Below are 115343 nucleotides of genomic sequence, written 5' to 3' on the forward strand. Positions count from 1 at the left end.
TGCTGAGTCGCATTCTTAATTGCCGCTTTACGTGCCTGCTCTTTGTAGCTCTCCGGGTTTGCTACGCCTAACTCGACGCTGCGCACCTCGTTCAGACCCGATTTCAGTGCGCCATCCAGCAGATCGTTCAGCTTGTCCAGCTGACGCAGAGTGACCTGAACCTGACGCACCGCGCGATAGCCTTTCAGGACAGATTTGCCCTCTTTGGTGTAATCGTACTCTGGCTGGGTACTCAGGTTAGCCGCATCGATATCTTTCTTCTCAATGCCGTTTTTCTGCAGAAAATCGAAATATTGTGCAACCCGGCTGTCCGCCTGCTTTTTCGCATCGGCGGCATCTTTGGATGAGACATTCACCACGATAGAGAGCGTAGCGATATCGGGACGGGCATCGACTGTTGCCTTGCCTGAGGTCACCACGTGCGGCCCATTTGGTAACTCATCAGCGTGTACGCCAGGCAGTGCTCCGGCGCTCATGATTGCGGCCAGAGCCAATGCTTTCAGTTTCATGAAAGTCCTCCTTGAAAAGGTCACTATGACGGCTTCTAACCGGCGAAGCCCAGCAGCGCATCGGTATGCGCCATGCTTTGAGTGGTCATTATGGCAAAAGTTCGCCAGCGGTGCGGCAATAACCGCAGGCTGTTCGCGTTCTGTTCAGAAAGCGGCGATACCCTGGCGCGCCAGTTGCAGGGCAATAAACCACATCACTACGCCGACCAGCAGGTTAATGATGCGCTGTGCCGTCGCAGTGCGCAGACGCGGTGAGAGCCACGCGGCCAGCAGGGCCAGGCCGAAAAACCACAGGACAGAGGCGCTGATGGTTCCCAGCGCGAACCACTGACGCGCCGCGGTGGTCGGCAACTGACCGCCAAGACTGCCCAGCACCACAAAGGTATCAAGATAGACGTGCGGGTTGAGCCAGGTCACCGCCAGCAGCGTCGCCACGATGCGTCCCCTGCTCTGCCTGCGCGACGCCCCCTCTGCCAGATCGACATCGCCGCGAAAGGCGTGACGCAGCGCGCTCCAGCCGTACCAGAGCAGAAAGGCCACGCCCGCCCAGGTGATTGCCCCCAGCAGCAGCGGAGAGTGACTCAGGAGTGCACTTCCACCGAAAATACCGCCGCAAATCAGCAGAATATCGCTCAGCGAGCAGAGCGCCGCTGTCATCAGGTGGTACTGCCGCTTTACCCCCTGATTCATGACAAAGGCGTTCTGCGGACCCAGCGGCAGAATCAGTGCGGCACCCAGGGCAAGCCCCTGAAAGTAGAGAGATATCACAGAATTATGTCCTCACATCGTCAGATGTGAAGCAGTATAAGAGCGGGCGATGATTAGCGGAAATTGAAAGAATTAATCTGCGATTAGCAAAATGAATGGGCGACCGGGGTCGCCCATAAAACGATTACTCCGGCTGGGCCTGTGGCGCGATTGTTTCTGGCGCGGCGGTCTCCGGCTTTTTAACACGGTGCAGATGCACATCCATCTGAGGATAAGGAATGCCAATCCCTTTTCCATCCAGCGCACGCTTAAAGTTCTTCAGCAGATCCCAGTAAACATCCTGCAGGTCTCCGCTGTTGCTCCAGCAGCGCACCACAAAGTTCATCGAGGAGGCCGCCAGCTCATTCAGGCCCACCTGCACACCTTTCTCCTGCAGAACACGGCTATCAGCATCAACCACTTCGCGCAGCAGCGTCAGCACCTGATCAACATCCGCATCGTAAGAGACACCAATGATAAATTCATTGCGGCGTATCGGCTCGCGCGAGAAGTTAACGATGTTACCGGTGATGATTTTACCGTTAGGCACCACCACCAGCTTGCCGTCAGCCGATTTGAGGGTCGTGGAGAAGATCTGTACGTTCATGACCGTACCCATGATGCCGCCCAGATCGACAAACTCACCGGCCCGGAAGTGGCGGAAAATCACCAGCAGCACACCCGCCGCGAGGTTTGACAGGGAATCTTTTAATGCCAGGCCTACAGCCAGACCGGCTGCACCCAGAATAGCGATGACCGAGGTGGTCTGGACGCCGATACGCCCCAGTGCGGCGATAAGCGTGAACGCGATAATGCCATAGCGTACCAGCGCAGACAGGAAGTCAGCGACCGTGGTATCAATGTGACGCGCGCGCAGCAGACGATTGACCGCATTGGCGATGATGCGCGCAATCATCAGCCCTACCACGATAATCGCAATCGCGGCGACGATGTTTACCGCATAGCTAATCAGGAGTTCCTGATTTCGTATAATCCAGTTTCCCGCGTTGTTGATTTCATCGATCATGCCCGTATCCTGCATGTAACCATCCTGTAATTAAATCCCAAAGGGAATGAGACCACATTGTCAGAACCGCTCTGACAATCCCTGACAAAAGGGTAAACAATAAATGCCGGTGTGCCAAACCTGCATGACCTTTGACATAAATCTGCTGAAAAAAAGGCAAAAAAAAGGCCCTTCCGGGCCTTTTTTATACGGTAACCACCAGAGTGTTACAGTACGTCGACAGCGTTAAGCTCTTTGAAAGCCTGCTCCAGACGGACCACCATAGACGCCTGGGCAGAACGCAGCCAGACGCGTGGGTCGTAATATTTTTTGTTTGGCTTGTCGTCGCCTTCCGGGTTACCCAGCTGCGACTGCAGATAGCCTTCGTTCTTTTTGTAGTACTGCAGAATGCCGTCCCAGGTTGCCCACTGGGTATCGGTATCGATGTTCATCTTGATCACGCCGTAGCTGATAGACTCTTCGATCTCTGCTGCTGAAGAACCTGAACCGCCGTGGAAAACGAAGTCCAGCGCGTTGTGCGGCAGGCCATGTTTTTCACACACAAACTTCTGCGAATCACGCAGAATGGTCGGGGTCAGTTTCACGTTGCCTGGCTTGTACACGCCGTGGACGTTACCGAATGACGCCGCAATGGTGAAGCGCGGGCTGATCGCATGCAGTTTTTCGTACGCGTAGTTCACATCTTCTGGCTGGGTGTAGAGTGCGGATGCGTCCATGTGGCTGTTATCAACGCCATCTTCTTCACCGCCGGTGCAGCCCAGTTCAATCTCCAGGGTCATGTCGAGTTTCGCCATGCGCGCCAGGTATTTGCTGCTGATTTCGATGTTCTCTTCCAGAGACTCTTCTGACAGGTCGATCATGTGAGAAGAGAACAGCGGTTTGCCGTTTTTCTGGTAGTACTCTTCACCCGCGTCCAGCAGACCGTCGATCCACGGCAGCAGTTTCTTGGCACAGTGGTCAGTGTGCAGAATTACCGGCACGCCATACTGCTCAGCCATCAGGTGAACATGGTGTGCACCCGAGATTGCACCGAAAATAGCGGCGCCCTGTGGTTTGTCAGTCTTGAAACCTTTACCCGCGATGAAAGCCGCACCACCGTTAGAGAACTGAATGATGATTGGCGCTTTAACTTTCGCAGCAGCTTCCAGTGCGGCATTGATAGAGTCGGTGCCGACGCAGTTTACGGCTGGCAGTGCGAATTTGTTCTCTTTCGCGACTTTGAAGATCTTCTGTACGTCATCACCAGTGACAACGCCGGGTTTTACGAAATCAAAAATTTTAGACATGATTGTGTCCTGTTTCGTGACCGTTGTTCCCCTTAAGGAACGTCGATTTAAACGCCCAGACGGGCAAGACTTCAGGCGATGCCGCAGGGCATCACCCCCAAAGGTTTACTGCTTCGCACGCTCTTCCAGCATGGCGACGGCAGGCAGTTTCTTGCCTTCAACGAACTCAAGGAACGCGCCGCCACCGGTAGAGATGTAGGAAATTTTGTCTTCGATACCGAACAGGTCGATCGCCGCTAAGGTGTCGCCGCCGCCAGCCACAGAGAACGCCTCACTGTCTGCAATAGCGTTCGCCACGATTTCGGTGCCTTTACGGAAGTTAGGGAACTCGAATACGCCCACCGGGCCGTTCCACAGGATGGTTTTCGCATCCTTCAGAATGGCAGCCATCGCCTGTGCGGTTTCATCACCGAAGTCCATAATCTCTTCGTTATCCGCCACTTCCGAAACCTTTTTCACAGTCGCTGGTGCAGTTTCGGAGAATTCCGTGCCGACACGTGAGTCAGTCGGAACCGGAATACCGTGCTGATCGCGCAGGCCTTTCGCTGCTTCAACGAAGTCTGGCTCATACAGGGATTTACCGACTTTATTGTCGATAGCCACGAAGGTGTTCGCGATGCCGCCGCCGACAATCACGGTGTCCGCGATTTTGACCAGCGACTGCAGCACATCAAATTTGGTTGAGACTTTAGAACCGCCTACGACAGCGACCAGCGGACGCTCAGGGTTGGTCATCACCTTACCCAGCGCTTCCAGTTCAGCGGAGAGCAGCGGACCAGCACAGGCAACAGGCGCAAATTTGCCGACGCCGTGAGTAGAGGCCTGCGCGCGGTGTGCAGTACCAAACGCGTCCATCACGAAAACGTCGCACAGGGCAGCATATTTTTTAGACAGCGCTTCGTCATCTTTCTTCTCGCCTTTGTTAAAGCGAACGTTTTCCAGCACCACCAGTTCGCCAGCGCCCACTTCCACGCCGTCGAGGTAATCTTTTGCCAGGGTCACATTGGTGCCGCTCAGCTTCTCTTTCAGGTAGTTCACGACCGGCAGCAGCGAGAACTCTTCGTTGTATTCACCTTCGGTCGGACGACCCAGGTGAGAGGTAACCATTACTTTCGCGCCCTGTTTCAACGCCGCTTCAATGGTGGGCAGAGAAGCACGGATACGTGCATCAGACGTCACTTTACCTTCTTTAACCGGTACGTTGAGATCGGCACGGATCAGCACGCGTTTGCCAGCCAGATCCAGATCGGTCATCTTAATTACAGACATGGTGAACCCTCTCGTTGATTCTCATAAGTTTTGCCAGACGCAAACCGCGTCTTACCTGAAACCGCTTGCGGCCATGGCTAACGTCGTGTCGAGCATTCGGTTAGCAAAGCCCCATTCGTTGTCACACCAGACCAGGGTCTTGATAAGGTGTTGACCGCTGACCCGCGTTTGCGTTCCGTCCACAATGGCGCTGTGCGGATCATGGTTAAAATCTACTGAGACTAACGGTAATTCCGTATAGTCAACTATACCACGAAATGCCCCCTCTGCCGCGCTTTGCAACAGGGTGTTAACCTCGCACGCCTTCACTGCCTGACGAACAGAAACGCTGAGATCAATAGCCGTCACGTTGATCGTCGGGACGCGAACCGCTATCGCCTCAAAGCGATCGTTGAATTTCGGAAAAATGCGGGTGATGCCCGCCGCCAGCCGGGTGTCGACCGGAATGATCGACTGGCTGGCTGCACGGGTGCGGCGCAGATCGCTGTGATAAGCGTCGATCACCTGCTGATCGTGCATCGCCGAGTGAATCGTGGTGACGGTGCCGGATTCGATGCCAAACGCATCATCCAGCAGTTTAATCACCGGTATAATGCAGTTGGTGGTACAGGAGGCATTGGAGACGATTCGGTCGCTGGCGCTCAGATCCTGCTGATTAACGCCATACACCACGGTCGCGTCGAGATCGTTTCCGCCGGGATGAGAGAACAGCACTTTTTTGGCACCCGCCTGAAGATGCGCTTCGCCATCCGCGCGCGAACCGTAAACGCCGGTGCAGTCCAGTACCACATCAACGTCGAGTTCACGCCACGGCAGATCGGCAATCTCTGCACGGTGCAGAATGCGCAGGGTATCGCCCCCCACCCACATCACATCGCGCTCCTGGCGCACATCAAAAGCAAAACGGCCATGGCTGGTGTCATATTTCAGCAGGTGCGCCATCCCGGTGGCTTCCGCCAGCTCGTTGATCGCCACCACCGTAATCTCCGCCCGCCGGCCCGTTTCATATAACGCGCGCAGAACGTTGCGTCCAATCCGGCCAAAACCATTTATTGCTACCCGTACCGTCATTTCTCTCCTGCCACGTCAGACTGAAAAAAACGTGCCGTTAGCCTGAGCGTTTCACTGCATTTTGTACAGGAGATTCTTACCCGGCATTGTCCGAAACCAGGGCAAGTTGCCTGGCGACTGAAACGGTTCAGCTACAATAATGGAAGGAAGGAATAACGGGAATGACTGTGATCAATCTGACTGCTTATATTTAGATCTGCGTCACAAATTGAGGCGAAAACAGGTTATTACTGCAGGAATAAAAGAGCGAGAGGGACGAAAAAGTCGTCCCTCTGCGTTTAGCGCCAGGCGGGTTCAGGCCCGCCTGACCGGTTTTTTACGCCAGCAGCGCTTTGGCTTTCGCCACGACGTTGTCGACGGTAAAGCCAAACAGTTCAAACAACTGATCCGCAGGCGCTGATTCGCCGAAGCTGGTCATGCCGACGATGGCCCCATTCAGACCTGTGTATTTGAACCAGTAATCTGCGATGCCCGCTTCGATAGCTACGCGTGCGCTGACCGCTTTTGGCAGAACGGCTTCGCGATACGCATCGCTCTGCTTGTCGAAGGCATCCGTTGAAGGCATAGAGACGACACGCACCTTACGACCTTCGCTGGTGAGTTTGTCCCACGCACCGACAGCCAGTTCAACTTCTGAACCGGTGGCGATCAGGATCAGCTCAGGCGTGCCGTCGCAATCTTTCAGCACATAACCGCCGCGCGCCACGTTAGCCAGCTGCTCAGCGTCACGCGACTGCTGCGCGAGGTTCTGACGGGAGAAGATCAGTGCCGTCGGGCCATCCTGACGTTCAATGGCGTATTTCCACGCCACGGCAGATTCAACCTGGTCACACGGACGCCACAGGCTCATGTTTGGCGTGGTGCGCAGGCTGGCCATCTGTTCAACCGGCTGGTGCGTCGGGCCATCTTCGCCCAGACCGATGGAGTCGTGGGTGTAGACCATGATCTGACGGATCTTCATCAATGCCGCCATACGCGCAGCGTTACGCGCATACTCAACGAACATCAGGAAGGTGGCCGTATAAGGCAGGAAGCCGCCGTGCAGCGCCAGGCCATTAGCAATAGCGGTCATACCGAATTCACGCACGCCGTAATGGATGTAGTTACCTGCCGCATCTTCATTGATCGGCTTAGAGCCCGACCAGACAGTCAGGTTGCTCGGCGCCAGGTCAGCTGAACCGCCCAGGTATTCCGGCAGAATTTTACCGAAGGCTTCAATCGCATTCTGTGAGGCTTTACGGCTGGCGATCTTCGCCGGGTTCGCCTGCAGCTGCTCAACAAATTTCTGAGACTCTTCCTGCCAGTTAGCAGGCAGCTCATTGCTGATGCGACGCTTAAACTCAGCGGCCAGTTCCGGGTGAGCCTGCGCGTAAGCCGCGAATTTCTCATCCCAGGCGGACTCTTTCGCCTGACCCGCTTCTTTCGCGTCCCACTCAGCGTAGATCTCTGACGGGATAACGAACGGTGCGTGGTTCCAGCCCAGCTGTTTACGGGTCAGCGCCACTTCGTCATCACCCAGCGGTGCGCCGTGTGAATCATGGGTGCCCGCTTTGTTCGGCGAACCGAAGCCGATGACGGTTTTGCACATCAGCAGTGATGGCTTGTCGCTGACGCTTTTCGCTTCGTCGATCGCTTTAGCAATCGCATCCGCATCGTGACCATCAACGCCGCGCACAACGTGCCAGCCGTAAGCTTCAAAGCGCTTAGCGGTGTCATCGGTGAACCAGCCATCAATGTGACCGTCGATAGAGATACCGTTGTCATCATAGAAGGCCACCAGTTTGCCCAGCTTCAGCGTACCCGCCAGTGAGCAGACTTCGTGCGAGATGCCTTCCATCATGCAGCCATCACCCATGAAGACATAGGTATTGTGGTCTACGATGTCATGACCCGGACGGTTGAACTGCGCGGCCAGGGTGCGCTCAGCGATAGCGAAGCCGACCGCATTAGCGATGCCCTGCCCCAGCGGACCGGTGGTGGTTTCAACGCCGGCGGTGTAGCCATATTCCGGGTGACCTGGAGTTTTTGAGTGCAGCTGGCGGAAGTTTTCCAGTTCGCTCATCGGCAGATCGTAGCCGGTGAGGTGCAGCAGGCTATAGATCAGCATGGAGCCGTGACCGTTGGAAAGCACGAAACGGTCGCGGTCAGCCCACTGCGGGTTGGTCGGGTTGTGGTTCAGGTAACCGCGCCAGAGTACTTCAGCGATGTCCGCCATACCCATTGGGGCACCCGGATGTCCCGATTTCGCTTTCTGTACTGCATCCATACTTAACGCACGAATGGCGTTGGCAAGCTCTTTACGAGAGGGCATTTTCTACTCCAGGTCGGATTAATGCTTCGCGCCTTAACTTATTGTTATTAATGAGTTACCGGGCAAAACAAGGAAAAAGTTGCCCATCAATGTACATGAAAATCGGGGCAAAAGTACATGCTGTAAAACGCTAAATGTCACCGCTTCGTATGGCTTTTCCGGCCAACTCTGCTAGCAAAGTGCAGACTGGCAGGCTATAACCAAAACGTTTATTCACCTGGCACGGTTTCAGGTGTTTGTTTTTCTTACCTTGTTATGAATGGGATAGAGCATGAAAATCCAGAAAACGGTATTAGCGCTTGGACTGGCGACGCTGCTGAGCGGCTGTCAGGGGCTGGACAATAACGCGCTGATGCAGTCAGGCGCACAGGCCTATCAGGCTTACACGCTGAGCGACGATCAGGTTAAGCAGCTGAGCGATAAGTCCTGTGAGCAGATGGACAAAGAGAATCAGATCGCGCCGGCTGACAGCGAATATCAGCAGCGTCTGAACAAGATTGCCGCCGCGCTGGGCGATAACATCAATGGCGTCCCGGCTAACTACAAGGTTTACCAGACGAAAGATGTCAACGCCTGGGCGATGGCAAACGGCTGTATCCGTGTCTACAGCGGACTGATGGATATGATGACCGACAATGAAGTCGAAGGGGTACTGGGCCATGAGATGGGTCACGTTGCGCTGGGCCACACCCGTAAAGCGATGCAGCTGGCGTATGCCACCACTGCGGCCCGCACGGCTGCCGCGTCGGTTGGCGGAGTGATCGGTTCGCTGTCGCAGTCGCAGCTGGGCGAACTGGGTGAGAAACTGGTCAACGCGCAGTTCTCCCAGTCGCAGGAGTCACAGGCGGATGACTACTCCTATGACCTGATGAAGAAGCGCAACATTAACCCGATGGGGCTGGTCACCAGCTTTGAGAAACTGGCGAAGCTGGAACAGGGCCGTCAGAGTTCAATGTTTGACTCCCACCCGGCTTCAGAAGCGCGCGCTCAGCATATCCGCGATCGCATTGCTGCCGACGCGAAATAAGAGACAATCAGGCGCATCATCCTTCAGGCCGATGCGCCTGATACCTTCCGGCTCTGGCTGATTCAGCGCTTAAATATCTGATCCACCATTGAGCCTAAATCGAGTTTATTCTCATGCAGTGACGCCTCATCCATGCGCCCCTGCGGTGACATCCTGTCGATCAGCTGCGGCAGAATCACCGCCAGCGTGCCTGCTGCGCCCTTAACGTCGGTTCCCAGCTTATCCGCCAGTGACTGCAGTTCCGCCTGACCAAACGCCGAGTGGATATCGCTGTGCGCGACCGGCTGATTGCTGCCGGTGCCAATCCACGAACTAAAGACTTCACCCAGCCCGCCCTGCTGAAATTTTTGCAGCAGCACTTCAATGCCGCCCTGCTCCTGTACCCAGTGCCACACCGCCTGCAGCTGGCCGGGCAGATGCCCGTCACTCTGACTGCCCTGCAGTGAGCCCGCCAGTTCATCAAGAAAGCCCATGATTGCCTCCACGTCGAAAATCGATGTCACTAAGTTTAGTTGCTGATGTGCAGTTGCGCCTGAACCGCATGGCCGAAGCCAGCAGCCGGTCAGACAGGGTATTCGTGGGGAAAACGCAGAGGGGAATGGCGGGAGACGGCAGCAAAGCCTGCCGGATTATCCCGGCAGACTTATCAGAGGGGTGCGGCAAATCAGCCCTTGTTGGCCGCCTGAACATGCAGCATATCCAGCGCCAGCGTCGCCGCGGCCAGCGCGGTTAAATCTGCATGGTCATAGCCCGGTGCCACTTCCACCAGATCCATACCCACGATGTTCATGCCCTGCAGGCCACGGATCAGTTTGGTCGCTTTATCGGTGGTCAGGCCGCCAATGACCGGCGTGCCGGTGCCAGGTGCATGAGCCGGGTCCAGACAGTCGATATCGAAGGTGAGATAGACCGGCAGATCGCCGACGGTGCGTTTTACTTCAGCAAGGATATCGTCAACGCTGCGGTCATTGACCTGCGCCGCATCCAGCACGTTGAAGCCCAGGCTCCGGTCAAATTCAGTTCGGATACCGATCTGCACCGAGTGCTGAGGATCGATCAGCCCCTCTTTCGGCGCGGTAAAGAACATGGTGCCGTGGTCAAAGGTCGGGCCGTTGGAGTAGGTGTCGGTGTGGGCATCAAAGTGCACCAGCGCCATCTTGCCGAAATGTTTCGCATGCGCGCGCAGCAGCGGCAGCGTCACGTAGTGGTCGCCGCCAAAGGTCATCATGCGCTTGCCGCTGGCCAGCAGTTTTTCGGCGTGCGCCTGTAATTTATCGGAGAGATCCTGTGAGTCACCGAAGGCGTAAACCAGATCGCCGCAGTCGACAACGTTCAGACGCTGACGCAGATCGAAATCCCACGGCCAGCGGCAGCCTTCCCAGGCCAGGTTGGTGGAGATCTGGCGGATGGCGCCCGGCCCCAGGCGGCTGCCCGGACGACCAGAGGTGGCAGCATCAAACGGTACACCGGTAATCACCCACTCCGCGTCGCTGTCATAAGGCTGGAAGTTCAGCGGAAAGCGCATGAAGCCGAAGGCGTTAGAGACCAGGGAGTTGTCGTACTGATTGCCAAGCGTGTTATACATAATTGCTCTCTCTATGCGTAAGTCGGGCCAGGCCCGCAAGCCATTAAGATATAGATGAAAAAAATCCCCTCCGCGTCGTTAGGCCCGACGAGGAAGGGATTGAGTGAGTCAGATTATCGGCATAGTCAGCGGCAACTGCAATATACGATTGCGGGCTGAACGATGCGATTACTCATCTTCTAAATAGGTGTATCCGTAGAGGCCGCTCTCAAACTCTTCCAGGAACTGGGCACGAAGCTCTTCGTCGAGATCGGACGCCTGCACCTGATTGCGGAACAGCGACATCAGCTGGTTAGGATCAAGCTGCACATAGCGCAGCATGTCTGCCACGGTGTCACCCTCATCCGACAGCTGCACTTCCACTTCGCCATTTTCGCGCGCGTAGACATCCACCGCCTCGGTGTCACCGAACAGGTTGTGCATGTTGCCCAGAATTTCCTGATAAGCCCCGACCATGAAGAAGCCCAGCATCGGCGGGTTATCCAGGTCATATTCCGGCATCGGCATGGTGGTGGCGATACCGTCGCCATCCACATAGTGATCGATGGTACCGTCAGAGTCACAGGTGATGTCGAGCAGCACAGCGCGGCGTTCCGGCTTCTTATTCAGCCCTTCCAGCGGCAGAACCGGGAAGAGCTGATCGATACCCCATGCATCCGGCATCGACTGGAACAGCGAAAAGTTAACGTAGATCTTATCCGCCATTCGCTCCTGCAGTTCGTCGATGATCGGACGATGCGCACGGTTGCTCGGATCGAGATGCTGCTGAATATAGTGACAGATGCTCAGATAGAGCTGCTCAGCCCATGAACGCTGCTTAAGATCGTAAGTGCCGGAGGAGTAGCCGGTGTGGATATCGAACAGGTCCATCTGGCTGTCGTGCAGCCACTCACGCAGCGAACGGCGGGTATCCGGCTCGTGCATCTCCTGCCAGGTTTCCCACATGCTGAGAATCGGGCGCGGCGCATCGGCATCCGGCGTTTCAGGTTCGCTGAACTCGTTGCGCTCCACGCCGATGATGTTAGAAACCAGCACCGTATGGTGTGCGGTCACGGCGCGACCGGACTCGGTGATCACCGTCGGATGCTCCAGGCCGTGCTCATCACAGGCGGCCCCGATGCCCCAGATCACGTTGTTAGCGTACTCATTCAGGCCATAGTTGACCGAACAGTCAGACTGCGAGCGCGTGCCTTCATAATCGACACCCAGACCGCCGCCGACGTCGAAACATTTGATGTTTACGCCCAGCTTCGCCAGTTCGACATAGAAACGCGCCGACTCACGCACACCGGTGGCGATATCGCGGATATTGGACATCTGTGAACCAAGATGGAAATGCAGCAGCTGCAGGCTGTCGATGCGGCCCGCTTCGCGCATAATCTCAACCAGCTTCAGCACCTGCGTCGCTGACAGGCCAAACTTCGACTTTTCGCCGCCGCTCGACTGCCACTTGCCGGAGCCCTGTGACGCCAGGCGAGCACGGATACCCAGACGCGGCACCACGTTCAGACGCTCCGCCTCTTCCAGCACCAGCCGCACCTCGGTCATTTTTTCCAGCACCAGATAGACCTTGTGGCCCATCTTCTCGCCAATCAGCGCCAGACGAATATATTCCCGGTCTTTATAACCGTTACAGACGATCACCGTGCGGGTCTGACCCGCATGTGCCAGCACCGCCATCAGCTCCGCTTTCGAGCCAGCCTCCAGGCCCAGCGGTTCACCGCACTGGGTCAGGGATTCAATGACGCGTTTATGCTGGTTGACTTTAATCGGGTAAACCAGGAAATAGTCACCGGTATAGCCGTAGGATTCACGCGCACGTTTGAACGCGCCGTTAATAGAGCGCAGACGATGTTGCAGGATCTGCGGGAAGCAGAACAGCGCGGGCAGACGCTGGCCCTGTGCTTCGCGCTCTTTCACCAGCCGGGCTAAATCGACGCGTACATCCGGGCGATCCGGATCCGGGCAGACACTGATGTGGCCCAGTTCGTTGACGTCGTAATAGTTGTTGCCCCACCAGGCGATGTTGTACGTCCGCAACATTTTGCTCGCGTCCTGATCATTCATTGCAACCTCCTGCATGGAGCGGAGTGCACCCTGTTCGCCAGCTGACGAACCTTTGATATTCTTCATGTCGTCAGACATCGCGAACCTCAATTTTCCGTTGAAAGATGAAACTGTTAACCGGCTTTATGGCCGCTAATCTGAAACGCAGATACCCCATTAAACGTCATGTCCTGTTCACCTGACGTTGCCGTCAGCGCGCTTCACGCATATGAGTTAAGTGTAAAACACCCTGGCCAGATCCGTTTAAACAGAGAACATTTACCCGATCTTTATTGACCATAGATAACCGGTCTCGTTCCACTGCGTGGACGCAGAGAAGAGACAAAGCCCTGAGAACAGAGGTAAAGATTAGCCAGCGCTCGTGTCGGTAAAATTACCGCATCGCAGATATTGTCGGCTGGAAAGAGAAACAGAGGGGAGGCAGGAGCGCGCCAGTGTTGCGCCAGAGCGCAGAGAACCGGGAGAAGAAAAAGCGTGGTTCATTACTTGTATCACCTCCGCATATGCCAGGGGCACATGGAGAACAACCAGGGTGAAAGCCAGACCGGTGTCTGACGGGCGCGACGCACACAGTGGCGTCATCCTTGCTGCGGCTAGCGAAGCAGCGGCGTTTTATACCGTTTACGGCGCTAAAAAGCAAAAAGATTATCGGGTAATTCCGTGGAGTGTCAGCAAATTATGCCGATAAAGCTGACAGGTAAAATGCCGAAACAGAAAAAGGGCTGGTAATTGGTTTATCCTCTATCCTAAAATAGCCGTCCAGATGGTTTTCCATCTAAACAGGTTAATATCCAGGCGGTGTTGGCCTGCTGTGCTGACACAACCTCACTGCTCGCGGCTTTGCCTGAAGGGGCGTCAGGTCAGATAACCTCACTGGCGCTATGCAGTCGAATTCAAACCATATTTAAGGTAAAGAACAGAATGGCTAAACACCTTTTTACGTCCGAGTCCGTATCAGAAGGACATCCCGATAAAATCGCCGACCAGATTTCCGATGCCGTGCTGGATGCGATCCTGGAACAGGATCCAAAAGCGCGTGTGGCCTGCGAAACCTACGTTAAAACCGGTATGGTACTGGTTGGTGGTGAAATCACCACCAGCGCCTGGGTCGATATCGAAGAGATCACCCGTAACACCGTTCGCGAAATCGGCTATGTTCATTCCGATATGGGCTTTGATGCCAACTCCTGCGCCGTATTGAGCGCGATTGGCAAACAGTCTCAGGATATCAATCAGGGTGTTGACCGCACCGATCCGCTGGAACAGGGCGCGGGCGATCAGGGCCTGATGTTCGGTTATGCGACCAACGAAACAGACGTTCTGATGCCTGCACCGGTGACCTATGCACACCGTCTGGTTCAGCGTCAGGCAGAAGTGCGTAAAAACGGCACCCTGCCGTGGCTGCGTCCGGATGCCAAGAGCCAGGTCACTTTCCAGTATGACGATGGCAAAATTGTCGGCATCGACGCGGTCGTGCTGTCAACGCAGCACGCGGAGTCCATCAGCCAGAAAGATCTGCAGGAAGCGGTGATGGAAGAGATCATCAAGCCGGTTCTGCCTGCCGAGTGGCTGAACGCCTCAACCAAATATCACATCAATCCGACCGGCCGCTTTGTGATCGGCGGCCCGATGGGCGATTGCGGTCTGACCGGTCGTAAAATCATCGTCGACACCTACGGCGGCATGGCGCGTCACGGTGGCGGTGCGTTTTCCGGTAAAGATCCGTCAAAAGTTGACCGCTCTGCGGCCTATGCAGCGCGTTATGTCGCGAAAAACATCGTCGCAGCCGGTCTGGCTGACCGTTGTGAAATTCAGGTCTCTTATGCGATCGGCGTTGCTGAACCGACCTCCATCATGGTGGAAACCTTTGGCACCGAGAAAATTGCGACCGAACAGCTGACGCTGCTGGTGCGTGAATTCTTCGACCTGCGTCCATATGGTCTGATTCAGATGCTGGATCTGCTGCACCCTATCTACAAAGAGACCGCCGCTTACGGTCACTTTGGTCGTGAACATTTCCCATGGGAAAAAACCGATAAAGCCGCCCTGCTGCGTGAAGCGGCTGGCCTGTAAGTTTTCCGGCTGATCATGAAACCCTGCCACGCCGGCAGGGTTTTTTATTGCCTTTTCAGTGGCTTTGCCTTCGTGCAGCACGGGCAGATTGCGCTCTGTTTTGCACTCCCGGCCTGCCCCCTTCTGACCGGATAAAACGCTTCTGCCCGACCTTCCCGCCGCCCCTCAGCAGGTTTTCTAATCTCAGCTACACTTCATTGCGCTTTTTCTGACAACAAAATGTTAACGATTACAAATTGAAATGCTTTGTTTATCTGACATTTAAGATTTAACGCACGTGGTTATTCTGTTCAAAATGCGTTATTTTCAGCGTCGTCTGATAGCCAATAAATAGAGCATTGTCAGAAACTTAATGAGTGCTATACCTCACTGGTTAATTAATCTTTACGGGTAAAATATGCTGAATTTCAGGGTTTCAGCGTGTGTAAGCGATTACACTGATGTGATCAGACTCACTTTTTTCCCGTAAAAGGTTTTTTAACATTGATAAAAACAATGATGGATAAACCTGGAGGCTAAAATGCCTGGCAATACACACAAAAGCAGAACTTCAAATAAGGCGATGACCTTATTTGTCTGCTTTCTGGCAGCCCTTGCGGGTCTGCTGTTCGGTCTGGATATCGGCGTGATTGCCGGTGCCCTGCCGTTTATCGCAAAGGACTTCAACGTTACCGCTCATCAGCAGGAGTGGATCGTCAGTTCCATGATGTTTGGTGCTGCGGTGGGGGCTATCGGCAGCGGCTGGATGTCCTCCCGCCTGGGCCGTAAAAAGAGCCTGATGGCCGGTGCGATTCTGTTCGTTATCGGTTCTCTCTGGTCGGCGATGGCGCCAAACCCGGAAATGCTGATCAGCGCCCGCGTATTGCTGGGTCTGGCAGTCGGTGTCGCCTCTTATACCGCCCCGCTTTATCTTTCTGAAATCGCTCCAGAAAAAATTCGCGGCAGTATGATTTCGCTCTATCAGCTGATGATCACCATCGGGATTCTGGGTGCTTACCTGTCTGATACCGCCTTCAGCTTTACCGGCAACTGGCGCTGGATGCTGGGCGTCATCACCATCCCTGCCCTGCTGCTGCTGATCGGTGTCTTCTTCCTGCCAAACAGCCCACGCTGGCTGGCGGCGCGTGGCAACTTCCGCGATGCACAACGCGTACTGGACCGTCTGCGCGACACCAGTGAGCAGGCAAAACGTGAGCTGGATGAGATTCGTGAAAGCCTGAAGATCAAGCAGTCTGGCTGGGGTCTGTTCACCAGCAGCAGCCACTTCCGTCGTGCCGTCTACCTCGGCATTCTGTTGCAGGTTATGCAGCAGTTTACCGGTATGAACGTCATCATGTACTACGCACCTAAAATCTTTGAAATTGCCGGCTTCGCCAACACCACGCAGCAGATGTGGGGTACGGTCATCGTCGGTCTGGTCAACGTGCTGGCGACCTTTATTGCCATTGGCCTGGTGGATCGCTGGGGCCGTAAACCGACCCTGATTCTGGGTTTTATGGTGATGGCTGCCGGTATGGGCGTGCTGGGAACGATGCTGCACTTTGGCATTACCTCGCCGGGCGCACAGTACTTCGCGGTAGGCATGCTGCTGATGTTCATCGTTGGCTTCGCGATGTCAGCCGGTCCGCTGATCTGGGTACTCTGTTCTGAAATTCAGCCGCTGAAAGGCCGCGATTTCGGTATCACCGTCTCGACCACCACCAACTGGATCGCCAACATGATCGTGGGTGCGACCTTCCTGACGATGCTGAATACCCTGGGCAACGCCAACACCTTCTGGGTCTACGCGCTGCTTAACCTGTTCTTCATTCTGCTGACGCTGATGCTGATTCCGGAAACCAAAAACGTCTCGCTGGAACACATCGAACGTAACCTGATGGCCGGTAAAAAACTGCGCGACATCGGTGCACGCGACTAACCGTTAAGCACTAAAAAAAGGGCGGGGTTTCTCAGGAAACCCCGCCCTTTTTATTGGTTCAGCCCCTTATCATACCGGGGTGACCCGCACGTCCGGCCGGGGCCGCGGCAGGCAGCAGAGCGCCAGCGCCATGATAAAGATGGTGGCAGTCTGGTTATAGGGCAGCACCGAATCGGTCAGCCCGGTGATAAACAGCGCCAGCATCGGCAGCGCCGCCCCGCGCAGATCGCACTTCTTCAGCCAGCCCGCCAGCATCGTCAGATAGAGCAGCGCCAGCGACAGCGTCCCCAGCCATCCCTGTAACGTCGTCACTTCGAGAAACTCGTTGTGCATGTTGTATTTGACGTTGGTGTAGCCTTCCACATTGAGCGGATAGTGTTTGATGATGAACTGACGCGCCTCCGTGGTGCGCGCATCCGGCGTTGCGAAGCCGCCGTGATGCTCAATAAAGTTCATCGCTCCGCCCCAGATCGCCACGCGTGCACCCAGCGAGGTCGAGCTGTTGGAGCCAAAGTTCTCAATATCCTGCACCCCTTCCACCCAGCGGTTACTGGTCATCAGGATCAGCAGCGCCACGACGCCCACCGCCAGCGTGCCGACGCGCCAGTTAGTGAGCAGCGACAGCCGGTAACTCTGCACCACAAACAGCAGGCCTGTGGCGATCAGCGCAATCAGCGTCACGCGGGTCGCACACAGGTAGAGCAGCGCGAAGGTGACAGCCAGCACCACCACATCGGCAACCTTCCAGTAGCGATGCGTCTCAAAACGACTCAGCCACAGCCAGGCGCAGTAGATAAACAGAATCATGTAGGAGGACATCGACGCCGCTTCAGTCGTGAGTTTGATGCGGATGTTCGCGGTGTAGAGATGCTCATGAATACCGAAGCCCAGCGTAATCAGCAGTCCGATCAGAATCAGCACTTTCCCGATACGCAGCGTGGTCAGTGAAACCCGATCGCCATAAATAGCCAGGCTGAGGAGAATAAACGCGCCCAGCAACAGCCGCTTCGCGCCCAGCAGATAGTTGCCGATATTGGTTATCGCATCGGTTGAAGGGGCGGTCTCAATCCCCTTAACGTGAAGGGCCCAGAACAGACGGATCAGGGCAAAGATAACCAGAACAGCGAACAGCGCGAGATAAAAACCCGCGCCCCTGAAGTCGATCCGTCTGCGCACCAGGCCATAGAGTATGGAGGCAACGGAGAGATAGGAGACGAAGTAGAATATTTTTTGCGGCAGACCGGTAACAAACATATTCAGTGAGAGTGCCAGGCAGAGCGCAATCACGGAGAAATTAACCAGTAACGTTAATCCATTGCGTTCGGTTTTATTCGTCATGCTTAACCTCAGTAAGGCGATTAAGCACGGTCATCAGGTGCTTCATATAATTTTCCTCATAAAAACCGGTGATGCTCGCTTTAATAACCTGATGGTCAGGGAAACGGAAATCCCCGCTCATGGCGTTGAGAATAGCGGCCAGCGCCATGCTGTCATTGACAGGGTAGAGCTGACCATTGTGACCGTTCTGAATAATTTCCGCCGGACCGCTGATGCAGTCGGATGAGACGCAGTAGACGCCGCGCGACATCGCCTCCAGCAGGATCAGCGGGAACCCCTCAAAGTTGGAGGTCATGAGCAGACAGCTGACCTGTCTGATGTGGTGGAGGACATACTCCCAGGCGTTCTCCTGCCAGCCATGCCAGGTGATGCGATCCGCAATCCCAAGCTGCGCCGCGTAGTGCTGGCACTGCGCCAGATCCTCGCCATCTCCCACCATCTCCAGCGTCCAGGGGACGCTGACCTGCTGCAGGGCATCAAACAGATCTTTCAGCTGTTTCTGTCGCTGGAAGTGGATGCGCCCGATATAGAGAAACTTCAGCCCCTGCGGGCGGCCAATGACCACCTCAGTGCGCTTTACCGGGTTATAGATCACATCAACGTCTGTATCGCGGGCACCCAGATCCACCAGCTGCTGTTTAATCTGCTGGCTGATGGCGAAATGGTGATCGGCCCGCAGCAGATAATGGGGACGGTAACGTTCACGCGGGGGCAGATGCATCCAGCTCGACAGCATGATTTTACGGCCGGAGAGGCTGATGGCGCGGCGCGTCATCAGGCAGGGAATCGTATTCAGGGTCAGGACATGATCGGGCTGATAGCGGCGAAAAAAGGCGGCCATTCGCAGCGTATGAATCAGATTTTTTATCTTTTTGTTGCGCAGCGTGCAGACGCTCTCGGCTAAAACAGCGTTGGCGGTCCAGGCACGGGAGTGGCTCTCTTCGCCGCTGTTGATAATAAACAGCCCCGCTTCCGTTCCGGCCTCTGCATTCAGCGCGGTAATCAGCTGACCGGTCACATTCTCCATACCGCCGCGACCTGCCATTAAATCGGTCACCAGCACAATGCGCTGCTTCCTGATGTTATTATTTTTCATTGCGTTGTCCGTACACTGTGCCTGTCGCATCTCATCGGTTCACGCTGCAGTGAACCTTATCAATAGGATATTCTAAAAACGCCGATAACCATATTTAATCCGGAAATTTCCGCCGCTGCCGCGCCGCGTCTGACCACCCTGTGGCCGCCGCCTGCCGTGCCGGAAACGGGGCGGCAGATTATAGCCACGCTGCTGCCATTTTCGCGGGTCAGGTTGAGTTCCCGGGCAGCGATGATTATCCTGAACGCCATGAAAACACCTCGTCTCCCTATTGCCCTGCAGCAGGCGGTGATGCGCTCGCTGCGCCAGTCGCTTGCGCGTGCCAATCAGGCCCTGAAAACGGACTACCCGGAACCTGCCCTGCTCTACCAGCAGCGCGGCACGGCGGCGGGCACGGCCTGGCTGGCCGCCTGGGAAATCCGCATTAATCCGGTGCTGCTGCTGGAAAATCAGCAGGCGTTTATTGATGAAGTGGTGCCGCATGAGCTGGCGCATCTGCTGGTCTGGAAACAGTTTGGTCGCGTTGCGCCGCACGGCAAAGAGTGGAAGTGGATGATGGAGCAGGTGCTGGGCGTGCCGGCGCGGCGCACCCATCAGTTTGAGATCGCTTCCGTGCGCAGCAAGACCTTTGCCTATCGCTGTCAGTGCCAGCAGCACCAGCTTACGGTGCGGCGCCACAATCGGGTGGTGCGCAAAGAGAGTGAGTATCGCTGCGTGCACTGCGGAAGCCTGCTGACCGCGGGCGAGTTTGTGCCAGCCTGAGACTAATCCCCATTCCGCCCTATTGGACATTCTGTTAACCTGCCGCCCTTTTTTGTACTGAACAGAAGCTGGAATATGTCTCGCATTTTAAGTCTGGCGGTGGCGTTGCTGTTTGCCCCTGCCGCTGACGCTATCAACCTGAATAACTATCATCAGAATAACTTTCAGCAGGCCAAAACCTTTGCTGCGGCGATTAACGCCGATGCACCGGGCTCCTTTTACTGTGGCTGTAAAATTACATGGCAGGGAAAAAAGGGCATTCCCGATCTCAACAGCTGTGGCTATCAGGTGCGCAAAAATGCGAATCGCGCCGCACGCATTGAGTGGGAACATGTGATGCCTGCGTGGGAGTTTGGACATCAGCGCCAGTGCTGGCAGGACGGTGGCCGCAAAAACTGCAACAAAGACCCCGACTATCGCCGCATCGAAACCGATCTGCACAACCTGCAGCCTGCGGTGGGTGAAGTGAATGGCGACCGCGGCAACTTCGCCTACAGTCAGTGGAACGGCAGCGAGAAGCAGTATGGTCAGTGTGAGATGAAGATCGACTTCAAACTGAAACAGGCGGAGCCGCCTGCGCGGGCGCGGGGCGCGATTGCCCGCACTTATTTCTATATGCGCGACCAGTACCATCTGCGCATTTCGCGCCAGCAGACGCAGCTGTTTACCGCCTGGGATAAGCTCTATCCTGTCACGCCGTGGGAGTGCGAACGCGACCAGCGGATTGCCAGGGTGCAGGGCAATCACAATCCTTATGTGCAGCAGGCTTGCCAGCGCTAAAATCCCTGCCCTACACTAGCTCTTTTCCCATGACGCCGCTGCAGCGCGGCGTCCGGTCTCAGGAACCTTATGCGCATACCTCGCATCTATCACGCCGCGCCTCTGAACATCGGCAGTGAAATTACTCTGGATGAAGATGCATCCAACCATGTGGGCCGGGTCCTCCGGATGACGGCAGGCCAGCGTCTGGAACTCTTTGATGGCACTAATCTGACTTTTGCAGCAGAGATCACGCATGTTGATAAAAAGCGTGTAAAAGTATCGGTCACAGAGAGCCAGCCGGACGATCGCGAGTCACCTCTGCATCTGCATTTAGGTCAGGTGATGTCGCGCGGTGAAAAAATGGAATTCACTATCCAGAAATCAATTGAACTGGGCGTGAACGTCATTACACCCTTGTTTTCCGAGCGCTGTGGCGTAAAGCTTGATGCTGAGCGTCTGGCGAAGAAGATCCAGCAGTGGCAGAAAATTGCGATTGCCGCCTGCGAGCAGTGTGGCCGCAATCGCGTGCCGGAAATTCGTGAAGCGATGACGCTGGAAGCCTGGTGTGCGGAAGCGGACAGCGGTCTGAAGCTCAACCTGCATCCGCGTGCCAGCCAGAGTATCAACACGCTGCCACAGCCTGTGGAGCGGGTCCGGCTGCTGATTGGCCCGGAAGGCGGCCTGTCAGCGGACGAGATTGCGATGACGGCGCAGCACGATTTTACGGACATCCTGCTTGGCCCACGGGTTCTGCGAACCGAAACCACCGCGCTGACCGCCATTACGGCACTTCAGGTGAGGTTTGGCGACCTGGGTTAAGCGATACTTTCGGCGGTGAGAGAGCAGGCATAGTGTCCTGACTGTTCGGCCCACTGCAGACCGAACCGAACGAGGCGATCAACGCCTTACCGAGGAGATAATAATGATTAAGCTTGGCATCGTGATGGACCCTATTTCGTCCATCAATATTAAAAAAGACTCCAGCTTCGCCATGTTGCTGGAAGCACAGCGCCGTGGTTATGAAATTCACTACATGGAGATGCACGATCTCTCGATGCGCGGTGGCGTCGCCTCTGCCCGCACCCGCCTGCTGAGCGTTGAGCAGAATGCGGATAGCTGGTATCAGTTCGGCAGCGAGCAGGAGATCCCGCTGGCTGACCTGAATGTGATCCTGATGCGTAAAGATCCCCCTTTCGACACCGAGTTCATCTATGCGACCTACATTCTGGAGCGCGCAGAAGAGCTGGGAACGCTGATCGTGAATAAACCGCAGAGCCTGCGTGACTGTAACGAAAAGCTCTACACCGCCTGGTTTGCGGAATTCACGCCTGAGACCCTCGTGACCCGCCGCAAAGAGCAGCTGCGCGCCTTCTGGCAGGAGCATGGCGACATCATCATGAAACCGCTGGATGGCATGGGCGGCGCCTCTATCTTCCGCGTGAAGCAGGACGATCCTAACTTTGGCGTCATCACGGAAACCCTGACCGAGCACGAAAGCCGCTTCTGCATGGCGCAGAACTATATCCCGGCTATCAAAGAGGGTGACAAGCGTGTGCTGGTCGTGGATGGCGAGCCGGTCCCTTACTGCCTGGCGCGTATCCCGCAGGGCGGTGAAACGCGCGGCAATCTCGCCGCCGGTGGGCGCGGTGAAGCCCGTCCACTGAGCGAAAGCGACTGGGAAATTGCGCGCCGTGTTGGCCCGACGCTGAAAGCAAAAGGACTGATTTTTGTCGGTCTCGACATCATCGGTGATAAACTGACTGAAGTTAACGTGACCAGCCCGACCTGCATTCGTGAAATTGAGGCTGCGTTCCCGATCTCCATCACCGGCATGTTGATGGATGCCATTGAGAAACGCCTGGGCTGAGCAAGACGCCGGGGCGAGGCTCCGTGATCAACCCAATACCGGTGCGGCCGTCGCGTGCCGGTTATTTTTTTGGTACATCGTGTGAGAATGAATTTACAACATCACTTTTTGATTGCCATGCCTTCATTGCAGGACCCTTTCTTCAAGCGTTCCGTGGTCTATCTCTGCGAACATAACGAAGAAGGTGCAATGGGACTGATCATCAATAAACCCATGGAAAACCTGACGGTTGAAGGCATTCTGAAGAAGCTGAAAATCTCTGCTGACGATCGCGACCCGGCCATCAGGCTGGATAAGCCGGTTTTCACCGGTGGCCCGCTGGCGGAAGATCGCGGCTTTATTCTGCACTCAGCGCAACGGACTTTTACCTCCAGCATTCGTGTCTCCGACAACACCGTCATCACCACATCCCGTGACGTGCTGGAGTCGATTGGCACCGCCTCTCAGCCCACAAATGTGCTGGTGGCGCTGGGGTACTGCGCCTGGGAAAAAGATCAGCTGGAGAATGAGCTGATGGAAAATGCCTGGCTCACGACCCCCGCCAACAGCAATATCCTGTTCCAGACGCCTATCGCAGAGCGCTGGCGCGAAGCGGCGCGCAGTATCGGCGTCGATATTCACAACATGGCCAGCGACGCCGGACACGCCTGATGTCAACGCAAACACTGTTAGGTTTCGACTTCGGCACCAAAAGCATTGGTGTCGCCGTCGGTCAGCAACTCACCGGCAGCGCCCGCCCCCTGGCGGCGCTGAAAGCCCAGGATGGTACGCCAGACTGGCTGCTCATTGAAAAGCTGCTGAAAGAGTGGCAGCCCGATTTCGTGGTGGTGGGTTTACCCCTCAATATGGATGGCACTGAACAGCCGTTAACGGCCCGGGCGCGAAAATTTGCCAATCGCCTGCACGGTCGGTTTGGCATCCGGGTCGAGCTACAGGATGAGCGCCTCAGCACCGTCGAAGCGCGTGCGGGTCTCTTCGAACGTGGCGGTTATCGTGCGCTCAGTAAAGGATCGGTGGATTCACAGTCGGCCGCCATCATTTTGCAGGACTGGTTCGAGAACCACTACTGACCTGACGCGATCAGTCCGGCAGCCTCACGCGCCAGCCTGCTCTGCTCAAAGGTTTGCATACCGGCCTGTGCGCCGGTCTGCAACAGAGCAGGGATCTGGTGCATCTTGCCCTCACGAATCAGATGAGTGATGCCCGGTGTCGCAACCAGGATCTCAAACAGCCCGATGCGCGATCCGGCAACGGCAGGCACCAGCCGCTGCGCAATGACCGCTTTCAGGCTGCCCGCCAGCTGCGTTCGCACCAGCGGTTTCTCCTCCGCCGGAAAAACATCCACCAGCCTGTCCACCGCCTGCGCCGCGCCGCGGGTGTGCAGGGTTGCCAGCACCAGATGCCCCGTTTCCGCCGCCGTCAGCGCCTGACGGATGGTGTCGCTGTCGCGCAGCTCGCCCAGCAGAATCACATCGGGATCTTCCCGCAGCGCCGCTCTGATGCCCAGTGAGAAAGAGGGGCAGTGCAGGCCGATTTCACGCTGCTGTATCAGCGACTGCTGGCTGTGGTGGATAAATTCAATGGGATCTTCCAGCGTGATGATATGGCGGGCATGCTGGCGATTCAGCGCATCCACCAGCGCCGCCAGCGTGGTGGATTTGCCGCTTCCGGTCGCCCCGGTGACCAGAATCAATCCATCCTGCTGCTCCAGCAGCGTCGGCACCACGGCGGGAAGCTGCAGGCTCTCCAGCGTGGGGCAGACCGCAAAGATAAGGCGCAGCGCCAGCGACAGGCCGTTGCGCTGCATAAACAGACTGGCGCGCAGACGCTGACCGTCGGCGAGGCTCAGGGCGAAATCGATCTGCCCGTCACGCGCCAGCTGCTGGCGCTGGGGTTCACTGAGCCAGCGGGCCATAAACTCCGTCATCCAGGCGGCCGAGAGCGGGCCCTGCTGCGGAATCGCCTCCAGCCTCCCCTGCCGCCGCCAGTAGGGCAAATGTCCGCTGCAAAGGTGCAGATCGGCCGCATTATGCTTTACACTAAGCGCCACCATTTCATCCAGATTCATAATGTCTCCTGACTATGACCTCAATCCAGCACAACCTACAGCAAGTCCGGCAGCGCATTGCGGCCGCTGCCGCGCGTTGCGGCCGCGCACCAGAAGAAATTACCCTGCTTGCCGTCAGTAAAACCAAACCTGCGAGCGCGGTCGAAGAAGCCTTTACCGCGGGTCAGATCGCCTTTGGCGAAAATTACGTGCAGGAAGGGGTTGAAAAGGTTCAGGCGCTGGCCGCACATCCGGAACTGGAGTGGCACTTCATCGGTCCGTTGCAGTCCAATAAAAGCCGACTGGTGGCGGAAAATTTTGCCTGGTGCCACACCCTTGACCGTCTGCGCATTGCCCAGCGGCTCAACGATCAGCGTCCCGCCTCACTGCCACCGCTGAATGTGTTAATTCAGGTAAATATCAGTGACGAGACGAGTAAATCTGGCATCATGCTGGAGGCCATTTCCGGGCTGGCAGAGGCAATAGCGGCCCTGCCGCAGCTGCGACTGCGGGGATTAATGGCGATTCCGGCGGCGGAGAGTGACTACACGAAGCAGCTGGCGGTGTGTCAGCAGATGGCGGAAGCATTCCGTCAGCTGCAGCAGCACTATCCGCATATTGATACGCTTTCGCTGGGAATGAGCGATGACATGGAGGCGGCCATCGCCGCAGGCAGTACGATGGTGCGCATCGGCACCGCCATTTTTGGCGCACGCGATTATGCGCACAACTCACAAAAATAACAGAGGAACTTCATGTTAACACTGACGTTTTTAGTAAAAACGCTGATCGATCTCTACGTCATGGTGCTGCTGCTGCGCATCTGGATGCAGTGGTCACGCTGCGATTTTTATAATCCCGTGGCGCAGTTCGTCGTCAAAGTCACGCAGCCGATTGTTAAGCCGCTGCGCCGCATCATTCCGGCACTGGGGCCGATTGATACCGCCTCGCTGCTGCTGGCCTTTGTCCTGACCACGCTGAAATACCCGATTTTACTGCTGATTCAGGTGGGCGTGTTCTCGGTTGATCCGACCAACCTGCTGGTCGGCCTGCTGTCGCTGATTAAATCGGCCGGTTATCTGGTCTTCTGGGTGATCATCATTCGCTCACTGATGAGCTGGATCAGCCAGGGTCGCGGCCCGGTCGACTACCTGCTGGTGCAGCTGACTGAACCGATGATGGCACCGATTCGCCGTATTCTGCCTGCCATGGGCGGTATCGATTTCTCCGCGATGATCGTCATCCTGGTGCTGTATGCCCTGAACTTTCTCGGCATGGACCTGTTCCCGGGTCTCTGGTACCTGCTGTAAATGAATCAAACTGGAACTGTTATGCAAAAAGTTGTGCTCGCCACCGGTAATCCCGGCAAAGTGCGTGAACTGGCGGAGCTACTCTCCGCCTTTGGTCTGGATATCGTCGCTCAGAGTGACCTGGGGGTTGAGTCGGCGGAAGAGACCGGCCTGACCTTTATCGAGAATGCCATTCTCAAAGCGCGTCACGCGGCGCAGATCACCGGACTGCCGGCGATTGCCGACGACTCCGGCCTGGCCGTGGATGCGCTGGGTGGCGCGCCTGGTATCTATTCGGCGCGTTACGCCGGAGAAGATGCCAGCGATCAGCAGAATCTGGAGAAGCTGCTGCAGGCGCTGGAAAACGTGCCGGACGGTCAGCGTCAGGCGCAGTTCCACTGCGTGCTGGTCTATCTGCGTCATGCGGACGATCCTACGCCGCTGGTGTTCCACGGCAGCTGGGAGGGGGAAATTACCCGTTCCGCTGCGGGTGCCGGTGGCTTTGGATATGACCCGATTTTCTCTGTTCCGGCGCTGGGTAAAACGGCCGCTGAACTGAGCAAAGCGGAAAAAGGTGCTGTTTCTCACCGGGGTAAAGCATTGACGCTGCTGCTGGAAGCGATGCGTAATGCCTAATCTGCCGCCGTTAAGTCTCTATATCCATATTCCGTGGTGCGTTCAGAAGTGTCCCTACTGCGATTTTAACTCCCATGCGCTGAAGGATGAGGTGCCGCACGTTGAATACGTGCAGCACCTGCTACGCGATCTGGAGATCGATCTACCGCTGATTCATGGCCGCGAAGTGCGCACCATCTTCATTGGTGGCGGCACCCCCAGCCTGCTGAGCAGCAGCGCGATGCAGATGCTGATGGATGGGGTGCGGGCGCGTCTGACGCTGGCTCCCGATGCGGAGGTGACCATGGAGGCCAATCCGGGCACCGTGGAAGCCGATCGCTTCAGCGCCTATCAGCGCGCCGGCATTAACCGTATTTCGATTGGCGTTCAGAGTTTCAGTCCGCAGAAGCTGCAGCGCCTCGGCCGCATTCACGGGCCTGACGAGGCGACCCGTGCCGCCCAGCTGGCACAGTCGCTGTCGCTGCGCAGCTTCAACCTCGACCTGATGCACGGCCTGCCGGACCAGTCGCTGGAAGAGGCGCTCGACGATTTACGTCAGGCGATTGCGCTCAATCCTCCGCACCTCTCCTGGTATCAGCTGACCATTGAACCCAACACCCTGTTTGGTTCCCGTCCGCCGGTGCTGCCGGATGATGATGCGCTGTGGGACATTTTCGAACAGGGCGATCAGCTGCTGCGGGAGGCCGGTTATCAGCAGTATGAAACCTCCGCCTACGCGAAGCCGGGTTATCGCTGTGAGCACAACCTTAACTACTGGCGTTTCGGCGACTATCTGGGGATCGGCTGTGGCGCACACGGCAAGCTGACGCAACCGGATGGCCGCATTGTACGCACGGTGAAAACCCGTCATCCGCGTGGATTCATGCAGGGAAATTACCGCGAGAAGCAGTATGAGGTGGCCGACAGCGACAAGCCGTTTGAATATTTCATGAACCGCTTTCGCCTGCTGGAAGCAGCACCGCGCGACGAGTTCAGCCGCTACACCGGTCTGTCAGAGCAGGCGATCCGTCCGCAGATGGATGCCGCGATCGCTGCGGGTTATGTGACGGAAACCGTGCATCAATGGCAGATTACAGAGAAAGGAAAACTGTTTCTGAATTCGCTGCTGGAGCTGTTTCTGGCGGAAGAGTAATAAAGGCGCCTCAGCCCGGCAGGCTGAGGCGTGATACTATTTTTTCAGGGCGCCCGTCAGCTGCTTACGCTGATCTTCCAGCGAAATGACGCGATTACAGACCTCGTGACCGAAGTTCTGGAAATCCTGCTCCTGCTTGCTCCACTCAGCCTGAATCGACTGCTGCAGACCGCCAAGATTTCCCATAATCGCCTGCAGCGGATTGCTGCCGCCACTGCCCTGCTTACTGCCCATCTCATTCAGGCTATCCTGCATGACGCCGCCCAGCGTCGACTGAACCAGCCGCTCCCCTTCCGCGCGCACCTTATCGATCGCCTGATGGTGGAACGTCAGCCCGTCGTCACGGTGCTCGATGATGCGGTTCATCTGCTGTTTCAGCTGGCCATTCAGCGTGCTCAGGCGATTGCGGACGTTGCTGTCGGTGCCCAGTTTCTCCACGATAACCCGATCCAGTGCCGCACGTCCTTTCTCCAGACGTGAGGTCGCCCCGCTGTCGATCCACGGCAGATCGCGACGCAGCGCGTTCTGGTAATCGATCGCTTTCTGGCGTTCCGCTGTGCTCAGCGACACCTTCTGCCCGTTGAACTGCACGTCGCCCTGCGGCGAGATCTCAAGATTGCCGTTGGCACCGACCACCTGCACGCTCTGCGGCTTAATCACCACATCATCCTGCGGCTTAACGCTGCATTCATAGGCTGCCTGAGCCTGGGTCGCTGCTGCCAGCAGCACAGCAAGAAGCGCTTTACGCATCATATCTACTCCCTAACATCTGGTGCGGAACCGTTCAGCAATCGGGCCTCAGCCCGACACCGTGTTTCTTAAAACCGGGCCGGCGGACTGATGTTCTGCCCCATCCGGGATGGCAGACCAGCAGCCTGACCGACCTGACCTTTAGTCCCACCAGACGTCGAAGAGTTCCGTCATCTGCACATCCTGCAGCTTGTGATCTTCCAGCCATTTGCGGACCAGAGCGCGATGCTCCTCGGTGCATTTGCCGGTTTTCTGCAGGCAGACCAGACCTTCCCACACCAGGTAACCGCTGCCATCAAAAGCCAGACCGTTAGGATCGATCGCTTCGTTGATGAACTGGTTGAGCGTCTCATCAATTTCACTTTCGCTGGTGCCTTCCGGGAAGCGCCAGGCAACCGAGAACCCCAGCTCCTGAAACTCATCAATGTGCAGTTTTTTGCGTAAACGGCGGCTGCGTTGTGTGGCCATTATTTCACCCTCTCAAACATTAAATCCCATACGCCGTGGCCTAAACGCTGCCCGCGCTGCTCAAACTTGGTCAGTGGACGCGTCTCAGGACGCGGCACATAATTCTGTTGTTCTGACTGGTTACGGTAACCATCAATGCTGTTCATCACTTCCAGCATATGCTCCGCGTAGGCTTCCCAGTCGGTCGCCATGTGGAAAACGCCGCCCAGCTTCAGTTTACGCATCACCAGTTCGGCGAAAGGCACCTGGACGATACGGCGTTTGTTATGACGCGCTTTGTGCCACGGATCGGGGAAAAAGAGCTGAACCATGCGCAGCGAGTTATCCGGGATCATCTTCTCCAGCACTTCCACCGCGTCATGACACATCACCCGCAGGTTCTGTACATCCGCCTCTTTCGCGGCGGCCAGACAGGCTCCCACGCCCGGCGCATGCACTTCAATACCCAGGAAGTTCTGATGCGGCGTGTTCTGCGCCATGGTGACCAGCGACGCGCCCATACCAAAGCCAATCTCCAGCGTCACCGGTGCCTCGCGGCCAAACAGCGCGACTAAATCGATCGGCTCCGGCTGATATTCCACCCCCATGACCGGCCACAGGGTGTCCAGCGCCTGCTGCTGGCCTTTGGTTAAGCGACCCTGGCGGCGCACAAAGCTGCGGATCCGGCGCAATGGCCGCCCGTTCTCATCAAATTCTGGGGTGATGACGTCATTAATCATGTAAAAGCCTGCTGGTTAGCCTGTTCCGGGAAACGGGCATTATGCAAAGTTCATAAGCAGAAGCAAGCCTTTGCAATCTTCCGGTTTACACCCAGGTGCGCATGTGCTGGAATTCCTGCCTGAGTGTAGAGTAAACACGGAAATTTTCCTTCTTATGATGCAAGCGCCGCAGTTCGCGCAACAGGTGCTGGACTGGTATCAGCGCTTTGGCCGCAAAACCCTGCCCTGGCAGCTGGAGAAAACACCTTACAAGGTGTGGCTGTCTGAAGTGATGTTACAGCAGACCCAGGTTGCCACGGTTATTCCCTACTTCGAACGCTTTATGGCGCGCTTCCCCACGGTCAGCGATCTGGCGGCGGCACCGCTGGATGAGGTTCTGCATCTCTGGACCGGCCTCGGCTACTACGCCCGTGCGCGTAACCTGCACAAGGCGGCAAAACAGATTGTCGATGTTCATCAGGGCGAGTTCCCTGTGAATTTCGATGATGTCTCTGCCCTGCCCGGCGTAGGCCGATCGACGGCGGGGGCGATCCTGTCGCTGTCACTGGGACAGCACTTCCCGATTCTGGATGGCAACGTCAAGCGCGTGCTGGCCCGCTGTTATGCCGTCAGCGGCTGGCCGGGCAAAAAAGAGGTCGAGAAGCGGCTCTGGCAGATCAGCGAAGAGGTCACTCCTGCTGCAGGTGTCAGCCAGTTTAACCAGGCGATGATGGATCTGGGCGCGCTGGTCTGCACCCGCTCGAAACCGAAGTGCGAAATCTGCCCGCTGAACAGCGGCTGTGAAGCCTATGCCAGCAGCAGCTGGGCCAGCTATCCCGGTAAGAAGCCTAAACAGGTGCTGCCGGAGCGCAGTGGCTGGTTCCTGATGATTCAGGATGGCGATGATGTCTGGCTGGAGCAGCGTCCCCCGGTGGGTTTATGGGGAGGGCTGTTCTGCTTCCCGCAGTTCACCACCGAAGCGGCGCTGAACGACTGGCTGGCGGCGCGCGGCATCCACGCCAGACCGCAGCAGATGACGGCCTTTCGTCACACCTTCAGCCATTTCCATCTCGATATTGTGCCAATGTGGCTGGCATGGCCTTCTGTCGGGGCGGCGATGGATGAAGCAGGCGGTCTCTGGTATAACTTAGCGCTGCCACCATCTGTGGGATTAGCTGCACCCGTTGAGCGCCTGCTGCACGAGCTGCGCCATCCCCGACAACTGGCTTTGGACAGTTGTGAGATTAATGAGGAAGAAGAATGAGCCGCACCATCTTTTGTACGTTTTTACAGCGCGACGCGGAAGGACAGGATTTTCAGCTCTATCCGGGCGATTTGGGTAAGCGCATTTACAACGAGATCTCGAAAGAAGCCTGGCAGAAGTGGATGGCGAAGCAGACCATGTTGATCAACGAGAAGAAGCTCAACATGATGAATCCTGAGGATCGTAAAGTCCTGGAGAAGGAGATGGTCAACTTCCTGTTCGAAGGCAAAGACGTTCACATCGAAGGCTATACACCGCCAGAAGCGTAAATTTTCGGGCCTCATCGCTGGGGCCGGTTATCCAGGTCAGGCTTGCATTCCCAATGAATAAAAAATTAATCGCCCTGCTGGTGATAGCACCACTTTTGGTTTCCTGTTCCGGGTCGAAAAAACAGCAGTTCCACGAAGAGTGGGTAAAAGACACTAACGGCTTTGATATTCTGATGGGGCAGTTTGCTCACAATATTGAGAATATCTGGGGTATCAATGAGGTCCTGATCGCCGGACCCAAAGATTACGTCAAATACAGCGACAACTATTACACCCGCAGCCACATCAACTTTGAAAGCGGTAAGCTGACTATCGAGACGATTTCGGGCACCGATCCCATGGCCAGCCTGCGTCAGGCGATCGTAACCACCCTGCTGATTGGCGACGATCCGGGGAATGTCGATCTCTACTCCGATGCCAACGATATCGTGATCAGTAAAGAGCCACTGCTCTATGGTCAGGTGCTGGATAACACCGGGCAGCCGATCCGCTGGCAGGGCCGCGCTGAAGCCTTTGCTGACTATCTGATCCAGCACAAACTGCAGCGCCGCACGTCGGGTCTGCATGTGATTTACACCATTACAATTCCGATGGTGCCGAACCACCTGGATAAGCGTGCCCACAAATATCTGCCGATGGTGCGCAAAGCCGCCGAACAGTATGGTGTGGATGCGTCACTGATTCTGGCGATTATGCAGACCGAATCGAGCTTTAACCCCTACGCCGTGAGCCACTCCGATGCACTGGGCCTGATGCAGGTGGTGCAGCACACCGCCGGTGTTGACGTGTTCCGCATGAAGGGGAAATGGGGCAAGCCAAGCCGCAGCTATCTGCTGGACCCGGAGAACAATATCGATGCGGGCACCGCCTATCTGTCGCTGTTGCAGCGCAGCTATCTGGGCGGCATTCAGGATCCGCTGTCCCGCCGCTATGCGGTGATCACCGCCTACAACGGTGGTGCAGGCAGTGTTCTGCGCGTCTTCTCCAGCGATAAAGATCGGGCATTCGCGATGATTAACGACCTGCCGCCGAACAGGGTCTATCAGATCCTGACCAGCCAGCATCCGTCGGCGGAGTCGCGCCGTTATCTGTATAAGGTGAGTACCGCACAGCGGAGTTATCGGGGGTTCTGACTGGAGCCGCTGAAGCGAGGGGGGTTGCTGCGCGGGCGGAGTCTGAGCAGGTTTCGTTCGCCGGTGGAGTCCGGTAGTTTCAGTTTCGCCTCTGCAGGCGACCGACAAGGGGGCGCCAGTCGCCGCGCCCCCTTGACCCCGGGCTCCGGCCTGCTTCACCGCCGCTCCGCGGTCCCTTCGCTTCTTCCGGATTTCTCACGGACCGGCAGGACGCGCCATCCCTGGCGCGAACCCGCCTCTTCGCGACATCCCTGTCGCTCGTCCTGAAATCCCTCATCCGCTCAGCGGCTCAGACGGCCTCCCTCCCCGCTGTTATCTCTTCTTTTTATGTGGCTCTCTTATTGCGGTGAGAATTGTGTAGGAGCCTTGCGCTTTCAGGCCAGCAGATAGCTCTGCATCCCGGAAAACATAAGATTTCAAAGGCGAGGGTGTGGGAGAGGCATCCGGCGCGCTGAGGAGCAACCGGAGGCCAGGATGAGCCGACAGGACGTCGGCGAGAGGACGGCACGAGCCAGGGATGGCGAGTCCGGACGGTCCGTTGGCCGCAGGGCGTGACGAAGGCACCCCGCAACGCGGGGCGCAAAGGCTGCCGGACGCCGGGATTGTTAAGGGGCGGGCGTCCGCCCCTTGACGCGTCCGCCTGCACGGGGGAACTGAAACTCCCCCACGCCTGGCGGGCGAAACCTTCTCAGAGCCAGCCCACCGCCAGGTACTAACTCCCTCACGCCTGGCGGGCGAAACCCTCTCAGAGCAGCTCACCGCCAGGTGATAACTCCCTCACGCCTGGCGGGCGAAACCTTCTCAGAGCCAGCCCACCGCCTGGCAGGCGAGAGAATCTCATAGCCCCTTCGCGCAGCGAAACTACCCCCTCACCATCATATTGGCCACCAGATACTTACGTCCCTGCTCATCCTCTTCGGTGTAAACGCCCTGCAGCTCTGGCGAGAAGCCTGGCAGCAGGTTCAGCCCCTCTTCCAGGGCCAGGAAGTAGCGCTGCACCGCGCCGCCCCAGATCTCTCCCGGCACCACGCAGAGCACACCCGGCGGATAAGGCAGCGCGCCCTCGGCGGCAATCCGTCCTGCGGCCTCGGCTATTGGCACCAGCTCGACCTCACCGCGAATATACGCCTGATGGGCATCCTGCGGATTCACCCTGACCGGCGGGAACTCCGCGGCGCGGAACATCAGACGCTGCAGATCCTTCACATTGTGACTGACGTAAAGATCGTGCATCTCCTGACAGAGGCGACGCAGAGTGTAACCGGCATAGCGTTGCGCGTTTTTACGGTAGATCGTCGGCAGCACTTCGGCCAGCGGTGCATCATCCCTGACGTGCTGCTCGAACTGCGCCAGCATCGCCACCAGATTCGCCATCTTCTCCGGGCTCTCTGCTGGCGTCAGCAGGAACAGGATCGAGTTGAGGTCGCACTTCTCCGGCACAATGCCGTTTTCGCGCAGATAGTTCGCCAGAATCGTGGCCGGGATCCCGAAATCACTGTACTCCCCGCTGGCGGCATCGATCCCCGGCGTGGTCAGCAGCAGCTTGCAGGGATCGACCCGATACTGATCGCGCGCATAACCGGCAAAACCGTGCCACTTTTCCTGTGGTTCGAAGCTGAAGTAGCGCAGATCGCGGGCGATCGTCTCCGTGGGCGCATCCTGCCAGCGCTGCCCGGCCACGCGCTCCGGCACAAATGGCAGGATCATTTCGCAACGCTCCAGGATCGCTTTACGCGCATCGATCCCCAGCGTGACGCACTCATCCCACAGGCGACGCCCCGCCTCGCCCTGATGCATCCGGGCGTTAATATCCAGCGCGGCAAACAGCGGATAAAACGGACTGGTTGAGGCGTGCAGCATAAAGGCGTTATTCAGCCGTTTGTGCGGACAGAAGCGGCGCTGTCCGCGAATGTGATTATCTTTTTTGTGGATCTGCGAGGTCTGTGAAAAACCCGCCAGCTGCTTGTGCACCGACTGCGTGACAAAAATGCCGGGATCGTTCTCGTTCAGTTCTAACGTCAGCGGCGAGCAGCCTTCCATCAGCGGGATAAACTGCTCATAGCCGAGCCATGCGGAATCAAACAGGATGTAATCACACAGATGACCGATGCGATCCACCACCTGACGCGCGTTGTAGACCGTGCCGTCGTAGGTGCCCAGCTGGATGATCGCCAGACGGAAAGGCCGCGCCTCTTCTGCGCGCTGGGGCGCAACCGCCGCGATCTGCTCGCGCAGATAGGCCTCATCAAAGCAGTGCGCATCAATGCCGCCAATAAAGCCGAAAGGATTGCGTGCCGCCTCCAGATAAACCGGCGTGGCCCCCGCCTGGATCAGCGCGCCATGGTGGTTCGACTTATGGTTGTTGCGGTCAAACAGCACCAGATCGCCCCGGGTCAGCAGCGCATTGGTCACCACTTTATTGGCGCTTGAGGTGCCGTTGAGCACAAAGTAGGTTTTGTCGGCGTTAAACACCTTTGCCGCATACTTTTGTGCATCTTTAGCCGATCCTTCGTGGATCAGCAGATCGCCCAGTTTGACGTCGGCATTACACATATCCGAGCGGAAAACATTTTCGCCATAGAAGTCATAGAACTGTTTACCCGCCGGATGTTTCCTGAAGAACGCGCCGCCCTGATGACCGGGACAGGCAAAGGTACTGTTCTGCATATCAACATAGCGGGAGAGCGTCTCAAAAAAGGGCGGCAGCAGCGCCGCTTCATAGGCCTGCGCGGCCGCCTCCAGCGCAATCCACTCCTGCGGATCGCCATTCAGCTCCCCGCTGACGCCTGGCAGGTGCATCACCTCCTCTTCAAAGGCGTTGGCGACAAATACCGGCAGGTCGAATCCGGTATGACGCAGCAGTGTCAGTATGCCGCTGCGGGTATCCGCCAGCGAGACGACAACCGCCGCGACATCGGTAAAGTCGGTGTTATCCAGCGTCACCACGTCGCGCGCGGTGTTCAGAGTCAGACTGGGCGCCACAGCGGCGCTGGCAGCAATTTTCAGTGGAGTCATAAAGCGTCCCTAACGGCAGGGAGGACGTGCCCGTGGCACAATCATGGGGACAGCGCCCCGGCGAAGAATGTCAGTGAAAACCGTCAGAAGGCATTGTGCAGCCGTTGAAGAGCAGATAACCGGCCGCTGCCAGGCTGGCCTCACCGCATGGGGAACCGCAGCGTGTTCAGGAAAGAGGAAAAACCGGTGCGCGCCGGAAAGAGCGAACGGTAATCCGGGCGGGTGCGCGGTGAACCGGACATGGCGACGTCCTCTGTGATGTATAAACAGGGCCAAAAAGTGGCGGTCATGATGTCATCTTTTTTTTACGTGGACAACCCGAGCCAGGCAATTATCCGGCAGGCGACAAAAAAGATAACGCCCTGTTTTTAATGGATAATTTACAGATTAAAATTAACAGTACGATTAATTATATGAAATATATGCAGATTTATGCAGAGTGCGATCGGCGGCTGACGATGCGCGTGAGCGGGATTCACTGCCCCCTGGCCTGACCCTTGCCCTACCGCATTGCCTCTGCCGGGCGTACACTCATCCTCACTATCACACTCCTGGAGGATGCATGTTCAAGGCACTGATCATTGAAAATGACGAGCAGGGTTACCGCGCCCTGCTCAAAGATCTCCCCGAATCGCAACTGCCCGACCACGATGTCACGCTCGACGTCAGCTACTCATCCCTGAACTACAAAGATGCCCTGGCTATCTGCAACAAAGGCCCGATTGTGCGCCAGTTCCCGATGGTGCCGGGTATCGACTTTGTGGGCCGGGTCACCGCCAGCCGCCATCCCGACTGGAAAGAGGGAGATATGGCCCTGCTGACAGGCTGGGGGGTGGGCGAAAAACAGTGGGGCGGCCTGGCACAGAAAGCCAGCGTCAGCGGCGACTGGCTGGTGCGCGTTCCCGCCTCTCTCACTCCGCTGCAGACGATGGCAATGGGCACGGCGGGACTGACCGCGATGCTCTGTGTGATGGCGCTGGAGAAACAGGGCATCACACCTGACCACGGGCCGGTGCTGGTGACGGGTGCCAGCGGCGGCGTCGGCAGCTACAGCGTCAGCCTGCTGGCGCGTCTGGGATATGAGGTTATCGCCTCCAGCGGACGCGCCAGCGACCATGCCTACCTGATCGACACCCTGGGGGCGGCCTCAGTCATCGATCGTGATGAACTGTCGCAGCCAGGCAAGCCGCTGGCAAAAGAGCGCTGGGCTGCCGCGATAGACAGCGTGGGCAGCCACACCCTGGCGAACGTGCTGGCCGCCACCCGGCGGGACGGCGCGGTAGCCGCCTGCGGTATGGCGCAGGGTCTCGACCTGCCTGCCAGCGTCGCCCCCTTTATTCTGCGCGGCGTCACGCTTGCCGGTGTGGACAGCGTGCTCTGCCCGACAACGCTTCGCCAGCAGGCGTGGCAGCGGCTGGGTGAGCTGCTGGATGGCGAACGGCTCAGCCGGCTGAGCCGGGTTATCCCGCTGAGTGAGGCGAAACAGGGCGCGCAGGATCTGCTGGACGGAAAAGTGCAGGGCCGGCTGATTGTCGACTGCCGCTGACGGCTTCTGAAGGCGCGCTTCGCGCCTTCAGAGCGTGCTCTGCTGCAATCGTCTGATAAGTCCCTCCAGCGCGAACTGCGTGCCCTGCTCCATCACCGATTTCGGATCGCCACTGAACTGGTGGCACTCCGCCTCATCCCGGCCGTCGGGCAGGACCCAGCCAAACCAGATGGTGCCTGCCGGGGTTCCATCTTCACCGCCATCCGGTCCGGCATAGCCGGTAATCGACAATCCCACCGGCTCACCCGAGCGTGCGCAGGCCCCCTGAACCATCTCCCGCGCCGTCTGTTCGCTCACCGCCGTGTGCTGTTTCAGCGTGGCGGGATGCACACCCAGCAGACGAATTTTGGCGTTATCGCTGTAGGTCACGAATCCGCTGGTGTAGAAGTCACCGCTGCTTTCCACCGCCGCCAGCGTCATGCTGATGAGCCCGGCGGTACAGGATTCGGCGGTCGCCAGATGCAGTCCGGAAGAGAGTAAAAGTGTGCCCAGTTGTTCAGCCGTTTGCGCTAATGATTTTGCCATTATGGTTTCCTTAATCGTCAGTCCGGAACTCCAGGTATAGCGCAAAATCCGTGAACAAATAGACGCAAGGCAATGTTTTTAAAGCGAAACGGTCAGATTGCCCGGCAGAAAACCAGGCCTTCAGTTGATCAAAGCGTCCTGCTGCGAAACAGGATGAGAGTAGTCCGCCAGCCTTCGTAAATCGGTGTTTATTCCTGTCGTGATCTCTCTCAGAGCCGCGATAAATAGCGGCGCGGATGAGCACCTGCTACGCCAGCGTCGTTACCTCCCTCGCCAAAAATGAGGTAACAGAGCAGCGAATCCTTTGATTAATTGTTAGTATTCACTTGCTTGCTGACATGCCAAAGACGGCGCTGCATAAAAGCCGCAAAAAAGCAGAACAGCACATTGAGCGAGACGCTGACCCGAGAAAATTGAATTAAAATACTGTTTTAAATAGCTTTATGAGTTCATAAACAACCACAGCGCACACTTTTTTAACCTGAATGCACTGGCATTTATCAATACGTAAGGAAGAGAGTTATGGCGCAAAAACCTGTGGTAGTTATTCACTACTGTATGCAATGCAACTGGCTGATGCGGTCAGCGTGGATGGCACAGGAACTTCTGCATACCTTTGCTGAGGATCTGGCGGAGGTGACGCTGAAACCCGGCACCGGCGGTGTGTTTGAGATCATGCTGGATGAGCATCTGCTGTGGGAACGTAAGCGGGATGGTGGGTTTCCTGATGCGACCACGCTGAAACAGCGGGTGCGCGACATCTGTTTCCCGGATCGCACGCTGGGTCACATCGATAAAAACAAAACGGAGATCGGCTAAGCTATCCGGCTCAGCTGTGAGTAATTTTCTCTGCCGCGTCGTGCAGGGCCGCAATCAGCGTCTGCAACGCGGCATCAGAGATATCTTCCTGCGCCAGCCGCTGGTTCAGGGCGACTTTCAGTCCGTAAATCGCCTGCTCGACGGCGGGAATGCTGCGATTGTTGACCAGAATCGCCAGCGTGGAGAGACGCGTGATCAGGCGGGAGACCGTTTCGCGGTTATCTGCCAGCAGCGCCTTACCAGCCGCCGTCAGGCGATACGCTTTGCGCGTGGCCTGAGCATCCACTACCTCAATCGCCTCCATCTCCTCCAGCAGCGTCAGGTTGGGATAGATGATCCCCGGGCTGGGGGTATACTCCCCTTTTGACAGCTCCTCAACCGACTTAATCAGCTCATAACCGTGCGCCGCATGCTGCGACAGAAAATGCAGCATCAGCAGACGAATCTCACTCGCTTCCAGCATTTTTTCACGGCGTTTTCGCCGCCCGCCACAACCACCTGTGCGGGCACTCGGGTCGTCAGCGGAAAAGGGCGTGGGGTGCTGTTTCATAGTCTGGCCTGCGAAAAAAGGAGCCTGATGGTAGTCTGCCGCCAGGCAAAACTCAATTGTCAGCGCCGGTTACTTCTGGTGCCAGTAGGCCACCGCCCGCACGAAGTCACTGTTGATGCCGCGCTGCATCGTGAAGTAGTCGCAGAGCGCCTTCACAAACTCACCTTCACCGGTCAGCCAGATAAAGTAATCCTCCGCCGGGAATGTCACCTGATCCAGCCGGGCAATCAGCTGGCTGAGCTGCGCGGTCTGCATCTGACCGCTGCCGAGCCAGTTCAGCGTCACGCCGGTGGTGTCCGGCAGGTAGTCACGGCCCGTTGCCTCATCGGTAAAGGCGTAGAGATGCAGGGCCTGCGCCCGGGCGTCGCGCTGACGACGTGAAAAGGCGGGCAGCCCGGTTTCGTCGCAGACATAGAGCTGGAAGGCGTAATCGGTCGGCACCACCAGCGAACCGCGTGGCCCGCCGATCACTAACCGATCGCCCGGCTTCGCCTGGGTTGCCCAGTCACTGGCGACACCCTGCTGATGAATATAGAAGTCGAGCGTCAGTGACGACTCGCCATCAAATTCCAGCGGCGTGTAGTCGCGGGCCGGTGGACGCTCGCCCTCGGGCCAGACAATCGCTCCATCGGTGATCTGCGGCAGCGCCAGTTCGGCCCCTTCTGCCGTCGGGAAGAAAACCTTGATATGGTCATCGAAGCCAGGCGAGGTAAAGCCCGCCAGATCGCTGCCACTGAAGCGGATGCGCCAGAAGTGCCCGGCAATCTGAGTTTTACTTTCGACCTGAATATGGCGGAAACGCAGTTCGTTTCGGACGCGCTGCGGCACGCGCGGATTCGTTGATGCTGGCAAAATGTCTCTCCTGGAACGGGACAGATACCCGTTATTCAAAGGGTTGGCGATGATTGGTTAATAACAATCATTCTCATCTGAAGCCAGAAGATAAGCGATGATATATCTTGAGCACAATGACGAAAAATGCGATCCGACGGTTTAAGATATATTTTATAGCGACGCGATGAGTGCAGGCCCTGGATTAAACAGAGAGCGGAAAGGCGTTAAGAACAAAGGTCAGCCGCAGAGCAGGCCTCGCCGGACGCGCCGCAGAGACGGCCCGAAAACGAAGCGTCAGACGCGGCAGCGGCAAATCAGAGAAGAGCGGATGTGAACAGAGAGGGGTCAGGCTGTTCGGCTCCTGATGAGCCGGGCAACGTCTGCGCCGCCGGGGCTGGCCGCGCATTCACAGTTACAGGGTATCGCCGAATCCGGAGAAGCAGTGATTACTGCTGTTCTGTTCCGGCAGCTCACCATCACCCACAATTTCATGACCGGCGCTCTGAGAGTGCGGGTGCAGTCCGGCTGGCGGTGAGAAGGGTTCAGCCTGTTGTGCCATTGCCATAACGGGCAATGCCAGAATCAGTGAGATTATTAAGCGTCGCATAGGTGTCTTCGTTTGTGTTCTGGCCGTGAACGGCCTGAAATGCAGATGATTGTTCCAGCCCTGCTACAGATGCACGATGATTAAAGTACGGCAGAATTTCGGAGGAGAATTTTACGCCAGAACGGGGAGTTATTTTATAAAATCGTGCGGTTTGTCACGGTTCACCGCACGAAAGATGCATCCGGCACGCCGCTGGCACTATGCCCTGCTCCACTGACTACGCCCGGGTGACCGGAATGGAAAAAACGCCGCTCAGCCAGTCGGGCTGACATTGCGTAAAATCGAGACTCAGCAGATCTTTGCCCTGACGGCGTGACACGCCCAGTCCGGGCAGATGCTGATAGTAGATGTCTTCAATAAAACGCGTCAGCTGCTCCGGCCTGCCGCTCCAGCGGATGCGCGCATAGAGGCCCCGCTCTTCGCGCCAGCTGACGGTATGCTCGCCCAGCAGCGCCGCATGCTGCGGCTCCAGCGCCTGAAACAGGCTGATATTCTGCTGGTCAGCCGAGCTGTGGCCGGGACCATACTGAAAACCTAACCATCCCTGCTTCACATGACTGCCCGCCAGCGCCACCAGCTGCCGCGCCTGGTCGGCTACCCGGTGTTCGCGGTCGGCGATGTAATTACCGAACTGACACTCCCACTCCAGCGTCTCACCGCAGAGAGGCAGTGCTTCCTCGCGCTCCACCAGCGTCGCGCGCTCATCCAGCGAACGCGCCAGTATACGGCCGTGAAAGTTTTTAACCGGCAGATGAGGAAAACGGCGAAACGCGCCGGGCGTCAGCGAGAAGTGCCCTTTGAATACGCGGGTGAAGTTTTGCTGGTTATCAAAGCCAAAGCGAACGGCGATATCAATGAGCGTCATGCGCGTCAGCCGGAGTGCCATGGCGGCCATTGTCAGACGCCGTTTGCGGGTATAGGCAGCCAGCGTCTGTCCGGTCATCTCCTTGAACATGCGCTGCATGTGCCATTTGGAGTAGCCCGATTTCAGGGTGATCTGATCGATATTGAGGTCGTCGGTAAGATTGGCTTCTATCCATTCGACTAAGTCGTGAATGTGCTGTTTTTTGATGGCCTGGCTGAGCATGATGGCGATTTACGACGCGGGTTAAGACTGAGAATTTCGTTACAAAAGAATAACAAAAATCGCGAATCGGTGTAAGGAAAGGGTATGGCGAACACGCCCATGCGGGGCGATTTCGCATTAATTGCTTAGGTTACTAACTAAAAAAGGCTGGCTCCCGCCAGCCTCCTGATGATTAAAAAAATCTGCGCCGCACTGAGCCTGCGCGTTAGCAGCACCCACCGCCGTTACCGGGACAATTAATGGCTGCGCATCCCCGCCGCCGTCATCATCATCCGGAACAGAGAGGCAACAACACCCAGCGCCAGTACGCTGGCGGCATAGATAAACACCAGCCACATGACGCGCTTCCACCAGGGCGCTTTCGCGCCATTGCCAGCTTTCGTTTCGTTGTGGCTTTTCATGCTGCTGAGACTTTTCATATCAATGATATCCTGCGTCTGCTTTGATTTTTCCACGGAACACGTAGTAGCTCCAGAAGGTGTAGCCCAGGATCATCGGGATGATCAGCAGGCTACCCACCAGCATAAAGGCCTGACTCTGTGGGGGTGCCGCGGCGGCCCAGATGGTCACTGACGGTGGAATAATATTTGGCCAGATGCTGATGCCCAGCCCGGAGAAGCCCAGGAAGATCAGCGCCAGCGTCAGCAGGAACGGAGAATAGTGCGCTTCACGTTTGATGGCGCGCACAATGCCCCACGAGCAGAGCAGCACCAGTACCGGAACCGGCAGGAACAGGAAGAGGTTTGGCGTACTGAACCAGCGATGCGCGATGTCGCCATGGGCAAACGGCGTCCACAGGCTGACAATCCCGATAACCACTAACAGGGCGATGACCAGCGGTGTCGCCAGCGCGGACATTTTGCGGTGCAGCTCATTTTCGGTCTTCATGATGAGCCAGGTGCAGCCCAGCAGCGCGTAGGCCACTACCAGACCGACGCCGCAGAACAGCGGGAATGGTGCCAGCCAGTCCATGGCGGAACCGGCGAAACGGCGTCCCTCAACCGGAATGCCATCCAGCAACGCGCCCACGGCCACACCCTGACTGAAGGTCGCAATGATCGAACCGGCAATAAATGATTTGTCCCAGAAGGCGCGATGACCTTCGACCGCCTTGAAGCGGAATTCAAAGGCGACGCCGCGGAAAATCAGACCAATCAGCATGGCGGTCAGCGGGATGGTCAGCGCATCGGCAATCACCGCGTAGGCCAGCGGGAACGCGCCGTAGAGGCCTGCCCCGCCCAGCACCAGCCAGGTTTCATTACCATCCCAGACCGGCGCGACGGTATTCACCATCATGTCACGCTCACCGGCATCTTTATTGAACGGGAAGAGCAGACCGATACCCAGGTCAAAGCCATCCATCACGATATACATCAGGGTTGCGAAGACGATAATCACAAACCAGATAATAGAAAAATCGATCATCTTAGTGGTCTCCATCCTTAAAGGTGGCAGCCGAAAGCGGACGCGCCGGCGTTTTCTTCTGACCGGGTCCACCCTCTTCGGTGATATGACCTTCGCCAGTAACCGGTCCCTGCTTAATCAGACGCATCATGTAGTGGTAGCCCACGCCAAACACCGAGCTGTAGACCAGAATAAAGGCCAGCAGACTGATGCTCATGTGAATGTCACCATGCGCCGACACCGCATCGATGGTGCGCTGCACGCCATAAACCACCCACGGCTGACGACCAATTTCGGTGGTGAACCAGCCAGCCAGAATCGCAATCAGACCCGATGGCCCCATCAGCAGCGCAAACCACAGGAAAGGACGCGACTCATAGAGACGTCCTTTGAAACGCAGCCAGAGGCTGACCACGCCCAGCGTAATCATCAGCAGGCCCAGCGCCACCATCACGCGGAAGGACCAGAAAATGACGGTTGAGTTGGGACGGTCCTCTTTCGGGAACGACTTCAGCGCCGGAACCTGCTTGTCCAGGCTGTGCGTCAGGATCAGACTGCCGAGGTACGGCACCTCCAGCGCATACTTCGTCCGCTCCTGCTCCATATCGGGAATACCGAACAGGATCAGCGGTGTGGCTTCACCCGGCGGGTTTTCCCAGTGCCCTTCAATCGCTGCAATTTTGGCAGGCTGATGTTCCAGCGTGTTCAGGCCGTGCGCATCACCGATCATCGCCTGAATGGGCGCGACAATCAGTGCCATCCACAGCGCCATCGAGAACATACGGCGGATAGCCGGATTATTGTTGCCCTTCAGCAGATGCCAGGCCGCCGACGATCCCACGAAAAACGCGCTCGCGAGGAATGCCGCCACCGACATATGGAACAGCCGGTAAGGGAAAGAGGGGTTAAAGACGATTTTGAACCAGTCCTGCGGAACCACGATGCCATTCTGAATGATGTAGCCCTGTGGCGTATGCATCCAGCTGTTAGAGGCGAGGATCCAGAAGGTTGAAATCAGTGTTCCGAGGGCAACCATACAGGTGGCAAAGAAGTGCAGACCCGGCCCCACGCGATTCCAGCCAAACAGCATCACGCCCAGGAAACCCGCTTCCAGGAAGAACGCCGTCAGCACCTCATAGGTCAGCAGCGGGCCGGTGATACTCCCGGCAAAAGCCGAGAAGCCACTCCAGTTAGTCCCGAACTGATACGCCATAACCAGCCCTGAGACCACACCCATACCGAAGTTAACGGCAAAGATTTTGGACCAGAAATGGTAGAGATCGCGATAAGACTGATCGCGGGTTTTGAGCCACATACCTTCGAGTACGGCCAGGAAACTGGCGAGACCGATAGTGATGGCGGGAAAGATAATATGGAAGGACACAGTAAATGCGAACTGAATCCTGGCCAGATGAAAGGCATCTAATCCGAACATTGCTTACCTCTTTGCCACATAGAACACCATGTATTTACTTATAATTAACAACTTAAGCCTGATGCGCGGGTTTCTCTGCGCTTATTGAAATTCCCGCCGCAAATTTAAAACTATTTGCGACGCGGAAACAGAAACAGTGGGATGAATGAAAACTATAACAGTATTTGTTGATTCTGATCATTGTTTTTAGCAGGAATTACTTATTTAAAAATAAGGTTTAAAGGTTAATTTAAGCGCACTTATGTGTCGCTAATGTTACAGTAACACCACCCGTAAAAAGAGAGTCTGGCCTGAGTCAGGCCTGCATGAAAAAGGCCTTCAACAGCCTGTTTTCAGACACTATTTTGTTATAAACCCCACTCAGGTAAAGGTCAAAAATGAGATAGGGAAAATTAAATCGCTTGGTTTTTTAACAGGTTAAAACCGCAAGCTTTTATCTCTGCCGCTTTGTTTGCTTTTTCGCATAACCCTGCTAATACCGCCATTAAAACCGCATAGAAAAACCGGGAAGAAAGCGATTTAAGCGCAGCTGTAAATGTTAATAAAATGAGTCAAAAAGCAGAGCTGAATTAAACGTCACACGCAGGCCGACGATTATTCCGGACCCGCGCGAGAAAAAACGGTTTAATAAGCGGCAACGGGCCGCTGGGGTTATTTGTGCCGCCGTTGCGCTCTGCCGTTTTGGCATCGAAGAGAATCCGTCACAGCGGATGCAGCCGGAGAACTGCGCGAGCGCCTGAAGAGTGAGTCGTCGCGTGAAGACGGAGGCCGGAAAACAGAGGAGAACTACTCTGCGGCGGATTTTTCGCGCTGCGCCAGAATCCGGCTCACGTTCAGCTCCAGCCAGTCAGCCAGCCCGACAACCTGCTCACCGACTTCGCGACCCAGCGGAGTCAGGCAATATTCCACATGCGGCGGCACCACGTCATAGGCGATACGCTGCACAAAGCCATCCTCTTCCAGATAGCGCAGGTTCTGCGCCAGCATCCGCTCACTGACGCCACCCACCGTCCGGCGCAGCGCACTGAAGCGCAGCGTCTGGCCCTGCAGCGCTAACAGGATCAGCACACTCCAGCGGCTGGTCACGCGCTTCAGCACGTCACGGGACGGGCAGTTGACGTTAAGCAGCTCACCCCGGCTAAATCTTTCACTCAGTTTTTCAGACATTTACTCCGCTCCGTTCAAACTAACAATTCTGTAAGTACTTACTAAAAATTAGTCTATCCCGTAGTCTGATTTTCACCAACCGTCACAGGAGAGATAACATGATTGCCGTAACAGGAGCTACCGGCCAGTTGGGCCGGTTCGTGATTGATGCCTTACTGAAAAAAGTCCCGGCGGGAGAGATCATCGCTGCGGTGCGTACGCCCGCCAGAGCGGCGGATCTTGCGGCGCAGGGTGTCACTGTCCGTGAGGCTGACTACAGTAAGCCAGAGACCCTCAGGGCCGCGTTTTCGGGCGTGGATAAGCTGCTGCTGATCTCCGGCAGTGAAGTGGGCCAGCGTGAAGCGCAGCACAAAGCCGTTATTGAGGCGGCGCAGGCGGCGGGTGTGGGTTTTATCGCTTACACCAGTCTGTTGCATGCCGACAGCTCACCGCTGGGGTTAGCGGTTGAGCACCGCGCGACCGAGGCGCTGCTGCAGGCCTCTGGCATCCCCTTTGCGCTGCTGCGCAACGGCTGGTACAGCGAGAACTATGCTGCCAGCATTCCTCCGTCACTGGCGCACCACGCTTTTATCGGTGCGGCAGGCGAAGGCCGTATCGCCTCGGCAGCCCGTCAGGATTATGCGGAAGCGGCGGCAGAAGTCATGAGCCGTGACGATCAGGCCGGTAAGGTTTACGAACTGGCCGGTGATGAGAGCTACACCCTGGCGCAGTTCGCTGCGGAGATTGCCGCCCAGAGCGGCGAGAAGGTCGATTACGTTAATCTCTCACAAAGTGACTTCGCCGCAGCGCTGAAAAACGCCGGTCTGCCAGACGGCCTGGCGGAGATGCTGGCGGATTCCGACGCTGGCGCAGAGAAAGGCGGCCTGTTTGATGATTCCCGCCAGCTGAGTCAGCTAATCGGTCGCCCGACGACCACCTGGCAGGCGGTGATTGCCGCGACGCTGGCGAAACAGTAGTGTGGATGGCAGGGAGCGGACAGCCTGCTCCGCTCCCTGCCCGTTTCCCTCCTTCTTCCGTTGGGTATGCCACTTTTTGCACCCTGCCAGGGCCTCTGGTTTCTTTACAAAATGTAAACAGACGCCTGTTTTCTTCAGCTAAAATTTTTTTCTTTAGTTACCTAAGAGATTCATCTGAAATGCGTTTTTTGTGAACAGCAGCATATTTGGTTGAATTGTCTGGAATTTATTCAAAAACCTCAATTAATAGACAATTTTTATTACGTTCATAGGCAATCTGCATTGTTGTTCCGCAGATTGAGAGGTCTATAATTTGTCCTTTGTGCAACCATGACCGCTCAGGAGGCCGCTATTAATACTTATCGCCAGCAACAAAATGCACTTGAAGAGGTTCGTGCCGGGGCGGAAGTTGAGTATCAATACGATCCCCATGAACTGAAACTGGATCGCATGCAGGATTCTGAACCGGAACCGGAGCTGATCGAAGGCCTACCGGCGCCGGATGCGCTCACGCCTGCCGATCGTTATCTGGAATTGTTTGAGCATGTCCAGATGTCACGAATTTTCGAGGACAGCAAAACCTTTCCCGACTGTTCGCCAAAGTACGATCCGCTGGATGTGCTGATGCGCTATCGTCGCCAGAAACGCAGCAGTGACTTCGACCTGTCGCGTTTTGTCGCCGATCACTTTTATCTGCCTGGCGTAAATGAAAGCTTCTATGTCTCCAACCCGGATAAAACGCTCAACGAGCATATCGATGACCTGTGGCCGGTTCTGACCAAAATGCCGCAGCAGCATATGCCGCACTCATCGCTGCTGCCGCTGCCTAAACCCTACGTAGTCCCCGGCGGACGCTTTGGTGAAACCTACTACTGGGACTCCTACTTTACGATGCTCGGCCTGGCAGAATCGGGCCGCGACGACCTGCTGCGTCATATGGCGGACAACTTTGCGTGGCTGATCGATAACTACGGTCATGTGCCTAACGGCAACCGCACATATTACCTGAGCCGCTCTCAGCCGCCAGTATTTGCCCTGATGGTCGAGCTGTTTGAAGAAGATGGCGTGCGCGGTGCCAAACGCTATCAGGAACAGCTGATGAAGGAGTATCAGTTCTGGATGGACGGCGCCGGTTCACTGATGCCGAACCAGGCCTATCGTCATGTGGTGCGCATGCCAAACGGCTCACTGCTCAACCGCTACTGGGATGATCGCGATACGCCGCGTGATGAATCCTGGAGCGAAGATGTGGAAACCGCACGTGAATCTAAACGTCCGGCCAGCGAGGTCTATCGCGACCTGCGCGCCGGGGCGGAATCGGGCTGGGATTACTCCTCGCGCTGGCTGCGTAACCCGAAACGGCTGTCGAGCATCCGGACGACGCAGTTCATCCCGATCGATCTCAACGCGTTTCTCTACAAGCTGGAACTGATGATCGCCACGCTTTCGCATGCCAAAGGCGAAGAGCTGACGGCGCTGGCGTGGCAGAAAAAAGCGGAAGCGCGTAAACGCGCCATCACCCGCTACCTGTGGGACAGCACCGCAGGCGTTTTCCGCGACTATGACTGGCGGCGTGAGCGTTTCGGGGCCTTTACGGTGGCGTCAGTCGTGCCGCTGTTTGTCGGGCTGGCTACACCGCATCAGGCACATCTGCAGGCGATCTCGCTGCGCCATCTGCTGCTGAGCAACGGCGGTCTGCTGACCTCTATGGTTGAAAGCGGCGAGCAGTGGGACCGTCCAAACGGCTGGGCGCCGATGCAGTGGATGGCCGTGGTTGGCCTGAATAACTATGGCGAAGAGACGCTGGCGAGTGAAGTGGCGGTTAACTGGCTCAACACGGTCAACAACTTTTATCAGCTGCACCATAAGCTGGTCGAGAAATATGACATCAGCGGCGATCGCGCCCGTCCGGGTGGCGGCGGTGAATATCCGTTACAGGATGGCTTTGGCTGGACCAACGGCGTAACCCGCAAGTTGATGACGATGTATGGTCATCTGATGGCAGACTGACACACAGAACAGCATTGACGCAAAAAAGCCGGGGTATCCCGGCTTTTTTATGCAGACTGTTCTGCGCTATTTCTTCGCTTCCGTGCCTGGCTGTGACGCCCGCTGCAGGAACTGCTGCGTCACTTCAGGCAGATGCTGCAACAGCCACTCCGCCATTGCCACTTCCTGGTCACGGATTTCGCTGAGGATCCCTACACCCTGGGTATCCCCTACCTGTTCTGCCGCCGCAATCAGGCTGGTGTAGCTGGCGATCTCGGCATTCTCAAACACATAGCCGCTGATGGCGCCTTTCACCACTTCATCAGAGTTAAACATGCCGCCCACGGCCTGGCCGGTAGCCGCCATTTTGCCCATCGCATCTTTCATCACGGAGTGATCGATACCGTGGCTGTCGAGCAGCTGTTCCAGCAATGTCAGCTGATGTTTTGTCTCGTCCAGATGCTGGGCCAGGCGCTGTTCCAGCGCCGGATAATGTTCAAGACGGCCCGACATTTTGCTCAGCATGCTTTCCGCTTGTTTTTCCATGGCATGCGCATCGCGCAGCCAGTCATGATAATGCTCAATTGCAGTCATGTGTCACTCCTTAAGAGACGGTAATCGACTCAGCGACTGAGGTCAGCTTTTCATCCGTTTGTTTCTCTTCATTCAGTGTCGCTTCCAGCAGCCCGGCGGCTTTGGTGTAGCCCAGCTTTAACGCCAGCGCATGCAGGGTGCCGTAAGTCGCAATCTCATAGTGCTCAACTTTCTGCGCTGCCCCGATCAGCCCCTGATCGCGGACTTCTCCCTTCTCGACCGAGTCGATGATCTCCTGCGCTTCCTCAACCAGACCTTCAAGCGCATGGCATTTCATACGTTTAATTTTAACTTCAGGTGTTACCTCTACCAGTTCGTCGAGGCGTTCAATCTGCACCCGGGTCTCTTCCAGGTGTTGATTAAACGCAGCAACAAGCGTTTCGTCACTGGCAGCACGCGCCATTTTAGGCAATGCACGGGTTATCTGTTTCTCAGCGCTGTATACATCGGATAAGTCATGGATGAACAGATCGTTTAACGTTTTCACTGTCATAAGATAGCCTCATTGATTGAAAAGCTGCGTCGGTAATAACGCAACGCCAGTCATATCGTTGACACCTGGAAAGTCTAGTGGAGATTCTTAATATCGCACGCTCCGGCAGTATGAATTTGAGACAAAAGTGGCATGTAAAATGCATTTTCCTTTTTGCAGCAGCATGTTAGCTGAAAAGCATTTTCCACGTTACGGCTTCGCTCACCACGCCGGAATTTGTACAAGGTTATAAATCGCTGTATACATTTTCTGAATGATGTGCATAAAAAATGCACCAGGCAAAACTTTATCTGTACATAATTTTATTAAAGCGTATAGCTTTAACGAAACGGAAATAAAAAACCGGACAGGTAAACCCATCCGGTTTAATTAAGGATATCTGTTGCTGCCAGTCATTAAGCAGCGACATAATTCAGGGGGTAATTATCTTCAGGGAAAATTAAAGAGAATCTGTACGGCCCGCCTGACCTGTTAACCTGCTGTGATGACAGCGTTTAAGAGTTTAGCTGCGGCGACTGACCTTACCTCCTTTGCGCCCTGCCTCAATAGCCCGCTCGGGATCATTCTTAAAGTTCCCGCCGCTTTTCTGGCCGCCTTTGCGCCCGGCTTCAGCCGCACGCTCTTTGTCAGCCGCAAAGTTTCCGGCCCCACCACGATATTGAGTCATTCTGTGTTCCTCTTTAAATTAAAAACCAGAATTTGCACAGTTAATGCTTCATCAGGCCGATTCAGCAATCTAAATGTAGACAGAAAATCGGACCAATCAAGCGAGCTAAATAAAAATCCGTCATCGCTCTGGTTTATTGGTAGCTCTGCCCTCATCCGGATTGATAACGCATTTCAACTATCGCCTTTTCCTATTCAAAAAAAGCGAACCGGCGTGTCAAAACTTTATAACCAAATTCGCCGCGCCCTATTAATCGATCTTTTTCGAAAAATGTCCAATTGAAAAAATGGTAAGCGAAGCGGCTGAGGAATAACTTCTTCAATATCAGGTGGTGAAGCTGATCAACAAACGATCAATTTCCCTAAGCGAAGCGCGAAATAAATTCCTGCCATCTTTTTTGGATGCCAGAATTAAGCGAAGCGCAGGGCATCATTTGCAGCCGCTTTAAAATGGTGAATTTGATCAATAAATGATCAATTATCGCAATTTAATAAAATTTTTAATTAGAATCATGGGCCATATCCGGCCCTGAAATTAATGACTAAGCGAAGCGGTATAATGTAAGCGTGCTGACAGTAAAGGTGAGGTTTTCGGAATAGTACGAAAAAGTGTTTTCTGCGGAGGCTGGCATCGCTCCTGCCGCTCTGCGACCCAGGCAGGAGAGCCATCAGGTGTGGAAAGAGGAAGTCAGTTGAGGTGTGCCGTTACGCCTGATGGAGAGCGTGCACAGCCGGGCATATCAGGTCACAGTAGTCGGGTAATGTCAGGATCAAAAGCCACACCGCGTTTGCCGTTTTTCTTGATGCGGTACATCGCTTCATCCGCGCGCGCCAGCGCGGTGTCGAAATCATCGCTGGCCTGCACCTGGGATACGCCCACAGAAGCCCCGATTATGGCGTGCCCGTTTGCCATCTCAAACGGCGTCAGAACGGCATCCAGGCAGGCATGGGCCAGCGCTCTGACCTGCGGATGAATGATGGCAAAAGGCAGCAACAGGACAAACTCATCTCCACCGAGCCGGCCGGTGATGACCGCTTCCGGAACACTTTGCGTCAGCCGCTGACTCAGCTCAATGAGTACTTCGTCACCGCTGCGGTGACCCAGCGTGTCATTGACGTGCTTGAAGTTATCCAGGTCAATAAAGACGACACAGAGCGGTCCCTGCGCTTTGAGTTCGCAGAAGGCGCTTTGCAGTGCATGACGATTGTTGAGTAATGTCAGGGGATCGTGCAGCGCCAGCAGCGCGAGCTGCTCTTCATATTGCTTCTCTTTGGTCATGTCGATATGCGTGCCGATTACTTTGACCGGCTGCCCCGCTTCATTCCACTCGCTGACCCGGCCACGATCCAGCACCCAGGCGATGCTGCCGTTTTTGGCGATCATGCGATGCAGGGCCTCGTAGTAGGGTGCTTTCCCGGAAATATGGTCGTAAAACGCGCGTAAAACCTCGTCTGCATCATCGGGATGCAGGCTCTCTTTCCAGGATTCAAACGTGGCGTCAGTCTCTTTCGGCTGGAAGCCCAGCATGGCCCCCCAGCGCCGGTTGAAGATCACCAGCTTGCCGCTGGGAATGTCCAGTTGCCACAGAAACAGCCCGGTGCCATCCAGCGCCGCATTGAGTTTTGTCCGGGCGTCATGCGCTATACGCTTCAGCCGCGCATTATGCTTTTTCAGGTTCTGTATCTGCTGACGCAGCGCTTCTTCTGACATGACCGTAAGACAGGATTGAGAAAGGGGTATTGTGCCTGTCAGAGTGATTCTGTAAAGAGAGGCGTATAAAACACGATTAGTCGCGGCCAATTGCAGGCTGGGCAGAATATCAGGCGGTGGCAGACTGGCATCACAGCACAGAGGCAAGACGGTGAATTGATTTCGCCGTGAAATCTTTCTGGCGGGTGGCCGGGTGAGTGAGGGAACGCGGGCAAAACAGTGGAGGGTTATGAGGTGGGAGGTGGCGCGTGTATCGAACGTTCGATAACGGGTTCGCTCTGAAAAGCAAAAACCCGCCAGAGGCGGGTTCTTTAAATATGGTGCCCGAACCCGGAATCGAACCAGGGACACGGGGATTTTCAATCCCCTGCTCTACCGACTGAGCTATTCGGGCAACGGGGCGCATTAAACCAAAGCGGCCCGGCAGCGTCAAACGCTTTTCGCCAAAATCAGATCGACTGCCCGCTTTTCCATCAACCCTCCCGCTGTCGCTCTCCTGAGACCAAAAACGTGACGGTCGTCAGGATAAATAGTCGTCAGCGGACCGGTAAAGACTCCATTGTGCCGCGCGGATGCCGATAAATAAGGCGAATCCCACACTAATAATAAGGATCGCTATGTTTTCCACCATTACATCAGGAATCGCTGCACGTCACAGCTGGCAGAAACGCGCACACTCAGCAGCCACGCTGAGCTCGCTTAACGGATCTATCGCCATGATCGAATTTTCGCCTGACGGCACCATTCTCAGCGCCAACACGCTGTTTCTGGCGCGTATGGGCTACACGCTGGCAGAGATAGAAGGCCAGCACCACAGCCTGTTCTGCACCGCAGAGCAGTTACAGTCGAAAGATTATCAGGATTTCTGGCGGCGACTGAACCGGGGAGAGAGCTTCAGCGACAAGTTTCTGCGCGTAGCCAAAAACAGCCGCCCTGTGTGGCTCGAAGCCAACTATGTCCCGGTGCAGAACCGACATGGCCGGGTGATCAAAATTGTTAAGCTGGCCACCGACATTACCGGCCATATCAACGACGCCCAGGAGCAGCGCGCTATCACGACCGCCATTGAGCGCTCTATGGCAGTGATCGCCTTTAACCTCAAGGGCGAGGTGCTCAAAGCCAATGATAACTTTCTGAAAACCATGGGCTACCGGCGGGAGGAGATCGAAGGTATCCATCACAGCCACTTCTGCTCGCAGGCGCTGCGCGACAGCCGGGAATACAGCGAATTCTGGCAGCAGCTCAACCGGGGTGAATTTGTCTCCGGTCAGTTTCCCCGCGTCAACAAAGCCGGTGAGACCATCTGGCTGCGCGCAACCTACAACCCGGTGTTTGATGAACAGGGTCGGCTCTACAAAATCGTCAAATTCGCGACGGATGTCACCGCTCAGGTGGAAAAAAATCAGCAGGAGCATGACGCGGCGCAGCAGGCTTACCATACCGCGCTGCAGACGGATGAGAGTACACGGCTGGGTGCCGATGTGATTGCCAGCAGCGTTCAGACCATGAATGCGCTGGCCGGGGAACTGCAGGGCATCTCCGGTGACATTACCGGCCTGAGCGAGTCATCAGATCGTATCGGCGCGATTGTCGAAGGGATCCGGCGCATTGCCGATCAGACCAACCTGCTGGCACTGAATGCCGCCATTGAGGCCGCAAGAGCGGGCAGCCATGGCCGCAGCTTTGCGGTCGTGGCAAACGAAGTGCGCACGCTGGCGGCGAACATCAACCGCGCGACTACCGACATCGAAAACCGGATACAGCAAAACCACGTGCTGGCGAGCCGCGCGCTGAAGGGGATCGAATCGAACCTGAAGCGCGCGGATCAGGGCGTGCAGCTGGCTCAGGAGGCGGGCGGCGTCATCGCTGAAATCCGCGAAGGCGCAACCGATGTGGTGCGTGCCATCGGCCAGGTCGCCAGAACGCTTAAGGCCTGAGTGGCTGCGGGGGCTGTGGCCCCCTTTTACTGCGCGGTCTGCGCGGTCTGGGTGGCGGACACCGTCGCCTCTGGCGCGGGCGGGATAAAGATATGGTCCAGAATATCCCGCATCACCGGCGCAGCCGTCACCCCTTCCCCGCCGCCATTCTCCAGAATCAGGGCCACCGCGACCTTCGGGTCGTTAAAGGGGGCAAAGGCGGTGTAGAAGATATGGTCACGCAGCCGGACCGGGATCATCTTCGCGTTATAGGTCTGGTTCTGGCGCAGGCTGAAAACCTGCGAGGTGCCGCTTTTCGCGGCGATGCCATAAGGCGCCGTGTGGAAATATTTATAGCCGGTGCCGTTAGGTGAGTTCGCCATGCCAAACATCGCACGGCGCACCAGCGCCCAGTAGGGAGAATGGGGATCGCCAATCTGCGTTTCGCGCAGCGGTGGATGGTAGTTCTCTACCAGGGTGCCGCGCTGGGTTTTCTCCAGCAGATGCGGCGCAATCACCCTGCCGTTGTTGATCAGCGCCACCATCGCTTTCACCATCTGAATCGGCGTCGCGATCCAGTAGCCCTGGCCAATGCCGACGGAGACCGTATCGCCCTGATACCACGGCTTTTTATGCACCTTCTGTTTCCACTCGCGGCTCGGCAGCAGGCCGTTATACTCCTCATTCAGATCGATACCGGTCGATTTGCCATAGCCGAACTGGCTGAGCATGGTGTGAATGCGATCGATGCCCATCATAAACGCCACCTGATAGAAAAAGGTGTCGGCAGACTCTTCAATGGCGCGGGTCACATCCAGCATACCGTGGCCCGTCTTTTTCCAGTCGCGATAGCGCCGGTCGGTGCCCGGCAGCGTCCAGGTCGGCGCGCCAAAGAACTGCGTCTGCGGCGTAATCACATGGGTCAGCAGAGCCGACATCGCCATGTAAGGTTTTACCGTCGAGGCGGGCGGATAGAGTCCCTGCGTGACGCGGTTAATCAGCGGCAGGTTTTTATCCTGCAGCAGCTTTTTGTAGGCCTGATAGCTGATGCCTTTGACAAACGGATTGGGGTCATAGCTGGGGCTGGAGACCATCGCCAGCACCGAACCGTCGTGCGGATCTTCAATCAGCAGCGCCGCACGCTGCCCCGCCAGGCGGCTTTCCACATACTGCTGCAGATGGAGATCCAGCGTCAGCGTCAGGTTCTTGCCTGCCACCGGCGGCACCTCTTTCAGCACCCGGACAATGCGGCCGTGGTTATCCACTTCCACTTCCTGATAGCCCGGCTTGCCGTGCAGCAGCGCTTCGTAATAGCCCTCAATGCCCTGCTTGCCGATATTATGGTCCGCCGCATAGTTTTCGGCGATCCCCTCTTCATTCAGGCGCTTGTAGTCGCTGTCGTTGATTTTCGAAACATAACCGACCACATGTGCCAGATCGGCCCCGTAGGGATATTCCCGATCCTGATAGGTCTCAAGGCTGGCACCGGTGAAGCGAAACTGATTCACCGCAAAGCGGGCGACCTCCTCTTCGGTCAGTTCCTCTTTCAGCACCACCGGCTTGTAGCGGCTGGTCTGCTTCAGCGCATGGCGGAAGGTGTCGATCTCATCGGGCGTCAGATCCACGAGCGGCGTCAGCTCGCGCAGCGTCGCTTCCATATCGCTGATTTTATACGGCGTCAGCGTGATGGCGTACCAGCTGACGTTACGCACCAGCGGAATGCCGTTGCGGTCATAGATCAGCCCGCGCGTCGGCGCGATGGGGATCATCTTGATGTCGTTCTGATTGGAGCGCGTCTGGTAATAGCCGTGATCGCGCACCTGCAGACGGAAAAGGTTCACGCCAAGAATAGTGAAACAGAGACAGACCAGAGCAAAGGCAACTGCAGCACGGCGGGCAAAGAGCTTCTCTTCAGCTTCGAAGTTACGAAAATTCATCAGGGGGCATTATCTGGCGATTAATTATTATCTGTTGTTGCGCACCATAATAAAGCGCGTTCGCGGCGGTGCCAGCACGAAGATGCACAAGCCTCGGCAAAAGTGTGTCATTTGATGTGAATGTTACGGGAGAGCGCGGGGGAGTGAGGCAGATCCTCCGGTTAAAGAGGATCTGAACAGATGGCGGACGACAGCGCCCGCCAGAGGGATTAATCACCCAGCAGGACAGATTCCAGTGCGATCTTAATCATGTCGTTGAACGTCGTCTGACGTTCAGCCGCTGTGGTCTGCTCATGCGTACGGATGTGGTCTGATACCGTGCAGATGGTCAGCGCTTTGGCGCCAAACTCAGCGGCCACACCGTAGATGCCTGCCGCTTCCATCTCGACGCCGAGGATGCCATATTTTTCCATCACGTCGAACATCTGCGGATCCGGGGTGTAGAAAAGGTCGGCAGAGAAGATATTACCGACGCGTGCTTCAACACCCAGGTTTTTCGCCGCATCCACCGCGTTGCGCACCATGTCGAAGTCAGCAATCGCCGCGAAGTCGTGATCTTTGAAACGCATACGGTTCACTTTGGAATCGGTGCAGGCACCCATACCAATCACGATGTCACGCAGTTTGACGTCAGGACGCACGGCACCACAGGAGCCAACACGGATGATCTTCTTCACGCCGAAGTCAGTGATCAGCTCTTTGGTGTAGATGGAGCAGGAAGGGATACCCATTCCGTGACCCATGACAGAGACTTTGCGGCCTTTGTAAGTGCCGGTATAGCCCAGCATGCCACGCACATTGTTCACTTCAACCGGGTTTTCCAGGAAGGTTTCTGCGATGTGCTTTGCACGCAGCGGATCGCCGGGCATCAGAACAACATCGGCAAAATCGCCCATTTCAGCATTGATGTGAGGAGTAGCCATGGTTTAAATCCTTATTAAAGTGCTGATTTACAGCATGTTCTTGCCATAGTCCATGTCGGACAGGCCAAAGTAGTGTGCAATTGTCTGACCAATATCGGCGAACGTCTCGCGGTAGCCCAGTGAGCCCGGCTCCACCTTCGGTCCGTAGATCAGAATCGGAATGTGCTCACGCGTATGCTCGGTGCCTTGCCAGGTCGGGTCACAGCCGTGGTCCGCGGTGAGGATCAGAATGTCATCTTCGCCGACCAGCTCCATCAGCTCAGGCAGGCGACGGTCAAACAGCTCCAGGCCGCCAGCATAACCGGCGACATCGCGGCGATGCCCCCAGGTGGAGTCAAAATCCACGAAGTTGGTGAAAACAATCGCGTGATCCGGTGCCGTTTTCATCTCCTGGATCGTCGCGTCAAACAGCGCATCCAGACCGGTCGCTTTGACCTTTTTGGTAATGCCCTGCTCCGCATAGATATCGGCGATTTTACCCACGGAAATCACATGTCCGCCTTTCTCATCCACCAGCTTTTTCAGCATGGTGGCTGAAGGTGGCTCAACCGCCAGGTCGTGACGGTTGCCGGTGCGCTCAAACTGCCCCGCTTTGTCACCCACAAACGGACGGGCAATCACGCGGCCGATGTTATAGCCCCCTTCCGTCAGCTCTTCACGGGCGATTTCACACAGCGCATAAAGGCGGTCGAGGCCAAAGGTCTCTTCATGACAGGCGATCTGGAACACCGAGTCTGCCGAGGTATAGAAAATCGGCTTGCCGGTTTTCATATGCTCTTCACCCAGCTGATCGAGGATCACGGTGCCTGATGAGTGGCAGTTTCCGAGGTAGCCCGGCAGGTCAGCGCGCTCCACCAGCTTGTCCAGCAAATCCTGCGGGAAGCTGTTCTCTTTGTCGCTGAAGTAGCCCCAGTCAAACAGTACCGGCACACCGGCGATTTCCCAGTGGCCTGACGGCGTATCTTTGCCCGAAGACAGCTCACTGGCGTAGGCGTAGGCGCCGGTGATCGTCGCCTCAGGGTCCAGACCGGCCGGGAAGCGACCGGTCGACAGCTCCGCGGCTTTACCCAGACCCAGCGCGGTAAGATTAGGCAGATGCAGAGGGCCTTTACGTCCCTTGTCTGCTTCACCTTTAAAACAGGCTTCAGCGATGTGACCCAGGGTATCTGAACCTGCGTCACCGAACTTATCGGCATCTTTACTGGAGCCAATTCCAAAGGAATCGAGAACCATAATAAAAGCACGTTTCATGCAAGTCTCCTGCGCATTGGCGCGTGACAAGTCAAAAAAAAGCGATCAGATCAGTATACCTGAATGCATCGCGGCTGGCACGGGTTACGGGCCAGTTAGCGGATATCGCTCACACGGCGATAGACAACCGGCATCTCAGCCGGGGCGCTGTCACCCAGCACCAGCGCGGCTTTCACCGCGGCGGCGGCCTGCTGCCACTGCTCTTCGCTGCTGGCGTGAATCATCGCCAGAGGACGCTGTGCGTCGGCCCGTTCGCCCAGGGTGATCATGTCGCTCAGGCCGACGCTGTAATCGATGCTGTCGCTGGCACGCTGACGTCCGCCGCCCAGCGCGACCACGGCCAGCCCCAGCGCACGGGTATCCATACGGCTGACGATGCCTGGCTGGTCGGCATATACCGGTCTGCTCAGCATCGCCTGTGGCAGATAGGTGTCGTAGCGTTCGACAAAATCGGCCGGACCCTGCTGAGCCGCGACCATACGTCCGAAGCAGTCGGCCGCGCTGCCGTTGTCCAGCACCGCCATCAGCTTCTGACGTGCTTCGGCGTCGCTGGCAGCCAGTTTACCGGAGATCAGCATTTCACTGCAGAGCGCCAGCGTCACCTCCAGTAGGCGCGGATTGCGCTGCTCGCCGGTGAGGAAACGCACCGCTTCACGCACTTCCAGCGCATTACCTGCGGAGGAGGCGAGCACCTGATTCATGTCGGTCAGCAGAGCTGTGGTCTGACAGCCTGCGCCATTGGCGACGCCCACGATCGACTGCGCCAGCTGCTCAGAGGCGTCATAGGTTGGCATAAACGCGCCAGAGCCGACTTTCACATCCATCACCAGTGCATCCAGTCCCTCGGCCAGCTTTTTCGCCAGAATCGAGGCGGTGATCAGCGGAATGGAATCAACGGTGGCGGTGATGTCACGCGTGGCGTAGAAACGCTTGTCCGCCGGGGCCAGCGAGCGGGTCTGGCCGATAATCGCCACACCCACCTGCTTAATGATCTCGCGAAAACGGTCATCGCTGGGGAAGATGTCGAAGCCCGGAATCGCCTCCAGCTTATCCAGCGTGCCCCCGGTGTGGCCCAATCCACGCCCGGAGATCATCGGCACATAGCCGCCGCACGCCGCCACCATCGGTCCTAACATCAGTGACGTCACATCGCCAACGCCGCCGGTAGAGTGCTTGTCCACTACCGGGCCGTTGAGATGGAGTGATTGCCAGTTGAGCACCGTACCGGAGTCGCGCATCGCCATCGTCAGCGCCACCCGCTCAGGCAGGGTCATATCATGAAAATAGATGGTCATCGCCAGCGCAGCAATCTGGCCTTCCGAAACGCTGTTATCGCGCACGCCGTTGATGAAGAAGCGAATCTCCTCTTCAGTCAGCGCATGGCCGTCACGTTTTTTACGAATAATTTCTTGTGGCAGGAACACGAAAGCCCCCTGGTTCAGAAAAGATGCGGTGGGGAAAAGGCGGTCCGCGACCGCCAGAAGGATCAGTAACCGGCTTTACTGGTGTCGCTGTTGTGACCCAGGGTATTCAGCAGGCTCGCCAGCAGGCTGGAGGCACCAAAGCGAAAATGGCGCGCATCGGCCCAGTCGGCGCCCAGCGTCTCTTCCGCCATTTGCACATAGAGTGCGGCATCTTCCGCGGTGCGCACGCCGCCCGCAGGTTTAAAGCCAACCTGCTCACTGACGCCTTTATCCCGGATCACATTCATCATGATCTGCGCCACTTCGGGCGTCGCGTTGACCGGCACTTTGCCGGTAGAGGTTTTGATAAAGTCGGCACCGGCGTCGATGGCGATTTCTGACGCCTGACGAATCAGCGCTTCCTGCTTCAGCTCACCGGTTTCGATGATCACTTTCAGCAGCACATTCGCTTCCGCACAGGCCGTTTTACAGGCTTTGACCAGATCGAAGCCGACCTGACTGTTCCCGGCGATCAGCGCGCGATAGGGGAACACCACATCCACTTCATCGGCACCGTAGGCGATTGCGGCACGGGTCTCGGCCAGCGCAATGTCGATGTCATCATTGCCGTGCGGGAAGTTCGTCACCGTGGCGATACGAATCTCCGGCGTGCCCTGCTCGCGCAGCGTTTTACGCGCAATCGGAATAAAACGCGGATAGATGCAGATTGCGGCGGTGTTGCCTGCCGGGGATTTGGCCTGATGGCACAGGGCGATCACTTTTGCATCGGTGTCGTCCTCATTCAGGGTAGTCAAATCCATCAGTTTCAGGGCGCGCAGGGCGAGGTGTTTGATATCGGTCATGAGGCTCTCCAAAGAATCGGGGTGCAACCCACCGGCTCGCCGGCGGAATGTTACAATAATAACACTCTGAAGCGGCCTGATATGTGCCAGCAGTCACATAGAAATAAGAAATTGGTGCAATATTACCACGCAGGCTGTGACAAAAATCGCAGATAACGCGGATTAATGGCCATTATACGTCAGGCGATGCGATGTTACTATTATCACATTTATGGGCGCAGCGCCGGAAAGGCGGGATCGAGCCGGAACAGCTGCTGGCTGTTGTGCCACAGGGCATCGGCAATTTCTTCAGGTGACTCGTCACGCAGGCTGCAGAGCACCTCCCACACCCGACGCGCCTGTTCAGGACGGTTGGGCTGGCCCTGAAAGCCCTGCAGCGGCATATCAGGGGCATCGGTTTCCAGCAGCAGCGAAGAGAGTGGCAGCTGCGCCACGGTCTGACGGGTTTTGCTGGCGCGCTCATAGGTGATGGTGCCGCCAACGCCAATCGCATAGCCCAGCCGGATAAAAGCCTGCGCCTGCTGCAGGCTGCCAGCAAAACCATGCACCACGCCACGGCGTGGCAGATCGTGACGACGCAGGATCTGCGCGAGTTTGTCATGCGTGCGCCGTGAATGCAGGATCACCGGCAGCTGATAGGTTTTCGCCAGCTTAAGCTGCGCCTCAAGAAAGCGCTGCTGCTTATCAAACTGCGGATCGTCGCGATAGAGATCCAGCCCGATCTCGCCGATCGCCACCAGCTTACGCGGTCGCTGTTGCAGCAGCGTTTCAAGCTGGTCGAGATGGGAGTCCTGATGCGCTTCAATCACGATCGGATGCAGCCCCAGCGCGGCATATAAGGCCGGATGCGCCGCGGCCAGCGCAGAGACCCGCTCAAAGCGGCTGGCATCAATCGCCGGAACGATGATCTTCTCCACGCCCGCCTCAGCGGCGCGCGCCAGGCTGGCGGGAACATCCCCCTCAAACGGCGGAAAGTCGAAGTGGCAGTGCGTGTCGATAAACTTCATGCCAGCGATCCTTTGTCGTAATGCTCATCGTTATCCGCCAGCGATGGTGTGATAATCTGGCGGGTATCGGGCGCGTTCGCCACCGGGGCAGCGGGCGTGACGATGCGCGGCGAGGTCAGCGGTTCCGCATCGCTCAGCCACTGCCCCAGCGTCGCGAGGAAATAGCGGCCGCAGCGCCGTCCCAGATGATAATCCTGATTCAGTGAGCTGATGCGACTGCCAAGCGCACTGCTGGCCAGCGCATGCGGCGGAAAGATTTCGATGATACGCAAATCATCGGGGGGATTCTCAATGAACTGCTGAATTTCCCGATAGCTCTGCTCGTGCCGGTTGACCACATTCACCATTGGCTGCAACGCGCCGGTGCTGAGCCAGCGCTCCATCCGCCTGAACCATTTCGGCGTGTAGAACATCTGCGACGGCACGGTGCGGATCACCACGATGGTGTCAGCCCCGCGACGGGCCGCCTCACGCACCGGAATGGCATCGCTGATGCCGCCGTCGAGATAGCTGATCCCCTCCAGATTGACCCCCAGCCGGTAAAAGCCGGGGATAGCGCTGGAGGCTTTGATCAGATCCAGCCAGTTGTCGGCAGTGGGCGTAAAGTAGCCCGGGGTGTAATCGTCACTGCGGCAGGCGCACATATAAAATTCGCGGCCGCTGGAGAACATCTGCTCTGCACTGCTCATCGCCAGCGGAAACTCACTGCGGGTAATCTCAATCAGCCAGTCGAGATCGATAAGATTTCCCCCGCGCACAAAGCGCAGCGGATCGAAAAAGAGTTTGCTGGTGGTATATCGGGTAATGACGCGCCGGGCATAGCCGGGCTGACCACAAACATAGGCAGAGAGATTTTGTGCGCCGGCAGAGGTGCCAAGCATCAGCTGAAACGGGTTAAATCGGGCGCGCTGAAATTCATCCAGGACACCGGCGGTGAAAATACCGCGCTGACCGCCACCTTCACACACCAGGGCAATCTTCTGCGATTTAAAGGGGATCAGTGCCAGAGGTTCAATGGCACCAAGCGTGACAGGAATGCGTATACCCACTGTGCGAACCTCAGAAGGGCTCCGGGCAGGCTGGGGGAGCAATCCGCTTGCAGCGGCAGCATTCCGGAGAACCAGTCCTCTATTCCTTTAACCGGTAAACCTGCCAGGCAGGCTGACCACCGTCGCGATATGAAGGTGTCCCTCTCTTCACGTCTGTCGCTGACGATGACTGGTCTCCGCTCTATGCTTTGCGTTGCATTACACTGCAGGACTCATCGGCTAAAGCTTTTTACGGCCGGTAAACAGGCTGATGAGGAACAGGATAATACCAACAACGAAGACAACTTTAGCTGCCCATGCTGCTGTACCCGCTAAACCGCCAAAACCTAACGCTGCAGCAATCAGTGCGATCACCAGAAAAATAATGCCCCAACGAAACATAAGCCTCTCCTTACCCTATTTAAATTCGAACTGCTTATTTCATCCCCGGATGGGTCTCTTTTATTCGTGCGGCCACAACCGTGACCGCACTGCAGCCATTAAGATTTAACCGTCAGGTCATTCTTAACGCTTTTCACGCCTTCAATGGCTTTAGCGATGCTTTCAGCACGGTCTGACTGTGCTTTACTCGCCACATGCCCTGAAAGCTGAACAACGCCGTCGGTGGTTTCAACTTTAACGTTGCGCGACGGAACAATGTCATCCGCTAATAGCTTAGCTTTAATTTCGCTGGTCGTTGCGGCATCGCCCGCATAACCTTTCACAGAAGTGGTTTTGCTGTCTCTGACGTGTAGTTTGTCGCTGACGGATTTAACACCTTCGATTTTCTGCACCACAGCCACAGCCTTTTCAGCCTGATCCTGTGAGGTGACGAAACCGCTTAAGGTCACGACGCCCTGATGCGTTTTTACCGAGATATCCGTGCTTTTAATGGCGTCGTCATCCACCAGTGCCGCTTTGGCTTTGGCGGTGATGCCGCTGTCATCCATATAACCATCGACTTTTTTCATAGAACTATCGATTTTCGAACCCGCGCTGTCGGCAGTCTGAGACGCTTTCTGAGAAAGTGATTCGTCAGCCAGGGCGCTGCCGCTGATCAGTGCTGAGCCAATCATGGCGGCCATCAGGGTTTTAGCAATCTTAGTCTTGTTCATCGATATCTTCCTTCTATCAGTTAACTCACCCAAAACTGTGGGCGAAACAGCAGCACAGGTGCCGCTGCGTTACAGGACGTAAGGACAAGAGAAGTCTCTTTCGCCGTCCGATAGAATAATCATAGTCGGCATTTTGTGATTTGCCTGGCTAACTGGTTGATCGCACGTTAAAACAGCAGAAAAACAGGGTTTTTAGGAGGAGTCTGTAGCGGGGAAAACAGGGCCATTCCCTGCTGGAATGGCCCGGAAACAGCGCGATCAGTGCTCGCGCGTTTTGCGGAAACGAACGTCCGGATAACGTTCCTGGGTAATATTGAGGTTGACCATGGTAGGCGCGATATAGGTCAGATTATCGCCGCCATCGAGCGCCAGGTTAACTTCGTTTTTACGCTGGAAGTCATCAAACTTTTTCACGTCGTCGCACTCAACCCAGCGCGCCGTAGAGACGTTGATCGCTTCGTAGATCGCTTCGACGTTATATTCGCTCTTCAGACGTGCGACGACCACGTCGAACTGCAGCACCCCGACCGCACCCACGATCAGATCGTTATTGTGCACCGGGCGGAACACCTGCACCGCGCCCTCTTCCGACAGCTGAACCAGCCCTTTCAGCAGCTGTTTCTGCTTCAGCGGATCGCGCAGACGGATACGGCGGAACAGTTCTGGCGCGAAGTTCGGAATCCCGGTGAACTTCATATTTTCACCCTGAGTAAAGGTGTCGCCGATCTGAATGGTGCCGTGGTTATGCAGGCCGATGATGTCGCCAGGATAGGCTTCTTCCACATGGGAACGGTCGCCCGCCATGAAGGTCAGCGCATCGGAGATCATCACATCTTTGCCGGTGCGCACCTGACGCAGCTTCATCCCCTTTTCATACTTCCCGGACACCACACGCATAAAGGCGACGCGGTCACGGTGTTTCGGGTCCATGTTTGCCTGGATCTTAAAGACAAAGCCGGTGAACTTCTCTTCCTGTGCTTCGACAGTGCGGGTGTCGGTCTGACGTGGCATCGGACGCGGCGCCCAGGAGACCAGGCCATCCAGCATATGATCCACGCCAAAGTTACCCAGCGCGGTACCGAAGAAGACCGGCGAGAGTTCGCCGCTCAGGAACGCTTCCTGCTCAAACTCGTGCGAGGCACCCTGCACCAGCTCCAGCTCTTCACGCAGCTGCGTCGCCAGATCTTCACCGACGGCGCTGTCGAGTTCCGGGTTATTCAGCCCCTTCACGATGCGCACGTCCTGAATGGTGTGCCCTTTACCGGACTGGTAGAGATAGGTCTCATCTTTGTAGAGATGATAAACCCCTTTGAACAGCTTGCCGCAGCCAATCGGCCAGGTGATCGGTGCGCAGGCGATTTTCAGCTCGCTTTCCACCTCATCCAGCAGCTCCATCGGATCGCGGATGTCACGGTCAAGTTTGTTCATAAAGGTCAGGATCGGCGTATCGCGCAGACGGGTGACTTCCATCAGCTTACGGGTACGATCCTCGACGCCTTTCGCGGCATCGATCACCATCAGACAGCAGTCCACGGCGGTCAGGGTGCGGTAGGTGTCTTCCGAGAAATCTTCGTGACCTGGGGTATCCAGCAGGTTCACCAGGCTGTCACGGTAAGGGAACTGCATCACCGAGGTCGTAATGGAGATACCACGCTGTTTCTCCATCTCCATCCAGTCCGACTTAGCGTGCTGGTTAGAGCCGCGGCCTTTAACCGTACCGGCAGTCTGGATAGCCTGTCCGAACAGCAGCACTTTTTCGGTAATCGTGGTTTTACCGGCATCCGGATGCGAAATGATCGCGAAGGTGCGGCGGCGTGCCACCTCTTCTAAAAAGGGATTAGACATGAATTCTTCTCAATGGAGCAGCGCGGGTCACAGGCGCTGCTGATAAATCACGGTGGCCGGCAGAACCTTACCGGCGGGTAAACGGTGCCAGAACGATCTTTTATCGTTGGCGGGTCAGCGCGAAGTTACATTGGCGTGAATTCCGGTTACCTGGTCAGCTTTAAGGCGGCATAGCATACAATATTTTGCGCGCGCGGCCTACAGGGGAAGGGGCAGGATTTAGCGGAGATAGCGCGGTGAAGAGTGGCTCAGGGCGGGGCTGACCCGCGCCCGCCCTGTTTTTGTTATCCCAGCACCTTTCTGACGCAGGCTTTGAAGATCTGCACGCCGATCTCCAGCGAGTTGAGGTCAAATCGCATATCGGGATGGTGCAGCCCTGGCGTCAGGTTAGTACCCAGCCCCCAGAATCCCGCTTTCACTCCCGGACGCTTCACCGGATAGTAGAAAAAGTCCTCGCTGCCTGGCGTCGTGCGGGCTGGCAGTGCACCCGCTTCGCCCAGTACCTCAACGATAGCGGCGCGGATCACCGCCGTAGCTTCATCATCGATCTCGGCCGCAGGCATCTCTTTCAGCACCCGGACCTCGGCGCTGGCCCCCAGCGCCGCCACGCTGTGGGTAATGGCGCGCATGACCTGCTCTTTGAGCTGGGTCATCGGTCCATTCTCCTGAGAGCGCAGATCCCACACCACACGGGCTTCATCCGGCACCGAGTTTGTTACCCCGGCATCACACAGGAAACGGGTTGCTTTAACGCTCCAGGTCAGGCCGGGAGAGAGATGCAGGGCGTTGACTGCCTGCACCGCCTGAACGGCGGCATCGAGCGCATTCACGCCCAGATGCGGACGCGCCGCATGGGCAGGCTGGCCTTTAATTGTCGCTTCCAGCGTGCTGCAGGCGGAGTAAAGCACCGCTGGCACCGCCTGCCCCACGACGCACTCCTCCAGCGGACGCAGATGGAAGCCCAGAATCATCTCTACATCATCCAGCGCGCCTCCCTCGATCATCGACAGCGCACCGGCGCCCAGCTCCTCGGCGGGCTGAAACAGGATTTTCAGCCGGCCACGTTTCACTGTGCCCTCCTGCAGCAGAGCCGCGGCCGCCGTCAGCACCACCGACGAGTGACCATCGTGACCGCAGGTGTGCCGCGCGCAGGGGACACCGTCGATCACGTGTCCCAGTGCATCCATATCCGCCCGCAGGGCCAGCACCGGCCCCGGGACACCGCTGTCAATCTCCGCCACGATACCGGTGGTGTTGTTAATGTTGCGCGTCACCTTCAGGCCCGCTTTCTCCAGCTGGTCAGCGATATAGGCCGAGGTTTTGAACTCCTGAAAACCGAGCTCCGGGATTTCATGCAGCGTGTGATAATGCTCCAGTACCTTAGTCAAAATGTTACTCCTGAATAAACAGACGCATAACAGACATGGCGATCAGCGCGTTGATGATGCTTACCAGCATCAGCAGCGGCCAGTATTTTTTGGGTACATCGGCCACACCCAGCAGCCGTCCCATATATTGCAGTTGCGATCCCATCAGAAAAATCGCCGGCGCCAGGATGGTGATATCTGCCCCGGTCAGCACCCCTTTGGTCAGCAGGCTGACCGCCACACCGGTTCCCGCCGACGACGAGAGCCAGGCCGTCAGCAGCACCGTGATCGCTTCACCCGGCAAGCCGAACAGCCCCATCACAGGCGCAAAAACATGGCCAAGGAACTGCATGATGCCCAGCAGATTCAGCACCTCCGCCAGCACATAGGCCATCACCACATTCGGCATCAGGTTGTGGATGGCGATATGAAAACCTTTCCGTGCGCCGGTAACAAATACGTCAAACGGATTGCTGCTGGCAGTAACGCTTTTATTTTCCATCGATAAAATCCTTCTTATAGACACTGTTTAGCACAGCGCGCGTGATGGCCGCACCGACAAATTTCAGCGCGAACATGACTAACAGCGGAATGATGATCGGCAGCGTCATTGAGGCAAAGAGTGCGGAACCGATGGCGAAGTAGTTATTGATTAACCCGGCCCCGGAATATTGCCAGGCGCTCATGACCACCACCTCTTTCTTACCAATCTGCTTCTGATCGGCCATCTCTTTCGTTAACGCAGCACCCGCGTCGGTGCTTTGCAGGTCGGTGATGAGTGCCAGCCCGCAATGCCCCGGCAGCCCCATCAGGGGTCTGAGTAAGGGCGTCAGCAGCCGGTGCGCCGCCCGAATCGCACCGTAGTGGGTAAAGATCTCCAGCACGCCCAGCGCCAGCATGACGGTAGGTGTCAGCGACAGGGCGAACAGGAAGCCGGCTTTGGCACTCAGCCCGCCTGCGCCGAGAAAGGTGTTGCTGGCGGGATCTTTCATGGTGCCAAAACTGCCGCCCAGCGTGGTGAAATCAAACGCGCCAAGCCATTTCAGGCCGTCGACGTTATAAAAGAGCCCGGAAAAAAACAGAATGGCAAAAATTAACGCGACATAACTGCCTCGGGTCGCCGTCATTTTCATCGGTGTAACGCGGGTTTCATCTGACATGATTTTCTCCTGATCACCTGACCTGCCCCTGTTCCCTGTCGGGGCAAGTTTCAATATATGGAACTTAGTTCTAAGCAGGATTTATGCCAGTGCTGACGCAGTCAGCCTTTATTCCTGCCCTGTTTCGCCTCTCCGGCTCTCTCATCCCCGCGATATGCGCGACGGCACGGAAATTTATTTTGTTTCCGCTGCGGATGCGTGCCTGCTGGCCATATACGGTAGCCGCGCTCGTATGCCGCCATCAGGGCGATTGCACCAGCAGGATGCTCTACAGGTGCACTAGCGTGGTGCCATCCCCTCTGTTTTCAGGCCGATAACCTGTAATACAAAATGAGAATTGGTCGCATTCAAATTGCTGAATAATTCTATTTAAATCAAACAGATGAATTGCCCTGTTTTGCGAAAAAGGCTTCACATTACTAACATGTCTGATGCATAATTCGCCGCATCTGCCTGTTTAATTAACATCTTCGTAAAAAGGACTCGGCCATGCTGACTGCTGAAATGACTGGACGTTTAAACGACCAGCTGAACCTGGAATTTTTCTCTGCCAATCTTTATCTGCAAATGAGTGCCTGGTGCTGTGACAAAGGCTTTGAAGGCGCCGCGTCCTTCCTGAAAATGCACTCACGTGAAGAGATGCAGCACATGCAGCGTCTGTTTGATTACCTGAGCGACACCGGCGCAATGCCGGTACTGGGAACCATCGCGGCACCGCCGGTTTCCTTCAATTCATTGAATGAGATCCTGGAGCAGGCGCTGGAGCACGAGCAGCTTATCACCCGTAAAATCAATGAGCTGGCACATGCCGCCATGACCTCACAGGATTACTCCACCTTCAACTTCCTGCAGTGGTATGTTGCCGAGCAGCACGAAGAAGAGAAGCTGTTCAAAACCGTGCTGGATAAACTGGCGCTGGTCAGCAACAGCGGCAACGGTCTCTTCCTGGTCGACAAAGATCTGGGCCGCATGAGCACCGAGAACCACGCAGAGTAATCTCTGTCGGGACCACGAAGTCAGAAGACCGGGTCGCTGTGAGATCGTGCTTTCACAGGGAACAGGGTCAGATCGGAAAGACGCAAAAGCCGCCATCCCTGGCACGCTCGGCCCGCGCCATCCCTGGCGCGGGACGCTTTCCTCCTCTGACCCTGTTCCCTGCCAGCTGAACTTAAGCGTTGCTGTCCGGAAACTGATTGATTCGGCTTTGCCACCTCAACACAGCTACTGCAGCCGGTAACTCGCCGCTTTCTCGCCATTCACCCACAGCTCACGATCTTCACCCGCAGGCAGTAACAGCGCGATCTCCCGCCAGGCAGGCTGATAATCACCGCGTTTTTCCACCGTCAGATCGATGCGCGTGGCGCTGCTGCACAACGTCCAGCTGAGCCACAGGGCGTTCCCCTGCTGCCAGCCGTGACTCTCACCATCATCGTCAAAGGTTTGTCCCTGCGTCGTTACCCCTTCAGGTGCAGGCCATATCTGCCACTGCCGCACCGTGTCGCGCCGCGCATCGGTCGTGCTTTCACACTCACCCAGCGGAATGACCGCACCGGCCCGCACCAGCAAAGGCAGCCGATCGAGCGGCGCATCCAGTGTGATCGTCTCGCCGCCCGCAAACGCCCTGCCACTGTGCCAGTCATACCAGCCACCGGCATGACGGGGCAGATAGACCTGACGGCTGCGCGCGCCCTGCTCCACCACGCTGGCGACCAGCAGATCGCGACCCAGCATAAAATCATCACACTCCTCATAGGTTCGCGGGTCCTGCTCGTGGTCGAGGAAGGTCGGACGCAGCATCGGCTCATCTTCCGAACTGGCCAGCCAGGCCAGCGTGTAGAGATAAGGCATCAGACGATAGCGCAGCCGGATCGCCTCGCGGATCATCGGCGTCACCTCCGGGTACATCCAGGGTTCGTTCACCGTGTGGTCGTCATTCCATGAGTGAATGGTAAAGCGCGGATGCATCACGCCATTCTGAACCCAGCGCACAAACAGCTCGGCATCGGGCTTATCGCCCGAGAATCCCCCGACATCGTGTCCGACGTTGAACAGCCCCGACAGGCTCATGCCCAGCCCCATGCGGATGTTATAGCGCAGGGTTTGCCAGCTGGTACGGTTATCCCCGCTCCAGGTCTGTACGTAACGCTGCATCCCGGCGCAGCCGGAACGCGAAATGAGATAGGGACGCTTGTTCGGGGCGAACTGCTGCTGCGCTTCCATGGAGGCGCGCATCATCAGCAGCGGCATTACCGGCCGGATATGCTTGATAGCGATCGGCTGACCAAAGCCGTGACAGCGTGCTTCGCCATCCCACACCTCATATTCGTTATTGTCGTTCCAGGTGGCGTCGATACCCTTTTCCAGCAGCTGTCGGGTGACGTTCTCCTGCCACCAGCGCACCGCCTCCGGATGGGTAAAATCGAGGTGCGAACCCTCATCATCCCAGAACACCGAGCGCTCAGGGCGATCCTGCTCAGAGTCCCGAATAAACAGCCCCCGGTCCGCCACCTCCTGATAGCGCGGATGATCCTGCAACAGACAGGGCTTGATGTTAGCCGCCAGCTTCATCCCGGCATCGTGAAACGCCGCGCTCAGGCCGTCGGGATTCGGGACTTTGTCATAGTTCCAGTGGAACACGTAGCGCTTGTTATTGATCGAGGTATAGCCGGAAGAGAGCTGGAACGAGTCGCAGGGAATCTCATGCTCGTGACACAGACGGATAAAGGATTGCAGTTGCTGCTGCGCATCCGGCGCGTCGGTGTAGTGCATGGTCGAGCCGCTGTAGCCCAGGCTCCACTTCGGCTGAAACAGTGTCCGTCCGGTCAGGCGGACAAAGGCTTTGGTGACGTCGAGCAGCGTCGGGCCCAGCATCATATAGTAATCAAGGTCGCCCGCCTCAGCGCGGTAGCGGCGGTAAGGCAGATGGTAGTTATCCAGTTCGTTACCGAGATCCAGCCAGCTGCTGCTGAGGTTGTCATAAAACAAACCGAAGCTGACGCCATCGCGCTGCGTCAGGGTAAACGGAATATGTTTATAGAGCGGGTCGGTGCTGGCGGCGTTGTAGCCCATCGCGTCCAAATTGCGCATCTCAAAGCGCCGGTTGACGCGGTTCAGGTCGCCGCTCTTCTCGCCCAGACCGTAAACCCGATCCTGGGGCTGACGACGCTGATAGTGCTCCACCCCATCCCCGTGCGCGTTGAGCAGATAGGCGCCGGTGTGACGGTCGGCGGTCAGCGGCTGCCAGTTCTCACCATCAAACTGCTCCCAGCTCAGGCAGAGCGGCTGATGCACCGTAACCCGCAGCCGTGACGTGCTGAGGCGCAGCTGCTGAGCATCGTGCTCAACCTGAAAGGGCGGCAGCGTAAAGCCGTCCAGCGCCTCACGATCCCGTCCCTGCCAGGGCACATCCGTAACCGGCGCAATGCTCCAGGTGCGGTCCAGCGCCAGCTCGCCATCGCGCTTCAGCAGAACGCGCATCAGCTTCTCCTCCAGCACGTAAAGCCGCAGGTGATGCCGCTCTTCGACCTTGAGTTCAACAAAGTGGTCGGCCTGCTGATGCAGCGTCCAGTTCTTCAGGGTTTTCATCACGATATCCTTATGGGTTAGCCGGGCGCTGGCGTCGATCGGCGATCAGCATCACCAGGAAAACGGCACCAATCAGGTCAAAAAAGCCCATCGCCACAAACAGCGGATTAAAGCCGATGGTGTCGGCGGTGACGCCGATAATCAGCGAGAAGATAAAGCTGGCAATCCAGGCGCAGGAGCCGCGCATACCGTTGACCGTCGCCATCTGACGGCGATCGAAACGCTCCACCACCAGCGCACTGAGCATGCAGGAGATGACCTGATGCCCGAAGCCACCGATGGAGATGAGCGCGATAGCCAGCAGGGGATCTTTCACCAGCGTCATCAGCGCCAGCGAAACCATTAACAGCGCGCCCGTCACCGAACTGGCGACAATCGAGTTGACGCGGGTAAAACCGAACCAGCGCACATAAATGCGGGTGAGATAACCGCTGGCGACGCTGCCAAGGTCAGCCGCCAGGAAGGGCAGCCAGGCAAACATCACGATCTGCTTCAGATCCATGCCGCGCTCATTGGCGAGGTAGAGCGGCACCCAGAAGCTCAGCACCGCCCAGGCGGGTTCAGCCAGAAAGGCCGGAATCGCAATACCGTAAAACTTCTTCTCTTTACCAATCACTTTCAGCGCTTTGAAGAACGGCAGCTTCTCGCCGATGGCTTCGTTGTCCTGATTGATAAAGTCGCGCTCCTCAGCAGAAAGGCGCGGATGGCTCTGCGGAGCGTGATAGCCCCACCACCAGAAGAGCACCCACAGCAGCCCCAGGCTGCCTGTCAGCAGGAAGGCGCCCTGCCAGCCAAAGTTGATGTGGGAAACGTAGATAATGGGCGGTGCCAGCATCGCCCCGATGGAGAAGCCGACGCCCGCCCAGCCTGCTGCCACCGGCCGCTCTTTTTTCGGGAACCAGTCACCAATCGCTTTGGCGTTAGCTGGCGTGGCGGCCGCTTCAGACGCCCCCATGACAAAGCGCAGCAACGCCAGATGCAGCCAGCTTCCGGCCCCCGCGTGCAGCAGACAGGTGACCGACCAGACCAGCGCACAGATCAGGAAGCCCATTTTCAGGCCAATCACATCGATCAGCCAGCCGCAGACCGGCTGAAACAGGGTGTAGGCCAGCTGGAACGCCGCCACCACCCAGGAGTACTGTTCGGTACTCATGTTGAGGCTGGTTTTGAGTTCCGGTGCCAGAATGCCGAGTGAGTTGCGGGTGATGTAGTTAACGGTCACACCCAGCAGGAACATCCCCAGCATCCACCAGCGTAAATTTTTAATCACGCGCACCGTGCGTGAAGCACTGACGGGTTTGGTTGTCGATTCGAGGCTCATAGTGCCACTCCTGATTTCCATTGATAAATCACACCGCCTGCTGGCGTACCGCGTGTCCTTTTAGCGAACTTAGAAAAGTGCGAAACGTGGGTACAGCCTCTTTTTTGCAACTCTTTTCATGGTAGGCTGATTACCGGCAGGAAATGACACTGAAACGCCCATCTGACGCGATTCAGCAGGTTATGAAAAATTTTTCACTGGCAGATTTGAAGGCGATCACAGAATGAAACAAAGGCTGAAAGTAAGCGAAATTGCGGCGCTGAGCGGCGTTTCGATCAGCACGGTGTCACGGGTACTGGCGGGCAAAGCCAACACCCGCCCCGCCACCCGCGACAAGGTGCTGGCCGTGGCGCAGCAGCAGGGTGTGCTGGATAACCTGCACAGCGGTCGCCTGCTGCTGAATAATCTGATGGTCTTCGCGCCGCCGCGTGCCTTCGACGTGCGCAGTGACATCTTCTACTACAAAGTGATTCAGGGGATCAGTCAGGCAGTGGAGCCGCACGAGGTGCGGCTGCGCTACTCTCCGCTGGAAGAGGTGGAGAGTGACGCGGCGCTGTTTATCGACAAGATGCAGCAGACCGAAGCGGCAATCCTGATCGGCATTGATGATGAGCACATTCATCAACTGGCGGCGGAGATGAACAAACCCTGCGTGCTGATTAACGCCCGCGATCGCCGTATGCGGCTGCCTTCGGTTTCGCCGGATCATCAGCTGATTGGGGAGTTTTCAGCCCGCTACCTGTTTGAGCAGGGGCACCGGCAGATCCTGTCGCTGCACTGCCTGCGCCGCTACACCATGGAGCAGCGGCTGCAGGGGGTGCGTGACGCCTGGCATGCGATGAATCTGCGCTTCGACAGCCGTCAGCATCTGCTGACGCTGAACAGCTTCAGCAGCAATGAAGCGGCGGAACGGCTCGGTGAATATCTGCGCCACTGCCCGGACGTGCTGCGCCCGACCGCCATTCTGGCCAGCGGTGATTACATTGCCGCAGGTGCGGTCAGCGCGCTGGAGCAGGCGGGCCTGCGGGTGCCGCAGGATATTTCGGTCATGAGCATGGATGGCTTTAACCTGGCCGCCATCCACGATATTCCCCTGACCTCAGTGCAGGTGCCGCGTGATGAGCTGGGGGCCGCCGCCGTGAAAGTGCTGCAGGAGATGCGACTCAATCCTGCCACCCCGGCCGGCACCCTGCTGCTGAATGGCCGGCTGGTGGTGCGCGAATCGGTGCGCCGCATCCGCGATAACCTCAGCCATGCGCCGGTTCAGCAGCATGGCCTTTACGACTGACCCAGCGTTTTCAGCCGCAGTTCCGACGGCTGAGGACGCCCGAACAGGAAGCCCTGGAACAGCGTACAGCCCTCATCGCGCAGCTTCATAAACTGCTCATCGCTCTCCACCCCCTCGGCGGTGATCTGGATATCCAGACTGCGACTCATGCCGGTAATGGCCCGGATAATCGCCAGCGCCTCACGGCTGTCCCCCATGTCGTTAATAAAGGATTTGTCGATTTTGATTTTGTCGAACGGGAAAGATCGCAGATAGCTCAGCGACGAATAGCCGGTACCAAAATCATCCAGCGCAATCTGCACGCCCAGCGCCTTGAGATTCTGCAGGGTACGGATATTCCCCAGCGAATCATCCAGCAGCACCGATTCGGTGATCTCCACCTCCAGCCGCGCCGGATCCAGCCCGGACTCCTGCAGTGCGCCCTCCACCACCGGCACCAGCGAGCTGTTTTTAAACTGCAGCGGTGAGAGGTTAACCGACACCGACTGGTTGCCTTCCCAGCTCGCCGCTTCGCGACAGGCTTCATAGAGCGCAAACGCGCCCAGCATATGAATCAGGCCGGTCTCTTCCGCAATCGGAATGAAGTCGTTGGGCATGATCAGGCCACGAATCGGATGATGCCAGCGCATCAGCGCTTCATAGCCAATAATGGTGTGGTGGTCGCCATTGGTGATGGGCTGGTAGTAGAGCCGCAGATGCCCGCCGCTGATCGCATCGCGCAGGTCATTTTCAATCAGGCGGCGGCTGCGTGCCACGTCGTCCATCTCCAGCGTGAAGTGCTCAAAGCGGTTACGGCCGTTGCGTTTGGCCTCATACAGCGCCATGTCGGCACAGCGCAGCAGCTGTTCCGGCGTGTTGGTGATGGTAGTGCTGAGCGCAATACCGACGCTGAGCCCGACCGAGAGGTTATGACCTTCGATGTTGACCGGCGGACGAATGGCCTCGATCAGCCGCTGCGCGACCACGCTCGCCTCGTCACCGCTGGCAACCGACGGCAGCACGATGGCGAACTCATCGCCGCCGATACGCGCCAGGGTATCCTGATCGCGCAGCACGTTGCGCAGCCGCTTCGCCACACTGCGCAGCAGCTCATCGCCAATCTGGTGGCCCAGCGCATCGTTCACATTCTTGAAATTATCCAGATCCAGGCAGAGCGCGGCGGTCTGACGCGGCGTCTGACCCGCGTTGCGCAGCGCTTCACTCAGGCGCTGGCGGAACAGGAGACGGTTCGGCAGGCTGGTGAGGTTGTCATGGTGCGCCATGTGGTGAATACGGGCATCTGCGGCGCGCTGGTCGGTCACATCTTCCACCAGCAGCATCAGATAGTTTCGCCGTGCATCCTGACCATTAATCGCGGTGGCGCGGGTGTGCAGAATGCGCTCACCGCTGGCGGTCATCAGCAGCTGTTCACGCTCATGCATCCCCTCGCTGCGCAGCGCCACATCCGCCAGATTGTTGAAATAGTCGCTTAACTCAGGCGACATGCACTCGTGCGGCCGTTTGTTGACGATCAGCGATTTCGACAGGCCAAACAGCTGCTGGGTACGGTCATTGACCAGCAGAATCTCACGGGTAATGGCATCTTCGACAATCACGCAGGAGGGGATGTTGGCGATGATGTTATCGAGAAAACGGGAGAGCGCCGTTTTCTGGGTACTCTGGGCTTCCGCCAGATCACGGGCGCGCAGCACCTGCTGCTCCTGCTCACGGCGTTCCGTCCGGTCGCGGGTGATCTTGGCGAAGCCGATCAGCTTGCCGTCATCGTCGTGGATCGCGTCGATCACCACATGCGCCCAGAAGGCGCTGCCATCTTTGCGGTAGCGCCACCCCTCATCTTCGAAGCGACCGGTCTTCAGCGCAATGCCGAGGTTGGCTTCCGGCGTTCTGTTCAGCCGTTCCTGAGCGCTGTAAAACAGCGAGAAGTGCTGACCCACGACCTCTTCCGCCCGGTAACCTTTGGCGCGCTCGGCACCGGCGTTCCAGTTCACCACCACGCCGTCGATATCCAGCATATAGATGGCGTAATCCGTGACGCCCTCCACCAGCAGCCGGAAGCGTCGCTCCTGCTCGCGCTGCTCATTGCGTACGCGCTGCTGTTCGGTACAGTCGCGAGTGATCTTGGCGTAACCCAGCAGCTTACCCTGATCGTCACGGATCGTATCGATCACCACATGCGCCCAAAAGGCGCTGCCATCTTTGCGGTAGCGCCAGCCCTCATCTTCAAACCGGCCGGTGCGATAGGCGATCTGCAGGTTCTGGCTGGGAACGTGATTCAGACGATCCTGCGCGCTGTAAAAGCGGGAAAAATGCTGGCCGACAATCTCTTCGGCTACATAGCCTTTGGCGCGCTGGGCGCCGGCGTTCCAGTTCACGACGTTGCCGTCGATATCCAGCATATAGATGGCGTAATCGGTGACGCCCTCTACCAGCAGACGGAAGCGCGCCTCCTGTTCCCGCTCTTTGCGCTGCTGCTCCTGCTGCCGGGTACAGTCGCGGCAGACCACAGCGAAGCCCACCAGCTGCGCCACATCATTGCGGATAGGATAGATCACCACATGCGCCCAGAAGGTGCTGCCATCTTTACGGCAGCGCCAGCCTTCGTAATCATAACGTCCCACGGTGGCGGCAATATCGAGTTCCCGCTGCGGCAGACCGCGACGACGATCCTCTTCGTTGTAAAACACGGCGGCATGCTGGCCAATAATTTCTTCTGGCCTGTAACCCAGAACGTTCAGCCCGCCTTCATTCCAGCTGGCGACGGTTCCGTCCGGTTTGAGCATGGCGATCGCGTAGTCGATCACGCTTTGTACCAGCATGCGATAGATGACATCAGAGTTATTATCCATTGTTATTTGCCTGCTGCTCGGTAGCCTGGTCATGGCTTAGGAATGTTCTTAATACATCTGCGGAGACTACAGCGGAAATGGGCTGTGAAGACAAGTGTATTAAGAAGAATAACTAATCTTAACAGGGGAGTTATCGGCAGCGGTGAGCAAATGTTCAATGGTGTCGCGATCGGGGCGAGCGCGCGTGGCTAAGGCGCAGAGCGGGGTTGCGGGAAGAGGGGTAAAAGCGCGAGACGGGCTCGCGCGTCGTTATTCAGCAGCGTGTCTGAAGCAACTTCCCTTATGGCTGCGGCTGCATGGCGGCAATCGGCTGCCAGATTTCTGTCAGTGCCCCCTCTTTTCCGGTAAAGGGATCCTGGGTCGGCAGAGGCACTTTTTTCACCTGCTCCTGCGCCATTTTCAGTTTCGCTGGCTCATCGCGCAGTGTCTCGGGCGACATGCCGCGTGGATAGGCACCGACCACCATAAAGTCTTCACTGGCGCTGACCTGCCGGTGGCCGACGCCTGCCGGGATCAGCACCGCATCGCCGGCGCGCAGCGTCACCATCCGGCCGCTGTCACCGCCAAACAGCACTTCCGCCCAGCCTTCAGCCACACCCAGCAGCTCATGGGTGTTGGGGTGGTAGTGGGTGTAAGGGAAAATCGGATAGCGCCAGGCGGGTGGCCAGCCGTTTTCTTCGAAGGTTTTCTCAAACCATGCGGCGATCTCCTCCTCTTCCGGCACCACGCGTGGCCAGATAATCAGAGGTAACGGGTTATTCGGCACGCCGCCCGACGGAATGGCGAGCATCAGGTGCTGAGGATTGTCAGACGCCCCGGCCGAAAAGGTGCCGGCGGCAAAAGACATCATCAATAACAGACTGGAGGATGGGGTACGCATGCAGGTTCTCCGCTTTTTTTATCAGTGTGGCAAACCTGCGCCACAATGCAATGTGCGCCAGGCGACAGAATTGAGATAATTGACTGATATTGCTGACTAAAGCCAAATGCGGCGTTAACTACAGGGTGTTACCCGCCCTGCACCACCACGGGAAGCGGTTCTGACTGCGGTAAAATGTTGCAAAATGTCAGGCCGCCCGGAGCAGGACGCCGGTCACGGTTCAACTGTTATATAAAAATCGCACAGATCTGTTTCTGATATCCTTGACTGTTATCTGTTCTAATCGCTAGCAGATCACAGAGAGGTAACCAATGGACGCTATTAAACAAATCCTGATTGACGAGATTGCCACGCTTAACCGCGAAGAACGTCGCGACAATTTGCCGCGCTTCAGCCTCTCGTTTCTGAAAAACCATCCCGGCCTCTGGGCGGTGATGTACCTGTGCTATGGCCTGTGCGTTGCGCTGATTTTCACTACCGAGATGCTTGGCTGGCCCGCCTTCTGGTTTGCGACCATCTTTGTCCTGGTGATGAGCCTGCTGATGCTGATGGACATCAACCCGAAATATCGCTTTGAGGATATCGACGCCCTCGATCTGCGCGTCTGCTACAACGGCGAGTGGTATTACGTTCAGCCGGTGCGCGAGCAGGCCGTGTCACGGATTCTGTCGCTGCCCGAGACGCCGGAACGGGTGAAGAGCGGCATCCAGCGTCTGCTGTCGCAAAAAGGCGAAGTTGATTTTTATGATGTCTACTACCTGACCTGGGGCCATCAGGAAGCGGCGCGGGTTTAATCTGCCCCGCTTTCCGCCATTAACCGACCCAGCGTTTCGATTGCCGCCTCGGCCCGGCTGTCCCACGGCCAGGCGGTATTCAGCCTGAAGCAGTGACTGAACTGCTCGCCTGCCGAAAATAACTGTCCCGGTGCAATACTGATCCCCTGCGCCAGCGCGCGCTGATAAAGCCGGGTGGTATTGATCCGTTCCGGCAGCGTCACCCAGAGAAAATAACCGCCGAGCGCCTCGCTGAGCGTGGCCTGGGGTGGCAGCACCTTCAGGAGCGCCTGGCGCACCATCTGTTGCCGCTTCGCCAGGATCTGCCGCAGGCGCTTCAGGTGGGTGTCATAACGCCGTGTCGCCAGAAAATCCGCCAGCGCCAGCTGCATGGGCGCGCTGGTCGAGAGCGTGCTCATCAGTTGCAGCCGCTGAATACGCTGCGCATGCTGTCCCGCCGCCACCCAGCCAACGCGAAATCCCGCCACCAGCGATTTTGAAAATGACCCACAGTGCAGCACGTTGCCCTGACGATCCCAGGCTTTGGCCGGCAGCGGCGCGACATCGCCTGTCCAGAGTTCGGCATAGACATCATCTTCAATCATCGGCACCTGATAGCGCGCCAGCAGCGCCACCAGTTGCTGCTTGCGTTCCGGGGTCAGGGTGACGCTGAGCGGGTTCTGCAGGGTGGTCATCAGCCAGCAGGCTTTTACCGGCCAGCGCTGCAGCGCCTCCTCCAGCTGGACGAGATCGATGCCCTGTTTTGCATCCACCGGGATCGCCAGCGCTTTCAGCTTGAGCCGCTCAATCGCCTGCAGCGCGCCATAAAAACCGGGATGCTCAATCACCACGTAATCGCCCGGCTCGGTGAGGGATTGCAGGCTGAGGTTCAGCGCCTCCAGCGCCCCGCTGGTGATGACAATTTCATCCGGTGACAGCGTGATGCCCTGACGCGCATAGCGCTGCGCCAGCAGCTGTCGCAGCGTGGCGTTACCGGGCGGCAGGTTATGCAGCGCATCGGTTGGCGTGAGGTGATGGGAGACATTCGCCAGCGAGCGCATCAGCTGACGCTGCGGAAACAGCGCGGGGTCGGGAAAGGCGGAGCCAAACGGCACTATCGCCGGATCGCGCGTTGCCTGCAGCACATCAAACACAAAGTCGTTGATATCCACCTGCTCGCTGATCGCCACGCTCATGGGCGCGGGTGCCAGCGCGCGGGGCGCGACGTAGTATCCCGACTGGGGACGGGAGACGATCCAGCCCTGGCTCTCCAGCAGCTCATAGGCGTGCAGCACCGTCATCAGGCTGACGCCCTGCTGCGCCACCTGCTGGCGCAACGAGGGTAAGCGTGTGCCCGGCAGCCAGATGCCGGCCTCTATCTGCTGCTGAATCTCATCCATCAATCGCTGGTATTTCGCCACGGCTCATCTCTCCTTGTCTGACCGCGTGACTTTACCACGCGCGGCGGCCAATGACAGGCGGCATGAACCGCTTAAACAGCCCCGTTGCACTGACGCAACGCGCACGGGACGCTTTTTCAGCCCCGACGCGCGCGTCAGACCGCTGCCACCTCGGGCGTCAGCGGCCGATCGCCATCCGCAATCAGGCCCGTGCTGGCCACCGTTTCTTCAGTTTCTGCCGCGACAAAGTCGGTCAGCTCCGGCACCCGCTCCGGCGGAACCGGCTTACCCAGCAGATAGCCCTGCAGCGTATTGCAGCCCAGGCTGGTCAGAAACGCCTGCTGTTCGGCAGTTTCTACCCCTTCAGCCACCACTTTGAGTTGCAGCGACTGCGCCAGCGCCACGATGGCCGACACGATGGTGGCATCCTCTTTCTGATGCTGCAGCTCGTTCACAAAGGCCCGGTCGATCTTCAGTTCGCTGGCCGGTAATCGCTTCAGATAGAGCAGGCTCGAGTAGCCGGTGCCGAAATCATCAATCGAGGCTTTCACGCCCAGCCGGGTCAGCTCGGTCAGGATACGCACGCTCTCATCGGGGTCGCGCATCGCGGTGGTTTCTGTCACCTCCAGGGTCAGCAGCTCGGCCGGAATCTGATGTTTTGCCAGCGCCTCAACCACCGTCTCCACCAGATTCGACTGCTCAAACTGCAACGCCGAGAGGTTAACCGCCACCGACCAGTGCGGGTGCCCCTGCAGATGCCACTGGCGCAGCTGGCGGCAGGCTTCCTGAATTACCCAGTTGCCGATATTAACAATCATCCCGGTCTTTTCCGCCATCGGCAGGAATTTGTCGGGCGACAGCAGGCCGTGCTGCGGATGCTGCCAGCGCAGCAGCGCCTCAAAACCGAGGATCGGACCACGCGGGGCGCAGAATTTTGGCTGGTAGAAGAGGCGCAGCTCATCATTATCCAGCGCCTGCCAGAGATCGTTATTCAGCTGTAGCTGACTCTGTGCCTGAATATTCATGGAGGGCTGAAAGAAGGTATAGCCGTTGCGGCCATTATTTTTGGTGTGGTACATCGCCGCATCCGCATTGAACATCAGCTCCCGCTCATCCACTCCGTCGCCGGGATAGACGGCAATTCCGAGACTCAGGGAAACCACCAGTTCATAGCGGGAGATATCAAACGGACGATCCACCGCTTTGACCAGCTTATCGGCGACGGCCGCGGCATCATTGGGATCGTCAATCTCCACCAGCAGCACGAACTCATCGCCGCCAAGCCGCGCCAGCGTGTAGTAGCCGGTCATCTGCTGACTCATTCTCTCGGTTACGCCAACCAGCAGACTGTCACCAATATGGTGACCAAAGGCGTCGTTAACCGCCTTGAAGCCATCCAGATCCATAAACATCAGGGCGAACTGCGTCTGTTCACGGTTCGCTTTGTTGATCGCCTGCTCCAGCCGATCTTCCAGCAGGATGCGGTTTGGCAGCCGCGTCAGGTTATCGTGCAGCGCCAGCTGGGCCAGCTCGCGATTCGCCTCCGCCAGAGAGCTGGCGAGAATCGAGGTGCGCGCCTGCATCCGCGCATCCAGCATAGAGACCAGCAGGGTAATCCCCAGGATAGAGAGGGTGACCACGGTGACCAGAATCGCCAGCCAGTTGCTGTTGACGCCCTGCCCCACCGAATGACTGTGCGCGGGAAACTCGGCGGCCATCATGCCGGTATAGTGCATGCCTGCAATGGCAAACCCCATCACCACTGCGGCGCCAATCCGCAGCAGCGTGACCCGGCTGGTCTGCCCTTCGCGCAGGTTAAAGGCGAGCCACAGCGCCGCGCCAGAGGCTGCCAGGGCGATGACTACCGACAGTCCCACCCAGCCCCACTGCCAGACGATACCGGGCGAGAACATCAGGGCCGCCATGCCGGTGTAGTGCATCGCCACCACGCCGCTGCCGAGGATCAGCGCGCCGCCCGCCAGCCGCGGCCAGGGCAGATCGCTATGGCAGACCAGCCACAGCGCAAATATCGACGCACACACCGCGATGGCGGCAGAGAGCGCGGTCAGTGAGGCGTTGTAGCTCATCACCATATCCATGTTCATCGACAGCATGCCGATAAAGTGCATCGCCCAGATGCCGATCCCCATGGAAAAACCGCCGCCGAACAGCCAGACCAGCGCGACTTTGCCGGTCGAATGCACCACCCGCCCTGCCATATCCAGCGCGGTAAACGAAGCCAGCATCGCGACCAGAATCGAGACGATAACAATAAAAGAGTCGTATGAGGTCACTAACATAGTGCATTCCCGCGAAAAGCCGTGCTTGTGGTTAGACAGAGGAGAGTGTTCTTTTTGTTATCGGCACCGCCCGGCGGTTAATGAGCCGCGCAGGCTGCGTGCTTTCACTTACTCTGATTGCTGAAAACTATCATGACGTTCAGCCCGAGAGTGACGCCACCGGCTGCCGCCGTGAGGCGAAACGGAACGCGTCAACCCGATCCGCCGGGGTCGGTTTACCCAGCAGATACCCCTGCAGGGCATCAAAGCCTAAGCTGGTGAGTAAATGCTGCTGCTCTTCGGTTTCCACCCCTTCCGCCACCATCCGCAGGTTGAGACTCTGCGCCAGCGTCAGCATGGCGCTGACCACCGTTGCATCTTCACTGCCGGGCCGCAGGCAGTTGATAAAGCTGCGGTCGATTTTGAGTTCGCAGGCATCCAGATCTTTGAGATGCAGCAGGTTGGCATAGCCGATGCCAAAATTATCAATGGCGACGCTGATACCCGCCTGCTGCAGTTCGCGGATGCGCTGCTGGCTGAACAGCGGGTCACGCATGGCTATCGTTTCGGTGATCTCCAGCATCAGCGCGCTGGCTGGCAGCTGGAAGTGCGCCAGCGTCCGGGTCAGCGTGGTCAGCAGATCGCGCTGATGAAACTGCAGGGCGGAGAGGTTCACCGACACCGTCCAGTCACTGTGGCCCTGATTGTGCCAGCTTCTCAGCTGGCGGCAGGTCTCCTCGATCACCCAGTTGCCAAGCGCGACGATCTGGCCGGTCTTTTCGGCGCGCGGCAGAAACAGCTCCGGCGTCAGTAACCCGCGCAGCGGATGCTGCCAGCGCAGCAGCGCCTCGAACCCCAGTAACAGGGTGCCGCCGGAACTGAATTTGGGCTGATAGAACAGGCGCATCTGCTGACGCTCTATCGCCTCCCACAGATCGTTCGCCAGCTCCAGCTGATGCTGAGTCGCATCGCTCATCGCCGGTTCAAACAGGCACCAGCCATTGCGCCCGTTGTGTTTGGTGTGATACATCGCCGCATCCGCATTAAACAGCAGCTCATGCCGGTTTCGTCCGTGCAGCGGAAAGATTGCAATGCCGGCGCTGAGTGATACGTGCAGCACATAGCGGTCAAGTTCAAAGGGGGTGCTGATCACCTTAACCAGCTTTTGCGCCAGCTGACGAGCCGGCGTGATATCCAGCGCCTCTGCCATCAGCACAAACTCATCGCCGCCCAGACGCACCAGCAGCATCGTGGTCGTGAGCTGGCTGCGCAGCCGCTCCGCGACCGCGACCAGCAGGCGGTCACCGACGTGATGTCCCCAGGTGTCATTCACCGCTTTGAAGCCATCCAGATCCATATAGAACACGGCAAAGCGGCTCTCCTGCAGCATCGCCTGTTTAATCGCCAGATCGAGCTGCTGCTCCAGCATGAGCCGGTTCGGCAGCGCGGTCAGGTTGTCGTGCATCGCCAGCTGGCGCAGCTCCTGGTTGGCGCGATTGAGCCGCGCCGCCAGCCGTGCCGCGCGCAGCTGAGCGTCCAGCATGGAACTCAGCAGCGTGACGCTCAGAATAAGCAGGGTAATCAGCGTTACCCATACCGCCAGCCCCGGATTGCTGAGGCCATGCGGCTGCATGGTGCTGCTCGGGCTGAACCGTGCCGCGGCCATGCCCACGTAGTGCATACCGGCGATGGCGATCCCCATCACCAGGGAGGCCAGGCTGCGCATCAGCAGCAGATGCTGCTCCCCCTGGCGCAGATGAAACGCCAGCCACAACGCCAGCGCAGAGGCCACAAAGGCGATCAGCACAGAGAGGGCGACCAGCAGAGGATTCCAGTCTGGCCCCGGTTCAATCAGCAGCGCAGACATGCCGAGATAGTGCATGACCACTACCCCCGCGCCCAGGATCAGACTGCCGCGCAGCAGCCGGAAACGGGTGAGATGTACGCCTCCCACCGTCTGTCCGAAAGCCAGCATGGCGGCCAGAATCGCCACCAGCAGCGAGCCTGCCGTCAGCGGCACGTCATAGCGCATCGTCATCGGCATCATCATCGCCAGCATGCCGATAAAGTGCATGGCCCAGATGCCAATTCCCATGGCGGTGCCGCCGACCAGCAGCCAGAATCGGGCAGGCCAGCCCTGGGAGACCGCCACCCGTCCGGCGGTATCCAGGGCTGTAAAAGAGGCAATAAACGCCACGATCAGCGAAATGCCGATCAGGACGTTATCCCAGGTGATCTGCAGCATGTGCCACTCCTCACCACCCGTGCTGAACGGGTGCTGTGTAAAGTCTGATAAGTCATCTGAAAACCCCCGCGGGGGAAAAAGTTATTTAATGCCGGTATTTCGCCAGGGATTATTTCCGGCAAAACCCGCCCGCCAGCGCAGGAGAACGATGTGCAGCATCCTGTTCCCGCATCCGCTAAGCGAGCCGGTAAATCGTTATTATGTCTGATTGATACAGCAACATATTACCGAAGCGGAAAGCCTGCACGCGAGGAAAAAAACAGGGATTTCTGCTTTCCCGTTACGCTTACACGCCTTGCTATTACTGGGTTATCGGCTGAAGTGACTATTAGATTAGTGAAAAATAATCAGGAGCACTTCGCCAGACGCGTTAACTGTTCTATAGTAAGTAAAACTGATATAAATCAGCACCCTTAAGTCTGAGATTTTTCTTAAGACAGCCCCGTTGCGGGCACTGCTTCATTTATTTCTTATTTTTGGGCCGAATCGTTAATTAATACCAGGTGAAAAAGCACTGACTCCTGATAATCCGTAAGGAAATATTATGAAACTCAAGCTTTTTCTGTGTGCTGCTGCGGGATTAATGCTGTCACTTCCGACCTTAACCCAGGCGGCAACCACCTCCGGGACCATCAATGCCACCCTCACGCTGACCACCGGTTGCCTGGTCAACGGTCAGTCCGCCACGGCAGGCGTTAACTTCGGTACGCTGAACTTTGGTAGCAGCGCCGCCACCTTTGATACGCTGAACGCCACCCTGGTGGGCGCCGCCGGTAACGGCATCTACGTGCGCTGCACCACCGGTCAGGACTATAACGTGGTGGTGACCAGCAGCAACGCGGCGCCAGCAACCATCTATGGCACCGCCTCTGCGTCACCGCGCTATTTGCTGCTGGGATCGGACAATGCGCAGGGCATCGCCTATACCCTCTACAGCGATGCCTCCTTCACTACCGCGATCGCCAACAATACGCCGATTGCCGCCAGCGGCACCAACGATCCGACGCTGGGCACCAACTACGCCATCTATGGCCGGGTGGTCGGCGGCGGCTTTAACCCGCTGATTCCGGCCGGAACCTACACCGATACCATTAACGTCGCCGTGAATTATTAACTGCAGCCGCAGGTCAATGAGGGTGGTTCTCTGGCGATCCTGCCTGATGATCGCACGAGCTTTGCCTCTGCTGACAGGGAGCGTCAGCGCCTGGGGGCTGCCCACCAGCACCTTCCAGGTCTCCGCATCGATTGTGGCAGGCTGCGTGATATCGGGTACCAATACCGGCGTTTTCGGCACGCTCAATTTCGGCACGCAGTCTGGCGTGGCGACAGCGACCGTCAACGCCAGCTTTCTGCAGAGCACGACCATCAATCTCGCCTGCACACCCGGCACCACGCTGAGCATGAGCATCAATCAGGGCAATAACTACACCACCACCCGCAACCTGAAGCTGCCCAATTTCAGCAATACCGTTCCCTATACGCTCTTTAGCAATGCCAGCCGCACCACGGTGATCCCGGTCAACCAGGCCGTGCCGCTGAGCTACAGCAATGCCGGAAACATTACGCTGCCGATCTATGGCCAGCTGCAACTTCCCGGCACCGCGCGCGCCGGCGTTTATACCGACACGCTGACCGTCACCCTGAGCTGGTGAGGCGATAAAAAACAAGGATATGATTATGAAGTCACTGTGCGCTCTGCTGCTGCTGAGCCCCACCCTGCTCTCTCCGGCCTTCGCCGCTAACTCGGTGATGATCTGGCCCATCGATCCCGCCATTAATCCTGACGAGAAAGCCAGCGAACTCTGGCTGGAAAATCGCGGTAACAGCACCACGCTGATGCAGATCCGCGTCTTCAGCTGGCAGCAGGTCAGCGGCCAGGAGCAGTATCAGACCCAGCAGCAGGTGGTAGCCAGCCCGCCGATGGTGCGGATGGAGCCGGGCCAGAAGCAGCTGGTCAGGCTGATTAAACAGACGCCGCCTGCGGCCGGTAAGGAGCTGGCCTATCGGGTGGTGCTGGATGAGATCCCGGCGCCGCGCAATCCCGGTGAGAATCAGGCCGGGCTGACGTTTCAGATGCGCTATTCCGTGCCATTGTTTGTCTATGGCACCGGGCTGAACACCGACAGCGCCCGGCCGGAGTTGCGCTGGCAGCAGGTCAGCGACGGCGGCAAGCGCTGGCTTCAGCTGACTAACAGCGGCAGCGGCCACGCCCGGCTGAGCAATGTCACGATTGGCGGTCGCCAGCTGGGGGAAGGATTGTATGGCTATGTGCTGGCAGACAGCATGCATCGCTGGCCGCTCACCTCCCCGGTCAGCGGCGAGCTGAGTGCTGAGGTCAACAAGCGCCCGTGGCGCAGCGCGGCTCAGAAGTAAGTGCTGAATGAGACGCTACCCGCTTCATCCCTGTGCGCTGGCGGTTGCCAGCCTCTGCTACGCCTGCTCGCCGGATAGCGTGCTGGCGGAGACTTACTCCTCCCTGCCACCGCCGCCGAGCCTGCAGTCCCGCGACAGCGGGCAGCAATATATGCTGGAGCTGGTGGTGAATCAGCAGGCAGAGGGCAATATCGTACCGGCAGAGCAGCGCGACGGTCACTTCTGGCTGCGCAGCGGCGATCTGCAGCGTGCCGGTCTGCCGCGGGAAAAGCTGGGCCAGCAGCCGCAGGTCGATGTCAGCAGCCTGCCTCTGGTCAGGGTGGACTATGATGCTGCGCGGCAGCGGCTGCTGCTGACCGTGCCGCCAGAGTGGCTGCCCGGCCAGGTGATCGGCGAGGCGAAAAACGGGCCGCGCTATCCGGGACGGACCAGCAGCGGCGCGCTGCTTAACTACGATCTTTACGCCAGCCGCACCGACAACAGCGGCACCCGCCTCTCCGCCTGGAATGAGCTGCGGCTGTTCGGGGAGGCCGGGCACCTCTCCAGCAACGGCGTCTGGCAGCAGCAGCTGGAAGGCAGTTCCTCTTATCAGGATGATGGCTACATCCGCTACGACACCTGGTGGAGCAACGAAGATGAAAATGCGGCGGTGAGCTGGCGGGTCGGGGATCTGGTCAGCGACTCGCTCGCCTGGGGCAGCAGCGTGCGGCTCGGCGGCATCCGCATCGGTCGCGACTTCAGCATCCGGCCCGATCTGGTCACCTACCCGCTGCCTGCCTTTTCCGGCCAGGCCGCCGTCCCCTCCACCGTGGATCTGTTTATTAATGGCTATCGCTCCAGCCAGGCGAACGTGCAGCCTGGCCCCTGGTCGCTGACCAATGTCCCGTTCGTCAACGGCGCGGGTGATGCAGTGATCACCACCACCGATGCAACAGGCCGACGCGTCACCACGACCATGCCCTTTTACGTCTCCAGTAACCTGCTGAAAGCGGGACTGTCGGATTACGCCTTTTCCGCCGGGGCGATCCGCGAGAACTACGGCATTAAAAATTTCGATTACGGACAGGCCGCCGCCAGCGGCGCGTATCGTTATGGCATGACCGACTGGCTGACGCTGGAGAGCCAGGCCGAAGGCAGCGAAAACCTGGCAATGGGCGGGCTGGGCGGCCAGCTGCGCGTCGGCAGCTGGGGGGTGGTAAACGGCGCGGTGGCGCAGAGTCAGCTGGATGGCGAGCGCGGCGGGCAATACAGCTGGGGCTATCAGTACAACAACCGCTGGTTCAATTTCGGCACGCAGCAGACCCGGCGCAGCCGCGACTTTGGCAACCTGGCGCTGGTCGGCAGCCGTGCCGGAAGTCAGGCAGATAGCCGCTTCGCGCTGTCGCGCCGCAGTGCGCAGTACAGCGCCAGCGTCTCACTGAACCGTTTTGGCAGCGTCGGCGCCGCCTTTATCGATATTACCGGCGGTCAGGGCGACCGCACCCGCCTGTGGAATCTCTCCTGGAGTAAAAACCTGTGGGGCAACAGCAGCCTCTACGTCTCCGCCAGCCGCGATCAGCAGGAGAAGAGCTGGACCGGCGCGATCTCGCTGGTGATCCCCTTTGGTGAACAGGGCAGTGCCGCGATCAGCACCGAACGCGACCGGCGCGGCCGCAACAGCCAGCGCGTCTACGCCTCACGCGCCATGCCCAGCGACGGCGGATTCGCCTGGGATGCCTCCTGGGCGAATCAGAGCGGTGACAGCGGCGATTACCGTCAGGGCAGCCTGCGCTACCGCAACAACCAGGTTGACGCCTCGGGAGGCTTTTATGGCGACGACGACAACCTCACGCAGTGGGCCGATCTCTCCGGCGCGCTGGTGCTGATGGACAACAGCGTCTTTGCCGCCAACGCCATCAACGACGCCTTTGTGCTGGTGAAAACCCGCTACCCCGACGTCAACGTCCGCTACGAGAATCAGTCGATGGGACGAACCAACCAGCAGGGCTATCTGCTGGTGCCCACCATCAGCAGCTACTACCCGGCTAAATATGATATCGACACCCTGGATCTGCCCGCCGATATGACCACGCCACAGGTTGAGCAGCGCGTTGCCGTCCGGCGTCAGAGTGGCTATCTGCTCAACTTCCCGGTAGAGAAGCTGCGATCGGCCAGCGTGATTCTGATCGATGCGCAGGGCCAGCCACTGCCGGTCTCAAGCCAGGTCGTGCGGCCCGATCATCCTACAGAGTATGTGGGCTGGGATGGGATTGTCTGGATGGAGGCGCTGACGGTCAGCAATCCGATCGCGGTGGTCACGCCCGACGGCCGCCGCTGTGAAACCGAACTGCACATCGCCAGCGGTCAGCCGCAGGCGCTGAAAACCTATGGCCCGCTGACCTGTCCGCTGCCTGCACCGGCCACGGGCAGCGCCGCCACGCCCGCTGATACTTTCTCTTCCGGAGCGCGACCATGATAAAAATTCTGCTGAAATGGCTGATGCCTGCGGGCCTGCTGCTCTGTCTGCCGTCGCTGGGTTATGCTGCCTGTACCCTTCCCGCCTCCACCGCCAGCTTCGGCTCCCTCACGACATTTGTGGCGAATACCACCGTGAACGCCACCACCACCAACGCCAACGTCAACTGTGGCTCGGGCAGCGCGCTCTCGCTGCTGGGTAATAACCAGATTACGTTTCAGCTGACCGGCGCGACGAATGTCAGCGGCACGCGCGGCACCCTGAAACGCAGCGGTGACACCGGCAGCGATAATGTGCCGGTGCGGCTCTGCACCGACAGCGCCTGCGCCAGTGAACTGACGATTGGCGGCGCGGCCTACGTCTATGGGTCACAGACGCTGGTCAATCTGGCGGGGTTACTGGGCAGCCTCAACTTCGCTATCCCGGTTTACCTGCGCACCGTTCCCGGTCAGGTGGTGGCCGCCGGCACCTACCAGGTGACGCTGAACATGGCCGTGACGTATCGCGTCTGTACCAGTGTCAGCGTGGGAAACGTCTGCTTAAGCGAACAGAACGGCAGTGGCGTGATCCCGATAACCGTGACCGCTACGCTCACCAATGACTGCACCACCATTACCTCGCCCAACATCAGCTTCGGCAGCGCGCCGCTGGTCGGCAGCTTCTCTGCGGTGTCGCAGACCATCAATGTGCTGTGCAGCAAGGGCAGCACCTATACGGTCGGACTGAGTAACGGCAGCTATCCGGTGAGCAGCGTGAGGAATATGGCGAGCGGAACGAATCGTCTGAGCTATGAGATCTACAAAGGCACGACCAGCAATCGCTGGGGACCCTCAGGGACGGAGCGCTGGAGCAGCACGACCTCGACCGCAGTCTCTGCGGATGGACTGACGCGCGGCTTTAACTACACCGCGCGCATCCTGACGACGCAAGCCACGCCGCCCGCCGGAAACTACAGCGACAGCGTGGTGGTCGATTTAGCCTTTTAGAGCGAGGCGCTGACCGGCGTACCGCTGTGGCGCAGCTGATACTGCTTCACCATCCGGCCAATCAGCAGGGTGCCGATCAGCCCGCAGATGGCCGCAAAGGTCAGCCAGACGCCCGGCATCGCCTTGTCGCCGGTGGCGTGGATCAGGTAGCTGGAGATGGCAGGGGTAAAGCCGCCAAACAGCGCCGTCGCCAGGCTATACGCCATGGAGAAACCGGCCGCGCGCACCTCAGCAGGCATGATCTCTGCCAGATAGACCACCATCGCCCCGTTGTAGCTGGCATAGAGAAACGACAGCCACAGCTCGGCTTCCAGCAGATGGGCGAAGCTGGCTGAACCGACCAGCCAGTGCAGCACCGGCCAGGTGGTGACAATCATCAGCAGGGTACAGGCGATCAGCAGCGGACGACGCCCGATGCGGTCCGACAGCGCGCCCATCAGCGGCAGCCAGAAGAGATTGGAGACGCCGACGCAGAGCGTCACCATGAACGCCTGCTTATCACTCATCATCAGCACGGTTTTGCCAAAGGTCGGGGTAAAGGCGGTGATCATGTAGAACATCACCGTGGTAGTGACCACCATCAGCATCCCCGCCAGCACCAGCGCCCAGTTGCTGGCGACCGAGCGCATGATCTCCGTCATGCGCGGATGATGCTTGCGTTTGCTGAACGCTTCAGTCTCTTCCAGCGTGCGGCGGATATAAAACAGGAACGGCACAATCAGACAGCCCACTACAAACGGGATACGCCAGCCCCACTCCGTCACCGCCTCTTTCGCCAGCAGATGGTTCAGCATCAGACCCAGCAGGGCGGCGAAGATCACCGCAATCTGCTGACTGCCCGACTGCCAGCTGACGAAAAAGCCTTTGCGCCCTTTCGGCGCCACTTCGGCCAGGTAGACCGACACGCCCCCCAGCTCAACGCCCGCGGAGAAGCCCTGCAGCAGACGTCCCAGCAGGATCAGAATCGGCGCCGCAGCGCCCAGCGTGGCGTAACCCGGCACCAGCGCGATAGTCAGGGTGCCAATCGCCATCAGGCCCAGCGTCAGCAGCAGGCCTTTGCGGCGACCATGATGGTCGATGTACGCGCCCAGAATAATCGCCCCCAGCGGGCGCATCAGAAAGCCTGCGCCAAAGGTCATCAGGGTCAGCATCAGGGAAGCGAACGGGTCATCGCCGGGGAAGAAGGTTTTAGCAATGGCCGTGGCGTAGTAGCCAAAGACCATGAAATCGTACATCTCCAGGAAGTTACCACTGGTGACGTTGAAGATGGTTCGGGCGGCGCTTTTCGGGGGCTTTTGTAAAGACGGGGCGTGACTCATAACGGCTTCCTGTTGTTTTTTAGCCGTTTTAGCCTGCCTGCCGCGAGAATAATGTGACCTGGCTCACCATTGCACTTTACAATTCTATGTACATAAGTAACAACAAATTAACAATACAGGCCAGCCAGCATAAGTGATCGGTGTCACGGCGGATCAGCCAGATATCATCTGGTCAGCAGAGGGCCATAAAAAAAGGCGACTGCCTCAGTCGCCTCTTTGTCGTGCCGGATAACCCGCTATTTCTTCACGGTTTCCATACCCATCAGACCAATTTTCAGGTAGCCCGCCGTGCGCAGCTTATCCATCACGCTCATCAGCGTTTCATAATCGACCGACTTGTCGGCCTGGAAGAAAATGGTGGTCTCTTTGTTGCCCTGGGTCTGGCTGGTCAGCACATTCACCAGTGAGTCCGGCGTCACCGCGTCGTTACCGACGTAAAGCTGCTTATCCGCTTTAATCGACAGGTAAACCGGTTTTTCCGGACGCGGCTGCGGCGCGCTTGTAGAGGCGGGCAGATTGACGCGCACGTCGACCGTGGCCAGTGGCGCGGCCACCATAAAGATGATCAGCAGCACCAGCATGACGTCGATAAACGGCGTCACGTTGATCTCATGCATTTCACCATCGGTTTGCAGATCGTCGTTTAATCGCATTGCCATAAGAACTTACCCTAAGCGCAGTTTCTGAGCCGCTGCAGGACGCGGAACCTCAGCCGCCACGGTGCCCAGGTCGATGTCACGGCTCTGCAGCAGCATCACCTGCGCAGCGACATCACCCAGCGAGGCTTTGTAGTTGGCGATCATGCGCGCAAAGACGTTGTAGATCACCACCGCCGGGATCGCCGCGACCAGGCCAATCGCGGTCGCCAGCAGCGCTTCGGCGATACCCGGCGCCACTACCGCCAGATTGGTGGTCTGGGTTTTGGCGATACCGATAAAGCTGTTCATGATGCCCCAGACGGTGCCGAACAGACCGATAAAGGGCGCGACAGAACCGATGGTCGCGAGGAAGCCATTTCCGCGTCCGGCGTGGCGGCTGAACGCAGCAACGCGGCGCTCCAGGCGGAAGCTGGTGCGATCTTTAATGCCGTTAGTATCTTCCACACCCGCCGACAGCGTCAGTTCATTCTGCGCATCGTTCAGCAGTACGACGCTGTGACTGTGATCGGTAAACGACTGGGCAATGCGGGCGGCGTCATTCAGACTGCGCGCTTCGCCCAACGCCAGCTGCTCGCGCTTCAGGCGGCGCTTCGCGGCGCTGAGTTCGGCATATTTGCCAAAGAATATCGCCCAGGTCACTACGGAGGCCAACAACAGGCCAATCATGACCACCTTTACCACGATATCGGCATGCTGATACATGCCCCAAACGGAGAGGTCCGTTTGCATCAAATCACTGGCTACCACGCTGCTTCTCCAACTTCATATACAGGAATGCGGGACAAGCGCGAATAATAGCAAAATAATGGCGAATTGATAGTAGTTCTCATTACTATTTACAAACTCTGACCGCCCGCTTTGCCGTGACCCGCGCGGCTTTCAACCCGCTTTTTATCCTGCTCTCTGTTCTGATAATCGCCATTGAGTCTCAACCCTGCTGGCCGTTTCGTGGTAACGTGAGAGCTTAGTCAGAAGCGGCAAGGGCGACTCATGACCACCAGAAAAATTGATACCACGCTCGTCAGTGCAGGACGCAGCAAGCGTTATACCCAGGGTTCGGTGAACAGCGTGATTCAGCGCGCTTCCTCGCTGGTTTTTGATACGGTCGCGGAGAAAAAACGCGCGACCGCAGGACGGGCAAAAGGTGAACTCTTTTATGGCCGTCGTGGCACCCTGACGCACTTCGCGCTGCAGGATGCGATGACGGAGCTGGAAGGCGGCGCGGGCTGCGTGCTCTACCCCTGCGGTGCGGCAGCGGTGGCGAATGCGATCCTGGCCTTCGTCGAAGCGGGCGACCATCTCCTGATGAGCGGCGCGGTCTATGAACCGACGCAGGATTTCTGCACCAGAATTCTGGCGAAGATGAATGTCTCGACCAGCTGGTTCGATCACTGCATCGGCAGCGAAATCGGTGCGCTGGTCCAGCCCAACACCCGCGTCGTATTTCTGGAGTCCCCCGCCTCAATTACCATGGAAGTGCAGGATATTCCGGCGATTGTGGCGGCGGTCCGCGCCATCGCGCCCGAGGCGATCATCATGCTCGATAACACCTGGGCAGCCGGTATCCTGTTTGATGCGCTGGCGCACGGCGTCGATATCTCGATTCAGGCTGGCACCAAATATCTGATTGGACACAGCGATGCGATGATCGGCACGGCGGTCGCCAATGCGCGCTGCATCGATCAGCTGCGCGAAAACTCCTATCTGATGGGCCAGATGGTCGATGCCGATACCGCCTATATGGCGAGCCGCGGCCTGCGCACTCTGGGCACCCGTCTGCGTCAGCATGAAGAGAGCGCCCTGCAGGTCGCGGAGTGGCTGGCAGCACGGCCCGAGGTGGCCCGCGTCAACCATCCTGCGCTGGCGCAGAGCAAAGGCCATACGTTCTGGCAGCGCGACTTTAACGGCAGCAGCGGCCTCTTCTCATTCATTCTGCAGGAAAAATTGAGCGCCCCGCAGCTGGCGGAATATCTCGATCACTTCCATCATTTCAGCATGGCTTACTCCTGGGGCGGCTATGAATCGCTGATCCTGGCCAATCAGCCTGAAGAACTGGCCGCGATTCGTCCGGCGGGCGGCGTGGATTTCACCGGTACGCTGGTCAGGCTGCACATCGGTCTGGAGCATGTAGATGACCTGATCGCCGATCTGGAGGCCGGTTTTGCGCGTCTGACGCGCTGAGCAAAGAAAAAAGTAAACAGAAGATAAACCGGGTCGCGGCTGACCAGTGAGTTTGCCGGGCTATAACGGATTTGTTGTTAACATTTATCCCGTATCGTTCAGCGCGTCAGTGCAGTCACTGCGCGCGCGGAATGCAGACGAATAGTTCCTTGTGACGTGATGGAATCGCTAATGGGTGTTTTACACGAGATTGTCCAGGCGCTCTGGCATCAGGATTTTGCCGCGCTGGCAAATCCGGATGTGGTATGGGTGGTATATGGCGTGATGTTTCTGACGCTGTTTCTGGAAAATGGTCTGTTACCTGCCTCCTTCCTGCCGGGCGACAGCCTGCTGTTACTGGCGGGTGCGATGGTGGCCAAAGGGGTCATGGATTTTGTCCCCACGATGGTGATCCTCACGACCGCCGCCAGCCTCGGCTGCTGGCTGAGTTATCTGCAGGGGCGCTGGCTGGGCAATACCCGTCTGGTGAAGAGCTGGCTGATGCATCTGCCCGCGCAGTATCATCAGCGTGCCTGGAATATGTTTAACCGTCACGGCCTGATGGCGTTGCTGGTCGGCCGCTTTCTCGCCTTTATCCGCACCATTCTGCCCACCATGGCGGGAATTGCGGGCCTGCAGAACAGTCGCTTCCAGCTCTTTAACTGGCTCAGCGGCGTGCTGTGGGTCGGCATTGTGGTCGCCTTTGGCTATGGCATCAGCCAGGTGCCGTTTATCAAGCGTCATGAAGATCAGGTGATGGCGATCCTGATGGTGCTGCCGATGGTGTTACTGGTGGTCGGCCTGTTTGGCAGCATTCTGGTGATCTGGAAAAAGCGTCGGCAGAAACAGGCCTGATTGCAGCACGCGGTGCCGGGATCTGCCGCCTCTCAGGCGGACGGATCCGCGACCGTCTGCCTGACCCGACTCACCTCTTCTCCCGGCGTTACGCCAAAGTAGCGCTTAAACTCCCGCGAAAACTGTGAAGGGCTTTCATAGCCAACCCGCACCGCCGCCGCGCTCGCTTTCAGCCCATCGTGCAACATCAGCAGCCGCGCCTGATGCAGACGATAGCGCTTGAGGTACTGCAACGGCGACGTCTGGGTGACCGCTTTAAAGTTATGGTGAAAAGCGGAAACGCTCATGTTCACTTCTGCCGCCAGTGCATCGACGCTGAGGTTATCCGCATAGTGATTCTCAATCCGGCGCAGCGCACGCGCGATCTGGCTGAACTGGGTCTGCCGGCTCACCAGTGAAAGCAGCGCGCCGCCAATCGGGCCGGTCAGCACGTAATAGATAATCTCCCGCACAATGTGTGGTCCCAGCACCCGCGCTTCGCGCGGCTGAGTCATCACATCAAGCAGGCGTTCTGCGGCACAGAGCATCGGCTCCGTCAGCCACGCCGAGTGAATACCGGAGGTCAGCGGCTGCGGCTGAAACTGGTCGTCATCGCCGATTTCGATCAGCAGATCCTGCAGGCTGGCGGTGTCCACATTGAGACACAGCCCGGCAATCGGGGTTTCCGGCGACGCCCAGGTTTCGCACTCCGCCGGCAGCGGCACGGTGAGCATCAGATATTTGCTGGCGTCATACTGAAAGACGGTGCTGCCTAGGTAGCCGGTTTTGCTGCCCTGAAACAAAATGACAATGCCGGGCTGATACATCATCGGCGTCCGGGGACGATACTGATTTGCGTAGATCAGCGACACATTTTCGACCTGACAGAGCCGGTCGCGACCCTGCGTCATTAAGTTAACTACCTGCTGTGCCAGCCGGTGACACAGTGCATCGTGCGCCATAGCGACTCCTTTACGGGTAAAAATCCAGTGTGCCGCGCGGATGTGCAAATCACCAGCGGGCTGGAGAATCAGGCAAGAATTTTACCGAATCAGGCAGGGCTTCAGAACGCGGGCGGAGCGCTTCACTGAGCAGGCTGAAAATTGTTGGCTAGACTTAAGCACAGTGAAATCTCATGGGTTAACCGCAACGGAAAGGAGCAACTATGGCAGACCAGCCCATTATTAAACTGCGCGATGGCAATATGATGCCGCAACTGGGACTCGGCGTGTGGCAGGCCAGCATTGAAGATGCGCGTCATGCGGTGCTGAAAGCGCTGGAAGTCGGCTATCGCTCAATCGACACCGCCGCGGCCTACAAAAATGAAGAGGCGATCGGTCAGGCACTGCAGGAAACCGACGTGCCGCGTGAAGAGATTTTTGTCACCACCAAACTGTGGAATGACGATCAGCAGAACGTTCAGCAGGCGATGGAAACCAGCCTGCAGAAACTGCAGCTGGAGCAGGTCGATCTCTACCTGATGCACTGGCCCTGCCCGGAAAAAGATCACTATGTGGATGCCTGGAAGAAGATGATTGAGCTGCAGCAGCAGGGACTGACCAAAAGTATCGGCGTCTGCAACTTCCATGAAGCGCATCTGAAGCGACTGATGGATGAAACCGGTGTCACCCCGGTGGTCAATCAGATTGAGCTGCACCCGATGCTGCAGCAGCGCACCCTTCACGCCTGGAACGCGATGCACCAGATTCAGACCGAATCCTGGAGTCCGCTGGCGCAGGGCGGCAAAGGGGTGTTCGATCAGGAGATCATCAAGTCGCTGGCGAAGAAGTATGGCAAGACCCCGGCCCAGATCGTTATCCGCTGGCATCTGGACAGTGGCCTGGTGGTGATCCCGAAATCTGTAACCCCAGCCCGTATCGAAGAGAACTTTAAGGTGTTCGACTTCCGTCTGGATAAGCATGAAGTGAGTGATATTGCGAAGCTGGACAGCGGCAATCGTCTGGGGCCGGACCCGGAAACTTTTAACTAAGCCCGGTAACGCACTGACCGCTCTGCGGCTGCAGAGCAGAAAGCGTGGGTCAGGCGGGTCTCCCCGCCTGACTCTGTGCGTTATGCAGAAGGCTGTACCACCAGCTGACCGGCCGTGCCACGATCAGCCAGTTCCAGCGTCTGGCTGTAATAGACGAACGGGAAATGGTCTGACGAACTCTGCGGGAAGCTGACCATCAGTTCCACACTGCCATCGACCCACACCGTATCCTTCCAGCCACGATCTTCGCCCATAGGCTGTGCGCCATTGACACTTTTAATCAGGAACATGACGCCCTGAATATGCAGCGCCTGTGGCCGGTCGGCGTGCAGGATCCAGCGCTCAAAGGTGCCCTGCTGCGCGGTGGTATCAATCCGGTTCATATCCCAGAGCGCGCCATTGATGCCCGGCATCGTGTCGCCGATACGGAATTCGCGGGTGCGAACCGACGCCCCATCCAGAATCTGATCGGCCAGCAGCCGCATCGGCAGGTTATCGGTCACCAGCGGCAGTAAACCGGTGGGCCGCAGGGTCAGGATCAGGGTAGAGGTCAGAATCGATGAGGGCTCGAAGAAGCCACGCAGCCGATCCATGATGCCCGCCGCCGTTCCCGCCGTAATCGACACCTCATCGCCCTGCGACATGTCTATCAGCACCTCCCGGCGCTCACCGGGTGCCAGCGAGAGACGCTGCACCGCCACCGGGGCAGAGAGAAAACCCTGATCGCTGGCAATAACCATAAACGGACGATTATCGCTGAGCACCATCTCATAGCGTCGCGCATTTGAGGCGTTCAGCAGACGCAGACGCACCCAGCCGCGTGACACCTCGACGTACGGATTGCGGACGCCATTCACCAGCAGCGTATCGCCCAGGAAGCCGCCATCCTGCGGCGGGTCGTAGACCGGCGTGGCAAAGTTATCGAGCCGCTTGTCCTGAATAATAATCGGGAAGTCATCCACGCCGTAGTGCTTTGGCAACGGCAGTTGCTTGCTGACGTCATCCTCCACCAGCCACATGCCCGCCAGTCCATTGTAGATATGCGGAGCCATGCGGTTTGGCGTGTTGGCGTGATACCAGCAGGTCGAGGCGGCCTGACGAATCGGCAGAACCGGTGCCCAGTCAACCCCAGCCGACATCATGCGCGGCGCGCCGCCCATCAGGGCGCCTGGCAGCTGCAGGCCGCTGACGGTCATAGAGACCGGTTCATTCAGCCGGTTGCTGTAGATCAGCTTAACGTCATCGCCGCTGTAAACCCGGACGGTCGGCCCCAGGTAGAGGCCATTGATGCCCCAGACCGGTACTTTGTTGTTGTCGCCATTAAACGACCAGTGGCTGCGCTGCATCGTCAGGAACAGCGGCTGGCCGCGACGGGACTCCAGCAACGGCGGAACCGGAAGCGGTGTGTCGCCACTGGCAGAAGACGCGGCACGGGCCGCATGAGGGATGATACCGGCGCTAAGCGCCACTCCGGCAGAAAGCTGGATGAACTGACGTCTGCTGAAAGACATAAAACTTCTGACCCTTTACGCGTGGCGCTAACGCGCCGACCCTGTTTTTATTGCTCTGTTTTTGCTGTGCTGCGTTCACGACGGCGGGCAGTCACTGCCACGCCGTGTGGCATCCATGCAGGATAGTTCGGCGAACGGCTCGCCGGTCAGATTTTTCCGTTTTTTTCGCGCTCGGCCACTTCGGCGTTCAGCTCTTCCAGCTTCGCGGCCATCAGTTCGCGACAGTGGGTAGCCAGCTTACGCACCGAAACCGATTCGAACGCCTTTACGTCAACCGGTGGCAGCATCTCAACGATGACCAGGCCATTTTTCAGGCGGTTAAGGTTGATCTTGTCATGGGTGTTGGAGACCACAATCGGAATGATCGGCACGCCCGCCGCGACAGCAGCGTGGAATGCCCCGGTTTTAAACGGCAGCAGGCCACGGCCCCGACTGCGCGTGCCTTCCGGGAACATCCAGATGGAGATGCGCTTGCGGTTGAACTGATCCACCAGCTCACCGATGGTGCCGCGCGCTTTAGCACGGTCGTCACGGTCAATCAGCAGGTTGCCGGTCAGCCAGTAGAGCGGGCCAAAAAAGGGCACCCACAACAGGCTCTTTTTACCGACCGTGACCGTCGAGGGCTGCACAATTTTGGCGGCGGTGACCATGTCGTAGTTGTTCTGATGGTTCGCGATGTAGATCGCATTCCCGTAGTTCTCCGCCCCTTCCGGTTTACGCAGTTCGACTTTCAGGCCAAACACCGTCGATAAGCGGCCAAACAGATGGCCAAAGGTGGCGACGTGACGCGGATCGCGCGGTGAAAAAAGACACCAGACAGAGCCAAACACACAGATCAAAATCGAATAGATGATGACAATAATGGTACGCAGAATCAGTAGCATAGTTCCCTCATTGAGCCACGGCTGACGCGGGGTCAGCCGGGTTGTTTACGCTTCGCTATCCGGGCTCGCCGGACGCGCAGGCGCATCCAGTTCAACACGATCAATTTTTTGCAGGCCGCGCGGTAACAGCGTGCCGCGACGTCCGCGATCGGCGCGGAATTTCTGAAGCTCTTCACTGCGCAACAACATTTTACGCTTGCCGACGTGCAGCGTAATCGCGCTGCCCGGTGGCAGGATCATCAGCCAGGCCAGTTTGTCCTGACCGGCGGCCGCTTCCGCGGAAGGAATGGAGATGATTTTGTTGCCCTTGCCTTTCGACATCTGCGGCAGCTCTCCGACCGGGAACATCAGCATCCGTCCCGCCTGCGTGATCGCCAGCAGCATGTCATCTTCATGATGCACGGCCATCGGCGTCATCACGCGGGCGTTGTCCGGCAGCGTCAGCAGCGCTTTACCGGCGCGGTTGCGCGACACCAGGTCGCTGAAGGTGCAGATAAAACCGTAACCCGCATCCGAGGCCATCAGCAGACGCTGGTCATCAGCTTCCATCAGCACCTGTTCAATCACGGCGCCCGGCGGCGGCGTCAGCTTGCCGGTCAGCGGCTCGCCCTGTCCGCGTGCAGAAGGCAGCGACGTCGGGTCCAGGGTGTAGCTGCGACCGGTGGAGTCGATGAAGGCCACCGGCTGATTGCTCTTGCCGCGTGCGGCAGCCAGATAGCTGTCACCCGCTTTGTAGCTCAGGCCCGCCGGATCGATATCGTGCCCTTTAGCACTGCGTACCCAGCCCATCTGCGACAGCACAATGGTGACCGGCTCAGACGGCACCAGCTCGGTTTCACTCAGGGCTTTGGCTTCTTCACGCTCACGCAGCGGCGAACGACGCTCATCGCCGTAGCTGGCGCTGTCAGCCTGCAGCTCTTTCTTCAGCAGGGTGTTCATCTTGCGCTCAGAGGCCAGCGTGGCCTGCAGCTGATCGCGCTCTTTTTCCAGATCCGCCTGCTCGCCACGGATCTTCATCTCTTCCAGTTTTGCCAGGTGGCGTAACTTCAGTTCGAGAATCGATTCGGCCTGGGTTTCACTGATGCCAAAACGCGACATCAGCACCGGCTTCGGCTCATCCTCCGTCCGGATGATTTCAATCACCTCATCGATGTTGAGGAACGCCACCAGCAGCCCTTCCAGGATATGCAGGCGACGCAGCACGCGATCCAGACGGTAGTTAAGACGCCGTTTTACCGTTTCGCGACGGAACACCAGCCATTCGGTCAGGATCTCATGCAGGTTTTTCACCGCCGGACGGTTATCCAGCCCGATCATGTTGAGGTTAACGCGGTAGCTTTTTTCCAGATCGGTGGTGGCGAACAGATGGTTCATGACCTGATCGAGATCGACGCGGTTAGATCGCGGCACGATCACCAGCCGGGTCGGGTTCTCATGATCCGACTCATCACGCAGATCCTCGACCATCGGCAGTTTTTTATTGCGCATCTGGTTCGCGATCTGCTCCAGCACGCGCGCGCCTGAAACCTGATGTGGCAGCGCGGTGATAACCACCTCGCCCTCTTCCTTTTTCCAGACCGCGCGCTGGCGGATGGAGCCACGCCCGGACTGATAGATTTTGCGGATTTCGTCACGCGGCGTGATGATCTCCGCCTCGGTCGGATAATCAGGCCCCTGAACAATATCGAGCAGCTGTTCCAGCGTGGTTTTTGGCGAGTCGATCAGGGCAATCGCCGCCTGCGCCACTTCACGCAGGTTGTGCGGCGGGATGTCGGTCGCCATACCGACTGCAATACCGGTGGTGCCGTTGAGCAGAATGTTCGGCAGGCGCGCCGGCAGCATCTTCGGCTCCTGCAGCGTACCGTCGAAGTTCGGCTGATAATCGACCGTCCCTTGCCCCAGTTCGCTCAGCAGCACTTCAGCATATTTTGACAGGCGCGATTCGGTGTAACGCATCGCGGCAAACGACTTGGGATCGTCCGGCGCCCCCCAGTTTCCCTGGCCATCAACCAGCGGATAGCGGTAGGAGAAAGGCTGCGCCATCAGCACCATCGCTTCATAGCAGGCGCTGTCGCCGTGCGGATGGTATTTACCCAGCACGTCACCGACAGTACGCGCCGATTTTTTAAATTTTGCGCTGGCGTTCAGTCCCAGTTCGGACATGGCGTAGACAATACGGCGCTGGACCGGCTTTAACCCGTCACCAATATAAGGCAGGGCGCGGTCCATGATGACGTACATCGAATAGTTTAAGTACGCGTTCTCGGTAAACGTATGCAGGGCAAGACGCTCTGCACCATCCTGAGTCAGTTCACTCATTAATTTCTCATCCTCACATCGTGGCCCACAACGGCGGGACACCCGGCGGTGGTTTGGCGAGGATAGTACCTTATTCGCTGGTGTTAGTCACAGGGGAAGCGCGGGTCTGCGCGCCGTGCACCCGCGCGATTTCAGCCGCCCGAGGCGTGCCAGTCAGCGACCGGCACGCCTCGCGTCGTCAGGCAGGAGCCGGTCAGCGCGCGGCACCCATCCACTGGCGGGCAATATCACGGTATTCCCCGGTCGCGGTGCTGAGGTGCAGCCACTGATCGACATAGAGCTTCCAGCTGATGTCGTCACGCGGAATCATGTACGCCTTCTCACCATACTGCAGCGGCTTGTCAGCATTCAGGGCACAGAGCGTCGGATAGTGCTGCTGCTGATAGCGCGCTTCGGAGGCGTCAGTGATCATGACATCCGCCTTGTTGTCCACCAGCTGCTGAAAGATGGTGACGTTATCGTGGAACAGCGTCAGTGATGCGTTGGGCAGATGGCTGTGAACAAAGGCTTCGTTGGTGCCGCCTGCCGGTTCAATCAGGCGCACATCGGGACGGTTGAGCTGCTCAATCGTCTGAAAGCGCGTTTTATCGGCGCAGCGCACCAGCGGGATTTTGCCATCAACATCCAGCGGCTGGGCGAACCAGGCGGTCTGCTGGCGTTTCAGGGTGACCGAAATGCCCCCGACGGCGATATCACACTGCTTCGCCAGAAAGTCGGGCATCAGGGTTTTCCAGGTGGTCGGCACCCACTGCACCTTAGCGTTCAGCGAGGTCGCCAGCGCGTCAGCCATCGTGATATCCAGGCCCTCATACTGACCATCGGGACGCAGGAAGCTGTAAGGCTTGTAGTCGCCGGTGGTACAGACTTTCAGGACTTTAGAACTGAGGATAGTGTCGAGATGAGATTGAGCCTGGACAGCACCGCTGGCCAGCAGCAAAGCGAAGACGATTTTTTTCATTGGTGTTTTTTTCATGATGAGTTTGCCCACTCATCGTGCCATAGACGGGCCGATTATTGCTGTCATAGCAAAAGTCTTGTGATCAACGTCCCATTTTTCTGCGGCCGCAGCGCGCGTAAGCTGAGCCCCATATTCAGACAATGAGGTAAACAGTTGATGAGCAAAATTTTAATTATTGATGGCGGCAAAACCTTTGCCCACTCTAAAGGCGAACTGAACCACACCCTGACCGATGTGGCGGCCAGTCAGCTGCGTGACATGGGACATGAGGTTTCTGTCACCGTCGCGGACAGCGACTATGTGGTAGCCGATGAAGTACAGAAGTACGTTGAGAGCGATGTGGTGATATATCAGATGCCGGGCTGGTGGATGGGTGAGCCCTGGACCGTGAAGCGTTACATCGATGAAGTCTTCACCGAAGGCCACGGCTCGCTCTACGCCAGCGATGGTCGTACCCGCTCCGATGCCGCGAAAAAATATGGTTCCGGCGGCCTGCTGCAGGGCAAAAAATATATGCTGTCTTTGACCTGGAACGCGCCGCTGCAGGCCTTTACCGATCCGGAGCAGTTCTTTGAAGGCGTCGGCGTGGATGGTCTCTATCTGCACTTCCACAAAGCGAATCAGTTCCTGGGAATGGAGGCGCTGCCGACCTTTATCTGCAACGACGTGATTAAAGCTCCGGACGTGCCACGCGACATCGCCGCTTATCGGAACCATCTTAGCCAGTTTTTTGCCTAAGATAGAGGGTGGAGACTTACACTTTTCCCACGAAAGAGGAATTCGCGAATGTTAACTGTCGTAGCAGAAATTTGTGTCAAACCCGGACGCCGCCAGGCCGTGCTCGATGCCGTGAACAAGCTGATCCCGCAGGTGCTGGCAGAAGATGGCTGCCATCAGTATGACGCGCTGCTGGATCATCAGGCTCAGGTGCCGTGGAAGCAGAACTCCCCCGACTCTATTTTCATGCTGGAACAGTGGGAAACGCTGCGCCATCTGGAGCAGCATCAGCAGATGCCGCACATGGATGCCCATCGCGCGCTGATCAAAGATGACGTGGTGGATGTGAAGATTCTGGTGCTGGAACCCAGCGCCTGATTGTTGCTGAAGCTTTAATTCCTGTGGTGTAACCGGGGTTAAGGCTGGTGATAAAAACCTGGCCAGATTCGCTTTGCGATCGAGCCGGCACAGGGAACAGGGTCAGATCGGAAAAACGCAAAAACGTCATCCATGACTGCTCGGCCCGCGCCGTCCATGGCGCGGGACGTTTTCCTCTTCTGACCCTGTTCCCTGCGCGCTGAGCTAATACATTGCGGTCAGACGTGCCCGCATGCGGGTTTAGCACTCATCTGAACCCCTGTCCCGCGACAGGGGTTTTTTATTTCTGACAGACGGCTCAGAGCAGCTGTCGACGGTCGATCTCGCTGCGGAGAAAATCCAGGAAGCAGCCAATGCGCGAAGAGAGCGTGGTGTTTCGGTAGTAGACCGCATGCACCGGCAGCCGCAGCTCGCGGGTTTCCGCTGCCAGCACCGGCACCAGTCGCCCGGCGGCGCAATCTTCGCGACTGACAAAGTCGGAAAGGCGCGCAATCCCCTGTCCTGCCAGCGCCAGCTGCCGGATGGTCTCTCCGCTGGAAGCCGCGATCGTCGGCTTAACCCGCATAAACTCCCCTTCCGCCTGCCAGACCGGCCAGAGGTTATGGATCTCAGGATGACTGAAGCCAATGGTCTGATGCTGCGCCAGATCGCCAACGCTCTGCGGTGTGCCCGCCTTCGCCAGATAAGCCGGACTCGCCATCAGCCGGATCGCGCTGCTGCCCAGCATCCGGGCGCGCAGCGTGGAGTCGCGCAGTTCACCAATGCGAATGGCCACGTCGGTCTGCTGCTCCAGCAGATCGATCAGGATATCGTCGGTATTCAGCTCAAGCTGGATCAGCGGATAGCGGGCGCGGAAATCCTCCACCAGCGGCACGATCACATGCAGCATAAAGGGCGTCGCTGCGTTGACCCGCAGCCGTCCTGACGGCATTTCACGCCGCAGGGCAATCTGCTCTTCAGCCTGTTCAACCGAGGCCAGAATCTGGCGCGCATGCTCCAGAAAGACCTGCCCCTCTTCGGTCAGTGCCAGCCGTCGGGTGGTGCGATGCAGCAGCGTGGTCTGCAGTTTACTCTCCAGCCGCGACAGTGCCCGACTGATACCGGAACTGGTCTGCGCCAGCTGAGAGGCCGCCGCCGTAATCGAGCCGCTGTCCACCACCGCCACCCAGGCGCGTAGCTCTTCCAGGGTAATTTTCACAAGGGTTACTGTCTCTGCTGAGTGGACTGGCTTTCCGGCCACCGTTCACGGGTGATGCGTCGGGCATAAAAGAACAGGACGCTTTCGCGTCCTGCTTTTTACACTTCGATGTCGGCCATATCGCCTTTTTCCTGCAACCAGTTGCGCCGGTCTTCGGAACGTTTTTTCGCCAGCAGCATATCCATCATGCGCAGGGTCTGATCCGCATCCTCGTCGCTGATGGTCAGCTGCACCAGACGGCGGGTATTGGGATCGAGCGTGGTTTCACGCAGCTGCAGCGGGTTCATCTCACCCAGCCCTTTGAAGCGCTGTACGTTAGGCTTACCCTTTTTGCGTTTCAGCTGCTCCAGCACGCCCTCTTTCTCATCTTCGTCCAGCGCGTAGTAAACCTCTTTGCCGAGGTCGATACGGTAAAGCGGCGGCATGGCGACGTAGACGTGCCCGCCTTTGACCAGGGAACGGAAATGCTTCACGAACAGCGCACAGAGCAGCGTGGCGATGTGCAGCCCATCCGAGTCCGCATCCGCCAGGATGCAGATCTTGCCGTAACGCAGCTGAGAAAGATCTTCGCTGTCGGGATCGATACCGATCGCCACCGAAATATCATGCACTTCCTGCGACGCCAGCACCTCATCGGAAGAGACTTCCCAGGTGTTCAGGATCTTGCCTTTCAGCGGCATGATCGCCTGATATTCACGATCGCGGGCCTGCTTGGCCGATCCGCCTGCCGAGTCCCCTTCGACCAGGAACAGTTCTGTCTTATTCAGATCCTGGGCGGTGCAGTCCGCCAGCTTGCCTGGCAGCGCCGGCCCGCTGGTGAGTTTCTTGCGCACCACCTTTTTGGCGGCCCGCATACGCCGCTGGGCGCTGGAGATCGCCAGTTCAGCCAGCAGTTCTGCCGTCTGGATGTTCTGGTTGAGCCACAGGCTGAAGGCATCCTTCACCACGCCCGACACAAAGGCGGCACACTGACGTGATGACAGGCGCTCTTTGGTCTGACCGGCAAACTGCGGATCCTGCATCTTCACCGACAGCACATAGGCGCAGCGGTCCCAGATATCTTCCGCAGAGAGCTTCACGCCACGCGGCAGGATATTGCGGTATTCGCAGAACTCACGCATCGCATCCAGCAGCCCCTGACGCAGACCGTTAACATGGGTTCCCCCCTGCATGGTCGGGATCAGGTTGACGTAGCTTTCCGTTAACAGCTCACCGCCTTCCGGCAGCCACAACAGCGCCCAGTCCACCGCCTCCACATCACCGGCAAAACTGCCGACAAACGGTTTTTCAGGCAGCGTAGGCAGGCCGTTCACGGCTTCACACAGATAGTCGGTCAGGCCATCTTCATAGCACCAGCGCTGTTCGGTGTTGTTGAGCTTGTCTTTAAAGATTATCTCAACGCCCGGACAGAGCACCGCTTTGGCTTTCAGCAGATGTGAAAGGCGCGAAACCGAGAAACGCGGGCTGTCGAAGAAGCTCTCATCGGGCCAGAAGTGGACGCGCGTACCGGTGTTGCGTTTTGCCACCGTGCCGGTCACGGTCAGATCCTGAACTTTGTCGCCATTCTCAAACGCCATGTCATAGATCTCGCCATTACGGCGCACCGTGACTTCGACACGTTTAGAGAGGGCGTTAACGACCGAGATCCCGACGCCGTGCAGGCCGCCCGAAAACTGGTAGTTCTTGTTGGAAAACTTGCCGCCCGCATGCAGGCGGCAGAGGATCAGCTCGACGGCTGGCACGCCCTCTTCCGGGTGAATATCCACCGGCATGCCGCGCCCGTCATCAATGACTTCCAGCGACTGATCGGCGTGCAGAATCACTTCAACCCGCTTCGCGTGGCCGCCCAGCGCCTCATCGACGCTGTTATCAATCACTTCCTGACCCAAATGGTTGGGCCGCGTCGTATCGGTGTACATCCCCGGGCGACGGCGAACAGGCTCAAGGCCAGTCAGGACCTCAATGGCATCCGCGTTATAATTTGATTGACTCATCGTAAATGTCTGTCAGATGGGTGAAATGGGGTGCGATTTCCGCGTTACTCAGGTGTGATTCAGACCAAGAAAGTCCAGAATCTGCGGGAAATGGCGCTCGAATCCAGTAAATGCATGATTTCCGCCCTCTTCTACCGTGTGGCGACACGCGCTGTAGTAGTCGAGCGCCTGACGGTAATCGAGAACTTCATCGCCGGTTTGTTGCAGCAGCCAGAGTAAATCGGGCGCTTCCAGCGGTTCGATCTGCATTACTTTCAGATCGTAAATGTGGCGTGACTCTAACACATATTGCTGGCCGGTGTAGGGATTCTGATTGTCGCCGAGGAAATCGGCCAGCAGCTCAAAGGGGCGTACCGCAGGGTTGACGACAACCGCCGGCAGCATAAAGCATTGTGACAGCCAGGTGGCGTAATAGCCCCCCAGCGACGAGCCGACCAGCCCCAGGGTTTCACCGCTGTGGCTCAGGACCAGCTCTTCCAGCAGGGCGGCAGCGTCCGCCGGAAAGGTTGGCAGCTGCGGCACAATCATCTTAATCGACGGATGATGCGTCTCTAACCATTGCCGGAACTGCGTCGCCTTCGCCGACTGCGGCGAGCTGTTAAAACCGTGCAGATAGAGCAGTGCCGCCACGCGTCAGTATCCTTCTGAGTCTAAATCGGGACGAAAAGCGTCGGTGTCGAGCCGGTTAACTTCGGTCTCTACGCCGCCATCCGGATGCAGGGTAAACCAGCGCCAGCCTGGCGCGACGGTATCAATCGCAAAGCTGGTGCAGTGGGGTTTGAACTGCACGCAGGTCGAAGGGGTCGCCAGCACCCGGCGGCCATGCCACAGCAGATCCAGCTCCTGATGAATGTGACCACATACCAGCGTCCGGGCCAGCGGATAGCGCTGTAACACCGCGTCAAGCTGATGGGAATTGCGCAGGCTGTGCTGGTCGAGCCAGGTGCAGCCTGAGGCCAGCGGATGGTGATGCAACAGGACCAGCGTATGTCGTTGTGGAAAGCGGGCCAGCGCGTTATCGAGCCACTCCAGCTGGTAGTCGCTCAGCATGCCGTGCGGCACACCGGGCACCTGGCTGTCGAGCAGGACGATCTGCCACTGATCGCCCAGCAGCACCTGCTTGTGGGCATTGATATGGGCGGCTGCCAGCGTATCGACCATCGCGGGCTGGAAATCGTGATTTCCCGGCAGCCAGACGCAGGGGCGGGGCAAACGTGAGATGCCCTCAGCAAAATGCTGATAGGCCTCCACTGAGTGGTCCTGAGCCAGATCGCCGGTGGCAATGATCAGGTCGTAGTCGCGCTGCTGCGCAGTAATTGCCTCCACGACCGCTTCATAGCTCGACCAGGTATTCACCCCAAGTAGCGACTCATGTTTTCCAGCGAACAGGTGGGTGTCCGTGATTTGTAAAATCCTGATTTCGGAACCGTTCGCCACAGGAAGAGTTAGCAGGCTATCCAAAGCGTTTCCTTCGTCTCCACGCCATTTACTGCATTATACGCATCAGCATACCGGAACTGCCATTGCGCCATGTGCCAGGCAGTAGCGCAGCCAGTCTGCGAGAAACTGGTTTATCTGATGTTTTTCATCGCGCTGATGCAATTTTTTATTAGGATAATCATAGCGCGCTTTAAAGCGATAGATCTGTTGAGTTGAACACACTTCAGCGACCATCGCATCGTGATAGAGCCGTACCGACATCGAAGGCAGGCTCCAGTAACTCACGGCAGGCGCGACCTGGCGAATCTCCACCAGCGTGGTGTAGCGGGTCGACTCCTGAATGGTCAGCTGATAACGGGCGCCACTCACCTGATAGATCACCGATGCGCCCGCCTCATCGCTGCGCGGCAGCAGGCGGCGTAACTGGGCGAAATTGGTTTCGCAGAGCCGCATCATTTCGGGGAAATCAGGGGTATAGCGCTGTTTCATTTTTGTATCCACTCTTCACGTAGTTTTTCATGGTGCAACGCCAGCCATTGCAGGGCGATGACAGACGCCGCATTATCGATAATCCCCTCTTCCACCCAGCGATAAGCCTGTTCGCGGCTCACCACATGGACAAGAATATCCTCATTCTCTTCCTCCAGACCATGGCATCCCTCTGCCAGGCTGGCATCCACTTCCCCAATCAGCACCGACAGTCGTTCGCTGGTGCCGCCAGGGCTGGCCAGATAGCTCAACATAGGCTTAATCCGGCCGACCTCTAATCCTGCTTCTTCCACGGCTTCACGACGCACAACCTGCTCAACAGACTCCCCCGGTTCGATAATGCCGGCGACCATCTCCAGCAGCCAGGGCGAGGCACTGCTGTCATAAGCCGGGATGCGGATCTGTTCAATCAGCACCACTTCATCGCGTAAGGGATCATAAGGTAGCAGCACGGCGGCATGTCCGCGCTCAAAAACTTCGCGCTGCACTTCGCCGCTCATTTCGCCATTAAACTGGCGGTGGCGGAAGCGGTAACGTACAACGGAAAAAAAACCATCATAGACGGTTTCGCGTGTAATAATTTCTACATCGTTTTTTGTGAAAGTCACGGGGGATTTTTTTTCTTCCGGCATCATCAGGTTCCTTATGCAGATTGGGTGGAGCGAAAAAAGCCTCTGACCGTGCTCCATGTAGGGTGTTCTTTCTGAATTATTTACGTAAATTAGAGGGAGAAGGCACGTTCAGCCAACTTATCTCACAGTTGCCCTCTGCTAGAATCGGCGATAATTTTTGGCTTACCCGGCAGCGCACGCACTGCAATTTGCTGCAACAAAAGGAATGCAAATGAAAAAACTGCTCCCATTTTTTATTGGGCTGAGCCTGGGCGGTTTCAGCTTTACCGGCCAGGCCGAAGATCTGCTGCAGGTTTACCAGCAGGCACGTCTGAGCAACCCGGATCTGCGCAGCGCCGCAGCCGATCGCGATTCTGCTTTTGAGAAAATCAACGAAGCGCGTAGCCCATTATTACCACAGCTCGGCCTGGGTGCAGATTACACCTACAACAGCGGTTATCGCGATAACAGCGGACTCCATTCCAACACGACCAGTGGCTCGCTGCAATTAACCCAGACCATTTTCGATATGTCGAAATGGCGCGCGCTGACCCTGCAGGAAAAAGCGGCCGGTATTCAGGATGTGACCTATCAGGTTGCACAGCAGGATCTGATTCTGAACACCGCCACCGCCTACTTCAACGTGCTGAAAGCCATTGATACGCTTTCTTACACCGAAGCGCAGAAACAGTCCATCTATCGTGAGCTGGACCAGACGACTCAGCGCTTTAACGTCGGCCTGGTGGCCATCACTGACGTTCAGAACGCCCGCGCGCAGTATGACAGCGTGCTGGCTAACGAAGTGACCGCGCGAAACAATCTGGATAACAACGTAGAGACGCTGCGTCAGATCACCGGCATGGACTACCTGTCGCTGGCGTCGCTGAATATCGACCGTTTCAGAACCGATAAGCCGGAAGCGGTCAGTGCGCTGCTCAAGCAGGCCGAGAGTCGTAACCTGTCGCTGCTCTCTGCACGTCTGAACCAGGATCTGGCTCGTGAGCAGATCCGCTCCGCGGAAACCGGTCATATGCCGACGCTGGATTTGACCGCCTCTACCGGCATGTCGAACAGCAAATATGGCGGCAGCCGTGCTAACCAGAGTGCAGGCTCTACCGACTCCATCACCGGTTCAAACCAGGTGGGTCTGAGCTTCTCCCTGCCGCTTTACAGCGGCGGCGGCGTGACCTCTCAGGTGAAACAGGCGCAGTACGGTTTCGTCAGCGCCAGCGAACAGCTGGAAAGCGCTCACCGCACTGCGGTGCAGACCGTGCGCTCATCGTTCAACAACGTGAACGCCTCGATCAGCAGCATCAACGCCTATAAACAGGCCGTTGTCTCTGCGCAGAGTTCACTGGATGCGTCAGAAGCCGGTTATCAGGTGGGTACACGTACTATCGTCGACGTGCTGGATGCGACCACCGTACTCTACAATGCCAAGCAGCAGCTTTCTGATGCGCGCTACAGCTACCTGATTAACCAGCTGAACATCAGCTATGCGCTGGGCACGCTCAACGAGCAAAGCCTGCAGAAACTGAACAGCCAGCTGGGTAAAGAGATCCCGACCTCTCCGGAAACCGTGGCACCGGAAAACGCGCAGCAGACCGCGCGCGTGGACAACGGTCCGGTCGCGACGGGCTCAGCAGAGGCTGCGCGTCCTGCCGCGGCCCGCCAGAAAAGCGGTAACCCTTTCGGTAACTAATCAGCACTGACGGGCTGCTTTGCGGCCCGTCTCTCTGTTGAACGTATAACTAAGTAAAGATCCCTGCGGCATCAGGCCTTCAGCTTCAATTTTACCCCCCCATCCCCTATTCTATGCGCTACCTTTGGGCACAGGATAATCATAATGAAACGCACAAAATCTATTCGCTATGCCGCTTTTCGCAAGAGCTGGCAGGCGCGCCATTTAACGCCTGTTGCTATCGCGGTTTCAGCGGTATTTATGCTGGCAGGCTGCGAGCAGAACGATGAAACGGTTTCGATGTATCAGAACGCCGATGACTGCTCTAAAGCCAATCCGGGTCAGAGTGCGCAATGTACCACCGCCTTCAATGAAGCCAAAAAAGAGGCGGAGCGCACCGCGCCAAAATATGCCACACGTGAAGATTGTGTCGCTGAATTTGGTGAAAACCAGTGTCAGCAGACCCCGGCTCAGGCGGGTGCCGGCACCACCAATGCTGAAGCCCAGCAGAATGGCGGCAGTTTCTGGATGCCGCTGATGGCCGGTTACATGATGGGTCGCATGATGGGCGGTGGCGCAGGCTTTGCACAGCAGCCACTCTTCTCGTCGAAAAACCCGCGCAGTCCGGCAAATGGCCAGTTTGTGGATGCTTCCGGCCGTAATTATGGTGCCGCGACCTCCGGCAAAACCATGAACGTGCCGAAAACGGCGCTGGCCCCTAAACCGGCCACGACCTCCACCATTACCCGTGGTGGCTTCGGTGAAACCGTGGCGAAGCAGAACAGCATGCAGCGCAGCAGCGCCAGCGGTACCTCCAGCCGCTCAATGGGAGGCTAATCCCCGATGGAACGCATTGCCATTTCAGAACGTCCGGGCTGGCGCGAAAAAGCCACCGAGTTCGGTTTTCGTTTTCACACCATGCATGGCGAGCCCTACTGGTGCGAAGAGGCGTACTACCAGTTCACGCTGGCGCAAATCGATCATCTGGAAGAGGTCACGGCTGAGCTGCACCAGATGTGTCTGCAGGTGGTGGAAAAAGTGGTCAACAGTGAAGCCCTGCTGACCCGCTTCCGCATTCCCCGGCACACCTGGGATTTTGTGCGGGATTCGTGGCGTCAGCGTCAGCCCTCGCTCTATTCGCGTCTCGATCTCGCCTGGGATGGCAAAGGCGACATCAAGCTGCTGGAGAACAATGCCGATACGCCGACCTCGCTGTATGAAGCGGCCTTTTTCCAGTGGCTCTGGCTGGAAGACCAGCTTAATGCCGGACAGCTCCCGGCTGGCAGCGATCAGTTCAACAGCCTGCAGGAAAAACTGATCGAGCGCTTTGCCACCCTGCATCAGCAGCATGGGTTTAACCTGCTGCATTTCGCCTGCTGCCGTGACACCGAAGAAGATCGCGGCACGGTGCAGTATCTTCAGGACTGCGCGACCGAAGCGGGTCTGCCGGTTGAATTTCTCTACATTGATGAAATTGGCCTGGGAGAAAAAGGCGAGTTTACCGATGCTCAGGATCAGGTGATCAGCAACCTGTTTAAGCTCTATCCGTGGGAATTCATGCTGCGTGAGATGTTCTCCACCAAGCTGGCTGATGCTGGCGTGCGCTGGCTCGAACCGGCCTGGAAGAGCATTCTGTCGAACAAAGCCCTGCTGCCGATGCTCTGGGAGATGTTCCCGAATCACCCTAATCTGCTGCCCGCCTGGTTCGCGGAAGATGATGTCCCGCCGATGGAAAAGTATGTGGTTAAGCCGCTGTTTTCCCGCGAGGGCGCGAACATCCGCATCATCGAGAAGGGTCAGGAGATCGCCCGCGTCGACGGGCCTTACGGTGAAGAGGGAATGATCGTCCAGCAGTTTCATCCGCTGCCTAAGTTTGGTGACAGCTACACGCTGATCGGCAGCTGGCTGATTGACGATCAACCCGCCGGTATCGGCCTGCGTGAAGATCGCGAGCTGATCACTCAGGATCTTTCGCGTTTCTATCCGCACGCGTTTATCGGTTAACGCAGCGCGACAAGAACAGGCCAGCCTCTGGCCTGTTTTCTCTCAGCAGCCCTAACCTGCCTGAACCGACAACATGCTGATGGCACCCATCTCCATCCCCTCAACCGGAAGGGTGATGGCGTCATCCGGCTGACGCGCACCGAGCACATAGAGCAGCGGCAGATAGTGCTCAGGCGTCGGGTTAGCCAGGGCCGCATCAGGATGCGTCATAAAGTTCACCAGCGGATGGGAAGCGGCATCGCTCTGCACCTCAAGGTTATCGCGGACAAACTGCTCAAAGCGGCTGGCCCAGGGATAGACCTCGTCACCGCCTCCCCAGCGCACCTTACGCAGGTTATGCACCACGTTACCACTGGCGACGATCATCACGCCCTGATCGCGCAGCGCGGCCAGTTTCTGCCCCATCTCAAAGTGAAATGCAGCAGGTTTTGTGCCGTCGATGCTGAGCTGCACCACCGGAATATCGGCCTGCGGGTACATCTTAATCAGCACGCCCCAGGAACCGTGATCGAACCCCCATTCATGATCCAGCGTTACCGCCACCGGTGCCAGCTGCTCCACCAGCTGCTGCGCCAGCTCAGGCGAGCCCGGTGCGGGATAGCGGGTGTCAAACAGCGCCTGCGGAAAGCCGCCAAAATCATGAATGGTTCTGGGGGAAGCCATCGCTGTTACCGCCGTACCGCGCGTATACCAGTGCGCAGAGACCGCCACAATCGCCCGCGGGCGTGGCAGAGTCTCACCTGCATGGCGCCAGGCGGCCGTATAACGGTTCTCTTCAAGGGCATTCATTGGGTTGCCGTGGCCCAAAAACAGCGCTGGCATGCGTAACTGGCTCATTCGTGATCCCCCGGGATCGGTTAGGTGATAGCCACTACGATACGCGCATTCCCGACGTTAGCACGCTGATAAGCGTGATGATGATTATCAGAAAATTTGAATAACTCAGAAAGGAAAACAGGTCACGCATCGTGACCTGTTTTTGACGGTCAGCGATTAGCTGGCGTGACGCGTCTCGTGTTCACGACGCCAGGCAATCAGATCTTCAATGGTCACCACCGGCATGCTGTGCTGACGCGCGAACGCAATCGCCTCAGGCGCATGCGCCATAGTGCCGTCGTCGTTGGTCAGTTCACACAGTACGCCTGCGGGCTTAAAGCCAGCCAGCGTCACTAAATCGATGGTCGCTTCGGTATGACCGCCACGGCTTAAGACGCCACCTTCACGCGCACGCAGCGGGAAGACATGGCCAGGGCGATGCAGATCGGTGGGTTTAGCGTCATCAGCAATCGCCGCACGGATCGTGGTAATACGATCCTGAGCAGAAACGCCGGTGGTGACACCCTCTGCAGCCTCGATGGTCACCGTGAAGCCGGTGCCAAACGAGCTGGTGTTGTTCTCCACCATCATTGGCAGGTCGAGCTGCTGACGACGTTCTTCGGTCAGGCAGAGGCACACGATGCCGCTGCCGTGACGAATGGTCAGAGCCATCTGTTCAACGGTCATGGTTTCTGCGGCGAAGATCATATCGCCTTCGTTTTCACGATTTTCATCGTCGAGCACCATCACACCGCGTCCCTCACGCAGGGCGGCGATAGCACGTTCTACACGCTGTTGAGGCGTGCCAAATTCAGAAAGTAGCGTCTGATTCATGGTAATAAAAACCTTAAAATGTATGGGTTACCAGAATCAGGGCATGCTTAGGAGTGACGTCAAAAAGACGTGGCAATAACGTGATGCAGACACAATTGTCCGACAGGTGTCGTTACCCTCTCCCATCCGGACTGTAACCGTCGGCCCCGGAATTGCACCGGATCTGCTGTCCTTTACCCCGCTTTTCAGTGGAATAAAGCGCTCGCGGGCTTTCAGCCGAGGCTGATTTACCGCCGGTGGGGAATTGCGCCCCGCCCTGAGAATAAGCAAATCAACTATAACGCCGATCGTTTGTAGCGGCAATCATCAATAGCGCAATTGCTTTTGCATTTTCTGCGTTACCGATTTGAGGTTTATCCTTTTCATTTCTGGCATTACACTTAACACTTATTACGTTGGTAAACACGCTGACACAGCTCCCGTAACCAGGAAATCATCATGATCGACACGAAAAAAATTGAACAACTTGCCCGCCAGGTTCACGACGCGATGCCTAAAGGCG

At 57.5% G+C, this 115343-nt stretch carries 104 protein-coding genes, 1 tRNA gene and 1 riboswitch (2 of these 106 cut by a window edge); of the genes, 38 read left to right on the top strand and 67 right to left on the bottom strand.

The features are described from left to right. The 7 genes from HFD92_RS14935 to tkt form a co-directional block, all read right to left on the bottom strand. Positions 1–509, bottom strand: partial view of an oxidative stress defense protein gene (locus tag HFD92_RS14935; protein ID WP_167429188.1) — the 5' portion only. Its footprint begins 214 nt before the window's first position; the window shows 509 of its 723 coding nt (coding positions 1–509); the start codon lies at positions 507–509; its stop codon lies off the left edge, out of view. Between the two features lie 144 nt (positions 510–653). Continuing rightward, positions 654–1277 (bottom strand): arginine exporter ArgO, encoded by a 624-nt coding sequence (gene argO, locus HFD92_RS14940; protein WP_167429189.1) that lies wholly within the window; start codon positions 1275–1277, stop codon positions 654–656. Positions 1278–1401: 124 nt separating this feature from the next. Further along, positions 1402–2298 carry a small-conductance mechanosensitive channel MscS gene (gene mscS, locus HFD92_RS14945; protein WP_046102504.1) on the bottom strand — a complete coding sequence of 299 codons (897 nt, stop codon included), beginning with the start codon at positions 2296–2298 and terminating at the stop codon, positions 1402–1404. Between the two features lie 191 nt (positions 2299–2489). Further along, positions 2490–3569: a class II fructose-bisphosphate aldolase gene (gene fbaA / locus HFD92_RS14950; protein ID WP_009087119.1), complete on the bottom strand. Its 1080-nt coding sequence runs from the start codon at positions 3567–3569 to the stop codon at positions 2490–2492. 105 nt (positions 3570–3674) lie between these two features. Next, positions 3675–4838, bottom strand: a complete 1164-nt coding sequence (gene pgk / locus HFD92_RS14955; RefSeq protein WP_009087121.1) for a phosphoglycerate kinase — start codon at positions 4836–4838, stop codon at positions 3675–3677. 51 nt (positions 4839–4889) lie between these two features. After that, complete coding sequence (gene epd / locus HFD92_RS14960) at positions 4890–5909, bottom strand: erythrose-4-phosphate dehydrogenase (protein WP_009087123.1); 1020 nt, start codon at positions 5907–5909, stop codon at positions 4890–4892. 316 nt (positions 5910–6225) lie between these two features. Further along, positions 6226–8220: a transketolase gene (gene tkt / locus HFD92_RS14965; RefSeq protein WP_046102506.1), complete on the bottom strand. Its 1995-nt coding sequence runs from the start codon at positions 8218–8220 to the stop codon at positions 6226–6228. Between the two features lie 271 nt (positions 8221–8491). On the opposite strand from tkt, the gene HFD92_RS14970 reads away from it, so the two are divergent. Then, entirely contained in the window at positions 8492–9247 is a 756-nt protein-coding gene (locus tag HFD92_RS14970) for a M48 family metallopeptidase (protein ID WP_046102507.1), read from the top strand. Between the two features lie 62 nt (positions 9248–9309). On the opposite strand, the gene HFD92_RS14975 is transcribed toward HFD92_RS14970, so the two are convergent. The 3 genes from HFD92_RS14975 to speA all read right to left on the bottom strand — a co-directional run bounded on the left by HFD92_RS14975 (position 9310) and on the right by speA (position 12977). Next, entirely contained in the window at positions 9310–9720 is a 411-nt protein-coding gene (locus tag HFD92_RS14975) for a YidB family protein (protein ID WP_009087128.1), read from the bottom strand. A gap of 191 nt (positions 9721–9911) precedes the next feature. After that, on the bottom strand, positions 9912–10832 hold the full coding sequence (gene speB / locus HFD92_RS14980) for an agmatinase (protein ID WP_009087129.1): 921 nt from the start codon (positions 10830–10832) through the stop codon (positions 9912–9914). A 168-nt stretch (positions 10833–11000) separates the two neighbouring features. Continuing rightward, a complete protein-coding gene (gene speA, locus HFD92_RS14985) occupies positions 11001–12977 on the bottom strand; it encodes a biosynthetic arginine decarboxylase (protein WP_009087130.1) in 1977 nt (658 codons plus the stop codon). A gap of 843 nt (positions 12978–13820) precedes the next feature. Between speA and metK the strand changes: the two genes are divergently transcribed. Together metK and HFD92_RS14995 are read left to right on the top strand one after the other, a co-directional pair. Next, entirely contained in the window at positions 13821–14972 is a 1152-nt protein-coding gene (gene metK / locus HFD92_RS14990; protein WP_058958123.1) for a methionine adenosyltransferase, read from the top strand. Between the two features lie 520 nt (positions 14973–15492). Next, positions 15493–16890 carry a sugar porter family MFS transporter gene (locus HFD92_RS14995; RefSeq protein ID WP_009087132.1) on the top strand — a complete coding sequence of 466 codons (1398 nt, stop codon included), beginning with the start codon at positions 15493–15495 and terminating at the stop codon, positions 16888–16890. A 69-nt stretch (positions 16891–16959) separates the two neighbouring features. Here HFD92_RS14995 and HFD92_RS15000 read toward each other — a convergent pair whose 3' ends face one another. Next, complete coding sequence (locus HFD92_RS15000) at positions 16960–18228, bottom strand: O-antigen ligase (RefSeq protein ID WP_167429190.1); 1269 nt, start codon at positions 18226–18228, stop codon at positions 16960–16962. Continuing rightward, positions 18218–19324 carry a glycosyltransferase gene (locus HFD92_RS15005; protein ID WP_009087134.1) on the bottom strand — a complete coding sequence of 369 codons (1107 nt, stop codon included), beginning with the start codon at positions 19322–19324 and terminating at the stop codon, positions 18218–18220. The genes HFD92_RS15000 and HFD92_RS15005 overlap by 11 nt, the downstream gene beginning before the upstream one ends. A gap of 249 nt (positions 19325–19573) precedes the next feature. Here HFD92_RS15005 and HFD92_RS15010 point away from each other — a divergent pair, with 249 nt between their 5' ends. From HFD92_RS15010 to ruvX, 6 genes are all read left to right on the top strand, one after another. Beyond that, complete coding sequence (locus HFD92_RS15010; protein ID WP_009087135.1) at positions 19574–20086, top strand: SprT family zinc-dependent metalloprotease; 513 nt, start codon at positions 19574–19576, stop codon at positions 20084–20086. 75 nt (positions 20087–20161) lie between these two features. Next, positions 20162–20866, top strand: coding sequence for a deoxyribonuclease I (gene endA, locus HFD92_RS15015; protein ID WP_009087136.1), 705 nt, complete (start codon positions 20162–20164; stop codon positions 20864–20866). A 69-nt stretch (positions 20867–20935) separates the two neighbouring features. Then, a complete protein-coding gene (gene rsmE, locus HFD92_RS15020) occupies positions 20936–21667 on the top strand; it encodes a 16S rRNA (uracil(1498)-N(3))-methyltransferase (protein ID WP_009087137.1) in 732 nt (243 codons plus the stop codon). A gap of 103 nt (positions 21668–21770) precedes the next feature. Then, entirely contained in the window at positions 21771–22715 is a 945-nt protein-coding gene (gshB, locus tag HFD92_RS15025) for a glutathione synthase (RefSeq protein ID WP_046102511.1), read from the top strand. Between the two features lie 87 nt (positions 22716–22802). Further along, positions 22803–23366, top strand: coding sequence for a YqgE/AlgH family protein (locus HFD92_RS15030; protein ID WP_009087140.1), 564 nt, complete (start codon positions 22803–22805; stop codon positions 23364–23366). After that, the gene (gene ruvX / locus HFD92_RS15035) at positions 23366–23785 is read left to right on the top strand and encodes a Holliday junction resolvase RuvX (protein ID WP_009087141.1); all 420 of its coding nucleotides are present in this window, start codon (positions 23366–23368) and stop codon (positions 23783–23785) included. The genes HFD92_RS15030 and ruvX overlap by 1 nt, the downstream gene beginning before the upstream one ends. Here ruvX and HFD92_RS15040 read toward each other — a convergent pair. Next, the gene (locus HFD92_RS15040; RefSeq protein WP_009087143.1) at positions 23779–24783 is read right to left on the bottom strand and encodes a type IV pilus twitching motility protein PilT; all 1005 of its coding nucleotides are present in this window, start codon (positions 24781–24783) and stop codon (positions 23779–23781) included. The two genes, ruvX and HFD92_RS15040, sit on opposite strands and share 7 nt — an antisense overlap. A 14-nt stretch (positions 24784–24797) precedes the next feature. Here HFD92_RS15040 and HFD92_RS15045 point away from each other — a divergent pair, with 14 nt between their 5' ends. From HFD92_RS15045 to hemW, 4 genes are read left to right on the top strand one after another with little or no spacing between them, the layout of a single operon-like run. Beyond that, positions 24798–25505, top strand: coding sequence for a YggS family pyridoxal phosphate-dependent enzyme (locus HFD92_RS15045; RefSeq protein WP_167429191.1), 708 nt, complete (start codon positions 24798–24800; stop codon positions 25503–25505). A 12-nt stretch (positions 25506–25517) separates the two neighbouring features. Further along, positions 25518–26072 carry a YggT family protein gene (locus HFD92_RS15050; protein ID WP_009087146.1) on the top strand — a complete coding sequence of 185 codons (555 nt, stop codon included), beginning with the start codon at positions 25518–25520 and terminating at the stop codon, positions 26070–26072. A gap of 21 nt (positions 26073–26093) precedes the next feature. Then, positions 26094–26687, top strand: a complete 594-nt coding sequence (locus HFD92_RS15055; protein ID WP_009087148.1) for an XTP/dITP diphosphatase — start codon at positions 26094–26096, stop codon at positions 26685–26687. Further along, positions 26680–27819 (top strand): radical SAM family heme chaperone HemW, encoded by a 1140-nt coding sequence (gene hemW / locus HFD92_RS15060; protein ID WP_167429192.1) that lies wholly within the window; start codon positions 26680–26682, stop codon positions 27817–27819. The genes HFD92_RS15055 and hemW overlap by 8 nt, the downstream gene beginning before the upstream one ends. Positions 27820–27855: 36 nt before the next feature. On the opposite strand, the gene HFD92_RS15065 is transcribed toward hemW, so the two are convergent. The 3 genes from HFD92_RS15065 to trmB form a co-directional block, all read right to left on the bottom strand. Then, positions 27856–28572, bottom strand: coding sequence for a DUF2884 domain-containing protein (locus HFD92_RS15065; protein ID WP_009087151.1), 717 nt, complete (start codon positions 28570–28572; stop codon positions 27856–27858). 138 nt (positions 28573–28710) lie between these two features. Next, entirely contained in the window at positions 28711–29037 is a 327-nt protein-coding gene (locus HFD92_RS15070) for a YggL family protein (RefSeq protein ID WP_009087152.1), read from the bottom strand. Next, a complete protein-coding gene (gene trmB, locus HFD92_RS15075) occupies positions 29037–29756 on the bottom strand; it encodes a tRNA (guanosine(46)-N7)-methyltransferase TrmB (protein WP_046102515.1) in 720 nt (239 codons plus the stop codon). Before trmB ends, HFD92_RS15070 begins: the two co-directional genes overlap by 1 nt. 154 nt (positions 29757–29910) lie before the next feature. Between trmB and mutY the strand changes: the two genes are divergently transcribed. Genes mutY through mltC form a run of 3 tightly spaced genes read left to right on the top strand, consistent with a single transcriptional unit; the run spans position 29911 to position 32401 of the window. Beyond that, positions 29911–30999, top strand: a complete 1089-nt coding sequence (gene mutY, locus HFD92_RS15080; RefSeq protein WP_009087156.1) for an A/G-specific adenine glycosylase — start codon at positions 29911–29913, stop codon at positions 30997–30999. After that, positions 30996–31268 carry an oxidative damage protection protein gene (locus tag HFD92_RS15085; RefSeq protein WP_009087157.1) on the top strand — a complete coding sequence of 91 codons (273 nt, stop codon included), beginning with the start codon at positions 30996–30998 and terminating at the stop codon, positions 31266–31268. The genes mutY and HFD92_RS15085 overlap by 4 nt, the downstream gene beginning before the upstream one ends. Before the next feature lie 53 nt (positions 31269–31321). Beyond that, positions 31322–32401: a membrane-bound lytic murein transglycosylase MltC gene (gene mltC / locus HFD92_RS15090; protein WP_009087159.1), complete on the top strand. Its 1080-nt coding sequence runs from the start codon at positions 31322–31324 to the stop codon at positions 32399–32401. Positions 32402–33262: 861 nt separating this feature from the next. Here mltC and HFD92_RS15095 read toward each other — a convergent pair. Further along, complete coding sequence (locus HFD92_RS15095) at positions 33263–35416, bottom strand: ornithine decarboxylase (RefSeq protein WP_046102516.1); 2154 nt, start codon at positions 35414–35416, stop codon at positions 33263–33265. Between the two features lie 562 nt (positions 35417–35978). On the opposite strand from HFD92_RS15095, the gene HFD92_RS15100 reads away from it, so the two are divergent. After that, on the top strand, positions 35979–36962 hold the full coding sequence (locus HFD92_RS15100) for an MDR family oxidoreductase (protein WP_167429193.1): 984 nt from the start codon (positions 35979–35981) through the stop codon (positions 36960–36962). Positions 36963–36989: 27 nt separating this feature from the next. On the opposite strand, the gene HFD92_RS15105 is transcribed toward HFD92_RS15100, so the two are convergent. Beyond that, entirely contained in the window at positions 36990–37487 is a 498-nt protein-coding gene (locus HFD92_RS15105; RefSeq protein ID WP_009087165.1) for a CinA family protein, read from the bottom strand. 522 nt (positions 37488–38009) lie between these two features. Between HFD92_RS15105 and HFD92_RS15110 the strand changes: the two genes are divergently transcribed. Continuing rightward, on the top strand, positions 38010–38306 hold the full coding sequence (locus HFD92_RS15110; RefSeq protein WP_009087166.1) for a SelT/SelW/SelH family protein: 297 nt from the start codon (positions 38010–38012) through the stop codon (positions 38304–38306). Between the two features lie 10 nt (positions 38307–38316). On the opposite strand, the gene HFD92_RS15115 is transcribed toward HFD92_RS15110, so the two are convergent. From HFD92_RS15115 to HFD92_RS15150, 8 genes are all read right to left on the bottom strand, one after another. After that, a complete protein-coding gene (locus HFD92_RS15115) occupies positions 38317–38856 on the bottom strand; it encodes a PadR family transcriptional regulator (protein ID WP_111208143.1) in 540 nt (179 codons plus the stop codon). 69 nt (positions 38857–38925) lie between these two features. Beyond that, on the bottom strand, positions 38926–39708 hold the full coding sequence (locus HFD92_RS15120; protein WP_058958114.1) for a siderophore-interacting protein: 783 nt from the start codon (positions 39706–39708) through the stop codon (positions 38926–38928). Positions 39709–40102: 394 nt separating this feature from the next. After that, a complete protein-coding gene (locus tag HFD92_RS15125; RefSeq protein ID WP_033736052.1) occupies positions 40103–40297 on the bottom strand; it encodes a hypothetical protein in 195 nt (64 codons plus the stop codon). A 217-nt stretch (positions 40298–40514) separates the two neighbouring features. Then, entirely contained in the window at positions 40515–41384 is an 870-nt protein-coding gene (locus HFD92_RS15130; protein ID WP_058958113.1) for a helix-turn-helix domain-containing protein, read from the bottom strand. Positions 41385–41620: 236 nt separating this feature from the next. Further along, positions 41621–41785: a DUF2474 domain-containing protein gene (locus tag HFD92_RS15135; RefSeq protein WP_370525229.1), complete on the bottom strand. Its 165-nt coding sequence runs from the start codon at positions 41783–41785 to the stop codon at positions 41621–41623. A gap of 19 nt (positions 41786–41804) precedes the next feature. Beyond that, the gene (gene cydB, locus HFD92_RS15140) at positions 41805–42809 is read right to left on the bottom strand and encodes a cytochrome d ubiquinol oxidase subunit II (RefSeq protein ID WP_009087177.1); all 1005 of its coding nucleotides are present in this window, start codon (positions 42807–42809) and stop codon (positions 41805–41807) included. Between the two features lies 1 nt (position 42810). Continuing rightward, a complete protein-coding gene (locus HFD92_RS15145) occupies positions 42811–44223 on the bottom strand; it encodes a cytochrome ubiquinol oxidase subunit I (protein WP_009087179.1) in 1413 nt (470 codons plus the stop codon). A 786-nt stretch (positions 44224–45009) separates the two neighbouring features. Then, a complete protein-coding gene (locus tag HFD92_RS15150) occupies positions 45010–45390 on the bottom strand; it encodes a helix-turn-helix domain-containing protein (RefSeq protein ID WP_009087181.1) in 381 nt (126 codons plus the stop codon). Between the two features lie 98 nt (positions 45391–45488). Between HFD92_RS15150 and HFD92_RS15155 the strand changes: the two genes are divergently transcribed. Continuing rightward, entirely contained in the window at positions 45489–46346 is an 858-nt protein-coding gene (locus HFD92_RS15155; protein ID WP_167429195.1) for an SDR family oxidoreductase, read from the top strand. 330 nt (positions 46347–46676) lie between these two features. Further along, on the top strand, positions 46677–48356 hold the full coding sequence (treF, locus tag HFD92_RS15160; protein ID WP_009087184.1) for an alpha,alpha-trehalase TreF: 1680 nt from the start codon (positions 46677–46679) through the stop codon (positions 48354–48356). A gap of 66 nt (positions 48357–48422) precedes the next feature. Here treF and HFD92_RS15165 read toward each other — a convergent pair whose 3' ends face one another. The 5 genes from HFD92_RS15165 to HFD92_RS15185 form a co-directional block, all read right to left on the bottom strand. After that, positions 48423–48929 carry a ferritin-like domain-containing protein gene (locus HFD92_RS15165; RefSeq protein WP_111208147.1) on the bottom strand — a complete coding sequence of 169 codons (507 nt, stop codon included), beginning with the start codon at positions 48927–48929 and terminating at the stop codon, positions 48423–48425. Positions 48930–48939: 10 nt separating this feature from the next. Continuing rightward, on the bottom strand, positions 48940–49422 hold the full coding sequence (locus tag HFD92_RS15170; protein ID WP_111208148.1) for a ferritin-like domain-containing protein: 483 nt from the start codon (positions 49420–49422) through the stop codon (positions 48940–48942). 502 nt (positions 49423–49924) lie between these two features. Further along, positions 49925–50089 (bottom strand): general stress protein, encoded by a 165-nt coding sequence (locus HFD92_RS15175; protein ID WP_004571242.1) that lies wholly within the window; start codon positions 50087–50089, stop codon positions 49925–49927. A gap of 744 nt (positions 50090–50833) precedes the next feature. Then, entirely contained in the window at positions 50834–51799 is a 966-nt protein-coding gene (locus HFD92_RS15180) for a sensor domain-containing diguanylate cyclase (protein WP_111208149.1), read from the bottom strand. A 318-nt stretch (positions 51800–52117) separates the two neighbouring features. After that, positions 52118–52193 (bottom strand) — tRNA-Phe (locus HFD92_RS15185). 223 nt (positions 52194–52416) lie between these two features. On the opposite strand from HFD92_RS15185, the gene HFD92_RS15190 reads away from it, so the two are divergent. Next, complete coding sequence (locus HFD92_RS15190) at positions 52417–53736, top strand: PAS domain-containing methyl-accepting chemotaxis protein (RefSeq protein ID WP_167429196.1); 1320 nt, start codon at positions 52417–52419, stop codon at positions 53734–53736. A 26-nt stretch (positions 53737–53762) separates the two neighbouring features. Here the strand turns inward: HFD92_RS15190 and mrdA are convergent, their stop codons facing one another. From mrdA to HFD92_RS15255, 13 genes are all read right to left on the bottom strand, one after another. Further along, entirely contained in the window at positions 53763–55652 is a 1890-nt protein-coding gene (gene mrdA / locus HFD92_RS15195) for a penicillin-binding protein 2 (RefSeq protein ID WP_009087190.1), read from the bottom strand. Positions 55653–55861: 209 nt separating this feature from the next. Further along, positions 55862–56575 carry a purine-nucleoside phosphorylase gene (gene deoD, locus HFD92_RS15200; protein WP_009087192.1) on the bottom strand — a complete coding sequence of 238 codons (714 nt, stop codon included), beginning with the start codon at positions 56573–56575 and terminating at the stop codon, positions 55862–55864. A 27-nt stretch (positions 56576–56602) separates the two neighbouring features. Beyond that, entirely contained in the window at positions 56603–57826 is a 1224-nt protein-coding gene (deoB, locus tag HFD92_RS15205; protein WP_167429197.1) for a phosphopentomutase, read from the bottom strand. A gap of 95 nt (positions 57827–57921) precedes the next feature. Continuing rightward, the gene (deoA, locus tag HFD92_RS15210) at positions 57922–59250 is read right to left on the bottom strand and encodes a thymidine phosphorylase (protein ID WP_167429198.1); all 1329 of its coding nucleotides are present in this window, start codon (positions 59248–59250) and stop codon (positions 57922–57924) included. A 62-nt stretch (positions 59251–59312) separates the two neighbouring features. Further along, positions 59313–60092 carry a deoxyribose-phosphate aldolase gene (gene deoC / locus HFD92_RS15215; protein ID WP_167429199.1) on the bottom strand — a complete coding sequence of 260 codons (780 nt, stop codon included), beginning with the start codon at positions 60090–60092 and terminating at the stop codon, positions 59313–59315. Positions 60093–60301: 209 nt separating this feature from the next. After that, entirely contained in the window at positions 60302–61099 is a 798-nt protein-coding gene (locus tag HFD92_RS15220) for a TatD family hydrolase (protein ID WP_167429200.1), read from the bottom strand. Further along, positions 61096–62148, bottom strand: a complete 1053-nt coding sequence (locus HFD92_RS15225) for a patatin family protein (RefSeq protein ID WP_167429201.1) — start codon at positions 62146–62148, stop codon at positions 61096–61098. The genes HFD92_RS15220 and HFD92_RS15225 overlap by 4 nt, the downstream gene beginning before the upstream one ends. Before the next feature lie 219 nt (positions 62149–62367). Next, positions 62368–62529, bottom strand: a complete 162-nt coding sequence (locus HFD92_RS15230; protein WP_003848537.1) for a DUF1328 domain-containing protein — start codon at positions 62527–62529, stop codon at positions 62368–62370. Positions 62530–62627: 98 nt separating this feature from the next. Continuing rightward, positions 62628–63242, bottom strand: coding sequence for a molecular chaperone OsmY (gene osmY, locus HFD92_RS15235; protein WP_046102542.1), 615 nt, complete (start codon positions 63240–63242; stop codon positions 62628–62630). Positions 63243–63500: 258 nt separating this feature from the next. Continuing rightward, positions 63501–65087, bottom strand: coding sequence for a peptide chain release factor 3 (prfC, locus tag HFD92_RS15240; RefSeq protein WP_009087207.1), 1587 nt, complete (start codon positions 65085–65087; stop codon positions 63501–63503). Between the two features lie 284 nt (positions 65088–65371). Next, positions 65372–66475, bottom strand: coding sequence for a M20 peptidase aminoacylase family protein (locus tag HFD92_RS15245; RefSeq protein WP_111208154.1), 1104 nt, complete (start codon positions 66473–66475; stop codon positions 65372–65374). A gap of 4 nt (positions 66476–66479) precedes the next feature. After that, complete coding sequence (locus HFD92_RS15250; RefSeq protein WP_167429202.1) at positions 66480–66956, bottom strand: YjiG family protein; 477 nt, start codon at positions 66954–66956, stop codon at positions 66480–66482. Continuing rightward, entirely contained in the window at positions 66946–67614 is a 669-nt protein-coding gene (locus tag HFD92_RS15255) for a nucleoside recognition domain-containing protein (protein WP_009087213.1), read from the bottom strand. The genes HFD92_RS15250 and HFD92_RS15255 overlap by 11 nt, the downstream gene beginning before the upstream one ends. A gap of 489 nt (positions 67615–68103) precedes the next feature. Between HFD92_RS15255 and ftnA the strand changes: the two genes are divergently transcribed. Beyond that, the gene (gene ftnA / locus HFD92_RS15260) at positions 68104–68610 is read left to right on the top strand and encodes a non-heme ferritin (protein ID WP_009087216.1); all 507 of its coding nucleotides are present in this window, start codon (positions 68104–68106) and stop codon (positions 68608–68610) included. A 225-nt stretch (positions 68611–68835) separates the two neighbouring features. Here ftnA and HFD92_RS15265 read toward each other — a convergent pair whose 3' ends face one another. Further along, complete coding sequence (locus HFD92_RS15265) at positions 68836–71199, bottom strand: TIM-barrel domain-containing protein (protein WP_111208155.1); 2364 nt, start codon at positions 71197–71199, stop codon at positions 68836–68838. 10 nt (positions 71200–71209) lie between these two features. Beyond that, positions 71210–72520 carry an MFS transporter gene (locus HFD92_RS15270; protein ID WP_111208156.1) on the bottom strand — a complete coding sequence of 437 codons (1311 nt, stop codon included), beginning with the start codon at positions 72518–72520 and terminating at the stop codon, positions 71210–71212. Positions 72521–72743: 223 nt separating this feature from the next. Between HFD92_RS15270 and HFD92_RS15275 the strand changes: the two genes are divergently transcribed. Beyond that, positions 72744–73808: a LacI family DNA-binding transcriptional regulator gene (locus HFD92_RS15275; protein WP_058958356.1), complete on the top strand. Its 1065-nt coding sequence runs from the start codon at positions 72744–72746 to the stop codon at positions 73806–73808. Here HFD92_RS15275 and HFD92_RS15280 read toward each other — a convergent pair. Both HFD92_RS15280 and HFD92_RS15285 read right to left on the bottom strand, forming a co-directional pair. After that, a complete protein-coding gene (locus HFD92_RS15280) occupies positions 73799–76654 on the bottom strand; it encodes a bifunctional diguanylate cyclase/phosphodiesterase (RefSeq protein ID WP_111208157.1) in 2856 nt (951 codons plus the stop codon). The genes HFD92_RS15275 and HFD92_RS15280 overlap by 10 nt on opposite strands. A 280-nt stretch (positions 76655–76934) precedes the next feature. Beyond that, positions 76935–77534, bottom strand: a complete 600-nt coding sequence (locus tag HFD92_RS15285) for a cupin domain-containing protein (RefSeq protein ID WP_009087226.1) — start codon at positions 77532–77534, stop codon at positions 76935–76937. Positions 77535–77845: 311 nt separating this feature from the next. Between HFD92_RS15285 and HFD92_RS15290 the strand changes: the two genes are divergently transcribed. Beyond that, on the top strand, positions 77846–78328 hold the full coding sequence (locus tag HFD92_RS15290) for a YlaC family protein (protein ID WP_009087228.1): 483 nt from the start codon (positions 77846–77848) through the stop codon (positions 78326–78328). On the opposite strand, the gene HFD92_RS15295 is transcribed toward HFD92_RS15290, so the two are convergent. The 3 genes from HFD92_RS15295 to HFD92_RS15305 form a co-directional block, all read right to left on the bottom strand. After that, entirely contained in the window at positions 78325–79728 is a 1404-nt protein-coding gene (locus HFD92_RS15295; protein WP_009087230.1) for a PLP-dependent aminotransferase family protein, read from the bottom strand. The genes HFD92_RS15290 and HFD92_RS15295 overlap by 4 nt on opposite strands. Positions 79729–79862: 134 nt before the next feature. Beyond that, entirely contained in the window at positions 79863–82007 is a 2145-nt protein-coding gene (locus HFD92_RS15300) for a bifunctional diguanylate cyclase/phosphodiesterase (RefSeq protein ID WP_167429203.1), read from the bottom strand. 139 nt (positions 82008–82146) lie between these two features. Next, positions 82147–84231 (bottom strand): bifunctional diguanylate cyclase/phosphodiesterase, encoded by a 2085-nt coding sequence (locus HFD92_RS15305; RefSeq protein WP_167429204.1) that lies wholly within the window; start codon positions 84229–84231, stop codon positions 82147–82149. A gap of 544 nt (positions 84232–84775) precedes the next feature. Between HFD92_RS15305 and HFD92_RS15310 the strand changes: the two genes are divergently transcribed. From HFD92_RS15310 to HFD92_RS15330, 5 genes are read left to right on the top strand one after another with little or no spacing between them, the layout of a single operon-like run. Beyond that, the gene (locus HFD92_RS15310; protein WP_167429205.1) at positions 84776–85345 is read left to right on the top strand and encodes a spore coat protein U domain-containing protein; all 570 of its coding nucleotides are present in this window, start codon (positions 84776–84778) and stop codon (positions 85343–85345) included. Positions 85346–85391: 46 nt separating this feature from the next. Further along, on the top strand, positions 85392–85883 hold the full coding sequence (locus HFD92_RS15315; RefSeq protein ID WP_009087239.1) for a spore coat U domain-containing protein: 492 nt from the start codon (positions 85392–85394) through the stop codon (positions 85881–85883). Between the two features lie 25 nt (positions 85884–85908). Next, complete coding sequence (locus tag HFD92_RS15320) at positions 85909–86604, top strand: molecular chaperone (RefSeq protein ID WP_167429206.1); 696 nt, start codon at positions 85909–85911, stop codon at positions 86602–86604. Positions 86605–86611: 7 nt separating this feature from the next. Then, a complete protein-coding gene (locus HFD92_RS15325) occupies positions 86612–89059 on the top strand; it encodes a fimbria/pilus outer membrane usher protein (RefSeq protein ID WP_167429207.1) in 2448 nt (815 codons plus the stop codon). Then, positions 89056–90045, top strand: a complete 990-nt coding sequence (locus HFD92_RS15330) for a spore coat U domain-containing protein (RefSeq protein WP_185155359.1) — start codon at positions 89056–89058, stop codon at positions 90043–90045. The genes HFD92_RS15325 and HFD92_RS15330 overlap by 4 nt, the downstream gene beginning before the upstream one ends. Here HFD92_RS15330 and HFD92_RS15335 read toward each other — a convergent pair. The 3 genes from HFD92_RS15335 to exbB form a co-directional block, all read right to left on the bottom strand. Further along, positions 90042–91364: an MFS transporter gene (locus tag HFD92_RS15335; protein WP_046102555.1), complete on the bottom strand. Its 1323-nt coding sequence runs from the start codon at positions 91362–91364 to the stop codon at positions 90042–90044. The genes HFD92_RS15330 and HFD92_RS15335 overlap by 4 nt on opposite strands. Before the next feature lie 236 nt (positions 91365–91600). After that, the gene (gene exbD / locus HFD92_RS15340) at positions 91601–92023 is read right to left on the bottom strand and encodes a TonB system transport protein ExbD (protein WP_009087249.1); all 423 of its coding nucleotides are present in this window, start codon (positions 92021–92023) and stop codon (positions 91601–91603) included. Between the two features lie 6 nt (positions 92024–92029). Further along, the gene (gene exbB / locus HFD92_RS15345; protein WP_185185208.1) at positions 92030–92752 is read right to left on the bottom strand and encodes a tol-pal system-associated acyl-CoA thioesterase; all 723 of its coding nucleotides are present in this window, start codon (positions 92750–92752) and stop codon (positions 92030–92032) included. Between the two features lie 261 nt (positions 92753–93013). Between exbB and metC the strand changes: the two genes are divergently transcribed. Both metC and HFD92_RS15355 read left to right on the top strand, forming a co-directional pair. After that, positions 93014–94204: a cystathionine beta-lyase gene (gene metC / locus HFD92_RS15350; protein WP_140029532.1), complete on the top strand. Its 1191-nt coding sequence runs from the start codon at positions 93014–93016 to the stop codon at positions 94202–94204. Positions 94205–94375: 171 nt separating this feature from the next. After that, on the top strand, positions 94376–95038 hold the full coding sequence (locus HFD92_RS15355) for a DedA family protein (protein WP_009087255.1): 663 nt from the start codon (positions 94376–94378) through the stop codon (positions 95036–95038). Between the two features lie 32 nt (positions 95039–95070). Here HFD92_RS15355 and HFD92_RS15360 read toward each other — a convergent pair whose 3' ends face one another. Next, a complete protein-coding gene (locus HFD92_RS15360) occupies positions 95071–95979 on the bottom strand; it encodes an AraC family transcriptional regulator (RefSeq protein WP_009087257.1) in 909 nt (302 codons plus the stop codon). 203 nt (positions 95980–96182) lie between these two features. Between HFD92_RS15360 and dkgA the strand changes: the two genes are divergently transcribed. Beyond that, complete coding sequence (gene dkgA / locus HFD92_RS15365) at positions 96183–97007, top strand: 2,5-didehydrogluconate reductase DkgA (RefSeq protein ID WP_009087259.1); 825 nt, start codon at positions 96183–96185, stop codon at positions 97005–97007. Between the two features lie 80 nt (positions 97008–97087). On the opposite strand, the gene ftsP is transcribed toward dkgA, so the two are convergent. The 4 genes from ftsP to HFD92_RS15385 all read right to left on the bottom strand — a co-directional run bounded on the left by ftsP (position 97088) and on the right by HFD92_RS15385 (position 102679). Next, entirely contained in the window at positions 97088–98518 is a 1431-nt protein-coding gene (gene ftsP / locus HFD92_RS15370; protein ID WP_009087261.1) for a cell division protein FtsP, read from the bottom strand. 146 nt (positions 98519–98664) lie between these two features. After that, entirely contained in the window at positions 98665–99402 is a 738-nt protein-coding gene (locus HFD92_RS15375; protein WP_046102557.1) for a 1-acylglycerol-3-phosphate O-acyltransferase, read from the bottom strand. Between the two features lie 45 nt (positions 99403–99447). Further along, positions 99448–101721: a DNA topoisomerase IV subunit A gene (gene parC / locus HFD92_RS15380; protein WP_167429209.1), complete on the bottom strand. Its 2274-nt coding sequence runs from the start codon at positions 101719–101721 to the stop codon at positions 99448–99450. A 193-nt stretch (positions 101722–101914) separates the two neighbouring features. Beyond that, complete coding sequence (locus HFD92_RS15385) at positions 101915–102679, bottom strand: transporter substrate-binding domain-containing protein (protein ID WP_140029535.1); 765 nt, start codon at positions 102677–102679, stop codon at positions 101915–101917. 156 nt (positions 102680–102835) lie between these two features. On the opposite strand from HFD92_RS15385, the gene HFD92_RS15390 reads away from it, so the two are divergent. Together HFD92_RS15390 and HFD92_RS15395 are read left to right on the top strand one after the other, a co-directional pair. Continuing rightward, positions 102836–103417, top strand: coding sequence for an NAD(P)H-dependent oxidoreductase (locus HFD92_RS15390; protein WP_167429210.1), 582 nt, complete (start codon positions 102836–102838; stop codon positions 103415–103417). A gap of 48 nt (positions 103418–103465) precedes the next feature. Continuing rightward, positions 103466–103774 carry a putative quinol monooxygenase gene (locus HFD92_RS15395; RefSeq protein ID WP_009087274.1) on the top strand — a complete coding sequence of 103 codons (309 nt, stop codon included), beginning with the start codon at positions 103466–103468 and terminating at the stop codon, positions 103772–103774. A 298-nt stretch (positions 103775–104072) separates the two neighbouring features. Here the strand turns inward: HFD92_RS15395 and HFD92_RS15400 are convergent, their stop codons facing one another. The 6 genes from HFD92_RS15400 to nudF form a co-directional block, all read right to left on the bottom strand. Further along, complete coding sequence (locus tag HFD92_RS15400; protein ID WP_111208166.1) at positions 104073–104972, bottom strand: LysR substrate-binding domain-containing protein; 900 nt, start codon at positions 104970–104972, stop codon at positions 104073–104075. 98 nt (positions 104973–105070) lie between these two features. After that, positions 105071–106966, bottom strand: a complete 1896-nt coding sequence (gene parE, locus HFD92_RS15405) for a DNA topoisomerase IV subunit B (protein ID WP_009087278.1) — start codon at positions 106964–106966, stop codon at positions 105071–105073. A gap of 48 nt (positions 106967–107014) precedes the next feature. Further along, positions 107015–107596, bottom strand: coding sequence for an esterase YqiA (gene yqiA, locus HFD92_RS15410; protein ID WP_009087280.1), 582 nt, complete (start codon positions 107594–107596; stop codon positions 107015–107017). Between the two features lie 3 nt (positions 107597–107599). After that, positions 107600–108427, bottom strand: coding sequence for a 3',5'-cyclic-AMP phosphodiesterase (gene cpdA, locus HFD92_RS15415; protein WP_009087282.1), 828 nt, complete (start codon positions 108425–108427; stop codon positions 107600–107602). A gap of 42 nt (positions 108428–108469) precedes the next feature. Then, positions 108470–108895 carry a DUF1249 family protein gene (locus HFD92_RS15420; protein WP_009087284.1) on the bottom strand — a complete coding sequence of 142 codons (426 nt, stop codon included), beginning with the start codon at positions 108893–108895 and terminating at the stop codon, positions 108470–108472. Then, entirely contained in the window at positions 108892–109527 is a 636-nt protein-coding gene (gene nudF, locus HFD92_RS15425; RefSeq protein WP_009087285.1) for an ADP-ribose diphosphatase, read from the bottom strand. Before nudF ends, HFD92_RS15420 begins: the two co-directional genes overlap by 4 nt. A gap of 211 nt (positions 109528–109738) precedes the next feature. Between nudF and tolC the strand changes: the two genes are divergently transcribed. The 3 genes from tolC (at position 109739) to HFD92_RS15440 (ending at position 113191) form a co-directional block, all read left to right on the top strand. Further along, the gene (tolC, locus tag HFD92_RS15430; protein WP_058956432.1) at positions 109739–111208 is read left to right on the top strand and encodes an outer membrane channel protein TolC; all 1470 of its coding nucleotides are present in this window, start codon (positions 109739–109741) and stop codon (positions 111206–111208) included. Positions 111209–111352: 144 nt separating this feature from the next. Further along, a complete protein-coding gene (locus HFD92_RS15435) occupies positions 111353–112024 on the top strand; it encodes a DUF1190 family protein (protein WP_111208167.1) in 672 nt (223 codons plus the stop codon). 6 nt (positions 112025–112030) lie between these two features. Further along, positions 112031–113191, top strand: coding sequence for a glutathionylspermidine synthase family protein (locus HFD92_RS15440; RefSeq protein ID WP_046102560.1), 1161 nt, complete (start codon positions 112031–112033; stop codon positions 113189–113191). 51 nt (positions 113192–113242) lie between these two features. Here HFD92_RS15440 and ygiD read toward each other — a convergent pair whose 3' ends face one another. After that, complete coding sequence (gene ygiD, locus HFD92_RS15445; protein ID WP_009087292.1) at positions 113243–114028, bottom strand: 4,5-DOPA dioxygenase extradiol; 786 nt, start codon at positions 114026–114028, stop codon at positions 113243–113245. Positions 114029–114184: 156 nt separating this feature from the next. Further along, positions 114185–114841 (bottom strand): 3,4-dihydroxy-2-butanone-4-phosphate synthase, encoded by a 657-nt coding sequence (gene ribB, locus HFD92_RS15450; RefSeq protein ID WP_167429211.1) that lies wholly within the window; start codon positions 114839–114841, stop codon positions 114185–114187. 110 nt (positions 114842–114951) lie between these two features. Continuing rightward, a riboswitch (FMN riboswitch) is annotated at positions 114952–115109 on the bottom strand. A gap of 170 nt (positions 115110–115279) precedes the next feature. On the opposite strand from ribB, the gene HFD92_RS15455 reads away from it, so the two are divergent. After that, on the top strand, positions 115280–115343 hold the beginning of the coding sequence (locus HFD92_RS15455; RefSeq protein ID WP_167429212.1) for an accessory factor UbiK family protein. 332 nt of this gene lie beyond the right edge of the window; only the first 64 of its 396 coding nucleotides appear in the window; it begins with the start codon at positions 115280–115282; its stop codon lies off the right edge, out of view.

Source organism: Pantoea sp. EKM101V, from assembly GCF_011800325.1.
GTDB lineage: Bacteria > Pseudomonadota > Gammaproteobacteria > Enterobacterales > Enterobacteriaceae > Pantoea > Pantoea anthophila.

Excerpts from the sequence above, each read along its gene's own strand:
- mscS (WP_046102504.1), bottom strand. The coding sequence starts at position 2,298 with ATGCAGGATACGGGCATGATCGATGAAATCAACAACGCGGGAAACTGG.
- fbaA (WP_009087119.1), bottom strand. The coding sequence starts at position 3,569 with ATGTCTAAAATTTTTGATTTCGTAAAACCCGGCGTTGTCACTGGTGAT.
- pgk (WP_009087121.1), bottom strand. The coding sequence starts at position 4,838 with ATGTCTGTAATTAAGATGACCGATCTGGATCTGGCTGGCAAACGCGTG.
- epd (WP_009087123.1), bottom strand. The coding sequence starts at position 5,909 with ATGACGGTACGGGTAGCAATAAATGGTTTTGGCCGGATTGGACGCAAC.
- tkt (WP_046102506.1), bottom strand. The coding sequence starts at position 8,220 with ATGCCCTCTCGTAAAGAGCTTGCCAACGCCATTCGTGCGTTAAGTATG.
- HFD92_RS14970 (WP_046102507.1), top strand. The coding sequence starts at position 8,492 with ATGAAAATCCAGAAAACGGTATTAGCGCTTGGACTGGCGACGCTGCTG.
- HFD92_RS14975 (WP_009087128.1), bottom strand. The coding sequence starts at position 9,720 with ATGGGCTTTCTTGATGAACTGGCGGGCTCACTGCAGGGCAGTCAGAGT.
- speB (WP_009087129.1), bottom strand. The coding sequence starts at position 10,832 with ATGTATAACACGCTTGGCAATCAGTACGACAACTCCCTGGTCTCTAAC.
- speA (WP_009087130.1), bottom strand. The coding sequence starts at position 12,977 with ATGTCTGACGACATGAAGAATATCAAAGGTTCGTCAGCTGGCGAACAG.
- metK (WP_058958123.1), top strand. The coding sequence starts at position 13,821 with ATGGCTAAACACCTTTTTACGTCCGAGTCCGTATCAGAAGGACATCCC.
- HFD92_RS14995 (WP_009087132.1), top strand. The coding sequence starts at position 15,493 with ATGCCTGGCAATACACACAAAAGCAGAACTTCAAATAAGGCGATGACC.
- HFD92_RS15000 (WP_167429190.1), bottom strand. The coding sequence starts at position 18,228 with ATGACGAATAAAACCGAACGCAATGGATTAACGTTACTGGTTAATTTC.
- HFD92_RS15005 (WP_009087134.1), bottom strand. The coding sequence starts at position 19,324 with ATGAAAAATAATAACATCAGGAAGCAGCGCATTGTGCTGGTGACCGAT.
- HFD92_RS15010 (WP_009087135.1), top strand. The coding sequence starts at position 19,574 with ATGAAAACACCTCGTCTCCCTATTGCCCTGCAGCAGGCGGTGATGCGC.
- endA (WP_009087136.1), top strand. The coding sequence starts at position 20,162 with ATGTCTCGCATTTTAAGTCTGGCGGTGGCGTTGCTGTTTGCCCCTGCC.
- rsmE (WP_009087137.1), top strand. The coding sequence starts at position 20,936 with ATGCGCATACCTCGCATCTATCACGCCGCGCCTCTGAACATCGGCAGT.
- gshB (WP_046102511.1), top strand. The coding sequence starts at position 21,771 with ATGATTAAGCTTGGCATCGTGATGGACCCTATTTCGTCCATCAATATT.
- HFD92_RS15030 (WP_009087140.1), top strand. The coding sequence starts at position 22,803 with ATGAATTTACAACATCACTTTTTGATTGCCATGCCTTCATTGCAGGAC.
- ruvX (WP_009087141.1), top strand. The coding sequence starts at position 23,366 with ATGTCAACGCAAACACTGTTAGGTTTCGACTTCGGCACCAAAAGCATT.
- HFD92_RS15040 (WP_009087143.1), bottom strand. The coding sequence starts at position 24,783 with ATGAATCTGGATGAAATGGTGGCGCTTAGTGTAAAGCATAATGCGGCC.
- HFD92_RS15045 (WP_167429191.1), top strand. The coding sequence starts at position 24,798 with ATGACCTCAATCCAGCACAACCTACAGCAAGTCCGGCAGCGCATTGCG.
- HFD92_RS15050 (WP_009087146.1), top strand. The coding sequence starts at position 25,518 with ATGTTAACACTGACGTTTTTAGTAAAAACGCTGATCGATCTCTACGTC.
- HFD92_RS15055 (WP_009087148.1), top strand. The coding sequence starts at position 26,094 with ATGCAAAAAGTTGTGCTCGCCACCGGTAATCCCGGCAAAGTGCGTGAA.
- hemW (WP_167429192.1), top strand. The coding sequence starts at position 26,680 with ATGCCTAATCTGCCGCCGTTAAGTCTCTATATCCATATTCCGTGGTGC.
- HFD92_RS15065 (WP_009087151.1), bottom strand. The coding sequence starts at position 28,572 with ATGATGCGTAAAGCGCTTCTTGCTGTGCTGCTGGCAGCAGCGACCCAG.
- HFD92_RS15070 (WP_009087152.1), bottom strand. The coding sequence starts at position 29,037 with ATGGCCACACAACGCAGCCGCCGTTTACGCAAAAAACTGCACATTGAT.
- trmB (WP_046102515.1), bottom strand. The coding sequence starts at position 29,756 with ATGATTAATGACGTCATCACCCCAGAATTTGATGAGAACGGGCGGCCA.
- mutY (WP_009087156.1), top strand. The coding sequence starts at position 29,911 with ATGATGCAAGCGCCGCAGTTCGCGCAACAGGTGCTGGACTGGTATCAG.
- HFD92_RS15085 (WP_009087157.1), top strand. The coding sequence starts at position 30,996 with ATGAGCCGCACCATCTTTTGTACGTTTTTACAGCGCGACGCGGAAGGA.
- mltC (WP_009087159.1), top strand. The coding sequence starts at position 31,322 with ATGAATAAAAAATTAATCGCCCTGCTGGTGATAGCACCACTTTTGGTT.
- HFD92_RS15095 (WP_046102516.1), bottom strand. The coding sequence starts at position 35,416 with ATGACTCCACTGAAAATTGCTGCCAGCGCCGCTGTGGCGCCCAGTCTG.
- HFD92_RS15100 (WP_167429193.1), top strand. The coding sequence starts at position 35,979 with ATGTTCAAGGCACTGATCATTGAAAATGACGAGCAGGGTTACCGCGCC.
- HFD92_RS15105 (WP_009087165.1), bottom strand. The coding sequence starts at position 37,487 with ATGGCAAAATCATTAGCGCAAACGGCTGAACAACTGGGCACACTTTTA.
- HFD92_RS15110 (WP_009087166.1), top strand. The coding sequence starts at position 38,010 with ATGGCGCAAAAACCTGTGGTAGTTATTCACTACTGTATGCAATGCAAC.
- HFD92_RS15115 (WP_111208143.1), bottom strand. The coding sequence starts at position 38,856 with ATGAAACAGCACCCCACGCCCTTTTCCGCTGACGACCCGAGTGCCCGC.
- HFD92_RS15125 (WP_033736052.1), bottom strand. The coding sequence starts at position 40,297 with ATGCGACGCTTAATAATCTCACTGATTCTGGCATTGCCCGTTATGGCA.
- HFD92_RS15130 (WP_058958113.1), bottom strand. The coding sequence starts at position 41,384 with ATGCTCAGCCAGGCCATCAAAAAACAGCACATTCACGACTTAGTCGAA.
- HFD92_RS15135 (WP_370525229.1), bottom strand. The coding sequence starts at position 41,785 with ATGAAAAGCCACAACGAAACGAAAGCTGGCAATGGCGCGAAAGCGCCC.
- cydB (WP_009087177.1), bottom strand. The coding sequence starts at position 42,809 with ATGATCGATTTTTCTATTATCTGGTTTGTGATTATCGTCTTCGCAACC.
- HFD92_RS15145 (WP_009087179.1), bottom strand. The coding sequence starts at position 44,223 with ATGTTCGGATTAGATGCCTTTCATCTGGCCAGGATTCAGTTCGCATTT.
- HFD92_RS15150 (WP_009087181.1), bottom strand. The coding sequence starts at position 45,390 with ATGTCTGAAAAACTGAGTGAAAGATTTAGCCGGGGTGAGCTGCTTAAC.
- HFD92_RS15155 (WP_167429195.1), top strand. The coding sequence starts at position 45,489 with ATGATTGCCGTAACAGGAGCTACCGGCCAGTTGGGCCGGTTCGTGATT.
- treF (WP_009087184.1), top strand. The coding sequence starts at position 46,677 with ATGACCGCTCAGGAGGCCGCTATTAATACTTATCGCCAGCAACAAAAT.
- HFD92_RS15165 (WP_111208147.1), bottom strand. The coding sequence starts at position 48,929 with ATGACTGCAATTGAGCATTATCATGACTGGCTGCGCGATGCGCATGCC.
- HFD92_RS15170 (WP_111208148.1), bottom strand. The coding sequence starts at position 49,422 with ATGACAGTGAAAACGTTAAACGATCTGTTCATCCATGACTTATCCGAT.
- HFD92_RS15175 (WP_004571242.1), bottom strand. The coding sequence starts at position 50,089 with ATGACTCAATATCGTGGTGGGGCCGGAAACTTTGCGGCTGACAAAGAG.
- HFD92_RS15180 (WP_111208149.1), bottom strand. The coding sequence starts at position 51,799 with ATGTCAGAAGAAGCGCTGCGTCAGCAGATACAGAACCTGAAAAAGCAT.
- HFD92_RS15190 (WP_167429196.1), top strand. The coding sequence starts at position 52,417 with ATGTTTTCCACCATTACATCAGGAATCGCTGCACGTCACAGCTGGCAG.
- mrdA (WP_009087190.1), bottom strand. The coding sequence starts at position 55,652 with ATGAATTTTCGTAACTTCGAAGCTGAAGAGAAGCTCTTTGCCCGCCGT.
- deoD (WP_009087192.1), bottom strand. The coding sequence starts at position 56,575 with ATGGCTACTCCTCACATCAATGCTGAAATGGGCGATTTTGCCGATGTT.
- deoB (WP_167429197.1), bottom strand. The coding sequence starts at position 57,826 with ATGAAACGTGCTTTTATTATGGTTCTCGATTCCTTTGGAATTGGCTCC.
- deoC (WP_167429199.1), bottom strand. The coding sequence starts at position 60,092 with ATGACCGATATCAAACACCTCGCCCTGCGCGCCCTGAAACTGATGGAT.
- HFD92_RS15220 (WP_167429200.1), bottom strand. The coding sequence starts at position 61,099 with ATGAAGTTTATCGACACGCACTGCCACTTCGACTTTCCGCCGTTTGAG.
- HFD92_RS15230 (WP_003848537.1), bottom strand. The coding sequence starts at position 62,529 with ATGTTTCGTTGGGGCATTATTTTTCTGGTGATCGCACTGATTGCTGCA.
- osmY (WP_046102542.1), bottom strand. The coding sequence starts at position 63,242 with ATGAACAAGACTAAGATTGCTAAAACCCTGATGGCCGCCATGATTGGC.
- prfC (WP_009087207.1), bottom strand. The coding sequence starts at position 65,087 with ATGTCTAATCCCTTTTTAGAAGAGGTGGCACGCCGCCGCACCTTCGCG.
- HFD92_RS15250 (WP_167429202.1), bottom strand. The coding sequence starts at position 66,956 with ATGGAAAATAAAAGCGTTACTGCCAGCAGCAATCCGTTTGACGTATTT.
- HFD92_RS15255 (WP_009087213.1), bottom strand. The coding sequence starts at position 67,614 with ATGTCAGATGAAACCCGCGTTACACCGATGAAAATGACGGCGACCCGA.
- ftnA (WP_009087216.1), top strand. The coding sequence starts at position 68,104 with ATGCTGACTGCTGAAATGACTGGACGTTTAAACGACCAGCTGAACCTG.
- HFD92_RS15265 (WP_111208155.1), bottom strand. The coding sequence starts at position 71,199 with ATGAAAACCCTGAAGAACTGGACGCTGCATCAGCAGGCCGACCACTTT.
- HFD92_RS15270 (WP_111208156.1), bottom strand. The coding sequence starts at position 72,520 with ATGAGCCTCGAATCGACAACCAAACCCGTCAGTGCTTCACGCACGGTG.
- HFD92_RS15275 (WP_058958356.1), top strand. The coding sequence starts at position 72,744 with ATGAAACAAAGGCTGAAAGTAAGCGAAATTGCGGCGCTGAGCGGCGTT.
- HFD92_RS15280 (WP_111208157.1), bottom strand. The coding sequence starts at position 76,654 with ATGGATAATAACTCTGATGTCATCTATCGCATGCTGGTACAAAGCGTG.
- HFD92_RS15285 (WP_009087226.1), bottom strand. The coding sequence starts at position 77,534 with ATGCGTACCCCATCCTCCAGTCTGTTATTGATGATGTCTTTTGCCGCC.
- HFD92_RS15290 (WP_009087228.1), top strand. The coding sequence starts at position 77,846 with ATGGACGCTATTAAACAAATCCTGATTGACGAGATTGCCACGCTTAAC.
- HFD92_RS15300 (WP_167429203.1), bottom strand. The coding sequence starts at position 82,007 with ATGTTAGTGACCTCATACGACTCTTTTATTGTTATCGTCTCGATTCTG.
- HFD92_RS15305 (WP_167429204.1), bottom strand. The coding sequence starts at position 84,231 with ATGCTGCAGATCACCTGGGATAACGTCCTGATCGGCATTTCGCTGATC.
- HFD92_RS15310 (WP_167429205.1), top strand. The coding sequence starts at position 84,776 with ATGAAACTCAAGCTTTTTCTGTGTGCTGCTGCGGGATTAATGCTGTCA.
- HFD92_RS15315 (WP_009087239.1), top strand. The coding sequence starts at position 85,392 with ATGATCGCACGAGCTTTGCCTCTGCTGACAGGGAGCGTCAGCGCCTGG.
- HFD92_RS15320 (WP_167429206.1), top strand. The coding sequence starts at position 85,909 with ATGAAGTCACTGTGCGCTCTGCTGCTGCTGAGCCCCACCCTGCTCTCT.
- HFD92_RS15325 (WP_167429207.1), top strand. The coding sequence starts at position 86,612 with ATGAGACGCTACCCGCTTCATCCCTGTGCGCTGGCGGTTGCCAGCCTC.
- HFD92_RS15330 (WP_185155359.1), top strand. The coding sequence starts at position 89,056 with ATGATAAAAATTCTGCTGAAATGGCTGATGCCTGCGGGCCTGCTGCTC.
- HFD92_RS15335 (WP_046102555.1), bottom strand. The coding sequence starts at position 91,364 with ATGAGTCACGCCCCGTCTTTACAAAAGCCCCCGAAAAGCGCCGCCCGA.
- exbD (WP_009087249.1), bottom strand. The coding sequence starts at position 92,023 with ATGGCAATGCGATTAAACGACGATCTGCAAACCGATGGTGAAATGCAT.
- exbB (WP_185185208.1), bottom strand. The coding sequence starts at position 92,752 with ATGCAAACGGACCTCTCCGTTTGGGGCATGTATCAGCATGCCGATATC.
- metC (WP_140029532.1), top strand. The coding sequence starts at position 93,014 with ATGACCACCAGAAAAATTGATACCACGCTCGTCAGTGCAGGACGCAGC.
- HFD92_RS15355 (WP_009087255.1), top strand. The coding sequence starts at position 94,376 with ATGGGTGTTTTACACGAGATTGTCCAGGCGCTCTGGCATCAGGATTTT.
- HFD92_RS15360 (WP_009087257.1), bottom strand. The coding sequence starts at position 95,979 with ATGGCGCACGATGCACTGTGTCACCGGCTGGCACAGCAGGTAGTTAAC.
- dkgA (WP_009087259.1), top strand. The coding sequence starts at position 96,183 with ATGGCAGACCAGCCCATTATTAAACTGCGCGATGGCAATATGATGCCG.
- ftsP (WP_009087261.1), bottom strand. The coding sequence starts at position 98,518 with ATGTCTTTCAGCAGACGTCAGTTCATCCAGCTTTCTGCCGGAGTGGCG.
- HFD92_RS15375 (WP_046102557.1), bottom strand. The coding sequence starts at position 99,402 with ATGCTACTGATTCTGCGTACCATTATTGTCATCATCTATTCGATTTTG.
- parC (WP_167429209.1), bottom strand. The coding sequence starts at position 101,721 with ATGAGTGAACTGACTCAGGATGGTGCAGAGCGTCTTGCCCTGCATACG.
- HFD92_RS15385 (WP_140029535.1), bottom strand. The coding sequence starts at position 102,679 with ATGAAAAAAATCGTCTTCGCTTTGCTGCTGGCCAGCGGTGCTGTCCAG.
- HFD92_RS15390 (WP_167429210.1), top strand. The coding sequence starts at position 102,836 with ATGAGCAAAATTTTAATTATTGATGGCGGCAAAACCTTTGCCCACTCT.
- HFD92_RS15395 (WP_009087274.1), top strand. The coding sequence starts at position 103,466 with ATGTTAACTGTCGTAGCAGAAATTTGTGTCAAACCCGGACGCCGCCAG.
- parE (WP_009087278.1), bottom strand. The coding sequence starts at position 106,966 with ATGAGTCAATCAAATTATAACGCGGATGCCATTGAGGTCCTGACTGGC.
- HFD92_RS15420 (WP_009087284.1), bottom strand. The coding sequence starts at position 108,895 with ATGAAACAGCGCTATACCCCTGATTTCCCCGAAATGATGCGGCTCTGC.
- nudF (WP_009087285.1), bottom strand. The coding sequence starts at position 109,527 with ATGCCGGAAGAAAAAAAATCCCCCGTGACTTTCACAAAAAACGATGTA.
- tolC (WP_058956432.1), top strand. The coding sequence starts at position 109,739 with ATGAAAAAACTGCTCCCATTTTTTATTGGGCTGAGCCTGGGCGGTTTC.
- HFD92_RS15435 (WP_111208167.1), top strand. The coding sequence starts at position 111,353 with ATGAAACGCACAAAATCTATTCGCTATGCCGCTTTTCGCAAGAGCTGG.
- HFD92_RS15440 (WP_046102560.1), top strand. The coding sequence starts at position 112,031 with ATGGAACGCATTGCCATTTCAGAACGTCCGGGCTGGCGCGAAAAAGCC.
- ygiD (WP_009087292.1), bottom strand. The coding sequence starts at position 114,028 with ATGAGCCAGTTACGCATGCCAGCGCTGTTTTTGGGCCACGGCAACCCA.
- ribB (WP_167429211.1), bottom strand. The coding sequence starts at position 114,841 with ATGAATCAGACGCTACTTTCTGAATTTGGCACGCCTCAACAGCGTGTA.